We start from the raw sequence: 113,716 nt of genomic DNA on the forward strand, positions 1-113,716 counted from the left end.
CCGCCCGAATCGTCCGTAAGGCCGGCGGCACCATCATGAACGCCGACATCTCGCTGATCGCCGAGGCGCCGAAGATCGGCCCGCACCGCCAGGCGATGCGCGAGAAGCTTGCCGAGGTGCTCGCCATTTCGCTCGATCGCTGCTCGGTCAAGGCGACCACCAACGAGACCATCGGCTTCGTCGGCCGGCGCGAGGGCATTGCCGCGATCGCCACCGCAACCGTCGTCTTCGCGGGGGATGCCCGATGAGTCTCTATCCGGCCGACATCGAATCAACGGCGGCCCGGATCATTTCCGCCTTCGGTGCGCGCAGGCTGACGCTTGCCACCGCCGAATCCTGCACCGGCGGCCTGATCGTCGGCGCGCTGACCGAGATTTCCGGCTCGTCCGCCGTCGTGGACCGTGGCTTCGTCACCTATTCCAACCAGGCCAAGATCGACCTGCTCGGCGTTGGCTCCGAGACGCTGGAGCGTTGCGGTGCCGTGTCGCGGCAGACCGCCATGGAAATGGTCGAGGGCGCCTTGAGCCGCTCGGGCTGCGATGTGGCCGTGGCGGTCACCGGCATTGCCGGTCCGGGCGGCGGCACGGAGGAAAAGCCCGTCGGACTGGTCCATCTGGCGGCGAGATCGCTGAACGGTCCCCTCCTCCACCGCGAAATGCGCTACGGCGACTTGGGCCGCACCGAAATCCGCCTCGCGACGGTCCGCACCGCGCTTGAAATGCTGATCGAGGCGGTGGGCTGAGATGGCCGGGATGCGTTGGATCGCGGAAACCGCCCGCACCGTGCTGAACGCCGCCCTGGCGCTCTGCCTTATGACTTCGGCTGCGCCGGCCGCATCCTCGCCCTATGCCCCGGGGGCCATCGCGCCGACACCCGACCAGGCCGCGCTAGATCGGGCTCTCACCGAATTCTATGGCCAGTGGAAGTCGATCTATCTTCGCGAGGGCTGCGGCGAAGGCCGTGTCCTCGTGCGCACCGACGGCGACGGCAAGCCCACCTATGGCGGCTCGGCCAAGGCGACGATCACTGTCTCCGAGGCCCATGGCTACGGCATGCTCGCAACCGTGATGATGGCGGATTTCGATGCCGACGCCCATCGGCTGTTCGACGGCATGGTGCGCTTTTTCCACGACCATCCGGCCAGCTCCGATCCGGGCCTGATGGCCTGGAACCAGGTGGAGGATTGCACGGATGCCGGCGAGGATGTCGGGGGTTCCAACAGCGCGACCGACGGCGATCTCGACATCGCCTATGCGCTGCTGCTGGCCGAGCGCCGCTGGGGCAATGGCGGCTCGTTCGACTATGGCGCCGAGGCGCGGCGCGTGATGACCGCCATCCTCGCCCATGAAGTCGCCCAGCCGGGCAATATCCTGTTGATCGGCGACTGGGCCAAGACGGGCGACGACGCGACCTATGCCGCGACGACCCGTTCGTCGGACTTCATGCAGTCCCATTTCGCCGCCTTTGCCGAACGCACAGGCGACCGGCGCTGGCTCGACCTGCGCGACGCGATCTACGGCGTCATCACGACCGTCGGCGAGAAATATTCCCCCCGCACCGGCCTCATGCCCGATTTCATCGTCGGCCTTCCGGACGAGCCGAAACCCGCACCGGCCGGCTTTCTCGAAGGCGACCATGACGGCGGCTATTCGTGGAACGCCGCCCGTTATCCCTGGCGGGTCGGCCTGGACTTCCTGCTCACCGGCGACGAGCGGGCGCTGAAGGCGCTCAGACCGCTGAACGCCTGGGCAAGAGAGGCGACCAAGGGAAGACCGGAACGCTTCGCCGACACCTACCGGCTGAACGGCAAGCCCGCGCCCGACGCCGGCCACGACCAGATGGCCTTCGTCTCGATGCTCACCGTATCCGCCATGATCGATGCCGACAACCAGGACTGGCTCGACGCCCTGTGGGCCTCGATGGAGAAAAAGCCGGTGGCCGAGGAAGACTATTTCGGCAATACGCTGAAGCTGATGGGCATGATCGCCGTCACCGGCCACTGGGCCAAGCCCTGATCCAGTATTGTCACGGTCAGTCGGTGTAGATCTTGTCGGCCCGCGTCTCGAAGGCTTCGGCGAACATGCGGAAGGCCCGGTCGAACATCGAGCCCATCAGCGCGCCGAGAATGCGGTTCTTGAACTCGTAGTCGATGAAGAAATGCACCGAGCAGCCGCCGTCGCCGGCCGCCTCGAATCGCCAGCGATTGTCGAGATAGCGGAACGGCCCCTCGATATATTTGACGTCGATGGCAAGTTCAGCCGGGTTCAGCAGCACCTGGGTGCTGAAAGTCTCGCGGATCGCCTTGTAGCCGACCGTCATGTCGGCGACCAGCAACTCCTTGCCGTCACGCTCGCGCCGCGAGCGGATGGTCAGCGCCTCGCACAACGGCAGGAATTCCGGATAGCGCTCCACATCGGCGACGAGAGCGTACATCCGTTCGGGAGAATGCTTGACGGGGCGGCGGGTTTCAAATTGCGGCATGCGCGAGAGCTAATGTCGCCCGTCGAGATTGGCAAGTAGGGCGCGGCTGTCGCCACGCGATTTCAACACCAGAAGCGGAAATTCCCCTTCATATGCCGCCAGCCTCTCGATGATCTTCGGTGCCGAATCGCGCTCGAAATGCCAAACATAGCGCAGGAATTCCAAAGTCAGTCGCTCCGGGCAGCCCTCGGCCATTTCTGGGCGGGTGCGTCCGGCATAGCGAAACCAACGAGTGACGACACCGTAGAGCGATACGTAGCGGGGCGGACGCAGCCAGATCACCAGGTCGGCGCGTGCCAGGCGCTCAGGCAGCGTCCGCGGGCTCGTCCCGTCCATCACCCAGCGCGGCAAGGCGACGAGCTCGGCGATCCGCCGGTCCGCATCGTCGCGGAGCCGTTGCTGCCAGCCGGGCAACCAGAACACGTCCCGGTCCATCGAAATGTACTGCAATCGAAAGCGTTCGCCGAGCGCTCGCGCGAGCGTGCTCTTGCCGCTGCCCGAGCAGCCGATCACCAGGATACGCGCAGCATCCGGCAATAATCGAACCGCCTCGGCCCTGTCGATCAAACGGGATACCATTCAGATCTCACGAAACATGAGCTGCACCAGCTTTCCCGCGTGCTGTAACAGGCCCCCATGAAAGTCTCTTGACCATCCCGTCCAGCAGGACGAGCCGCGCTGCGGTTTCAGCGGCGGGCGGAGGGCACCGGCTCGCCGGGACGCGGATTACCGATGGGGAACCATTTCCGCTTGGCAAGCCCGAGCTTGACGCCAAGATCCTCGAAAATCCACGGAATGACCTGCTTGCGCCCCTTGACGAAAGGAAGAGCCGCCGTGTCGAGATGAATGAACGGCAGAAACGGGTTGGGGCGCTGCGACGCATAGATTTCCACGCGGATCGACGGTCGTGCCGATAAGCCGCGCGCATGGAAACCGAAGGTATCGCCGACGACCAGCGTATTGGCCGGCACGGAAAACACCGTCGGTTCGGGCAGATGCAGGTACTTCAGCTCTTCGCGGGTCAGGCGGAAGGCACCGCCTCCGTGTTTGCGCGCGGCAAGGATGCTCCTGCGCTTGTGCCAGGCAAGCCGGCGCCGCGTCAACCTGTGCGACCCCTTCACATAGGTGAACGGCCCCTCGTCGGTCGGCACGTCATGCAGGAAGAACCAGGCCTTCACGGTCGAGTGGAAGGTATCCATATGCAGGTTGGTCTGCGGATCCTTGCCCTTCTCCATTGGAGAGGCGTCCGCGAAGATCGTCTGAACGCTGATCACCGGCTCCACGTCGAAGCCGCCAACATAGCGGATCAGGTTGGTCCATTCCGGGCTTTCGAGGAAGGCCTTGACCGCCGGGAGCCTGGCAACCACCTCCGGCGTCAGCGGCGTGCGCCGGGTCACCGCATTGCCTTCATACATCTCCCGCGCGGGAACCTGAAGACCTTCGATTTCGGCCACCAGTTGACGGAACTGATCCGCCGGCACCAGGTCGCGCTTTTCGACATAGCCGTTCTCGGCATAGGCCTGCCGGTCGGCCGGCGCGACAAGATGCTCAAGCTTTCGCCGGCGGTAGTCGACCATGCGGGCCGCAGCCTTGACGCGCCACACGTGCAGTCCGCGCCGATTAAGCGCCTCGCTGCCGATGATGGGATTGCTGGAAAAGGCCTTCTCCCCGGTCAGGATCTGGATCGCGTACCAGGGGGAGAACAGAATGTCCTTCAGCTTCAGCGCCATGCAACACTCCTCGATCGGTCAAACCTGCGGCGCGCAACCTAACGTCGTTCGCCCGCCCTGTCGACTATCGTGTGGCCCAGAGTTTCTCGCGATTGGCCTTGAGACGGGCAAAATCGTCGCCGGCGTGATGCGACGAGCGCGTCAGCGGGCTGGCCGACACCATCAGGAAACCCTTGGCATAGGCGACCGTCTCGTAGGACTTGAATTCGTCCGGCGTGACGAAGCTCATCACCTTGTGGTGCTTGCGGGTCGGCTGCAGGTACTGGCCGATCGTCAGGAAGTCGACATCGGCGACGCGCAGGTCGTCCATCAGCTGCAGCACTTCATTGCGCTCCTCGCCAAGGCCGACCATGATGCCGGACTTGGTGAACATGGTCGGATCGAGTTCCTTGACCCGCTGCAAAAGCCGGATCGAGTGGAAGTAGCGTGCGCCCGGACGCACCGTCAGATAATTGCCGGGCACCGTTTCCAGATTGTGGTTGAAGACGTCGGGCTTGGCGGCGACCACCCGCTCCAGCGCGCCCGGCTTCTTCAGGAAGTCGGGCGTCAGGATCTCGATCGTCGTTTCCGGCGAAGCGGCGCGGATGGCGAAGATCACCTTCTCGAAATGCTCGGCGCCGCCGTCTTCCAGATCGTCGCGGTCGACCGAGGTGATGACCACGTGGGAAAGGCCCATCTGCTTCACCGCCTTGGCGACGTTCTCCGGCTCGGCCATGTCCAGCGCATTGGGCTTGCCGGTCGCGACATTGCAGAAGGCACAGGCGCGGGTGCAGATCTCGCCCATGATCATGAAGGTGGCGTGCTTCTTGTCCCAGCACTCGCCGATATTGGGGCAGCCGGCCTCCTCGCACACCGTGACGAGCTTGTTGTCCTTCACGATCGACCGCGTCTCGGCATAACCCTTGGAGGTCGGCGCCTTGACGCGGATCCATTCCGGCTTGCGCATCACCTCGGTATCCGGGCGATGGGCCTTTTCCGGATGCCGGACGCGAGCCTGCGGATCATTGATCTTGTCGAGAATGGTAACCACGTGTCGTTACTCCGCGCCGCTTCTGCCGGGCGCTCTTAGCATTGATGGCTGTAGGTGAAAACCAGCGTGTCGGTCGTGGTGCGGCCTGTCGGCTGGCAGCGCTCCATGGTCTCGCGGCTGCCGCGCAGCGTCACGCGGGTCTGGTTACGGTCGACCGGACCTTCGACATAGTATTCGAGCGGCGTGCCGGGGCAATATTTCGAAAAGACCCGCGCCGTGCCCGAATAGCGGCCATTGACGTTGGAACCGTTGAACAGCAGCGTACCATGGGTGACGCCCGCGCTGCGCATGACCCGTTTGGGATGCTCATAGTAGAAGGCGCGCTGGTTGCCGGCGGCCTTGAGGCGCATCAGCGAGCCGTTATGGTCCCAGCAGCTGTCGGCAAGGGCAACGGCCGGCGCAAGAGCCAGCAGGCCCGAAGCGAAGAACAACGCGGTCCGTCCGGCGATACCTGCAAACATGCCCTGCCCTTCCCTTGTTGAGTGTGACCGCCGCGTCAGCGGCGAATGAGCTTCACCGCGTACAGCAGAAGGCTGGAGCCGACGAAACTGGTCAGCAGGAAGCCGAGCCAGTCGCCCTGAACCACGACGCCGAAGCGGCGGAAGATCGCCGCGGCCACCACCGCGCCGACAATGCCGATGATGATGTTCATGATGATGCCGTAGCGCATGCCCAGGAACTTGCCCGCCATCCAGCCGGCAAAGCCGCCGACGATGATGGTCAGGAACCAGCCAATCTCAAACCCAGCCATTGCCTACTCCTTCGCTTGAACAATCCCGCCCCTATATAGGCGGCGGGACCCGGCCTCACAACTCGCCTTTAGGCGTTGAGCGCCCTTCCATAGGCATCCAGAACGCTTTCCTTCAGCGTCTCGGAAATGGTCGGATGCGGGAAGATCGTGTGCATCAGCTCTTCCTCGGTGGTTTCGAGGTTCATCGCCACGACAAAGCCCTGGATCAGTTCGGTCACTTCGGCGCCCACCAGATGCGCACCCAGCAGTTCGCCGGTTTGTCTGTCGAAGATCGTCTTGACCATGCCCTGGTCTTCGCCAAGCGCGATCGCCTTGCCGTTGGCGACGAAGGGGAAGCGGCCGACGCGGATGTCGCGGCCTTCGGCCTTCGCCTTGGCTTCGGTCAGGCCGACGGAGGCCACCTGCGGATTGCAGTAGGTGCAGCCGGGGATCTTCGCCTTGTCCATCGGATGGACATTCGGCAGGCCGGCCAGCTTCTCGACGCAGATGACGGCCTCGTGCTCGGCCTTGTGGGCGAGCATCGGCGGACCGGCAACGTCGCCGATCGCATAGATGCCCGCGACGTTGGTCTTGCCGTAGCCGTCGATAGCGATGAAGCCGCGATCGGTCTTCACGCCGAGCGCTTCAAGCCCGATATTCTCGATATTGGCCTGCACGCCGACGGCCGAAATCATCCGGTCGGCCGTGATCTTCTCGACTGTTCCGTCCTTCTTCTCGACATGGGCGGTGATCGAATTGGCGCCCTTCTCGACCTTGGCGACCTTGGCCTCCAGCAGGATCTTCATGCCCTGCTTGTCGAACTGCTTCTTGGCGAAGGCCGAAATCTCGGCATCCTCGACAGGCATGACCTGGCTCATCACCTCGACCACGGTCACGTCGACGCCCATGGTGCGGTAGAAGGAGGCGAATTCGATGCCGATGGCGCCCGATCCCATGACCAGCAGAGACTTCGGCATGGAGTCCGGGTTCATCGCCTCGAAATAGGTCCAGATCAGCTTGCCGTCCGGCTCGATGCCGGGAAGCGCCCGCGGGCGGGCGCCGGTGGCGACGATGATGTGCTTGGCGGTGTAGGTGCCTTCGCCCAGCGTGTTCTTCGGCAGGGGCGCCTGCGGCTGGACGATCGTCTTGGTGGTCTTGGAAACGACGACTTCGCCGGGCTTGGTGAGCTTCGCCTCGCCCCAGATGATGTCGACCTTGTTCTTCTTCATCAGGAAGCCGACACCGCCGTTCATGCGCTCGGCAATGCCGCGCGAGCGGGCGATGATGGCCTTCAGGTCCGGCGTGATCTTGCCTTCGAGCGTCAGGCCGTAATTCTTGGCGTGTTCGGCGAGATGCAGGACTTCCGCAGACCGCAGCAAAGCCTTGGTCGGGATGCAGCCCCAGTTGGAGCAGATGCCGGCGAGGTGCTCGCGCTCGACGATCGCGGTCTTGAGGCCGAGCTGGGCGGCTCGGATCGCGGCAATGTAGCCGCCGGGGCCGGAGCCGATAATGAGAACGTCATAGGCATTCGACACTGGTCTTCATCTCCTCTTTGACGGGTGGGCCCCACCTTTGAGGCGGAGCCCTTCCGGGGGATGAAGCCGGGCCGGATCAGGCCTTGGTCAGCATCCCGTAGATTTCATCCTTCAGAACCATGCGCTGCTTGCGCATGGTTTCCATCTCGACGTCGCCGACCGGCTCCACTTCGGTTTCCGAACGATGGATGGCGCGGTTCACGTCGCGGTAATCCTCAAGCAGCTTGGCAAAACGCTCGTCGCTCAGCTTGAGCGCATGCATCTTGTCGGCATATTCCGGAAACTCGTCGTGGATTTCGTGCGGGGTATTCGACATTCGGTATCTCCTCTTGTGTCGGTCGATACCTGTAGCCTATTCACCCGAAAACGCCACTCCCTTGATCTTGATCAACTTTCGCCCGGCATTTCGTCAAATCCCCAACAGCATGCGCACCACCGGCTCCATCCCTCGCCCGAGCGCGCGGGTGTTTTCGGCATCGAGATGGATGCCGTCGAGCGGGCTGGTCCGCGAGACCGAACCGGCATCGAAAAACCCGCACCCTGCCTCATCTGCGAGGTCACGATAGAAGCTCGCCAGCATCGCCGATTCGTCCAAAGCGCCGCGGAACATCGCGGCGAAATGCACATTCGACGTCTCGCAGATCGCCGGCGGCGCAACGACCAAAATCTCCGGCACCTCGAAGCCAAAACCCCAGTCGTGGTGCCGGATCAGCTTGACCAGCCGGTCGATCCCCTTGGTCGCTCCGATCGCCGTGCCGGCAATACCGCGCTTCATGTCATTGGTGCCAAGCAGCAGGATGACCAGGTCGAGCGGCTTGTGGCTCTCCAGGACGCTCGGCAGCAGCTTCACGCCATTGCGCTCGCAATCGGCGAGATGGTCGTCATAGGCGGTCGTGCGCCCGTTCAGTCCTTCGGCGATCACGTTGACCTCAGGTCCGAGCGCCGCGCCGAGCACGCTCGGCCAGCGGTCGCCATGCGAATGGCGACCGACCGTTTGCGGATCATAGCCCCAGGTCAGGCTGTCGCCGTAGCAGAGCACGGTTTTCATGCCGTCCGCCTCCGCCCTTAGACGAGCATACCCATCGGGTTCTCGATGTAGCGCTTGAACGCGCCGAGCAGTTCGGCCCCGAGCGCGCCGTCGACGCAGCGATGGTCGGTCGACAGCGTCACCGACATGACATTGGCGATCTTCATCTCGCCGTTCTTCACCACCACCCGCTGCTCGCCGGCGCCGACCGCAAGGATCGTCGCATGCGGCGGGTTGATGACGGCGGCGAACTGCTTGACGCCCATCATGCCCATGTTCGACACCGAGGTGGTGCCGCCCTGGTACTCTTCCGGCTTCAGCTTGCGATCCTTGGCGCGCTTGCCCAGGTCCTTCATCTCGTTGGAGATCGCCGAAAGGGTCTTGAGCTCCGCATGCCGGATGATCGGCGTGATCAGGCCACCCGGGATCGACACGGCGACGCCGACATCGGCGTGCTTGTGCTTGACCATGTTGGTCTCGGTCCAGGAGACGTTGGCATCCGGCACTTCCGTCAGCGCCATGGCCATCGCCTTGATGATCATGTCGTTGACCGAAAGCTTGTAGGCCGGTGCGCCATCCTTGCGGGGGGCGGCGTCGTTGAGCTGGGCGCGCAGCGCCATCAGCGCATCGAGTTCGCAATCGACGGTGACGTAGAAATGCGGAATGGTCTGCTTGGATTCGACCAGCCGCTTGGCGATGGTCTTGCGCATGCCGTCATGCGGCACGAGTTCGTAGGAACCCGCCTCGAACAACTTGAGCACGGCTTCTTCCGACGCACCCTTGGCCATGGCCGGCGCGGCAGCAGCCGGTGCAGCCGTCGTCGCAACCACCGGAGCAGCCTTGGCGCCACCGCTTGAAACGGCCTTTTCGACGTCACTCTTGACGACTCGGCCATGCGGACCGGAGCCCGACACGGCAGACAGTTCAACGCCGGCTTCCTTGGCCAGGCGACGGGCGAGCGGCGAGGCAAACACGCGCTCGCCGGACTTGGCGACGGGTGCAGGGGTCGAAGGCGCCGGTGCCTTGTCGGTTATCGGCTGAGATACGGCAGGCGCTGCTTCGACCTTGGCAGGAGCAGCTTCCGTCTTGGCGGGCGCAGCCTCGGCCTTTGCCGGTGCGGCAGACCCGCCGCCGGCCGCGGCGGCCGCAACGTCTTCGCCGTCCGCGGCGAGGATGGCGATCACGGCATTGACCTTGACCGCTTCCGTGCCGGCCGGCACGACGAGCTTGGCGACCGTGCCTTCATCGACGGCTTCGACTTCCATCGTCGCCTTGTCGGTCTCGATCTCGGCGATCACGTCGCCGGACTTGACCTTGTCGCCTTCCTTGACCAGCCACTTGGACAGATTGCCCTCTTCCATCGTGGGAGAGAGCGCCGGCATGGTGATATTGATCGGCATATTAATCCTCCGCCCACACAAGTTCAAACTGCGCAAGTTCTTCCGGATGCTCCATCAGCCAATCGACCTGCTCCGGAGGAACCTCGATATATCCGGCAACGTCTTCGAGCCAACCATCGACGGCACCGATCACACCAATTTCTTCTCGCGGAACGCCGACGATCGCCTCTGTTTCTTCAGTCTTGATCAAGGCCCAAAACACGATTCTTTCCAGAAGCGGATTCTCTTTCGTTCCAATCACTCTGAACCACGAACCTGAAACAGGTAGGATCTGCTTTACAGACGATTTCGACATCAGCCCGCCCCCTACTTGTAGCAGACGGTTTTGACCGCCTCGACCACTTCGCCGACATTCGGCAGAGCGAGCTTTTCGAGATTGGCGGCGTAAGGCATCGGAACGTCCTTGCCGGCGATCGTCAGGATCGGCGCATCGAGATAGTCGAAGGCCTGCTGCATGACGCGGGTGGCGATTTCGGTGCCGACCGACGACTGCGGATAGCCTTCCTCGACGGTCACCAGACGGCCGGTCTTCTTCACCGATTCAATCACGGTCGGCAGGTCCATCGGGCGGATGGTGCGAAGGTCGATGATCTCGACGTCGATGCCGTCCTTGGCCAGTTGCTCGGCGGCCTTGACCGCATAGGTCATGCCGATGCCGAACGAGACAATGGTCGCATCCTTGCCGACCTTGTGGATCCGGGCCTTGCCGATCGGCAGAACGAAATCATCCATCTTCGGCACCTCGAACGAATGACCGTAGAGGATTTCGTTCTCGAGGAAGATGACCGGGTTCGGATCGCGGATCGCCGCCTTCAACAGGCCCTTGGCGTCGGCCGCCGTATAGGGCTGGACGACCTTGAGGCCGGGGATATGGCTGTACCAGGCGGCATAGTCCTGGCTGTGCTGGGCGCCGACGCGCGCGGCTGCCCCGTTCGGACCGCGAAACACGATCGGCGCGCCCATCTGGCCGCCCGACATATAGAGCGTCTTGGCGGCCGAGTTGATGATCTGGTCGATCGCCTGCATGGCGAAGTTGAAGGTCATGAACTCGACGATCGGGCGAAGGCCGGCCATGGCCGCACCGACGCCAACGCCGGCAAATCCGTGTTCGGTGATCGGCGTGTCGACGACACGCTTGGGGCCGAACTCCTGCAGCAGGCCTTGGGTGATCTTGTAGGCACCCTGATATTCGGCGACTTCCTCACCCATGATGAAGACGTCCGGATTGGCGCGCATTTCCTCGGCCATGGCCTCGCGCAGCGCTTCACGCACCGTCATCGTCACCATTTCCGTGCCGGCCGGAACGTCCGGATCAGCGGCAATGGCGGCAACGGGCTGGGCCGGAACCGGGGCCGATGCGGCAGCCGGTGCGGCTGCGGCCGGAGCCGGGGCAGCTTCAGCAGGCGCCGCCTTGGGCGCGGCGACATCCGAGGCGCTTTCGCCGTCCTGCAACAGGATGGCGATCGGCGTATTGACCTTGACGCCCTCGGTGCCGGCGGCGATCAGCAGCTTGCCGAGCACGCCTTCATCGACGGCTTCGACTTCCATCGTCGCCTTGTCGGTCTCGATCTCGGCGATCACGTCGCCGGACTTGACGGCGTCGCCTTCCTTCTTGATCCACTTGGAGAGCGTGCCCTCCTCCATGGTCGGCGAAAGAGCCGGCATGAGAATTTCAACTGGCATCGTTTCCTCACCCATTTAACTTTTAATCTTCAAGCCGATTGTTTCGGCCAAACCAATACCACCAGCAGCACTGCAACAGCCAAGTTGCGGATGCGGAGAACGTACAAGGCAATTCTGTCCCCAGAACCAGCTTCACGCTTCAACTCGCGCGAAGACGTCGGTCGGGAAATCATGCCGAGCCAAAGCCTGGCACGCCCCTCGTTCACCGCCTTCTGCCCCAAATGCTGCCCGTAGAGAAATGCGGGCATAATGCCGACCAACGCCAGGAGCCAAGCATAATGGAATACACTTGCCGGCATACGCGGCAGGGCATCCCAGAATGTTCGGACCAATTCCATTGTCGGCCGTCCTCCCCGATTACAGAAGAATGTCGGTGTAGAGCTCGGATACATCCGGCTCCGGATCGGCCTGGGCGAAGTCGGCACTGTCGGCGACGATGTCGCGGACGTCCTTGTCGATCGCCTTCAGCTCGTCCTCGCTCGCCCAGCCCTTTTCGAGCAGGCGCGCACGCACCTGTTCGATCGGATCGTGTTCGGAGCGCATCTTCTGCACCTCGTCCTTGGAGCGATACTTCGCCGGGTCAGACATGGAGTGGCCGCGATAGCGGTAGGTCATCATTTCGAGGATGACCGGGCCCTTGCCGGTGCGGCAGTATTCGGCGGCCTGTTCGGCAGCCGCCCTGACGGCCCGCACGTCCATGCCGTCGACCTGAAGGCCCGGAATGTTGAAGGCGAGGCCGCGCTGGGCGAAATTGGTCTGGGCCGAGGCGCGCGACACCGAGGTGCCCATGGCGTAGCGGTTGTTCTCGATCACATAGATGACCGGCAGCTTCCACAGCTCGGCCATGTTGAAGCTCTCGTAGACCTGACCCTGGTTGGCCGCGCCGTCGCCGAAATAGGCGACCGAGATCTGACCGTTGTCGCGATAGTGGTTGGCGAAGGCCAGACCCGTGCCGAGCGACACCTGCGCGCCGACGATGCCGTGGCCGCCGTAGAAATTCTTCTCCTTGGAGAACATGTGCATCGAGCCGCCCTTGCCCTTGGACAAGCCGCCGCGACGCCCGGTCAACTCGGCCATGACGCCGCGCGCACTCATGCCGCAGGCCAGCATGTGGCCGTGGTCACGGTAGCCGGTAATGACCTGGTCGCCATCCTTCAGCGCCATCTGCATGCCGACGACGACCGCTTCCTGGCCGATATAGAGGTGACAGAAGCCGCCGATGAAGCCCATGCCGTAGAGCTGGCCGGCCTTTTCCTCGAAACGCCGGATCAGCAGCATTTCGCGATAGGCCTTCAGCTCGGTATCGCGATCGAACTCGGCGATCGCTCCTTCGCTGAAGTCCTTCTTGGCTGACTTGGCCGTCGTCTTGCGACCGGTAACAGTCGCGGCTTTTCGCGGCGCCATTCATCCCTCCCTAGGGTTATGTCGGATCTTTGTTGGACAGCAGAATAGGCAAGAAAGACGCGCTGGGCAATGCTATAAATGCATGGCTCTTATTCAATCTATCAGATTGAAAAACAACGACAATTCTAGATTAACCAGATTTCGGTTAATTCAGATAGCTGTCAAATATGACAATCTCGTCCGGCCGCGACATGTTGAGCTGATATCGCGCCTTCTCGTCCATCATGTCGCGCTCGAGCGAGCCGTCGCTCAACAATTGGACCTGGCGCTCCAGGCGCTCGCGACGCCCGACCAGTTCCGCAAGCTCGGCGCTTCGCGCGATGCGCTGCCGCTCGAAATCCTGCGCGGCGCGCAGGCCGTAGTCGCCATGGATGGAATGATAGCCGAAATAGGAAAGAAACGCGACAGTGACGGCAGGGAGAATGAGACGACCGAATTTTCTCTTCTTATGGTGCCTGGTCCACATGCGGATGATGCCTTGAAACGCAAAACTATCGTTTCAAATTATCGGTGATAGCTTAACCGATCGTTGACCGTGACGGCTCGCCCATGAAAAAAGCCGCGTCCCTTTCGGAACGCGGCTTTGGATGGTTGTGATCGACGCCGATCAGGCGCGCAGGATCGACGTGCCGGCGTAGCGTGCCTGGGGACCGAGCATTTCCTCGATGCGGATCAGCTGGTTGTATTTTGCCAGACGATCCGAGCGCGACAGCGAGCCGGTCTTGATCTGGCCGCAGTTGGTGGCGACTGCGAGGTCGGCGATCGTCGAGTCTTCGGTTTCGCCCGAACGATGCGACATGACGGCCGTGTAGCCTGCCTTGTGCGCCGTTTCGACCGCGTCGAGGGTTTCCGTCAGCGAGCCGATCTGATTGACCTTGACGAGGATGGAGTTGGCCACACCCATCTTGATGCCGTCGCGCAGGCGAGCCGAATTGGTGACGAACAGGTCGTCGCCGACCAGTTGGCACGAATTGCCGATCTTGTCGGTCAGCGCCTTCCAGCCGTCCCAGTCGTCCTCGGCCATGCCGTCCTCGATCGAGATGATCGGATACTTGGCAGCCAGCTCGGCGAGGTATTCGGCCATGGCTTCCGGCTCGAGCGTGCGGCCCTCGCCTTCCATCACATACTTGCCGTCCTTGAAGAACTCGGTCGATGCGCAGTCGAGCGCCAGATAGATGTCTTCACCCGGACGGTAGCCGGCCTTCTCGATCGACTTCATGATGAAGTCGAGGGCTTCCGGCGCGCTCTTCAGGCCCGGTGCAAAACCGCCTTCGTCGCCGACATTGGTGTTGTGACCCTGGGCCGCCAGTTCCTTGCGCAGCGTGTGGAAGACTTCCGAGCCCATGCGCACGGCATCGCGCATGTTGTCCGTGCCGACCGGCATGATCATGAATTCCTGGAAGTCGATCGGGTTGTCGGCATGGGCGCCGCCATTGATGATGTTCATCATCGGAACCGGGAGCACATGGGCGTTGGGGCCGCCGACATAGCGGTAGAGCGGCAGGCCGGTGGCTTCGGCGGCGGCCTTGGCGATGGCGAGCGAAACGCCGAGGATGGCATTGGCGCCGAGGCGCGACTTGTTCGCCGTGCCGTCCAGCTCGATCATCAGATTGTCGATCTGGATCTGGTTTTCGGCTTCAAGACCGCCGATCGCGTCGAAGATCTCGGTATTGACGGCCTCGACGGCCTTTTCGACGCCCTTGCCGAGATAGCGGCTGCCGCCGTCACGCAGTTCGACGGCTTCGTGCGCGCCGGTCGAGGCGCCCGACGGAACGGCCGCACGGCCCATGCTGCCGTCTTCGAGATAGACATCGACCTCGATGGTCGGATTGCCGCGGCTGTCGAGAATTTCGCGGCCGATAATGTCGGTGATGGCAGTCATGGGAGCCTCCCTGCTAATGGGTCGGATTGAGGATGGCCTGTCTTAATCGATGATGCGGAAAATACAATGGCAGCGACATGACAGAAGCCGAAAGGCAATGCCGACATTCGTCCCAATGCAAAACGCCGGCCCGAGGGCCGGCGTTCGCATCAATGATAGTCGCTGGATCGCCTTCAGGCAGCCTTGGCGATCGCGTCGAAGGCCAGCAGCTTTTCCAGCAGGCGCTTCATCTGGCTGATCGGCACCATGTTCGGGCCGTCCGAAGGGGCGTTGTCCGGATCCTGGTGAGTCTCGATGAACAGGCCGGCAACGCCGACGGCGACAGCGGCGCGCGCCAGCGTCTCGACGAACTCGCGCTGCCCGCCCGAGGAGCCGCCCTGGCCGCCCGGCTGCTGCACCGAATGGGTGGCGTCAAACACCACCGGCGCACCCATCGCCGCCATGATCGGCAGCGAGCGCATGTCGGACACCAGCGTATTGTAGCCGAACGAGGCGCCGCGCTCGCACAGAAGCACGTTCGGATTGCCGCTGGCATTGATCTTGTTCAGCACGTTCTTCATGTCCCACGGGGCGAGGAACTGGCCCTTCTTGACGTTGATCACGCGACCGGTCTGGGCCGCGGCGACCAGAAGATCGGTCTGGCGGCACAGGAAGGCCGGGATCTGCAGGACGTCGACGGTCGGCGCGACCAGCCGGCAGTGCTCTTCGGTATGCACGTCAGTGAGCACCGGGAAGCCGTATTCCTTCTTGAGATCGGCGAAGACCTCCATCGCCTTTTCAAGCCCGATGCCGCGCTCGGCAGAAAGAGAGGTGCGGTTCGCCTTGTCGAAGGACGACTTGTAGACGAGGCCGATGCCCAGCTCGCCGCAGATCTCCGAAAGCTGGCCGGCGATCATGAAGGCATGGTCGCGGCTTTCCATCTGGCAGGGGCCGGCGATCAGCGCAAAACGCTTGGAATTGGAGAAGACCGCCTTGGCGGTGCCGTCACCGACGACGACTTCGGAATGGGTCGGATTGCTCATGAAACCTCCTCGAATGCGAAGGGCACGCCCTGCCCCGCCTCGTGCGGAACGATCAGGCGCGCGCCGCGGCGGCTGAATGCGATGCCCTTACCAGCGAGAAGCCGCTCTGTCACGCCGATATCGGCGACCTTGACGACGATCAGCCGGCCCCTGAGCCCACGTCCACCACTCTCGGTGTCGAGGCCGAAATAGCCCGAAAGCCCGGCCGGCGTCAGCACCTCGATGGCGACGTTGGCCGATTGCAGCGACAGCCCGAAGGAATGCGCCTCGACCGCGCGCTGCTCGAACACTTCTTCCAGCAGGTACTGGAAGTCACTCGGATTGTCCTCGCCGAGCACGACGGTCGACAGGCCAAGCGCGCCGTTTTCGTGCCGCGCCAGCGCGCCGCGATCGGCCGGCAGCGGATTGACCCGCTCGCAGGCAAACAGGAAGAAGTCGGGCGACCGCAGGTCGGCGGCAAAGGCAAGCTTGAAGCCGCCCATGACCTCGGACCCGTCCGCCATCTTGAACATGCGTTCGAAATGCAGCATCGGACCGCCGGAAAAGCCCTCGGCGACGAAACGCCGGTGGTCGGCCTCCCCGTCTTCGGTCTTGACGACGATCGCCGAAAGCCCTTCCGGGCCGTTGCGGAAACGGAAGGCCTGGTCGCGGGCCACGAACATGTTGCCGGCCTTGGCCGCCGCTTCGCATTCCTCGCGGCTGGCGATCGCCAGTGGCTCGAGATAGGTGTCGTCGCCAAAGAACACGCAGGCATTCTCGGTTCCGAACGGATGGCGCGCATCGGGCGCCACGGTAAATCCGAGATCGGTGAGGCGTAATCGCGCCGCCTCGAGCGACTGGACGGGAAGAACGAGGTGGTCGAGACCCCGCGGCTTGTTCAGTTCGGACATTCGACACCTCTCGTCGGCGGGCGTGATCGCGCGGAGATTTGCGCCATTTGATCCGGCTTGGCAAGCTGGCGGAGCAAGCCCGATCTCTGTGCCGGCCCGCACGCTCCTCCTGGCCGGTGTCTCGTTCGGGCCGCTTTGCAAAGATTTTCATTTCGCACTGCACACTTCACGGAATCTTAGGCACTTGCGGAACACATATGGAACATATAGTGTATGTTCCGTATTTGTTTCACCAATTGGGGCTCCGAACATGCTGACGCGCAAGCAACAGGAACTGCTTCTGTTCATCCACGAACGGATGAAGGAATCGGGCGTTCCGCCCTCCTTCGACGAGATGAAGGACGCGCTCGACCTCGCCTCCAAGTCCGGCATCCACCGCCTGATCACGGCGCTGGAAGAACGCGGCTTCATCCGCCGCCTGCCCAACCGGGCCCGCGCGCTGGAGGTGATCAAGCTTCCGGAAGCCTATTCGCCGAGCCTGCAGCCGCGCCGCGGCTTCTCGCCCAGCGTCATCGAAGGCAGCCTCGGCAAGACGCCGCCCGTCGCACCGAAGGCGATCGAGGAGCCGTCGAATTCGGTCAGCGTGCCCGTCATGGGCCGCATCGCCGCCGGCGTGCCGATCTCGGCGATCCAGAACAACACCCACGACATCACCGTGCCGGCCGAAATGCTCGGCGCCGGCGAACACTATGCGCTCGAGGTCAAGGGTGATTCGATGATCGAGGCCGGCATCCTGGACGGTGACACCGTCATCATCCGCAACGCCTCCAACGCCAATCCCGGCGACATCATCGTCGCCCTGGTCGACGACGAGGAAGCGACGCTGAAGCGCTTCCGCCGCCGCGGCGCATCGATTGCGCTGGAAGCCGCAAACCCTGCCTACGAGACCCGCATTTTTGGCCCCGACCGGGTGAAGATCCAGGGCAAGCTGGTCGGCCTCATTCGCCGCTATCACTGACATCCTCGGCGGCCGCAGGGCCGCCGGAATCGCCAGTCGGCGTCGGGGCAATGGCGCCGTCGAGCACGGGATCGGCCTGAAAACTGTCGCTTCGCCAGTCATAGAGGCGATGGGCGGACCACGGCCGATAGCCGCCGGAGAACGACGCGATCACGCGAATGTCGCGCGCCTTTCTGTCTCCGAACCATAGCTCCACCGCGCCGCTGCGACGCAATGTCTCGGCCGTGAAAAGCCGGGCGCCCGAGCGGCAGGACGCAAACGCCACCCGCCGCGCCGACACGACGATGTCGGCCACGTCGCAGGCGCCGCCGACGAAGGCCGCGTCCTCCACCGTGGCGATCGCCCAGCCGCTGCCGAGCCGCGCCACGCACCAACTCTTGCCTTCACAGACAAACCGCCCCTCGCCCGCTGATTTCAATGCGCCACGCATGCGTTCACGCGCTTTGCCCAAATCATCCTCCGTCCATTTTGGCGCCTGCCGGTCCGGCGTCGTCGTCGCAGGCGGGGATTTGGCCGGCGGAGCAGCCGGCGCCGGTGCTTCCGCAGCCGGGAGACCGGTAACCGCTGTTCCCATATCCGCCGGTCCGAGATGTTCGTCAGCTCCGAGCGCCGCCTGCCATTGCTCGAAGATGAAGCGCGGCGGGCGCGCCCGGTTGGTGGCGAGGCCTTGCGGTGACAGGCGCAGCCCGACGAGCCGGCCGTCCTCCGAGATCATCACGTCGGCCGGGGGTGTGCTCGGCACCAGCACCGCCGTCGCGATCACTGCCGCGAGCAGGGCCGAGCCGGCATGCCGGAGCCAGGTGCGCAGCAGCGTCATCAGCAGAAGACCGATTGAGGCGACAGGCAGAAACCATGCGGGCATGCGGGCAAAGCCGATCGCCTCGCCCCAGCCGGCGACGCCGTGAGCGATCACCAGCACCCATTCGAGCCCGATGCCCATCAGCATGAGGAACGGCGCGTCGAGCCCGAAGGGCATGAGCAGCATGGCGACCAAGCCGGCCGGCATGACGAGGATCGAGATGATCGGCATGGCGGCGAGATTGGCCTCCAGCCCGTGCGGCGCCAGGCGGTGGAAATGGGCGATGGCGAAGATCGCCGTCGACAGCCCGCCGATCAGCGAGGTGAGGAAGGTGCCGGCCATCAGCTTGCCGCCCTCGCCGAGGAACCTCGCACCCGGGAAGCTCAACCTCAGGCCGGGGCTCCTGCGCGGCCTTGCCCGCCATGCCGCATAGCCGGCGATCAGGGCCGCGGTCGCTGCAAACGACATCTGGAAACTCGGTCCCATCACCGCCGATGGCGTCGTTGCGATGATGACGATCGCCGCCAGCGCCAGGTTGCGCAGGCTGATCGCCGGCCGGTCGAACAGCACGGCAACCAGCATGATCGCCGTCATCAGGAAGGCCCGGACGGCCGAGACCTGATAGCCGGAGATCAGCAGGTAGGCGAAGGCCGCAAACAGCGCGCCCGCCGCGGCGATCTTCTTGATCGGAAAGGCCTGGGCGAGCCCCGGCAGCAGGCTCAGCGCCATACGCAGCCCAACGAAGAAGATGCCCGAGGCGAGCGCCATGTTGAGCCCCGAGATCGCCGTGATATGGGCAAGGCCCGACAGCCGCAGCGCCTCGGTCGCGTCCCTCGACATCGATCGCCGCTCGCCGGTGATGATTGAGGCGGCAAAGGCGCCCGGATCGCCACCGATCACGCTGCGGATGCGAGTCGATATGGCATCACGCACGGAAAACAGCGTCCGCTCGGTCGCCGACCATACGCTCTCCTCGCCCGGCCCGGAACCCAGTCCGCGTGGGGCGCCGAGGAAGAAGCCGACGGCACCGATGCCGTCGAAATAGCTGGAGAAGGAGAAATCGTTGAGGCCGGGAAGCGCCGGCCCGGACGGCGGCGACAAGCGGGCCCGTCCCGTGAGCATCTCGCCGAGCATGGCCGGCGGTCCCTTCCCCCGCGCCAGCAGCGAAACCCGCTCCGGAGGGCGACGCAACCGGGGTTCGGCGGTCGATGTCAGGCGCACGACATAGCGCCACTCGCCGCTGGCGCCCGCCTCCCGCCGCTCGACCACCCCGGTCACCACCGTTGTCACGCCGCTGTCCAGCATGGTGGTAGCCCGGCGCCGCGCCTCGAGATCGGCCAGCAGCGTGCCGGCAAGCACGAGGGCGGCCACCGAGGCCAGCCGGCAGCCGGTATGGTTGCGGCCGGCGGGCAGCAGGCCTGCACACGTCGCGACGCAGCACAGGACCGCGAGTGCTGCGGTCGGCGGCGGCCGCCCGAGGCAGAACCAAAAGACGGCCCCGGCACCGAGGAACACCGGAACGAAATGGAAGAAATGGCCGTGATCGTGCTCCCGCCTGAGCGCGCCGTCGAAGCCTTCGGCGGCCCGTTGCAACCTTTCGCGAATGCGAACGAGGATGCCGGCTGTCGGCAGCCGTCGGGGAACGGTTTCCTGCGTCGCGACAAGCGCCGTCACCGGCGCCGGAAATGTGTCCGCCACCTCGGTCAGCACGACTTCCCGGTCGGCCACCACCGTCACCTGCCGCCCCCCAGACGCCCTGCCGGGCACCGATTCCGCCCCGAATACGAGGCGGTTCCCAGGGCAACAAATCTAACAAGCTATGCGTGCGTGTAAAAGCGTTTTCGCGCCAAAATCATTCAATCGATTTAACGCCGAATATTTCATCTTGTGCCTGCTTTCGCGATGCACAATTTGCCCTTTGGATAGCTTGGCATTAACTTCCGTATCATATAGCTACATCCCTACGCTTAAACCCAAGGCGCCCTTTCGGACGCCTAACCGCCAATTCCGGAGGATTAGCATGACGGACAAAAGCGCTTCTTTGAAACTCGGGGAAAAGTCGGTCGATCTGACCGTCAAGGCCGGCACGATCGGCCCGGACGTCATCGACATCGGCGCCCTGTACAAGCACACCGGCGCGTTCACCTACGACCCGGGCTTCACGTCCACGGCGTCCTGCGAATCCAAGATCACCTATATCGACGGCGATGAAGGCGTACTGCTGCATCGCGGCTATCCGATCGAACAGCTGGCCGAAAAGGGCGACTTCCTCGAAGTCTGCTACCTGCTGCTTTACGGCGAACTGCCGACCGCCGCGCAGAAGAAGGACTTCGACTACCGCGTCACGCACCACACCATGGTGCACGAGCAGATGAGCAAGTTCTTCACCGGCTTCCGCCGCGACGCCCATCCGATGGCCGTCATGGTCGGCACGGTCGGCGCACTGTCGGCCTTCTACCACGACTCGACCGACATCACCGATCCGCACCAGCGCATGGTCGCTTCGCTGCGCATGATCGCCAAGATGCCAACGATCGCCGCCATGGCCTACAAGTACCATATCGGTCAGCCCTTCGTTTACCCGAAGAACAATCTCGACTACGCCGCCAACTTCCTGCACATGTGCTTCGCGGTTCCCTGCGACGAGTACAAGGTTAACCCGGTTCTGGCCCGCGCCATGGACCGCATCTTCATCCTGCACGCCGACCATGAGCAGAACGCCTCGACCTCGACCGTGCGTCTCGCCGGCTCGTCGGGCGCCAACCCGTTCGCCTGCATCGCGGCCGGCATCGCCTGCCTCTGGGGCCCGGCCCACGGCGGCGCCAACGAAGCGGCGCTTAACATGCTGCAGGAAATCGGCACCGTCGATCGTATTCCGGAATACATCGCCCGCGCCAAGGACAAGAACGACCCGTTCCGCCTGATGGGCTTTGGCCACCGCGTCTACAAGAACTACGACCCGCGCGCCAAGATCATGCAGAAGACCATGTACGAAGTGCTGGAAGCCACCGGCCATTCGGACGATCCGCTGATGCAGGTGGCGCTCGAACTCGAGAAGATCGCGCTCAGCGATCCCTACTTCAAGGAAAAGAAGCTCTACCCGAACGTCGACTTCTATTCCGGCATCACGCTGCGTGCGCTCGGCTTCCCCACGACCATGTTCACCGTTCTCTTCGCGCTCGCCCGCACCGTCGGCTGGATCGCCCAGTGGAACGAAATGATCGAGGATCCGCAGCAGCGCATCGGCCGTCCGCGCCAGCTCTACACCGGCGCGCCGCAGCGCGACTACGTTCCGGTCACCAAGCGCTAAGCGCTTCCAGGACCATCCAGATGCAAGGGCCGGCGGTATTCCGCCGGCCCTTTTTCATTGTCGATTTGGCTCTTTGGGCCTCAGGGACGCGCCGCCAGTTTTCGGCGGTAGATGACCTTCTCCACCTCGCTCACCGCCAGCAGGCTGGAAGCGAGCGCCAAGAGCAGCAGCCAGTCGTTGAGCGTGATCGGGCTGATGCCGAGCAGGCCGTTCAGCCCTGGCACATACATGGCCCCGAGATGCAGCGCCTGCGACCCGATGATCCCGACCAGCAGGAAGGGATTGGAGGCGAGCGACTGGCGAAACACCGATCGCCGCTCGGAGCGGCTGTTGAAGCACTGGAAGTTCTCGAACAGCACGAACAGCACCAGCAGCAGATTGCGCGCCGTAAACTCGCTGACGCCGGTCGAGATCAGCCAGTAGAACAGGGCAAACCCGCCGCCACCCATCAGCAGCGTCGCCACCACGATCCGCCGCACCATGAGCCTGTCGAACAGTGATTCCTCGGGCTTGCGCACCGGCCGTTCGAGCTCGTCTCCCTCCGCCGGCTCGGTCACCAGGGCAATGTCCTGCACGCCGTTGGTGACGAGGTTGAGCCACAGAAGCTGCACGGCGGTGAGCGGCATGGGCGTGCCGAGGATCATCGCCAGCAGGAAGAGCAGCACCTCCGCGGCCCCGGTCGAGACCAGCATGAAGACGACCTTGCGGATATTGCTGTAGGCGACCCGGCCCTCGCGAATGCCGGCGACGATGGAGGCGAAATTGTCGTCGGTGAGGATGATGTCGGCGCTCTCCTTGGCGACATCCGTTCCGGCCCGGCCCATGGCGACCCCGACATGGGCGTGCTTGAGCGCTGGCGCATCGTTCACCCCGTCGCCGGTCACCGCCACGTAATGGCCGTTGCGGGCCAGCGAGCGGACGATGGCGAGCTTGTGGTCCGGCTTGACCCGGGCGAAGATGCGCACATGCCGGGTCAAGGCGTCGAGAGACTGTTCGCCAGCCGCAACCGCCGCAGCCACCTGTTCGCCAGTCGCCACGTCCTCAGGCTCAAAGACAAGCCCCGCCTCCTTGGCAATCGCGGTTGCGGTGCGCGGATCGTCGCCGGTGATCACCACAACCTCGATGCCGGCGGTGCGGCAGGCGGCGAGCGCGGCCGGCACTTCCGGACGGATCGGGTCCTGCATCCCGGTAAAGCCGAGGAAATTCAGGTCGATCAGCATATGGTCGCCGTAGTCGCCGTTCAGCGTATGCGCCATGCGCCCCTCGGCAAAGGCCAGCACCCTGAGCCCCTTGCGGGTCATCGCGTCCATCTGCCGATGCAAGAGATCATGCTCGACGGGAACCGCCCGGTCGCCCACCTGCATCGTGCCGCACATGGTAAGGAGCATTTCCGGCGCGCCCTTGACGAAGATGTGCAGGTGATCGGCATCCACATGGAAGGACGCGGCGTATTTCAGCTCCGGTTCGTAGGGAATGCGTTTTTCCAGGCGGTAGCGCTCCATCAGATCGGTCTTGCTGACGCCGCCCTTGTGGGCGGCGGCCAGCAGGGCGATGTCGACGGTGTCGCCCATCGGATCGAAGCCGCCGTCGCCGCTGCGCCCCAGCTCACCCTCATTGGGCAGCGTCGCCGCCCGCAGCAGGCGCTGGACGGCCGGGCTCGGCCGATCGTGCTCGCCATCGTGGCTGCGAATGCCCCCGGCGACGGGATCGACGCCCGTGTCGAACAGCCAATGCGTATCGTCAGGCAGCCGGATATCGGTGACCGTCAGTTCGTTGAGCGTCAGCGTGCCGGTCTTGTCGGTGGCGATCATGGTGCAGGAGCCGAGCGATTCGACTGCCGGCAGGTTGCGCACCACCACATTGACCTTGGCCATGCGGCGCATGCTGATGGCAAGCGCCACCGTGATGGCGATCGGCAGGCCCTCCGGAATGGCGCTGACAGCAAGGCCGATCGACATGGTGAGCAATTCGCCGAGCGCCATCTGGCGCCACAGGCCAACGCCGATCAGGAAGACGATGGCGACGCCGACCGCGACCGCGATCAGCCGGGTAAAATCCTCCATCCGGATCATCAGCGGCGGCTTGGCGGTCGAGCGCTCCTGGATGGCCCCGGCGATCTTGCCGAGCTCGGTCTGGCTGCCGGTGGCGACGACCAGGCCGCGGGCCCGTCCTCGGGTCACGATCGTGCCGGCAAAGACCACGTCGCCGGTCTCCTTCGCCACCGCGCGCGACTCGCCGGTATGCGCAGCCTCGTCGCATTGCAGACCGCTTGCCTCGATCAGGCGAATGTCGGCTGGCACGCGTTCGCCGGATTCGAGCATGACGAGATCGTCCGGGACAAGGCCTGCCGCATCGATCACCTGCCGCTGGCCGTCGCGGATGACCGTCGCATGCGGCTGTTCCAGCGCCCGCAGCGCATCGGCCGACTTGCCGGCGGAATATTCCTGGATCGCACCGATGATGCCGTTGACCATCAGCACCGTGGCGATGAACAGGGCATCGGTGATCTCGCTGATGAGGGTCGAAAGCGCTGCCGAGGCCATCAGGATGTAGATCAGCGGGCTCAGAAACTGCAGCGCCAGGACCTTGATGAAGGACGGGCTGCCAGCGACCGGCAGGCGGTTCTCGCCGAATTTCTCCAGCTGACGCACGGCCTCAGCGCTGCTGAGCCCAGTCAAGGTTCCCACCACTTCGCCCTTGGTGCCATCCGTCTCTGCCATCCCTGCCCCGCATGTTCGCCCAACCGGCCGGAGCCGCGTTTTTTGTTGTACCCGATATTGATGCCGATGCTACCGCGTCATTGTGAAACGTGGCGCGCGCCCCGGCCTTGCAGACCGGCCCGCAGGACCGATTCCTGCACCGGCCGGGCGCTCGCTGCCGCAGGCGTGCCGCCCGGCGCCTTTTCGCCGAACATCCCTTCATTTCCGCAGCGGTTTGTTCTAAGGAACGTCAACCGCTTCGCCGTCTGCGAAGAGCTGTAATGAGGTGATTTAGTTCCGATGATGGAAGTTCTGAGAAAAGCTGCCCACACTCTGGTCGCAAAACTGCTGATGCTCTTGTTGGTCGCCTCCTTCGGGATCTGGGGCATTTCCGCATCGCTTTTCAGCTCGGCATCGGACACTGTCATCGCCGTCGGCGACCAGCAGGTGTCGGCGAGCGAGTTCAGCCTCGCCTACCAGCGCCAGCTCGCAGACCTCGGCCGCCGCTTCGGCGTGAAGCTCACCACCGAGCAGGCCAAGGGCCTCGGCGTCGAGAGCCAGGTCTATGCCCAGCTTTCCGCCGGCGCCGCCCTCGACCAGCTGTCGGAAGACATGAACCTCGGCCTCTCCAAGGACCGCCTGGCGCAGCTCATCGCCGAGGACCCGGCCTTCAAGTCCGAGACCGGCCAGTTCGACCGCAACCTCTTCACTGCAAGGCTGCGCAATGCCGGCCTGCGCGAGGACGACTATATCCTCGAGCGTTCCAAGGTGGCCGTGCGCAGCCAGATCGTCGAGGCGACCTCTGACGGTTTCCTTGCGCCGAAGACGCTTGTCGACGCGCTCAAGGCCCACCGCGATGAGACGCGCGACTTGAGCTACCTGCTGCTGACCAATGCCAATATCGACCCGATCAAGGCGCCGGACGAAGCCACGCTCGCCGCCTGGTTCGAAACCGTCAAGGCCCGCTATCGCGCGCCGGAATACCGCAGCTTCGCCTATGTGAAGCTTGAGCCTTCCGACATCGCCGACAAGGCAGCCATCTCCGACGAGGCGATCCGCCAGGATTACGAAGCCCACAGGAAGAACTACGAGATCGCCGGCACCCGCACGATCGAACAGCTGAGCTTCGAGAACCGCGAAATGGCCGATGCCGCCGCCGCAGAACTCAAGGCCGGCACCACCTTCGACCAGCTGGTCACGGACCAGGGCAAGACGGCCAGCGACGTGCTGCTTGGCGAGTTCTCGCACGACAAGCTGCCCGATCCGGTCCTTGCCGACGCCGCATTCGCCGTCACCAAGGAAGGCGTCACGACCGACGTCATCGACGGTGCGCTTGGTCCGGTCATTCTTCGCATCACCAATATCAAGGAAGGCCGCACCCGGCCGCTGGACGAGGTGAAGGAAGATATCCGCGAAACGCTGGCGGAAGCCGCTGCGATCGAGGACATCGCCACCGTGCACGACCAGTTCGAGGACCTGCGCGCCGGCGGCTCCACCCTCGAGGAGGCGGCCACCCAGCTCAAGCTCAAGCCGATCACCGTCAAGGCCGCCGACAGCAGCGGCAAGGACGAGAAGGAAGTCGACGTTCCGGACCTGCCGGAACGCGCCGCGCTTCTCGCCGAAGTGTTCCAGACCGACGTCGGCGTCGAGGCCCTGCCGGTCAATATCGGCAATGACGGCTATATTTGGCTCGAGGTGAAGGACATCATCGCCGAGCGCGACCGGACCCTTGATGAAGTCCGCGAGAAGGCTACGGCCGACTGGATTGCCGAACAGCAGAAGATCGCGCTCGGCGCCCGGGCCGAGAGCCTGAAGGAACGCGCCGTCAAGGGCGAGACGCTGGAAGTCATCGCCACCGAACTTGGCATCGCGATCGAGAGCAAGGCCGGCATTCGTCGCCAGACCGAAGACGCCGTCCTCGGCACGGCAGCCGTGACGGCCGCCTTCAGCGGTCCGGTCGGAACCGTCGGCAGCGCCCCCGGCGGCGATCCGGAAACCCAGATCCTGCTCAAGGTGACGGACGTCAAGGACCAGCCGACGAGCGATGCGCTGGTCAACGACGAAGCCCAGATCGCCACGATCGCCAAGGCGTCCGGCGACGACATCCTCGACCAGATGGTCAACCGGCTGCAGGACGATTACGGCGTGACGATCAACCAGCAGCTTGCCGAACAGGCAATGGTTCGCTGAGGCGAAGGGAGCAAGGAAGATGTCCGGTCTGAAGCCCTATATCGCCAAGATCGCCACGCGGCAGGCCCTGACGCGTCAGGAAGCCAGCGAAGCCTTCGAGGTGCTGATGTCCGGCGAGGCCAGCATGGCCCAGATCGGCGGTTTCCTGATGGCGCTGCGGGTGCGCGGCGAGACCGTCGACGAGATCGCCGGCGCGGTCTCGATCATGCGCTCCAAGATGGTCGCAGTCGACGCCCCCGCCGATGCCATCGACATCGTCGGCACCGGTGGCGACGGCACCAACACCTACAATATCTCGACGCTGGCCGCGCTGATCGTCGCCGGCGCCGGTGTGCCGGTCGCCAAGCATGGCAACCGCGCCTTGAGCTCGAAGTCGGGCGCCGCCGACAGCCTGTCGGCGCTCGGCGTCCGGCTCGACATCGATCCTGAGACGATCTCCCGCTGCATTCGCGAGGCCGGCATCGGCTTCATGTTCGCCCAACTGCATCACCCGGCCATGCGCCATGTCGGTCCGGCCCGCGTCGAACTCGGTACCCGCACGATCTTCAACATCGTCGGTCCGCTGTCGAGCCCCGCCAGCGTCAAGCGCCAGCTGTTCGGCGTCTATTCGCCGGAATGGCTACTGCCCGGCGCCGAAGCGCTGCGTGATCTCGGTCTCGAAAGCGCCTGGGTCGTCCACGGCAGCGGCCTCGACGAGGTGACCACCACCGGCCCGACGCAGGTCGCCGCGCTGAAGAACGGCGAGATCACCACCTTCGAACTGAGACCGGACGATTTTGGCGTTCCGACCGTGCCGCTCGAGGCGATCCGCGGCGGCGACGGCGAGGTCAACGCTGCAGCGCTGCGCGAGGTCCTGGGCGGCGCCCGCAACCCCTATCGCGACGTCTCGCTGTGCAACGCCGCCGCGGCCCTGATCGTGGCCGGCAAGGCCGACACCGTCCGCGAGGGCATGGAACTGGCCAGCCGTTCGATCGACAGCGGCGCTGCCGCAGCCGCGCTGGACAAGCTGATCGCGGTTTCCAACCAGGCACCACGGGACTGACGGCCATGGCGGACATCCTCAAGCGTATCGAGATCTACAAGCGCGAAGAGATCGCCGCCGCCAAGGTGGCGCGACCGATTGCCGAACTGAAGGCACTGGCCGCCGAGCAGCCCGCTCCGCGCGGCTTCTATCGCGCCCTGACGGCACGCCGCGCCGCCGGCGAATTCGGCCTGATCGCCGAGATCAAGAAGGCAAGCCCGTCCAAGGGCCTCATCCGCCCGGATTTCGATCCGCCAGCGCTGGCGGCAGCCTATGAGGCGGGCGGTGCGGCCTGCCTCTCGGTGCTGACCGACACGCCGAGCTTCCAGGGCTCGCTCGACTATCTCGTCCAGGCACGGGCGGCCTGCGGCCTTCCGGCGCTGCGCAAGGATTTCATGTTCGAAACCTATCAGGTGTTCGAAGCCCGGGCCCACGGCGCCGACTGCATCCTGCTGATCATGGCATCGCTCAGCGACGACGAGGCGAAGCGCCTCGAAGACGACGCGTTCGCGCTTGGCATGGACGTGCTGATCGAGGTGCATGACGAAGCCGAACTGGAGCGGGCGCTGAAACTCGCCTCGCCGATGATCGGCATCAACAATCGCAACCTCCGGACCTTCGAGGTCAGCCTTTCCGTCAGCGAGCGGCTGGCCGCCATGGTGCCGGCCGACCGTCTGCTGGTCGGCGAGAGCGGCATCTTCACCTTCGACGACTGCAAGCGGCTGGAAGCCTGCGGCATCACCACTTTCCTCGTCGGCGAGAGCCTGATGCGCCAGACCGACGTTGCCGCCGCGACCCGCCTGCTGCTGACCGGCCAGCCTCCGGCACAGGTCGCCTGATGGCGGGCCTCACCCACATCACCGCCTCCGGCGAGGCGCATATGGTCGATGTCGGCGACAAGGCGGAGACGGCCCGCAGCGCCACCGCCGAGGGCTATGTGCGGATGGCACCGTCGACCCTCGACGTGATCCGCTCCGGCAATGCCAGGAAGGGCGACGTGATCGCCACGGCCCGCATCGCCGGCATCATGGCGGCCAAGCAGACCTCGAACCTCATTCCGCTCTGCCATCCGCTGATGCTGACCAAGGTGACCGTCGACATCGATGAAGACGCTGATCTGCCAGGCCTGCGCGTCACGGCAACCGCCAAGCTGACCGGCAAGACCGGTGTCGAGATGGAAGCGCTGACCGCCGTCTCGGTCGCCTGCCTGACGATCTACGACATGGCCAAGGCGGTCGACAAGGCGATGGAGATCGGCGGGGTCAGGCTGATCGAGAAGACCGGCGGCAAGTCCGGCACTTTCCGCCATCCGGAGGCCAACTGATGTCGCTGCTCTCGGTCGAAGAAGCCCAGCGCCGCCTGCTGGAGGCCACCGCTCCCCTCGCCCGCAGCGAGACCCTGCCCCTTGGCGAAGCCGACAGCCGCATATTGAGCGCCGACATCAAGGCCCGGCTGACCCAGCCGCCTTTCGACGCCTCGGCGATGGACGGTTATGCGCTGCGTGCCGCTGACGCACCGGAACCCGGAACGGTCCTCAAGGTGATCGGCACATCGGCCGCGGGCCATGGCTTCGACGGCACCGTCGGTCCGGGTGAGACGGTGCGCATCTTCACCGGCGCACCGGTGCCGGCCGGGGCCGATGCCATCCTCATCCAGGAGGATGCCGAGAAGCTCGAAGGCCAGGCGATCCACACCACGTTCCCGGTGACGCTCGGCCGGCATATCCGCCCGCGCGGCCAGGATTTCGCCGAGGGCGAGACGGTGCTGAAGGCCGGCGAACAACTCGATTTTTCCCGCCTGATGCTGATCGCGGCGATGAACCATGCGACCGTCGAGGTCTTCGCCAGACCGCGCGTGGCGATCCTTGCCACCGGCGACGAACTCGTATCGCCTGGCGAACAGCCCGGCCCGCACCAGATCATCGGCTCCAACACCTTCGGCATCGCGGCGCTTGCCCGCCAGGCCGGCGCAGAGGTCGTTGATCTCGGCATCGTCGGCGACGACCGCGCGGCAATCACCGCCGCCGTCGACAAGGCCCGCGCCTGCGGCGCCGACATCCTCGTCACCCTCGGCGGCGCTTCGGTCGGCGACCACGATCTCGTCCAGTCGACGCTGGTCGCCGCCGGCATGCGCCTCGACTTCTGGAAGATCGCCATGCGCCCCGGCAAGCCGCTGATGGTCGGCGAGCTTGGCGGCATGCACGTGCTCGGCCTGCCGGGCAATCCGGTCTCGTCCATGGTCTGCGGCCTGCTGTTCATGGAGCCGCTGCTGGCAAAGCTCACGGGGCGCCCGCCCCTTGCGCGCCTCTCGACGGCGCGCACCTCCACCGTGCTTGCCACCAACGACAAGCGCCAGGACTATCTGCGCGCCCGGCTGATCCGCGATGCGGACGGGAATGTCCGGGCCGAGAGCTACGGCAAGCAGGATTCGTCGATGATGAAGATTTTTGCCCGCTCCGACTGCCTGATCATCCGCCCGCCCCATGCCCCCGAACTGCCGGTTGGCGCAGAGACACCGGTGCTTCTGCTGCGGCCCTTGGAGGCCTGACCGGAGCGCTCCGGTCGCTCAGCAGAACGGCCGGCGAGCGCCGGCCATTCTGGGAGTTGTAGTAACGGTCCGTTCTCACCGGTCGCGGCTCTTTTCCTCTCGGAAAAGCCGGCCCTTCGCTTTGCGTTCAGGGCGTTCGCCGCTGCAATCGGGGAGCTGGATCGATTGCTCCGCTGCGCGGATCGCGGCTCTTTTCCTGTCGGAAAAGCCGGCCCTTCGCTTGGGCTCAGGGCGTTCGCCGCTGCGATCGATTCACTGGATCGATCGCTCCGCTTCGCGGATCGCGGCTCACCCCTCCGGCGTCAGGGTGACGGAGGTGCCGGTGGCGGCGAGGTTGAGGCCGAGTTGGCCGGTGACGCTCACCGTCTGCAGGTGGATCGAGCCGGCCGTGCCGCCGACGAGAATATTGGCACCGATGCCGGCACCGACGGTCGCCTCGGCGCTTGCGCCCTGGTAGAGGCCGCCGAGCGAGCCGTGGTGGTAGCCGGCCGTCGGGGCAAACACCGCCCAGACCAGCTTGGAGCGCGTGGTGAAGCCGATGTCGACGCCCATCTTGCGGATCGTGCCGCTATAGCGATCGAGCGCCTCGCCACCCATGGCGGAGGAGAACACGCAATCGGCCTGCTTGGCTGAGCCGATGACATAACCGACCCCGCCGCCGACATCGCAGGTCAGGTAGCCGATGCGCACGCCGCCGACCCGGTCGCTTTCCTGATAGGTCGGCACCGGCTCGCGCGCCGTGACCGCGTCGGCGGAAACGGCCATGCCGGCCGAAAGCAAGACCGGCAGTGCGGCGATCGCCGTGGTGATTGTCTTCTTCATCCCTGTATTCCTTCTTGTCTTTGCATTCTCCGCGCAGGCCCATGGGGCGATGCAGGCGTGGAGCTTGGTCAACGCGCGTGGCGAAAGAATGATCCAATGACGGCGGCACAGCGGCGTTTGTGGGCGGCGGGGCCTTGCCGGCCCTTGCCTCCGGATATGACTCTGGCGCTTGGTCCCCTTGCGCTGACGGTGCGTGCGATCTCCCCCCTTGTGGGGGAGATGTCGGCGTAGCCGACAGAGGGGGGTATCGCTCGCGACGGGTCGGCAATCGTAGATATGGGGTGTGCTCCATTCTGCGTCGTACCAAGTCGCCCCCCTCTGTCCTGCCGGACATCTCCCCCACGAGGGGGGAGATCGACCCTGGGGCCGGCCCCTTGCCCAGCCGGAAACGCCGGCCGGGCTTTTTGGCCCTCCGGTTCCGCTGTCATTTCCTCTTGCCCAGGCCAAACCTGAGCGGACGGGGCGCCTCTGGCTGCCGCGTAAGGTAAAAAATTCAAATGACACCCGGAGGCGCCCCGTTCGGCGGTTTTTGTCCCGCGACTTCGGCCTCTCTGCGGCGCCGGCCCTTGCCGGGGATTTTTTAAGGCAGGCCCGGCTTTCACCGGCGGACGCCCGCACACCCTCGACAACCCGGTCTTACCACCATGCCACGCCACACAGGCGCTCCCGGCGCGCTGTCAGGGCCGGCAAGGTCTTGGGCCGTCCAAAGCCCAAAAATCTTGCCCCCACGTCGCCAGGGGGAGACCATTTTCCGCGGACCCCGGGGAAAGGCTCTCGCGTCCTTCCTCTTCCCCCGGCGCCGGCCCCGCCTCGCCACAACGCCTTGTGGTGTATCCGCGACGGAACAAGGTCAGTTTAGGGCCGGAGTTGGTGGGCGGGGAAGATTGGGGCGGGTCGCGTCTGATTTTGCTGGGGAATCGGGGCTGGGCTTCCCCGTCTGTGTGGCGTGTGGGGCGGGATGCTTCGAGGCCTGGCCTTGAGGTCAGGCACCTCAGCGCGAGGGGCGAACGACGGCGGCTCTCGCCGCGAGGCGGCCTCGGGAAACGCCTCACCAAGGCGCACGACGAAAGCCATTGGCATGAGGGCAGGCCCGCGGCCCCTCTTGCCGCTGCCGCCACCTTCTCCCCGCGGGCGGGGAGAAGGGGAACTCCGGCCGATCTCAGACCAGCCGGCTCTGTTCCACGGCGGCCTCGATGAAGCTCGAAAACAGCGGATGCGGGTCGAGCGGGCGGGATTTGAGTTCCGGGTGGTACTGGACGCCGATGAACCACGGGTGGTCCGGGTATTCGACGGTTTCCGGCAGGAGGCCGTCGGGGGACATGCCGGAGAACACCAAGCCGCAGGCTTCGAGGCGGTCCTTGTAGTCGACATTGACCTCGTAGCGGTGGCGGTGGCGCTCGGAGATTTCCGTCGAGCCGTAGATCTCGGCGATCTTGGTGCCCTTCTTGAGCGAGGCCTTGTAGGCACCGAGACGCATGGTGCCGCCGAGGTCGCCGGAAGCGGCGCGCTTTTCCAGCGCATTGCCCTTCATCCACTCGGTCATCAGGCCGACCACCGGTTCCTCGGTCTTGCCGAATTCGGTGGAGGAGGCCTTTTCGATGCCGGCGAGATGGCGGGCCGCCTCGACGACGGCCATCTGCATGCCGAAGCAGATGCCGAAGTAGGGCACCTTGTGTTCGCGGGCGAACTGGGCGGCGTGGATCTTGCCTTCCGAGCCGCGCTCGCCGAAGCCGCCGGGCACCAGGATGCCGTTGACCTTTTCGAGATAGGGCGCCGGGTCTTCCTTTTCGAAGACTTCCGACTCGATCCACTCGAGCTTGACCTTGACGCGATTGGCGATGCCGCCGTGATAGAGCGCCTCGATCAGCGACTTGTAGGCGTCCTTGAGGCCGGTATACTTGCCGACGATGGCGATGGTCACCTCGCCTTCCGGCGTGCGGATGCGGTTGCAGACCTCTTCCCACTGGTCGAGACGGGGCTTTGGCGCCGGCTCGATGCCAAAGGCGGCCAGAACCTCATTGTCGAGGCCTTCCTTGTGATAGGCCATCGGCACGTCGTAGATATTGGCGACGTCGAGCGCCTGGATGACGGCGGAGGCCCGCACATTGCAGAACAGCGACAGCTTGCGGCGTTCGGCTTCCGGGATCTCGCGGTCGGCGCGCACAAGCAGGATGTCGGGATGGATGCCGAGCGCCTGCAGTTCCTTGACCGAATGCTGGGTCGGCTTTGTCTTCAGCTCGCCGGCGGCCGGGATATAGGGCATCAGCGTCAGGTGGACATAGACGGCCGTGCCGCGCGGCAAATCATTGCCGAGTTGGCGGATCGCCTCCATGAACGGCATGGCCTCGATGTCGCCGACCGTGCCGCCGATCTCGCAGATGACGAAGTCGTATTCGTCATTGCCCTCGATGACGAAATCCTTGATCTCGTTGGTGACGTGCGGGATGACCTGGACGGTCGCGCCGAGATAGTCGCCGCGGCGTTCCTTGTCGATGATGTTCTTGTAGATCCGACCGGTGGTGATGTTGTCGGTCTTGGTGGCCGAACGCCCCGTGAAGCGTTCGTAGTGACCGAGGTCAAGGTCCGTCTCGGCGCCATCGTCGGTGACGAACACTTCCCCATGCTGGGTCGGGCTCATCGTGCCGGGATCGACGTTGAGATAGGGGTCCAGCTTGCGCAGTCGAACGCGGTAACCCCGCGCCTGCAGCAAAGCTCCGAGTGCCGCGGCCGCAATTCCTTTGCCAAGAGAGGAAACCACGCCGCCAGTGATGAATACATATCGCGCCATGGGCTTCACCGGATACCGTTTCGAATTCGATTCCGCCAGCCCAAAATCGGCCTTTACCCACTTTTTTGTTAAGCGGGGCGGAATATGCACAAAAGAAAACCGGCGGACCCGAGAGCCCGCCGGAGCGATGAGAAGTCAGGCGATCAGTTGCCGGTGGGTACGGCGTTCGGATCGGCCTTGGGGGCGGCCGGTGCGGCTGCACCATTCGTAGCAGGTGCCGGCGTGGTCGCCGGAGCGGCACCCGGAAGCTGGTCGAGCACGTTGCCGCCCGGAACCGCCGTTCCGGCCGGGATGCGGTCGAGAATGTCGGTCGGCTTCGCTTCGTATCGGGCAAGAAGGCCCAGACCCAGCGACGTGATGAAGAACAGCGTCGCGAGGATCGCCGTGGTGCGGGTCAGCGCATTGGCCGTGCCGCGCGCCGACATGAAGCCGGAGCCGCCGCCGACGCCCAAGCCGCCGCCTTCGGAACGCTGGATCAGAACGACGCCGACAAGCGCCAGCACGATCATGAGATGAATGACAATCAATACGGTCTGCATGAATTTTCCACCTGCCCGAAAGGGGCATAATCAATCGGTTGGCCGCTCTTTACATGAGAGGCCACGGCAAAGGAAGCCCTGAACGGCAGCACCCACCGCCTTTTCAGGCGGTAAGTTCCTCATAGACGCGGTATATGGCGAGGAAATCGGAGGCTTTCAAGCTGGCCCCGCCGATCAGCGCGCCGTCGACATTGGCGACGCCCATCAGTTCCTTCGCGTTGGAAGGTTTGACCGAACCGCCATAGAGGATGCGCATCTTCTGACCTTCCGCCCCGAAGCGCTTGACGAGTTCGGCGCGCATGAAGGCATGGGCCTCCTCGACGTCGGTTACGGTCGGGGTAAGCCCCGTGCCGATCGCCCAGACCGGCTCGTAGGCGATCACGGTGTTTTCGGCGGTGGCCGTGTCCGGCAGGGAGCCGGAGAGCTGGCGCTTGAGAATGTCCAGCGTCTGGCTGGCCTTGCGCTCGTCGGCCGTCTCGCCGATGCAGACGATCGCGGTCAGTTCGCTGGCATAGGCGGCCTCGGCCTTCGCCCGCACCAGATGGTCGGTCTCGGCATGGTCGGTGCGGCGCTCGGAATGGCCGACGATCACATAGGTGCCGAAGCAGTCGGCGATCATTTCCGCCGAGATGTCGCCGGTATGGGCGCCCGAGGCGTTCTGGTGGCAGTCCTGGGCGCCGATGGCGAGCGGGCTGTCGTCGCAGAGCGCGGTCGCCACATAGAGCAGCGTCGCCGGCGGGCAGATCAGCGTCTCGACCTTTTCCGACAGCGGGCCTTTCACGCCCTCGGCCATCGCCTTGATCTGGTCAAGCGAGGCACGCGTGCCGTTCATCTTCCAGTTTCCCGCGACAAGCGGACGGACATTCGGTGTCGTCATGGTCAAAACCCACCCCAGCTACGTTAGCCCGGACCTAGCAAATCAAGGGGGCGATGAAAAGCGCGGTGGCCGCGATTCGCCTGCAAATCGGGCGATATGGTGAAAATCCGACGCGGTTTTGCGGCATAAATTAGCAAAGCCTGCGTGCAGCCCGCCACTTCACCGCGCCGTCAGCAGCCAGTTGAGGATCGAGCGCCAGTCGCTCATGCGCACCGGCGTACCGTGCGAGCCGGTCTCGAACAGGGTGAAGCGGGTCGGATAGCCGGCCTTGTGCAGCCGGTCGTAGAGGTCGATCTGGTCGGCCGGCGCATAGACGCTGTCGCGGCTGCCATGGGTGAAGAAGACCGGCAGCTTTGCCTTGTGCGCGGCGCTGCCGATGAAGGACGGGTCGGTCGCCCCGCCGAGAATGGCAAGGCCGGCGAGATGGGAAACGGTGGCCGTGTCGCGGGCGGCACCCCAGCAGATGAAGCTGCCCATGGAGGCGCAGGCGAGCACCACCGGCCGGCCCGGAGAGCGGGCGGCGGCATGGGCGATCAGGGCGGAAATCGCCGTGACGCCGGCGGCGTCGAAGGAGGTGACGGACGGGGCATAGTAGACGCCGCCGTTTTCGACCGCGAGGTTCTTCAGCCGGTTGAAATTGCCACCGAAGGAGAAGTCGTTGATGCCGAGCCGCCGGTCGCCGCCACGGCCGTGGATGAAGATCACGGTGAAGGCGGCGGCGTCCGCCGGGCCGACGCGGGCGACCTCCAGATTGCCGGAGGGCAGTTGCAGGGTTTCGTTGACCTGCTGGCGCTTGACGCCGAGGTCGACATATTTCGATTTCACCCGCCGCTCGGGGATCTGGTCGCGGCCGTTGATGTCGCGCAGTTCCTGGTAGTCGACCACCTCGAAATCGCCGCCATCGCGGCTTTCCAGCACGATCGGCTGGGAAAACAACGCATCCTTGAACGGCTGCAAAGCCTCGGCTCCGGCGGGGCCGGCGGCAAGCGCGCCGAGAAGCCCGCACAAAACGGCGGCCTTGCGGAAATGAGCTGTGGACATCTGCATCGAAGCGGGGTCTCCTTGCGGGATCAGGCCTTGCCTTCGCCCATGTCGGCACGCAAAGCTCGACCGACACGCAAGGTTTGAACGAATTCCTCGCGGCAGCCAGTCGGCACCGTCGCGCCTGCCCCGCCTTTCTGGCATGATCCCGCTGATTCGCAAGAGCGATCGGGGCGTGAGGCAGCTTGCGACCCCCGGCCCTGCCGATTGAGCCGACGCAACGGACAGATTATTGAACGACGCCATGGACGACAACGATCTTTTCGCCGCCCTGCCGCTTGTGACGAAGCCGGTGGACGCCTCTTCGCCTGCGGCCGCGCCGAAGGCCGAGGCACCGCGCCCGGCGACCGCCGCGCCCAAGGCCAATGCCACATCGAGCGAGAGCGAATACGGCGCCTCGTCGATCCGCGTGCTCGAGGGGCTGGAGCCGGTGCGCATGCGTCCCGGCATGTATATCGGCGGCACGGACGAGAAGGCGCTGCATCACCTGTTTGCCGAAGTCATCGACAACTCGATGGACGAGGCGGTGGCCGGCCATGCCGATTTCATCGACGTGCATCTCGATGCCGAAGGCTTCCTCACCGTCACCGACAACGGCCGCGGTATTCCGGTCGAGCTGCATCCGCAGGTGCCGGGCAAGTCGACGCTCGAAGTCATCATGACCAAGCTGCATGCCGGTGGCAAGTTCGACGGCAAGGCCTATGAGACCTCGGGCGGCCTGCACGGCGTCGGCGTCTCGGTGGTCAATGCGCTGTCCGACCTTCTCGAAGTGGAAGTGGCCCGCAATCGCAAGCTCTACCGCCAGCGCTTCTCGCGCGGCGTGCCGCTCGGCGGGCTGGAAGAGCTGGGCGACGTGCACAACCGGCGCGGCACGCGCGTGCGCTTCCATCCCGATCCGCAGATCTTCGGCGACCATGCGAAGTTCGATCCGGGCCGGATCTTCCGCATGGCCCGCTCCAAGGCCTACCTGTTCGGCGGCGTCGAGATCCGCTGGTCGTGCGATCCGGGCATGGTGGCGGAAGGCGGCGACATTCCGGAAAAGGCAGTCTTCCATTTCCCCGGCGGCCTGAAGGACTATCTGGCCGCCACGCTCGGCAAGGACTTCACCGTCACCCGCGAGATTTTTGCCGGCAAGACGGAAAAGACCGGCGGCCACGGCGCGATGGAATGGGCCATCACCTGGTATGGCGGCGACCCGCTGGTGCATTCCTACTGCAACACCATCCCGACCGCCGAAGGCGGCACGCACGAGGCCGGGCTGCGCATTGCGCTGACCAAGGGCCTGAAGAACTATGCGGAACTGACGCAGAACAAGCGCGCCAAGGAAATCACCACCGACGACGTGATGATCTCGGCCGTCGGCATGCTGTCGGTCTTCATCCGCGAGCCGGAATTCGTCGGCCAGACCAAGGACAAGCTGGCGACCGTCGAGGCCCAGCGGCTCGTCGAAAACGCCCTGCGCGACCCGTTCGACCACTATCTCGCCGACAATCCCAACGAGGCGGCCAAGCTGCTCGACTGGGTGATCGAGCGCGCCGAGGAACGGCTTCGCCGACGCAAGGAAAAGGAAGTCAACCGCAAGACGGCGGTGCGCAAGCTGCGCCTGCCCGGCAAGCTGGCCGACTGCTCGCAGAACACCGCCGAGGGCGCCGAACTGTTCATCGTCGAAGGCGATTCGGCCGGCGGCTCGGCCAAGCAGGCGCGCAATCGCGCCAACCAGGCGATCCTGCCGCTGCGCGGCAAGATCCTCAACGTCGCCAGCGCCGGTCGTGACAAGATGACCGCCAGCCAGCAGATCGCCGATCTGATCCAGGCGCTCGGCTGCGGCACGCGGACGAAATACCGCGAGGAAGACCTGCGCTACGAGCGCATCATCGTCATGACCGATGCCGACGTCGACGGCGCGCACATCGCCTCGCTGCTGATCACCTTCTTCTACCAGGAAATGCCGGAACTGATCCGCGGCAGCCACCTCTATCTCGCCGTGCCGCCGCTCTATGTCATCCGCCAGGGCGCCAAGAGCGTCTACGCCCGCGACGACGCGCACCGCGCCGAGCTGATGGAGACGGTTTTCAAGGGCAAGAAGGTCGAAGTCGGGCGGTTCAAAGGCCTCGGCGAGATGATGCCGGCGCAGCTCAAGGAAACCACCATGGATCCGGCCAAGCGCACGCTGCTCAGGGTCGATATCGACGATGTCGACTTCGAGGGCACGCGCGATGCGGTGGATGCGCTGATGGGCACCAGGCCGGAAGCGCGCTTCCGCTTCATCCAGGAGCGAGCGGCCTTCGCGGATAATCTCGACATCTAACAACCTTCGCCCGGTTAGCCTCACTCGCTCCACCGACTGCCGAGGCTGGCCGCCGCCTGGGGCGCCGAGCATTGCCTCCCCCTGACCTTCTGCGACAGAAGTCAACGGTGTTCTCTACGTGCCCCTTAGCTATCGAAGTGTGCGGCATGCAAAGAGCCCACATTTGGCCTCTAGGATTTCCTTTCGACCCAGTATTGGGCGATCAGAATTACCCCACCTCACGCTAGACGTCGTTCGGAATGACGCGCCACCGCTGGTCTGATCAGCGGCCCATGCCCCTGCGAGCAAAACTAGCTATGCCATTGATGAGATTTAACCGAATTCAAAAAATCGCGGCTTGTGCGATGCTCGCGCTTTGGACAATCGCCTGCGTTTCATCCTCACCTGCCGCGGCGGCAGATCTCTACTACACCATCTACTATGGCGACACCGTCAGGATCCCCGTCAACAGTTACGGTCAAAATGCTGTCGGATATGATCATACCAGCACTGTCGGTCTGATCGAACCGGTATACGATCTGTCTTTCGACGTGACGTACACGGCTCGAAACGGCTTTGTCGGAACGGACGTCTTCACCTACACGGCCTATAACGACGCGAACGTGGCCGTCGGCACGGATACGCTCCATATCACCGTGAAGCCAAAGATAACGTTCTCTTCATCAACCTTGCCAAACGCGAAGCAGGGAGAGGCTTACAGCCAGTCGGTGACGGCGTCTTTCAATGCTGGATCGCAGAGTGTCACATATTGGGTCAGCGCCGGCACTCTGCCGGCAGGCCTCAGCTTAGACACTCAAAGTGGGACAATCTCCGGGATACCATCGGCAAGCGGAACCTCATACTTTCAGTTCCACGCAGCGAACGGAGATGGCTACAGCGCGCTGCAATCCATGAAGATCGCTGTCGGCCCGCACATCGACGACGTAACGGCAACGGTCGCCGCCAACAGCAGCAGCAACGCAATCAGCGTCACTGTGTCCAGCGGTGAATCGGTGACCGCGGTCTCGACGCCAAGCCATGGCTCGGCCAGCATCAGCGGTTCGACGCTGCTCTATACGCCGGCCGCCGGCTATTCCGGCCTCGACGGCTTCACCTATACGGTGACCGACAGCGTCTCCGGCCTTTCAGACAGCGCCACCGTTTCCATCTCGGTTTCGGCGCCGGTGGTGACGATCAGCCCCTCTGCTCTGTCCAGTGGAACCGCGGGCGTCGCCTATAGCCAGACGCTGACGGGCGGCAACGGCACGGCGCCCTATGTCTTCTCGCTGAACAGCGGCGCCCTGCCGCCCGGTCTGGCGCTGTCTTCGTCGGGTATTCTGTCAGGCACGCCGACAACCGAGGGTTCGTACTCCTTCGTCGTGAGCGTGATCGACCAGTATGGCGCCTGGGGCGCACCGGCCTACACCCTCAACATCGCCATCGCCGCTCCCGTCGCCGGTGATGTCAGCGCAACCGTTGCGGCCAACAGCAGCAATACCCCGATCACGCTCGGCTTGTCCGGCGGCGCGGCCAGCAGCGTCGCCGTCGTCTCGGCGCCGGCGCACGGCACGGCGACTGCAAGCGGCACCTCGATCAGCTACACGCCGACCGCGGGTTATTCCGGCACCGACAGCTTCACCTATACCGCAACCAACGAAACGGGCACCTCGGCGACCGCGACCGTGTCGGTGGCCGTGACTGCGCCCGTGGTGACGATTAGCCCCTCTGCTCTGTCAGGCGGAACCGTGGGCGTTGCCTATAGCCAGACGCTGACGGGCAGCAACGGAACGGCGCCCTATTCCTTCTCGCTGTACAGCGGCAGCCTGCCTCCCGGCATGACCCTGTCTTCGGCCGGCGTCCTGTCGGGCACACCGACAACGCCGGGAAGCTATTCCTTCGTCGTGAGCGTGATCGACCAGTATGGTGCCTGGGGCGCACCGGCCTACACCCTCAACATCGCCATCGCCGCCCCGGTCGCCAGCGATGTCAGCGCGACCGTTGCCGCCAACAGCAGCGGCAACCCGATCACGCTGAGCCTGTCCGGTGGAACCGCCAGCACCGTCACCGTCGCCTCGCCGCCGGCGCACGGCACGGCGGCGGCAAGCGGCACCGCGATCAGCTACACGCCGACCGCCGGCTATTCCGGCACCGACAGCTTCACCTATACCGCAACGAACGAAACGGGCACCTCGGCGACCGCGACCGTATCGGTCACCGTGACGGCACCGGTGGTGTCCGTGAGCCCTACCACGCTCTCCGACGGAACGGCTGGCGTCGTATACAGCCAGACGCTGACGGCCGGCAACGGCACCGCGCCCTATGTCTTCTCGCTGAACAGCGGTGCCCTGCCGCCCGGTCTGGCGCTGTCTTCGTCGGGTATTCTGTCAGGCACGCCGACCACCGAGGGCAGCTACTCCTTCGTCCTCGGCGTCACGGATCAATATGGCGCCTGGGGTGCGCCCGGATACACGGTCAACATCGCCATCGCCGCTCCGATCGCCAGCGATGTGAGCGCGACTGTCGCGGCCAACAGCAGCGGCAACGCGATCACGCTCAGCCTGTCCGGAGGAACGCCCAGCAGCGTCACCGTTGCCTCGGCACCGGCCCACGGCACGGCGACCGCGAGCGGCACGTCGATCAGCTATACGCCGACCGCCGGCTATTCCGGCACCGACAGCTTCACCTATACCGCGACCAATGCCAGCGGCACCTCGACGGCGGCGACCGTGACGCTCACGGTCTCACCGGCGACGCTGGCGCTCTCGCCCTCGACCCTGCCCGGCGGCACGGCGGCCGTCGGCTACAGCCAATCCCTGTCCGCGGTCAACGGCACGGCACCCTACAGTTACGCGGTCACCTCCGGCTCCCTGCCCGCGGGTCTCGCCCTCGCCTCAACCGGCACACTCTCCGGCACGCCGACGACCGAGGAGAGCCAGTCCTTCACCGTGACAGCGACGGACGCCTATGGCGCGACCGGCAGCCAGACCTATACGCTTGCCATTGCCATCGCCGCGCCGATTGCCGGCGATGTCGGCGCGACCGTTGCAGCCAACAGCCGTGACAATCCGATCGCGCTCGCTCTCTCCGGCGGAACGGCCGCCAGCGTTTCCATCGGTACCTCGCCCGCCCATGGCACGGCGACCGTCACCGGCACGGCGATCACCTACACGCCGACCGCCGGCTATTCGGGCACCGACGCCTTCACCTACAGCGCCACCAATGCGACCGGCACCTCCGCCACCGCCACAGTATCGATCACGGTCAGCCGGCCGAGCATCAGCCTCACCCCGACCGGAACGCTGACGCTCCGACAGGGCGAGGCGTTCAGCCAGGTCTTCGCAGCCGCGGGCGGTACCGCCCCCTATCACCACGCAATCGCCGGACGTTTGCCGGAGGGCGTGACCTTCGACGCTGCGACCGCGACCCTCTCCGGAACGCCGACCGAAAGCGGCGGTTTCTCCGTCACGCTGACCGTCACCGACGCCTATGGCGCCGTCGCTACGGCCGGCCTGACGTTGCAGGTGGAAGATGCCTTGCCGGTCGCCCCCTCCGTCTCGGCGCCAATCACCCAGGGCCTGACGACTACGGTCGACCTGACCGACGGCGCAACCGGCGGTCCTTTCACCGGCGCCGACCTGATCTCGCTGTCCCCGCCTTCGGCCGGCACCGCCGTCATCGTGCTCGGCGACACCGCGGACGCCAGCGGATCGGCGGCTTTCGCCACAGCCTATGCCGCGGGCCGCTACACGCTGCGTTTCACCGCCAGTCCCGACTTCACGGGTACCGCCGTGGCGACCTATACGCTGACCAGTGCCAGTGGCACCTCGGCACCAGCCGCCATCCAGTTCCAGGTCTCGGCCCGCCCGGTCCTCTCGGCCGATGCCGATCTGGTCGGCCTCGTCGAAGCCCAGGCCGCAGCGGCAAAGCGCCTGGCGGAAGCCCAGACCGACACCGTCACGGACCACCTGAAGAGCCTGCGCCGCAAAGCCTGCCTGGAGAACAGTGTCTCGGTTTCGCTGACCGACAGCGCCGACGGCCAGGCGCCGGTTGGCGCCAATGCCGGCTGCTCGCCGATCGCCGGCGGCGACCTCGCCTTCTGGAGCGCCGGATCGGTCAGCCTTGGCGACGGCGACAGCCGAAACGGAGAGAGCGCCTTCGACTATGCGACGGTCTCGCTCACCGCCGGCCTCGACTACCGTCTCACCGACACACTGATCGGCGGTCTTGCCGTCGGCTACAGCCGTGACCGGAGCGACATCGGCGACGTCGGCACCACCAGCCTGAACGAGGCCATGAGCGCGACGCTTTATGGCCTTTACCAGCCGGGCAACGGCTTCTTCGTCGACGGACTGGTCGGTGTCGGCCTGCTCGATTTCTCCTCGCTGCGCATCACGTCATCGACGGGCGCCGAGGCAGAGGCCGACCGCAGCGGCCGGCAGGTCTTTGCCGCCGTCACCGGTGGCTACGACAGCCGCTACGGCGACCTGTCGCTCTCCACCTACGGCCGCCTCGCCGCATCGCGCTCGGTCCTCGACAGCGTTGCCGAGAGCGGCGCCGACTGGGAAAACGCCCTGCTCGGTCGCCAACAGGTCGACAGTCTGACCGCGACGCTTGGCCTGTCCCTTGGCTATGACATCGACCTCGACGATCTGGTCCTCACCCCGGAGCTCACGCTCGACTTTTCCCACGACATGCTCGACACGTCGGAGACGGTGGTGACCTATGCGGAAGACGGCTGGCCGATCGACTACGTGATACCCGGCTCCACGACCAATCGAGATCGCCTCACCGTCGGGTTCGGCATGACGCTTGCCTCCGGTCGGGCCGGAACCCTGACCGGTCGTTACGCCGCGACCATCGACCGCGACGGCATGGCCAGCCAGAGGTTCAACGTCAATCTGTCGAAAGCCTTCTAGGCAGGGGTGGTCCAGCGTGACTGCCGCCATACTCCCAGCGCCGCGCCGGGGGCGGGCGTCGCCGGGGTTGGACGTCCATGCGCCTTCCCTGCTTCAGACCGCGTCTTCGCCCTGCCGGCGAGCACCGCATTTGAGGCCGTCGATCAGCAGGGCGACCATGCGCCGCGTATGGCCGGCCGGGTCGATGCCGGTGCCGACGGCGAGGTTGCCGATGGCGCGCACCGCCGTTCCGCAAGGGGCGATCGAGACCAAGTAGACCAGTGCCGGCATTGGCCAGGCCCCCGCCATGCTGCGGAACCCATCTTGCTTTGGCTGCAATCCTCTGTTTGAACTCGCATCGGCGCCCAGGAGCGCCGGCCCAGAAGATATCGGACAAGCCCCATGCAGACCGCCATTATTGTCATGACCATTCTCGGCTGCGACGACAACGTCACTCAATGCCACTATGTCGCGACCGCGCAGGAGCACTTCGTATCGGTCGCGCTGTGCGACGCGGCTTCGGAGAAGATCCTGGCGGGGTTCTCGGGCGTGAACTACCCCATGCTGGTCGCGGTGTGCCAGCCGCCGGAAAGCCAGACGGCGGAGATCCCGTCACCGCCCGCCGACGCCAACCAGCCGGCCGAGGCCGCGACCGAGATCGCGCCGCTGCCCGGACCGGCGGCAACCCTGCCGGAGGAAGAACGCCAATCGCTCGCCGCCCGCGCCGTCGGCAAGATCCGCAAGGTTCTGCCCGACACGGCCGACATCCGCATGGTGTTCGAGACACCGCTGCACGTCGTCGCCGACAGCTATTCCTGGGTCGCCAAGAAGATTTCGCGCTAAGGGCCGATCACCGGCCGCTCCCTCAGGCGGCCAGGACGAGCCCGGTCGCATAGTCTCGCGCGCGACGCCGTTCCTCGGCCATCGCCAGTTTCGCCACCATGTCCATCAGTTCGCCGGCCGCCGCTGAGAGCGCGCCGAGGCTGTGCTGGCGCGCGATCAGAAGCGGCGCGATATTGTCCATGTCGGCGCTCGCCGACTGCACGGCATTGCGCCACAGCAGAATGGCTTCGACGAAGACCGAACTGATGTCGCGCGACAGGCCGACCGATTCGAGCAATGCGCGCACCGCATGATAGCGCGCCGTGGCGAGGATCGAGCGGACACGACGTTCTTCGAGGCTCGACAGCGTCGTCAGGGCTGAGGCGAAGAAATCGGTGCGCCCGACACAAAGCGCATGCATCAAAAAGGCGGGCGTGAGGCGCCCTTCGGCGCGCAGGTGCTCGACCAGCACCGGAAGCTCGTCGGCCGTGACCGAGCCGAGGATGGCGATGGTCGCCGCCCTGCCCGCCTCGCGGGTGATGCGTTCGATCCGTCGCGCGCCGATCGCCGCACGCACGAAGGCCGAGCCCGACAGGGCGTCGGCGACGAACTGGACCAGCAGTTGGCGGACCGCCGCCGGCAGGTCGGGGCGATCGAGCAGCAGCGAGCGCACGCCGTCATGGCCGCCATGGCGTTCGGCGATGCGCTTCAATGTGAGCCGCGCAATGCTCGCGCTCTGATTCTCAAGGAGGACAACGACCTCTTCGGCATCGCCGATTTCAGCCAGCGCACCGGCGACGCCGCGCGAAAGGCCAGGCCGGGCGGCGATCAGCGCCCGGGTGACGCCGTTGCCACGGCCGGCCAGATCCACCAGATCCGAATCGGACAATACGGGCGAACGTAGGATCGGCAGCGAGGCGATTTCCGGCTGGTCCTCGGACAGCGACACCATCAGGGCGCGCGGCGCATCGGACGAATCGGCCAGCGCCTCGGCCAGCGCCAGACGCACACGCGGCGACGGATCATCGAGCAGATAGGTCATCGCCACATGGGCGGCATTGCGCTCCGGCGGCGCCATGGCGGAGCGAAGATAGGCCCTTGCCAGCGCATTGGCCGCGCGCGCCCTGTCTCCTGCCTTTGCCGTTTCCACCCACCGAAGAAAAGCCGCAACGATCACTGAACAACCCAATCCGCGAAGAGAACACGCATGGCCGAGCGGCCACGGTTTGAAGCTAGCGGCAAAACGTTTAGATTTGGTTCACCATGTTCATTAACCCCGAGGTCGACTTGCCCATTCCCCCTGGTTTCAGCCTTGCCGGCCGCCTCCTGCGCGCGATCCTCGTCATGCCCGTCAGTACGAACGATGTCGCCTGCCCGCCGAAAGCCGATGCGCTGGCGATCCTGCCCGGCAATGCCGTGGCCGACTGGCCGTTGGCCGCAGAGATGATTCTCCGCCATCGGCAGGCCCATCCCGAGATTCCGATACTGATTGCTGTCGATTCGGGACTTGATGCCGATCGGCTGGACGAGCGCCTTGCGATCGTCATCCCCGCGCGCCCTGACGGCCTGATCGTCACCGGCGTCAGGAATGGTGCCGACCTGCAAAGGATGGATGTGATGCTCTCGGTGGCGGAAGCCGTCGCCGGGCAAGATCCCGGCGGAACCGTCATTCTCGCCATCGTCGGCGACAATCCGGCTGGCCTGCTCGATGCCGGCAGCCTAGCCGGCAGGACGCCGCGCCTGATGGCCATTGGCCGCAATGCAGCGGTTCTTGCGGCCACTTTCGGAATCGAGCGGCACTCGCCGGCTCCAGGCGCCTCCAGCGCGGTCTCGCTCAGCGGGGGGCTGACGGTCCTGGCCGCGGCAAAGGCGGGCGTGGCCGCGCTGGACTGGCTCGACCCGGCTCTTGAAGGTGAGGCGCTGGGCGAGGCCTGTGCCCGCGCGCGTGCCGATGGCTTCGGTATCCTGGCCACGGAAAACCCGGAGCAATTGGCGGCGATCGACGCCGCCTACCGCTGATCCGGCTTGGCCGGCGCCTGCGGCCGGAACAGCTCGAAGACCGGCTGTATCTCGGCATAATCCATGTAGCCCAGCCGCGTCACCGGGCGGGCGAGACCCACGTCGAACCGGCCGTCCCGGATCACGCGCTCGTCGATATGGATGCCGACCACCTGGCCGAAGACCGCGTGACTGTCGCTGTCTTCGCCCTCGATGGTCTTCAGAGTATGGATCTCCGTCACCCGGCATTCGAGCACGGCATGCGCCTCACCGACATAGGGCGCATCGACCAGTTGCCCCATGACCGGGGTGAGGCCCGCGATGGAAAACTCGTCCGTGCCATAGGGAACCGCGACGGAGGACGCGTTCATCGGATGAAGAAGATCGGCGCTGACGAAGTTCGCCGTGAACACGCCGGTCTCTTGCGCATTGCGCAGCGAATCCTTGCGGCCGCTCGACGAGAACATGACGATCTTCGGCCGGTCGCTGACCGCGTTGAAGAAGGAATAGGGCGAGAGGTTGTAACTCCCGTCCCGCCCCTTGGTGCCGATCCAGCCGATCGGCCGCGGCGCGACGATCGCCTTGAAGGGATCATGCGCCAGACCGTGCCGGTTGCTTTCCGTATCATAGAACATCAGCCTTCGTTGCCCACCCAGGTGACGATGTCGGACAGTGCCGGGCGCGGCCGCTCGGTGACCGGGAACGTCGTCGAGCCGATGTGGATGAAGCCGGCGACCTTCTCGCCCGGCCGGATGCCGAGCAGCGGATGGGCCTTCTGGTCATAGGCGAACCATTCGGTCAGCCAGTTCGACACATAGCCATGGGCATTGGCCGCCATCAGAAGGTTGAGGCAGACCGCGCCGGCCGACATCAGCTGTTCCCATTCGGGGATCTTCATATGCGGACCGGCGGTGCTGATCACGCCGATCACCACCGGCGCCCGGGTGAAGCGCGCGCGCTCCACGGCGATCATCTCCTCGGACAGTTCGGGATTCTTCTCGAGCGCCATGGCCAGAAGCGCCTCGCCGATACGGGCGCGCTCGGCGCCGCGATAGACGACGAATCGCCAGGGCGCGATTTTTCCGTGGTCGGGAACGCGCACGGCGAGCGTCAGGATCTGCTCGATCTCGGCGGTCGACGGACCCGGTTCGCACATCTGGAAGGCGGGCACCGAGCGGCGCACGGCAAGATAATCGATCAGCTTGATATCATTTTTCATATTCGGACACTTTCACGGCTCTTCTGGCGGCTGCGACGTCTTGAAATTGCCACCGCATTGGGATTGAACTTGCTGCCATTGGAGAGGAAGTCAACCAGTTGTGTCATCCATGAACGGCCATTCCCTTGCAGCCCGCTTCGTTCTCGTCGTGGCGACCCTGCTCCTCGTCCTGAGCCCGGCGCGCGGCGAAGACGCATTCAAGGCATTCAAGCAGCTCGACGGCTCGGTCAAGATGCCGAAGCTCAATGCCTTCTCACCCAATATGGGCACCGCGATCCAGCCGAGCTCGGCGCGCAATGTCAGCCTCGAGGCACGCTTGACGGGCGACGGCGAGGCGATGCAGCAGGGTCTTTCCTGGCGGGTGTTCAGCCCCATTCCCGGCGCCGACGGCAAGCTGCCGCTGCTGGCCAGCGCCGAGGGCGGCTCCGCCGACTTCCAGCTTTCCCCCGGCGACTACTTCGTCAACGTCTCCTTCGGCCGCGCCGGGGCGACCAAGAAGCTCACCATCCCGACCGCGGGCGACGTCGAGAAGCAGGTGCTCGTACTCGACGCCGGCGGCATCCTGCTCAACGCCGTGTCAGGCCCCGACACCCGAATCCCGGCCAAGGACCTCAAGTTCGACGTCTATTCGTCCGAGGCGCAGGCCGACGGCGAGCGTGGCCTGGTGCTGGCCGACGTGCCAGCCGACACCATCGTCCGGCTCAATGCCGGCACCTATCACATCGTCTCCGAATATGGCGCGGTCAACGCCGTGGTGCGCGCCGACATCAAGGTCGAGGCGGGCAAGCTGACCGAAGCGATGATCCAGCACCGCGCCTCGCAGATCAATCTCAAGCTGGTCTCCGAGGCTGGCGGCGAGGCGATCGCCGACACCGCCTGGTCGGTGCTGACCGGTTCGGGCGATATCGTCGCCGAAAGCGTCAGCGCCTTCCCGGTCATGGTGCTCGCCGAAGGCACCTACACGGCCGTCGCCCGCAACAAGGAAAAGATCTACCAGAAGGATTTCACCGTGGACGCCGGGCGCAACGAAGACGTGGAGATCCTGCTGACGCAGTGAGGCGCGACAGGGTTCGTGACCGAGACAGATCCGGGCAAGACCTTGCATACGAAAGGGCCGCAGCGATATCCACTCGTCTTCTCCCCAGCGGGGAGAAGGTGGCGCGCAGCGCCGGATGAGGGGGCCCTTGGCGCTAAGCAAAATGGCTTCCGCCCCCCTCATCGCCTCGCATCCGCTCGGCACTTCTCCCCGCTGGGGAGAAGAGGGAATCCAGCAACAGGCGCCGCACGCTCCGGCAATGGCACAACCAAGGAAAAGCTGGCAGGGGGGCAGTCAGTAGCCTAAGGGCCGCCCGGGAAATAGGCGACCCTTTCCATTTCAGGCGCCGGCCTGAGGCCGGCACCATGGCTAAGATCAGGCCCTGGCAGCCTTGGCCGCCAGCTTGCGCTTCAGGTCAGGCGCGGTTGCCTCGAGGCTGAGCGATGCGATCGCCTCGTCCAGCGTCATCGACACCTGGTCTTGCGATCCGAGGCGGCGGATGTTGACGGTGCGCTCTTCGGCCTCGCGCTTGCCGCAGACGATGATCACCGGAACCTTGGTTACCGAATGCTCGCGGACCTTGTAGTTGATCTTCTCGTTGCGGAAGTCAGTCTCGACGGCAAGCCCCGCTTCGCGCAGCACCTCGGCGACCTCGCGGCCGTAGTCGTCCGCATCCGAGGTGATCGTCGCGACGACCGCCTGGACCGGTGCGAGCCACAGCGGCATGTGACCGGCGAAGTTCTCGATCAGGATGCCGAGGAACCGTTCCATCGAGCCGCAGATGGCGCGGTGGATCATCACCGGCTGGGTCTTTTCCGAGTTCTGGTCGATGTAGAAGGCGCCGAAGCGTTCCGGCAGGTTGAAGTCGACCTGCGTCGTGCCGCACTGCCATTCGCGGCCGATGGCGTCCTTCAGCGTGTATTCGAACTTCGGACCGTAGAAGGCGCCCTCGCCCGGCAGGATGCCGGTCTTGATGCGGCCGCCGGACTGCGCCTCGATCTGCTGCAACACCTCCGTCATCACCGATTCGGCGCGGTCCCACAGGTCGTCCGAGCCGACGCGCTTGTCGGGACGGGTCGACAGCTTGACGACGATCTCGCTGAAGCCGAAGTCCTCGTAGACCGAGAGAATGAGGTCGTTGATGCGCAGGCACTCGGCCGCCAACTGCTCGTCGGTGCAGAAGACATGCGCGTCGTCCTGGGTGAAGCCGCGCACGCGCATCAGCCCGTGCAGCGCGCCCGACGGCTCGTAGCGGTGCACATTGCCGAACTCGGCGAGGCGGACCGGCAGTTCGCGGTAGGACTTCAGGCCGTGCTTGAAGATCTGGATATGGCCCGGGCAGTTCATCGGTTTCAGCGCGAAGACGCGTTCGTCCTCGTGCTCCTCACCGGCGACGGTGACCTTGAACATGTTGTCACGGTACCAGCCCCAGTGACCCGAGGTTTCCCACAGCGACTTGTCGAGCACCTGCGGCGCGTTGACTTCCTGGTAGGTGCCGGCCAGACGGCGGCGCATATAGGCCACCAGCGTCTGGAAGATGCGCCAGCCCTTGCCGTGCCAGAAGACGACGCCCGGGCCCTCTTCCTGGAAATGGAACAGGTCCATTTCGCGGCCGAGCTTGCGGTGGTCGCGCTTCTCCGCTTCCGCGAGGATATGCAGGTAGTTGTCGAGCTGTTCCTGCTCGGCCCAGGCCGTGCCGTAGATGCGGGTCAGCATCGGCTTGGTGGAATCGCCGCGCCAGTAGGCGCCGGCCACCTTCATCAGCTTGAAGGCCGTGCCGATCTGGCCGGTAGACGCCATGTGCGGGCCGCGGCACAGGTCGAACCAGTCGCCCTGGAAATAGATCTTCAGGTCCTGGTCGGCCGGGATCGCATCGACGAGCTCGACCTTGTAGGCCTCGCCCTTGTCGGCAAAGACGTCACGGGCCTTGTCGCGCGACCAGATTTCCTTGGTGAACGGCTTGTTGCGCTGGATGATCTCCTTCATCCGCTTCTCGATCTTCGGCAGATCTTCGGGCGTGAAGGGCCAGTCCTCGCGCGTGTCGGGATGGACACGCTTGAAGTCGTAGTAGAAGCCGTTTTCGATCACCGGACCGATGGTCACCTGGGTACCGGGCCACAATTCCTGAACCGCCTCGGCCATCACATGGGCCGTGTCGTGGCGGATGAGTTCGAGGGCGCGCGGATCCTGTCGGGTGACGATCTCGATGGCGCCGGTTTCGACCGGGTCGGACAGGTCGCGCAGCGTGCCGTCGAGCGTGATGGCGAGCGCCTTCTTGGCCAGCGACTTGGAGATCGCTTCGGCAACCTCGCGGCCGGTCGTGCCGGCGGCGTAAGCGCGGACGGAACCGTCGGGGAATGTGAGGGAAACGGATTCTGACATGGTTTGCTCCTTATCCAGTCCCGCCAACCAATGCGGGTGGTAAAAAAAGACCGGCTCGGCCGGCTATCAACGCGCCGGGTGATAATGCCAAAACGGCCGTGAGTAAAGATTATGTTGGACGATCACGGCGTCCAGAAAGCCCGCGCCGCGGGCGGCAGGCTCGCCAGGACGCGCTCGAACGCCGCGGGATCGACATGGCGGCGAAGGGCGGATGCCACATCGGCTATGGCGGTTTCGGTGGAGAAATTGTGGTCCGGGCGCAGCTCCCTTGCCTCGCGGCTCATCGCCTGGCGCGACGCAAAGGCCCTGATCGGCTCCTCCACGTTCCAGTCGCTGACGAAGATCGCCCGCAGCACGGGCGGCAGGACATCGGCGAAGCAAAGCGCCTGCTGCACCGTCAGACGTCTGCGGAAGACCTGCAGCACGCCCTGCAGCATCGTATAGGCCTGGTGCGTGGTCGTCAGCATCGAGGTGTCGCGCAGGTCCTCCATGAAGCTGTCGAAATCCCGCGACGCCTGTCGGTATTCCATCGGCATGGGCATGAGGATCAGTGCTCCTTCTCGCCCGTCTTCCGCCCCGCCCGCCAGTAGGACCACGGCGCCCACCAGCGCACGTCGCGGGGCAGCTGTTCCGGCACCGGATCGACACCCCAGGTGCCGCCCGGACCGCAACGGCCAACCCGAAACAGCGTCAGCCACCCGCCCGACCACAAGCCGTGGCGGGCGATCGCCTCATAGCCATATTCGGAACAGGTCGGCATGTGACGGCAGGAATTGCCGATCAGGCTCGACAGCGTCAGCTGGTAGAGGCGGATGAGGCCCATGCCGAGCAGCCGGTCGGGGGTCTTGGCGAACGGTCCGGACCAGTTGCGCGAGCGGCTTTGACCGCCGGGCTCCTTGCCGGAATGCCCGCATCCCGGGGCGTTGCACATCTCAGCCGGCCACGGCGACGGCCGCGCCCTTCGGCTCGATCTGGTCGAGGCAGTCGACCACCGCCTCGAAGGTCAGCATGGTGGAGGCGTGGCGGGCCTTGTAGTCCTTGACCGGCTTCAGGAAGCGCATGTCCTCGAACCGGCCGGAAGGCCCCTCGCCGCCGTCCTTCAGCATGGCGAGCATGTCGATGCGCGCCTGGCGGATTTCCGCCGGCGTCGCGCCGATCACATGGCGCGCCATGATCGACGACGAAGCCTGTCCGAGCGCGCAGGCCTTCACCTCGTGGGAAAAATCGCTGACCAGGCCATCAGCCATCTTCACATAGACCTTGACCCGCGAACCGCACAGCTTCGAGTGCTTCTCGGCGCTGGCATCGGCATCGGCGAGCTTTCCCGTCCGCTCGATATTGCCGGCGAATTCGAGAATCCTGGAATTGTAAATGTCGTCCATGATCGGCCTGGAGCTTTCCTGAAACGGCTATACGTCATTGGGTGCGAAGCGGATTGTCGCCACCTGCGCGACACTGTGTTGCGCCCGTGTTCCTTCACACTTCCCAAGTCGCTATTATATGTAAGGTCAGAACTCGGTCCAAACAAATCACGCGCAAATGCCTGCGCCGGAGCGAAAATCGGAAGAACGGACTTGCCAAGATGAACCGAGTTACGCATTTACAGGCGGAAAAGTCGAAACAGGCGGTCCGGAACCTCAAGGACCGGGAGACCATGGGCATGGATGCCAGCGTCAACAAAATCGTCCCCGTGGACCAGCGGCCGAGCCGCGAAGAGGCGGAAAACGCCGTGCGGGTGCTGCTGCGCTGGGCCGGCGACGATCCGGCGCGCGAGGGCCTGCTCGACACACCAAAGCGCGTCGTCAACGCCTATCGCGAACTCTTCGCCGGATACGATGCCGACATCGAGGACGTGCTCGGCACGACCTTCGGTGAAGTTGCCGGCTATGACGACATCGTGCTGGTGCGCGACATCCCGTTCTTTTCGCACTGCGAGCACCACATGCTGCCGGTGATCGGCAAGGCGCATGTCGCCTACCTGCCCGACGGCCGCGTGCTCGGCCTGTCGAAGATCGCCCGCGTCGTCGACGTGTTCGGCCGCCGCCTGCAGACGCAGGAAGCCATGACCGCCCAGATCGCCGCGGCGATCGACGAGACCCTGGCACCCAAGGGCGTCGCCGTGTTCATCGAGGCCGAGCATATGTGCATGGCCATGCGGGGCGTGCAGAAATCGGGCTCGACGACGCTCACCACCACCTTCACCGGCCGCTTCAAGGACAATGCCGCAGAACAGGCGCGGTTCATGTCGATGGTGCGCGGCCGCTGACCGCTTTTTCTTTGAGGACCTGACCGATGGCCATGACCTTCGATCCGCCACCTGCCGACAAGCACGCGCTTGAGGAAGATGGCCGCTTCACGCCGAAGTTCGACGCCAACGGCCTCGTGACTGCCGTCGTAACGGATGCGCGGGACGGCGAACTGCTGATGGTCGCCCACATGAACGATCAGGCGCTGGCCCTGACGCTCGAAACCGGCATCGCCCACTACTACAGCCGCTCGCGCGGCAAGATCTGGAAGAAGGGCGAAAGCTCCGGCAACCTGCAGACGGTCCGGGAGATCCGCACGGATTGCGACCAGGATGCCGTATGGCTGAAGGTCGAGGTCGCCGGCCACGACGCGACCTGCCACACCGGGCGCCGCTCGTGCTTCTATCGCAGCGTCGGCCTCGTCGAGGGCGAGGCGCGGCTGGAGATCACTGACGATCACCGGCATTTTGATCCCACTGACGTCTATGGCCGGCCGGACAAGGCCTGACGTTCCGGATTCGAACGACTCTGGCCGACCGCTAAACGAATTGGTAAACATCCAGTGCGCTAATGATGCACTGGGAGTTGTTCAGCCATAAGGGTGTGCGGATATGCTGAACTGGAGTATGAGGAACGGCACGGCATCGCGTTCGGTGCAGCCGGCTGGCGATGGGCCGACGATCGGCATTCCATCGGTGAAAGAACCCGAAAAGCCGAAGAAGACGAAGATCGCGCTGGCACTTGGCGGAGGGGCTGCGCGCGGATGGGCCCATATCGGGGTCTTGCGTGCGCTGGACGAGGCCGAGATCGAAGTCGGCATGATCGCCGGAACTTCGATCGGCGCTCTGGTCGGCGGCTGCTACCTGGCCGGAAAGCTCGACGAACTCGAAACCTTCGCCCGCTCGCTCACCATGCGGCGGATCGCATCGCTGCTCGACCTGACGATCGGCGGCGCCGGCCTTCTGGGCGGCATGCGGCTGACCAAGCGCATGCAGGAGCATCTGGAAGGGCTGATGGTCGAGGACCTGCCAAAACCCTTCGTCGCCGTGGCCTCCGAACTCAACAGCGGCCATGAAGTGTGGATCGACGGCGGCAACCTGATCACCGCGCTCCGCGCTTCTTACGCGCTTCCCGGCATTTTTGAACCGGTGAAATGCAACAATCGCACGCTGATCGACGGCGCGCTCGTCAACCCGGTCCCGGTCTCGGTGTGCCGCGCCTACGAGCAGCCGCTCGTCATGGCGGTCAACCTGCAATACGACGTGTTCGGCCGCTCCGCGGTCGTCAAGCATCGCGCCAGCGAACTGCCCGACAGCCTGAACGACGCGCCCAAGGACCACCATAAGGTCGGCCTGACCGGCGTCATGGTACAGGCCTTCAACATCATCCAGGATCGCATTTCGCGCGCCCGCCTCGCCGGCGACCCGCCGGACCTGGCGCTTCATCCGCGCGTCAACGAGATCGGCCTGTCCGAGTTCCACAAGGCCGGTGAAGCGATCGATCGCGGTTACGAGGAAGCGCAGGCCCGCATCGGCGAACTGAAACGCATGCAGGAAGCCTTCGCCCGCTGACGCTCCCGCAAAGGCTCCGCCTGCGGACGAGAAACCGATGGCCGGGGCGTGAGCCCCGCCGTCAGCCGGCGATATAGGCCTTGATCTGCTCGGCCTCGGTTTCGACCTCGCGGATGCGCGACTTCACCACGTCGCCGATCGAGATGATTCCGCAGAGCTTGCCGCTTTCCTCGACCGGAACGTGGCGGAAACGCCGGCTGGACATCACTTCCATCAGTTCGTTGACCGTCGTGCTCTCGCTGCAACGATAGACATTGGCGGTCATCATCGCCGATACCGGTTGCTCCAGCGCACCCGCACCCGACCGCCCGATCGATCGAACCAGATCTCGTTCTGTGAAGATGCCGACGATGCGGTTCTCCATCCCCACGACCACCACCGCGCCGATCTTGTGTTCGTCGAGTGTCCGGGCAGCTTCGGCCATCGTGACGTTCGGACCGATGGTCACGACATCACGGCCTTTGACTTCGAGTATGCTCCTGACTGACGCTGACATTCGTTCCTCCTTCGCATTCAACCCGTTCGGGCCCGCCTCCGCATTCCTCCATGCGTCCGCGACAGGCGAAATGGTGCCCGTTATCTCAGTGGAATGCAATATACTCGCAACGCAGCTAAAAGGATCGGTTGCCCGCAGGCACCGGATCGAAGAGACCGAACAGCAGAAAGCCGAACAGGAAGCCGCCGATGTGGGCGTCCCAGGCGATCGTGCCGGCGAGGTCGCCGAACAGCGGCAGGCCAAGGGCAATGGCGATATTGCCGAGAAACCAGACGATGATGAAGACGCGGACCGTGCGCAAGGACAGCGCCTCGCCGATCGACAGCCGGGCCGGCTGGGACCCCGTGTAATGCGCAATGGAGCGCCCCGAACTGCCGAAGGCGAAGCGGCAGGCCGATCCCATCAAGGCCGACACCACGCCGGAAGCACCGATCAGGATCGTCGGCTGGCCCCAGTTGACGCCGGCATGAACGGCGGCACCGGCCGCCGCCGAGGTGATCCAGAAAATGACGAATCGCAGATTGCCGATACGCCGGACGACGGGCGTGCCGAAGGCGGCGAGCCACAAGCCGTTGAAGGCGAGGTGTTCCAGGCTGCCATGCAGCAGCGAATAGGTCACCGGCGTCCACAGCCACTCAAGGCCCTGCTCCGCCAGCGGGTAGACGTAGCGCAGCGGCAGGAAGCCGAAGGTGACGGCCAGCCATTCGGCGGCCGCAGCAGAGAGAATCAGCGACTGAGCCGCATAGATGACGCCGAGCAGCGCGAGGGCCGCCAGGATGCCGGCCGGCAGATTGAACACCGGCACGCGCGGTGGCGGAGCATTGTCTCCCCCTTCGGGAGAAGAATCGCCAATCGGCGATCTCGGGGGCAACTCATCCATGCGGCACCAACCTTCGTGACATCAACGAAGCTGCATAGCCGACCGAAGGGATAAAAAAAAGCCGCCCTTAAGTGCCGGGCGGCTTGTCGGGTCCCCCGGGAGCCTGGCCCCCACCCGAAATTGGTGCCGAAGGATGACCTTCGTGACGTGATGATCGTCATTTGCCACAACCGGCCAAGGGCCGCAACGATCAGAAAGAATTAACCTTAATCCCACAGTATGGCCTTGCGAATAGGACAGATCCGGGCGCCGGGCAAAACGTTATGTTAACGGCTTGCCGGTAATTGTTTAACGATAGAGAAATATTTCAGAACAGAACCATGTATTCCTCTCCCGCAGCGCAGAACGGTGGTCTTGTCTCTCCTGCTCAACGGCGGGCGTTCCAACGTGTCGCCGTGAACCTGCAAGGCCGGCTGATGCTCGCCAACTATGAGGAATATGTCTGCAAGGTGGTCGACATGTCGCCGGGCGACGTGCGGTTCGCCTGCGCCGGCTGCCCTGTCCCCAACGAGCGGGTGATCGCCTATATCGACCATCTCGGACGCCTCGAGGGCAACGTGATCAAGCTGGTCGAAGGCGGCTTCGTCATGTCGATCAACGCGACGGGCCGCAAGCGCGAAAAGCTCGCAGCCCAGTTGACCTGGATCGCCAACAAGCACGAACTCGGCCTGCCCGAAGACCGCCGCCACGACCGCCTGACACCGCGGGTGACGCGCACCGAGCTGAAGCTCGAGGATGGACGCCGCTATCCCTGCCGCCTGATGGACCTTTCGCTCTCGGGTGCGGCGGTCGATATCGACATCCGCCCGCCGATCGGCATGGCGGTCCAGCTCGGCAACATGCGTGGGCGCGTGGTGCGCCACTTCCTCGAAGGCGTGGCGATCGAGTTCCTCACGCTGCAGTCGCGCGAAGCGCTCACCGAATTCCTCTAAGAACGGCGCCTCGCCGGCACCTCAGCGAAACTCGAAGATCTGGCGAAACACGCCGGGCGCGATGATCGACAGCGGATTGACGACCAGCTTCGGCTGTTCGGTGGCACCCGTCAGTTTGAAGGTGATGCCGAGCAGGCCGCGATCACGGCCATTGCCGAGCAGGATGCCGATCACCGGAAGTTCGCCGAACAGGCGGTTGAGACCGTAGGCGGGCATGAACGTGCCGGTCAGGTCGATCTGGCCCTTGACGTCACGCACCATCCCCTGGAACGTCGCGCCGACCTGCTCGCCCCGCACCACGCCATTCTCGACGCGCAGCCCGCCATCTGCATAGACGAGGCGGGCGAAGGCGCGCTGGAAGCGGGCGGAGCTGACATCGATGTCCTTCTTGACGGCCGTGTTGAGGCTCCTGCCATCGGCGCCCGTCGGCGTGGTGACGATCGACTGCAGCCGCTGCTCGTTCTCGACGCGGAAGTCGCGCACATCGAGCGAGCCGCTCCAGGTGCCGTTGGCATACTGGGAGAGCTTCAGATTCATCAACCCACCGATCATGCGGTTGTAGAGATTGATGAACCGCGCCACGGCACCCGCATCGCTGCTGGTCACCGAAACTTCGCTGAGTTCCGACGGACGGCGCAGCTTGGCAACGACCGCCTGGCCGCTATCGGTGACGCCGGACACATCGAGCGCCGTAGTCTTGCCGTCACGCGCGCCGTAGAGGATCGACACGCCGGCGAGCACTTCGTCGCCGAAGCCGACAACGCGGTCGATCTGTCCCTTGACCTTGAGGTCGGTCTTCTTCTCGCCCGCGTCGCCCTGGCCTCGGCCGGGCGACTTGAGCTCGGTGATCAACGAACGCACATCGGCTGACTTCCCGGACACCGAGACGTCATAACCGCCCTTGTTCTGTCGAACGGTAAGCGAATAGTCGTCTGCGGGTGCAAGACGCATGCGGCTGAAGTCGGCCGAGATAAGGCCCTGCTTGCCAACGACGAGCGAGCCTGCCGCACCGAAACCCTGACCGTCGAGGACGAATTTTTCGATTGCCGTCTGGCCCTCGCTTTCGATCGCCTCGAAGGTCGCCTTGGCGGCGATCCCCTGCCCCTTTGCCCATCCGATCCAGGGCACGGTCAATGTCGCCGACGACAGGTCGATGACTGCCGCCTGGCGCTGATCGTCGACGCGCGACACCTCGACCGTGATCGGGCCGTCGACCAGATCTTCGAGGCCGGGCACGAAGCGCCGGCGTTCCTCGTTGTTGAGCTTCAGCTTGACGACGCGCTCGCGCGCCACCGGCTTGTCCTTGTCGACCGGCTCGGTCACCTGCAGTTCCATCGGCACGCCGTCGATCTTGGCCTTGCCCTCCAGCCGGGCCGCCCTGGGATCGACGTCGAGCTTGCCGGTGAGTTCGGTGATCTTGCGGCCCGAATACGGCTTTGCGACATCGACGCCAGTCAGGTCGAGATTCGCCTTCCAGTCGGGATCCGGCGGATGCTGGTCGGAGATCAGGCCGAGCCGGACACGGGCCTCGCCGCGCACCGCGCCGGTGAAGTCCTCGACGGCAAAGCCGACGCGCTCCAGGGCTCGGATCGGCTTGAAGGAGACGAGTTCGGCGACCGCGTCGGCGGCGCCCGAAACGGCGATGTTGATGTCGGCCATCAGCGGCTTGCGATAGATGTCCTCGAGCTTCAGCTCGCCGCGTTCGACCTTCACGATTCGGCCCGACGGGAAGTAGGACGCCGCCGAATGGATCGTGGTGACGACCTGCCGGCCGGAAAGGTCGAAATGCGCGGAGGTATCGCGCAAGGGCGGGATTTCGCCGGTGACGTTCATGCGCGCGTCGACGATATCGAAGCTGACGCGCAACTCGTTCTCGTCGAGATGCAGCGGCTTCGGCTCGACGGTCAGACGGTCCTGCGGAATGAACACCGAAATCTGCCCGTTGGTGATGGTGCCGCCGAAGATGTTGGCGAGCACCCAGCGGCGCGGCTTCTCGGCGATCCAGTAGGGCCAGAGCTGCTTGACGACCGACGTCTTCATGTCTCGGATCAGCGCGTCGAAACGTATTTCCGGCCCGGTCCCGACGAAACGGATGCCGAGCGAGGCGTCCATCGTGCCGTTTGGCGTGGAAACCGTAAAGGTGTCGAGCTTCAGCTCTTTCTTTTCATTAAGATAACGCCCGAAAGCTTTGAGCGAAAAAGGAAAAGGTGATTCTCCGGCGGACGGAACATCGGCCCGTCCTTCGCTCACCAGAAGATCGATGCCGAAGCCCGGACCGGATTCGGCATTGCCGGGCAAGCGGTCGAGGTCGATCAGGCCGCCCGACAGTGGCAGGATCATCCGGCCGAATTCGGCCCGCGACGATGACAGCTCCAGCGTATCCTTGGCAAAGTCGTAGCCGAAATTGAGACGCGCACGCGTCAGCTCCTGCCCTATGCCGTCGGAGTAGACCATGCCGCCGGCAGTCTCGACGACCATGTTCATCGCGGGCTTCTGCCCTTCGCCGGCCCGCTTCGCCGAAATGGTCACCTCGGCCGATCCGTCCAGGCCCTGGCGCGGATTGCCCGCCGCGCCGCGCCGCAACAGAAAAGGCGTGAGACGCACATCCGCCAGACGAAGGGTCAGGGACTGTGCCTTGCCGCCGGTATTGACGGTAAGGGCCGAAATCTCCGTCTGCTGGCCATTGACCGAGACCGCCCCGAAGAATGACAGCGAATCGTCGGCGCCGCGCTCCATGGCGAGATCATCGACGGAAATCAGCAGGGGGCGTCCGTTGGTGCCGGTGGTGGAGACTTCGAGCCCGCCGATCCGCATGCGATCGAGCCCGCCCTTGGCGATGAAGGACTGGATCTGATCGAGTTCCAGGAAGGCCCGGTCGAGAACGGCGGGAATGCTGTCGACGCGAAGGTTGGCAAAGTCGATCGGCGGACCGGCCGGCAGAAGCCGCGCATCGAGCGCCACCCCATGGGTCACGATCTCCTTGACCTTGAAATTGCCGCCGAGCAGCGCGATCGGGTCGAGCACCATGGCGACAGACTGGGTGAGCGCCAGCGGGCTCTTGCCGCCCTCGGGCACGATCGCGACATTGCGCGCTTCGACCGCCAGCTGGAAATTGTCGGAAAAGCGGATCGCGGTCTCGCCGATTTCAGCCCGGAACGCAGGCCCGACGGCGGAATTGAGCACGGCACGTGCACCGTTCGACAGTGCCGCGTCGAGCGCACCGCTTTCGATGACGGCAAAGACTCCGCCGACGACAACGAGAAAGAGACCGGCAATGCCGATGAAATAGCGCAGGATTCGCCGCGCGAAGGTGGCCCGCGGCGGGCAATGGACGATCAACGGATCATCGACGAGCGCCGACGGAAGCTCGTGCAAGGCCACGAAGTCCTGTCTGCGAAACCGTACCTTTTCGCCCCGGATTTCTCCCATGTGCCGGCGATTGTCTCCGTCGATCGATGTCGTTATCACAGTCGCGCGTGGACGACTGCGTCGCGGACTATATATCGAGTGTGCCGACAATCATCCATAATGCGGGCAAAAGAAAGGTTTTCCCATGGCAGATTTGACCGCAGGCGACTTGGCTCCGGATTTCACCCTGCCCCGGGACGGCGGCGGCACGGTATCACTGGGCGAAATGCGTGGGTCTCCTGTCGTCCTGTACTTCTACCCGAAGGACGATACCAGCGGCTGCACGACCGAGGCGCTGGCCTTCACTGCGCTCGCCGACGAATTCTCCAAGGCCGGCGCCAAGGTGATCGGCCTGTCGCCGGATGCGGTCAAGAGCCATGACAAGTTCGTCGCCAAGCACGGCCTCTCGGTCATTCTTGCGTCGGATGAAGAGAAATCGGTCCTTTCAGCCTATGGCGTGTGGAAGGAAAAGAGCATGTATGGCCGCACCTACATGGGCGTCGAGCGCTCCACCTTCCTGGTCGACCGTGACGGCCGCGTGGCCGCCGTATGGCGCAAGGTCAAGGTCGCCGGCCATGCCGAGGCGGTGCTGAAATCGGTTCAAGGGCTCTGATGACAGGTTCCGACCGGGTCCGGATCACCTCGCTGCGCGGCGGCGCGACCCTGGCGATCCTCAGCGCAGACCTCGACGAGAAGACCGAACTGGCGCAGGAGACTGCGCGGCGCTGGCACGCGCGCCGCCTGTCGCTGCGCTCGCCGCTCGATCCCGAACTTCCCGAGCGGCCCGGCCGGCCGGAAAAGCCGTTGCTGGTTCCGCCGAAGGCGACGGAGAAGCGCTCGCTGCACACGCTTCCCGGCCGCATCGCCATGCTGCATGCGCTCGCCCATATCGAGCTCAATGCGGTGGACCTGGCGCTCGACATCGTCGCGCGATTCGCTTCCGAACCGGTGCCCCATTCCTTCTTCGACGGCTGGATGCGGGTCGCCTTCGAAGAAGCCAAGCACTTCCGCATGGTGCGCGAGCGGATGCAGGCGCTGGGCGCCGACTACGGCGACATGCCCGCCCATGACGGCCTTTGGCAGGCCGCCCATTCGACCCGCAACGACCTGACCGCGCGTCTGGCCGTGGTGCCGCTGATTCTCGAGGCGCGCGGCCTCGACGTCACCCCGTCGCTGCAGGAAAAGATGCGCGAAACCGGCGATATCGACAGCGCCGACGTGCTGAAGGTCATCTATGAGGACGAAAAAGGCCATGTCGCGGTCGGCGCCAAGTGGTTCCGCTTTCTCTGCGCCCGCGAGAGGAAGGATCCCGCAGCGACCTTCAAGCAGCTCGTGCGGGCCAATTTCCGCGGCGCGCTCAAGGCACCGTTCAACGATGTGGCGCGCGCCGAGGCCGGCCTGACGCCGTCCTTCTACCGCTCGCTGACCTCCACCAGCAGCTAGGGCCAAGGCCCTCAACGCTTGTTAATTTAGGCATTATTAACCTTAACGGTGTGTAATCCCCGTCAAGCTCGAACCGGATGCGGCAAGAGCATGAAGGGAGACACCCGTGGCGGGAAAGACATCCAATCAGGTCTTTGGCAAGCGACGGCAGGAGCATGTCGTGATCCTCGCCAGCGGCGACAGGATTCGCCACATGACCGTGCGCCCCTGGATGGCGGCAATCGCCTTCTGCTTCGTCGGCGTCATGGCGATCGGCTATCTCGGCGCCACGACCTATCTCGTCTTCCGCGACAACCTGATCGGCGCCTCGATGGCGCGCCAGGCCCGCATGCAACACGAATATGAAGACCGAATCGCAGCACTCCGCGCCCAGGTCGACCGCGTCACCTCCCGCCAGTTGCTCGATCAGCAGGTGGTCGAGGACAAGGTCGAAAAGCTGCTGGAACAGCAAGTGGCGCTGGCCTCCCGGCATGGACGCCTGGACGCCCTGCTCGACCGCGCCCAGGCCGTCGGCGAACTGCCCGAATCAGGGCCGGTGCCGACCATCAAGCCCGGCGAACCGAACAAGCAGGCCAGCCTTTCGGGCGGTGCCGCCGCGATCGAAAACCTGCTCGGCGGCGGCAAGGCCGAACCGGCGCAGAAGACGTCGGCCCTCGGCTACGTGCCACTCACCGACACCGTGGCCGATCGCGCCGACCGGCTGTTCTCGCACATGACGCTGTCGCTGAAGGACATCGAACAGGACCAGATCGACCGGATCCAGCAGCTCACGAGCGGCGCGACCGAGACCGCCGAGGAAATCTCCGGCATCCTGCTGCGCAACGGCATTCCGCTCGACGAGGCGGCGAACGCCGATGCAGCCGAGGGGATCGGCGGCCCCTATGTCGCGCCGCAGTCCTCCACGCCGTTCAACGCCTCGCTGAACGAGCTCGATGCGGCGCTCACCCGTCTTGAGACCATGCGCGGCACGGCAAAGCGCATGCCCTTTGCCAATCCCGCCCCCGGCAAGGACATCACCAGCCGCTTCGGCAACCGCCCCGACCCTTTCCTCGGCGGCCTTGCCATGCATGCCGGGATCGATTTCCGCTCGCCGGTCGGCGGCGAAATCAGGAGCACCGGCGCCGGCAAGATCATCGCCGCCGGTCCGGCCGGCGGCTACGGCAACATGGTCGAGATCGACCACGGCCTCGGCCTGACGACGCGCTTCGGCCACATGTCGCGCGTGCTGGTCAAGGTCGGCGACGAGGTGGCGAGCGGCGACGTGATCGGTCTGTCGGGCAGTACCGGCCGCTCCACCGGCCCGCACCTGCACTACGAGGTCCGCCGCAACGGCGAGGCGCTCGACCCGATGCGCTTCCTCAATGCCGGCATGAAACTGACAACGTTGATCGATTGACCGGCCGGCGCCGGGCTGTAAAGTGGACCATGCCCGCAACGCCGGATCAGCCATGGAACCGCAAGCCCTTCTCGCTTTCGCCCTCGCCTTCTTCGTCTTTGCCGCGAGCCCCGGCCCCGACAACATGACGATCATGGCGCGCACGGTGTCGCACGGCGCCTCGTCGGGTATCGCCTACGGGATCGGAACCGTGATCGGCATCCTCATCTATCTGGCGCTCGCCGCCTTCGGCCTGTCGCTCATCGCCAGCGAAATGGGCCTCGTCATGACCGTGCTGCGCTATGGCGGCGCGGCCTGGCTCATCTACATGGGTATCCGGCTATGGACAGCGAAGCCGGTCATCGCCGAGCTTGCCGAACCGGAGCGCGGCCGCGACCTCGTGACGGTCTGCTTCACCGCGATTGCGCTCAACCTCGGCAACCCGAAAATGCCGCTCTTCTACCTCGCCCTTCTGCCGAACTTCGTCGGTGCGGACTTCTCCGCCGGCGGCTATATGTCGCTTGCCGCAGTCATCCTCGCCGTCGAGATGGTGGTGGTCGGAGGCCATGTCTGGATCGCCGGGCGCGCGCGGCGCCTGCTCAGCACCCCGCGCATCGTCAGGGCCGTCAATCGCGGAGCGGGTACGGTGCTCGCCTGCGCCGGGATCGCGGTAATTGCCACGCATCGCGGCAGTTGATCCGACTATTCATCCTTTGTTACTGCAAATCCGGCAGTTTCCTTGACTTTCAAGCATTTTGGCACTATCCCGCGCTGACGTTAACGCCCACGTCCAGGGCGGCACAATAGCGTTCGCAAGAACCGGAACGGAACAGATTCCCCTTTGACCACATTTTCTGACCTTGGCCTGAGCCAAAAAGTACTTTCTGCCGTCACCGACGCCGGCTACACCGTGCCGACGCCGATTCAGGCTGGCGCCATCCCGTTTGCCCTGCAGCGCCGCGACATTTGCGGCATCGCGCAGACCGGCACGGGCAAGACCGCTTCCTTCGTACTGCCCATGCTGACACTGCTCGAAAACGGCCGGGCCCGCGCCCGGATGCCGCGCACGCTGATCCTCGAGCCGACCCGCGAACTGGCCGCCCAGGTCGCCGAAAACTTCGAGAAATACGGCAAGAACCACAAGCTGAACGTTGCGCTGCTGATCGGTGGTGTGTCCTTCGAAGAGCAGAACCGCAAGCTCGAACGTGGCGCCGACGTGCTGATCTGCACGCCTGGCCGCCTACTCGACCATTGCGAACGCGGCAAGCTGCTGATGACCGGTGTCGAGATCCTCGTCATCGACGAAGCCGACCGCATGCTCGACATGGGCTTCATCCCGGACATCGAGCGAATCGCCAAGATGATCCCGTTCACCCGCCAGACGCTGTTCTTCTCGGCCACCATGCCGCCGGAGATCCAGAAGCTCGCGGACCGCTTCCTGCAGAACCCGGAACGCGTCGAAGTCTCGTTGCCGTCCTCGACGGCCACTACCGTGACGCAGCGCCTCGTCGCCGCCCACAACAAGGACTACGAAAAGCGTTCGACGCTGCGCGACCTGATCCGTTCGCAGCAGGACCTGAAGAACGCCATCATCTTCTGCAACCGCAAGAAGGATGTCGCCGACCTGTTCCGCTCGCTCGAGCGCCACGGCTTCTCGGTCGGCGCCCTGCACGGCGACATGGACCAGCGCTCGCGCACGGCCATGCTGGCGGGCTTCAAGGACAACCAGATCACCCTGCTCGTCGCCTCCGACGTCGCGGCCCGCGGCCTCGACATTCCGGACGTCAGCCACGTCTTCAATTTCGACGTTCCGATCCATGCCGAGGACTATGTCCACCGCATCGGCCGTACCGGTCGTGCCGGCCGCTCCGGCGCTGCCTTCACGCTGGTGACCCGCAGCGACACCAAGTATCTCGACGCGATCGAAAAGCTGATCGGCAACAAGATCGAATGGCTCGACGGCGACGTCTCGTCGCTGCCGCCGATGGCCGAAAGCCATGATGAGGGCCGTGGCAAGCGTGGCTCGCGCGACAAGGACAAGGATAAGGACCGGGGACGTGAGCGCCGCAGCGGTCCCAAGACCGAGACAAGGGCCGAGCCCGTCAAGGCACGCGAGGCAGAACCCGCAAAGGCCCGCGAAGCAGAAGAAGTCATCGAACCGGTAAGGACCGAACCATTGAGCACCGAGCGCAAGGCAGACAGGCGACCCACTCAAGGTAACCGCAGCGCGCGGCCGAACCCGGCCAATGACGATCAGCGCGAGCGCCGCCGCAGCCACTATCGCGATCATGACGACGGCCCGACCCCGGTCGGTTTCGGCGACGAAATCCCCGCCTTCATGCTGATCGTCGCTGCCGCGAAGTCCTAAGTGTCCAAGCCCGGCATCGATTTCCCCGGTGTCGGCGTCGGGTTGGCGATCCTGCGCGACGGCAAGCTATTGCTCTGCCGTCGTCTGAAGGCACCCGAAGCCGGATTCTGGAACATCGTCGGCGGCAAGGTGGATCACCTGGAGCCGGCGGCAGTCGCGGCTCGCCGCGAGGCCGAGGAAGAAACGGGCCTGGCGATCGGCGCGATCGAATTCGTCACCACGACGGAACAGATCATCGAAGCCGACGGCCAGCACTGGATCTCGCTGCTCTACAAGACCACCGACATTCAGGGCGAACCGCAACTGACCGAGCCGGACAAGCTGTCGGCCATCGGCTGGTTCGATCTCGACACGCTGCCCGAACCGCTGTCAGCCTTCACGCGCGCGCTTTTGCCTCATCTGCGCTGAGCCGCGCGGCCGTGCCGGCTTGACCTTGGCCGCCTCGGCCCTCAATCCCGCCTCGAAGGCCAGCCGCACCCATTTCGCCATCTCGTCCGGATCGTCATAGGCGTCCTCCGGCACCGACCAGTAGGGCATGGCGACGGGGTTCTTGCCCTCGCGCTGATAGACCCACTGGCGCGCGCCGGCGGTCGAGAACGCCGGTGCCGTCTGCGCATCGGCCTTCAGCATCAGCTCGTCGAACAGGTAGAGGGCGATGATCACGCCCTGGTGGTAGATGCCCTTGCCGCTGAACATGCGCTTGATGCCAACCGGCCCGAGCGACGAGAAGACTTCCTCGATCTCGACATTGTCCATGCGCCTACCCCTTCAGGATTCCGCCGGCCGCGATCACGGCCTCGGGCGTATCGACGTCCAGCCGGGCGGCGACGCCGATCTCGACGTCGACGATCGGCAGGCCGGCAGTCTCGATGATCGGCCGGGCGCCGATGTCGCCTTCGAGCGACTTGATCGCCTCGAAGGTCGAGCGCGGCAGGATGACCGGATTGCCGCGCTTGCCGCAGGCGACGGCGCGCACGATCGAGCGGCCTGCCGATGCGCGAAAGGCCGAGACCAGCGCGTGTAGATCGCTGACCGAGACGCCCGGCATGTCGGCGAGCATGACCAGCACGCCGTCGGCGCCGCCCGCATTGGCCGCGGCAAAGCCGGCTTTCAGCGAACTCGCCATGCCGCTCGCATAGTCGGGATTGTCGACGCAGGCGACGGCGAGGCCCGTCAGGCTGTCGGCGATCTCCAAGGCGCGATGGCCGGTGACGACGATGACCTCGCCCGCTCCCGCCACGAGCGCGTTCCGCGCCGAGCGGCGCACGAGCGGCTCGCCTTCGAATTCGGCCAGCAGCTTGTGCCGCCCGCTCTCGCCCATGCGGCTTGCCTTGCCGGCGGCGAGAAGCACGATCGCCACCTTGAGCGGCTGGAGTTCGACATCGGTCGCCAGTTCGCGCGGCAGGGGCCGGCTTGGAATTTCCATCAGCAGTCCTCCGACGCCCAGCCCCGTCAGTTCGTGGGCCGTCGGCGTCTCGCCGGCCAGGAGCCGGTTCAGCACCCAGTCGAAGCCGTTTTCCTTGGGCGAGCGGGCGCAGCCGGGCGCACCGATCACCGGGACACCCTCGACATGGCCGAGCACCAGCAGATTGCCGGGATCGACGGGAAGCCCCACCTGATCGACCACACCGCCGGCCATGCGGATCGATTCGGGGATGACGTCGACGGCATCGCACATGGCCGAGGCGCCGAAGACGACGATCATCGGCGGCCGGGTGTCGGTCCGCCGCAAGGCATTCTCGATCGCCGCGGCAACCGCTTCGGCCCGATGCGCGACCCGCTGTTCGGCCACCAGTTCGCTCGACGAGGGGGCCAGGCGCTGCTCCAGCACCCGCGCGGTCTTGTCCATCACCGAGGGTTTCAGCGACGGCAGTTCGGTGGCGATCAGCTGGACGGCGTGCGGCCGGTAGGGTTTGAGCCGGAAGGCGGCACCTTCGGTGAGGATGGCCCGCGCCTGCTCGACGCTGTCCCCGGGCACCGCGAGCGGGATGATCTTGACGGTCGCCACCAGATCGCCGCTGCGCACGTCGCTATGATCGGCGAGACAGGCGAGCGTGATCGCCGGATCGACACGGTTGAAGCGGTCGACCAGCGCCTTGTCGGCGACGAACAGGCCATTGCAGGTGGCGTGGAAATTGACGCGGCCGGTGGAGGCCGGGGTAAGCCGCAGATTGGCCGGATCGATCACCGAGGCGCAGTGCTCCGCCGCCACGTCCTCGCCGAGGTCGCCCGCCTCCATGCGACAGGCAATCACGCTGGCAATGCCCGCCTCGCCCAGTGCCGCAACGTCTACCGCCCCGAGTACATGCCCCTTCGGCAAGCGCCCGGCGAACAGCTTCACCGCATGGGCGAGGATCAGGCCCTCGGCGTCGCTCGTGGCGAACTCCCCGAAGATCATGTGGGCTCGCCTCCGGCAGCGGTCAGCGAGCGCCGGCGGAAGGCCTGGATGACGTCCGCCAGGGTGGCGACCGCGATCTCGGCCGGGGTCGCGGCGCCGATGTCAATGCCGACCGGCGCCGAGATGCGGGCGATCTCCGCGTCGGAAAAGCCCTGCGCCATCAGCCGCTCGACTCGCTTCGCATGGGTCTTTCGGCTGCCGAGCGCGCCGACATAGAAACAGCCGGCCTTCAGCGCCGCGGCGATCGCAAAGTCGTCGATCTTCGGATCATGGGTGACGGCGACCAGGGCGCTGTAGCGATCGAGCGGGCGGGTGGAGAGCACATCCTCCGGCCAGTCGGCGACCAGATCGACACCGGAAAAGCGTTCCGGCGTGGCAAAGGCGGTGCGCGGATCGATGATGCTCATGTCATAGCCGGCGATCGCCGCCATGGGATAGAGCGCCTGGCTGATATGCACCGCGCCGATCACCACGATGCGCGGCGGCGGCAGGTGGGCATTGAGGAAGAGCGGGCGCCCGTCGATCTCGACGGCACCGGACTTGCCGGAGCGGAAGCGCTGAGCGATCTCCGCGCCGAGCGCGCCTTCGACGGCAACGCCTTCGACCACCACCCGGTCGTGAGCGTCGGCCAGATCGGTGATCAGGATCGCCGCCTGCCGTGCTGCCCGCGCCGCGTTGAGCGCCTTGAGACTGGAGAGCTGCATCAGGAAAGCCTCTCGACGAAGACGCGGATCTTGCCGCCGCAGGAGAGCCCGACCCGCCAGGCGGTTTCGTCGGCCACGCCGAATTCAAGCATCTTCGCCCGGCCCGACTGCAGCACGTCGAGCGCCTCGGTGATCACAGCGCCCTCGACGCAGCCGCCCGAGACAGACCCTTCGAAATTGCCGTCCGCATCGATCACCAGATGGCTTCCGACCGGACGCGGCGCCGAGCCCCAGGTCTCGACGACGGTGGCGACCGCCACCTGACGCCCCTGGCCGATCCAGTCCTCGGCGATGAAAAGCGGATCCCTTGTCTGCATGTCGGTGGTCATTGGAGCCCCCTCAAGGTGCGCAGAAGCCGGTGCGGATCGCCCTTGTCCGTGGACGTTACCGAAAGCGCACCGACCAGATCGGACAGCGAATTGAGATTGTGGACCGGCCGCAATTCGTCGACATGCGGCAGCATGGCGCGCACGCCCCGCGCCCGCGCCTCGAAGCCTTCGAAGCGCAGCAGCGGATTGAGCCAGATCAGCCGCCGACAGGAGCGGTGCAGGCGATCGGTCTCGGTGGCCAGCAGTTCCGCCCCCTCGCGTTCCAGCCCGTCGGTGATCAAGAGCACGATGGCGCCCTGGCCCAGCACGCGGCGCGCCCATTGGTGGTTGAACTCCTTCAGCGTCTCGCCGATCCGCGTGCCGCCCGACCAGTCGCGCACCGCATCCGTGCATTGGTCGATCGCCTCGTCGGGATCGCGATTGCGCATCTGCCGCGTGACATTGGTCAGCCGCGTGCCGAAGACGAAGGTGTGCACGCGCCGGCGCCGCTCGGTCAACACATGGAGGAAATGCAGGAAGATGCGGGTGTACTGGCTCATCGAGCCGGAAATGTCGGCGAGGATGACGAGCGGCGGCGGCTGTCGGCGGCGCTCGCGATATTTCGGCAGGATCAGATCGCCGCCGGTGCGCATCGCCGCCCGCATCATCGCCCGCGGATCGACATGGCGCGACCGCGAGGTCGGCTGGTAGCGCCGCATCGGCACCTGATCGAAGGGCATGGTCATGCGCTCGATTTCGCGCCTCGCCTGCGACAGCTCCTCGGCCGACATCTGGGCAAAGTCCGTGCGACGCAGCACCTCGCTACCCGAGACGGTGAAGCGGGCGTCGATCTCGATGTCCGGCTCGTCGCGCTCGCGGCTCTGGCGCTCGCGCTCGGCAAACAGCGCGTCGCTCACCCGCGACGATCCGGCCTTGGCCTTCTCGCGCTCGCTGCTGTCCAGCGCCACCGGCGACATCATGGCGATCATCTTGTTGATCAGGTCACGCGAGCGCCAGAACAGGCGAAACGCTTCGTCGAACACCGGCTGGTCCTCGTGCCGCTTGACGAGTACGGCCGAGAGCGCCGCATGGAATTCCTCGCGCGAACCGATGCCGATCGCATCGATGGCAGCGATCGCATCGGCAACGGCTCCGGGACCGGGCTTGAGCCCGGCGCGGCGCAGGACGCGGGCGAAATAGACGATGTTGTCGGCGAGCCGCCCGTCGCCGATCGGCGGCGTCACGACGACAATGCCCTCCCCGGTTCCCGGCGTCTGCATGGCCTAGCCCGCCGCCAGCAGTTCGGCCTTGACCTCCGAGAGCACCTTGTGGCCCTCGCCGCCCTGGATCCGGGCAATGTCCTCCTGGTATTTCAGCAGCGTGCCGAGCGTGTCGGCAATGGTTTCCGGATCGAGCGCCAGCCGGTCGAGCTCGGTCAGCGCCGTCGCCCAGTCGATGGTCTCGGCAATGCCCGGGTTCTTGAACAGGTCGATGGTGCGGATCTTCTGCACATAGGCGACGATCTGGCGCGACAGCTGCTCGTTGCAGCCCGGCACCTTGCGCCGGATGATCGCCAGTTCCTCGGCGGCCTTCGGATAGTCGACCCAGTGGTAGAGACAGCGCCGTTTCAGCGCGTCATGCACCTCGCGGGTACGGTTGCTGGTGACGATGACGATCGGCGGCTCGGCCGCCTTGACCGTGCCGAACTCGGGAATGCTCACCTGGAAGTCGGACAGCACTTCCAAGAGGAAGGCCTCGAAGGCCTCGTCGGTGCGGTCGAGTTCGTCGATGAGGAAGACCGGCGCGCGGCCCGGCTCGCATTGCAGGGCCTGCAGCACCGGACGGCGGATCAGGTGGCGCTCGGAGAAGAGATCGTGCTCCAGCCGGTCGCGATCGGTAATGCCGGTCGCCTCGGCGAGGCGGATCTCCAGCATCTGCGCCGGATAGTTCCACTCGTAGACGGCGGATGCGACGTCGAGGCCTTCATAACATTGCAGGCGGATCAGCGGGCGGTCGAGCGCCTTGGCCAGCACCTTGGCGACCTCGGTCTTGCCGACGCCCGCTTCTCCTTCGAGAAAGAGCGGCCGCTGCATGCGAAGTGCCAGGAACAGCACGGTCGCCAGCGGTCGCCCCGCCAGGTAATCGTGCGCAGACAGGAGTTCGATGACGGCATCGATCGATGCCGGCAGGCCAGTTCTTGACGTCTCCGCCATGGTTCCTCCCCTTGATTGAGGGGAAGCTTACAGGCTGCGATAGCCGCGGTCCAGATAGATGAGCGAGGCCTCGGGCGGGCCGAAATGCACGGCCTTGACCTCGCCGAACAGCACGGTATGGGTCGCCGTCACCTTGCTGTCGGTGACGCGGCAGTCGAAGGAGACAATCGCATCGGCAAGCACGGGTGCGCCGGTCACCAGCGCCTGCCATTCGGCCAGCGCGAACCGGTCGTCGGGCGCCAGTCCACCGAAGCCGGCAAAGGCATTGGCGAGCGCCTGATGATGCGCGCCAAGCGTATTCAGCGCGAAATAGCCGCTTTCAAAGAAGACCGCATTGTTCGCATTGCCGTTGTTGAGGCAGACGAGCAGGCTCGGCGGACGGTCGGACACCGAGCAGGCCGCCGTGATGGTGACGCCGCGTCTGACGCCCTCGTACTCGGTCGTGACGATCTGCACATGGCCGGCATAGCGGCTCATCGCTTCCCGGTAGACGACGGGGTCCATCTGCTGCGAGTTCAACAATCTCTTCTCCGGGGTGCTTTCGCCCTTTTGGCATATTGACCGTCAATATGGCCTCCAAGGTTTACGTTTTCCACAACGCATCGGATTTTTCGCGCTTCCCAGCGACCGCGTTTGACGTTGCCGACCCCCGTCGCCTGCAGATAGGATGGCGCCGACCGTTCCGACGAACAGGAAGACAAGTCCGCCATGCCCCGCCGAATGCTGCTGCCCGTCCTGTTCCTGCTGACCGCCGCCGCCCCGGCGCTGGCCGAGGGGCCGAAGATCGCGTTGGTCGCGCCCCAGACCGGCCCCTTCGCCATGCTCGGCAACCAGATGCGCGACGGCGCAAGCCTTGCGGCCAAAAAGCTCGGGCTGGAACTCGCTCTGATCGAGGAAAGCTGCGAGCCCGACAGCGGACCGGCCATTGCCCGGCAGGTGCAGGAATCGGGGTCGAAGGCGGCCATCGGCTTTCTCTGCTCGGAATCGCTCGACGGCGCCCTTGAGCCCCTGAAAGACGCCGGCATTCCGGCCGTGACGCTCTCGGTGCGCTGGAAGGGCGTGATGGAAGACGCGCTGAAGAACGGCTGGCCGCTCTACCGCATGGCTCCGACGACCGACGACGAGGCCGAACGGCTGAGCGAAGTGATCCTGCGCGACTGGTCGGGTGCCGCCTTCGCCCTGATCGAGGACGGCACCATCCATGGCCGGGAGCTGACCGAGACGATCCGCAACGCGCTGGAGGAGCGCGGCTTGAAGCCCGTCTTCACCGACACCTTCCGCCCCGGCCAGGAACAGCAGGTGGCGCTGGTGCGCCGGTTGAAGAAGGCCGGCGCGACGCATGTCTTCATCGGCGGCGACCGCACCGACGTCGCCATCATCGCCCGGGACGCAGCTGCCGAAAGTGCTGCCCTCACCCTGATGGGCGGGGAAGCGATGAATGCGGCGGACACGCCGGTCCCGCTGGCCGATGGCGTGCTGGCCGTGACCCTGCCCGACTATGCCGCCCTGCCGACCGCCGAGGGGGTCGTCGCAGAACTCAAGGCGGGGGGCACCGAACCGGAAGGCTACGTGCTGCCCGGCCATGCTGCGGTGACGGCCGTTGCCGAAGCAGCGGGTGCCGCCGGCGCGCTGTCCCTGCCCCTGGCGCAGGCGCTGGGCGAGGCGCATTTCGACACCGTCATCGGGCCGATCGCCTTCGATGAGCAACACGAACTGACCGACAATCCCTATCGCCTGCTGGAATGGCGACAGGGCGCCTTCGTCGCCCCGCCGGCACCGGGCCAATAGGACGGATCGGCAGACCTCAGGACGAATAGGGCCAGAAGGCCTGGGTGAAGACCCCACCATCAACCCAGAGCGTCTGCCCGGTGACGTAAGCCGCCTGCGGGCCGGCGAGGAAGAGCACGGGGCCGGCGATATCGGCCGGCGTTCCGACCCGGCGAAGCGGCGTGACGCGGCCCCAGGTCTCGGCATAGTCGGGCGCTTCGGCCCGCGTCCGTTCGGTTTCGATGGCGCCGGGTGCGACGCAGTTGACGCGGATGCCATGCGGTCCGAGTTCCACGGCCGACACCTTGGTGAACTGCTCGATGCCGCCCTTCGAGGCGGTGTAGTCGACGAGGCCTGGGAAGGCGAGCTTGTTGCAGCCCGAACCGATATTGATGATCGCCCCGCCCTTGCCCGCCGCCACCATGCGCCGGCCCGCCTCGCGCGTATTGAGAAAGCAGCCCTTGAGATTGGTGCGGATGACCGCGTCCCAGCTTTCCTCGGACAGGTCGAGCAGCGGCGACCAGGTCTGAATGCCGGCATTGTTGACCAGCACGTCGGGGGCGTCGCCGAACCAGGCCGAGGCCTCGTCCATCAGTTGGGAAACCGACGCGGCATCGCCGACATCGGACTCGAAAGCCCGCGCCTGGCCGCCATTGGCCATAGCCTCGACCGCCACGGCTTCCGCAGCGTCCGGCGTATCCCGATGGGTAAACGCGACCTGATAGCCGGCCTCGACGAAGGCCGAAACCAGATGCCGCCCGATGCCGCTGCTGCCTCCGGTGATGATCGCATACCGTCCCATTGCGCGTCTCCTCACTGCGTTTGCTGTGGCCCAGAAGTGAACAAGCCTCGATCCGGGGTCAAGGGGCGAGTGCTTCGGGGCAGACCTTCGCAGTGTTGCCGGGGGTGCGAGGCGGTGCTATGGGCTGGCCGAAACGCGCCCCGAACCGCTGGACATCCCGGAGTTTTGCCCATGACCCGCCCCCTGCTGATCGCCCCTTCGATCCTTGCCGCCAATTTCGCCAAGCTCGGCCAGGAAGTGGCCGACGTCGTCGAAGCCGGCGCCGACTGGATCCATCTCGACGTCATGGATGGCCATTTCGTGCCGAACATCTCCTACGGTCCGGCCGTCATCAAGGCGCTGCGCCCCTACACCAAGGCGGTGTTCGACTGCCACCTGATGATCTCGCCGGCCGATCCCTTCCTCGAAGCCTTCGCCGATGCCGGCTGCGACGTGATCACCGTGCATGCGGAAGCCGGTCCCCACCTGCACCGCTCGCTGCAGAAGATCCGCTCGCTCGGCAAGAAGGCCGGTGTCTCGCTCAATCCGGCGACCCCCGTCTCGGTCCTGGAAAACGTCCTCGATGATCTCGACCTGATCCTCATCATGAGCGTCAACCCCGGCTTCGGCGGCCAGAAGTTCATCCCCCAGGCGACCGCCAAGCTCGCCCAGGCCAACATGCTGATCGGCAACCGCCCGATCGACCTGGAGGTCGACGGCGGCGTCACGGCCGAGACGGCTCCGCTCGTCACCGCCGCCGGCGCCAATGTCCTGGTCGCCGGATCGGCCGTCTACAAGGGCGAAGGCGTTGACGACTACCGCAAAACGGTCGACACTTTGAAAAAAGCTGCACTGGAGGGGCGTCGTTGACAAAATTGCGGACATGGCTCGGGGCGGCCACGGCGATGATCTTCGCCGCCGCACCGGCCGTGGCCGGCGATATCGCGGCGGTTCAGTCGATCGGCTTTTCCGATGACGGCAGCGTCTACGCCTTCGAGGAATACGGAATCCAGGACGGTTCCGGCTTTCCCTATTCCAACATCTATGTGATCGACACGGTCAAGGACGCCTATTTGCCGGGCACGCCGATCCGCATCCGTCTCGACGACGAGAACGCCGGCCTGTCCGATGCGCGCCGGGCGGCGATGGACAAGGCACAGCCGCTCATCGGAAAATACGAACTCGGCGACAATCCCGGCAGTCTGGTCGCCTTCAATCCGGTGAGCGAGGTGGGCGTGGAGAAACACGAACTGCGCTATGTGGAATATCCGGCCGACCCGGCCTTCGGACAGGCCTATACGCTGAAGATCGAGGAATTCTCCGTCGCGCCGGCCGGCTTCTGCGTCGGCCAGGTCGATGCGCTGGCCGCCTTCCGCCTGAAGATGACGGAAAAGGACGGGAGCCCGGCTGACGAACTGGTCTACGAGGACAAGAGCGTGCCGGCCAGTCGCGGCTGCACTGTCGGCTATCGCCTCGGCGGCGCGGTCACCTATTCGCCGCTCGGCGGAGCGGCCCTGCACATGGCGCTGGTCAACGTGCTCAGCCGCGGCTTCGAAGGCAATGACGGCCGCTGGATCGCCGTCCCGGTCCGCCCGTGACGCTGCATTCGCCCGATCCCCGACCCACCTTCGGATTTCGCGCACGCCTCGCCGCAAGCCGGCCGCCGATCGCCGAATGGCTGTTCGGCGCGCTGCTCTGGGGCTTGCTCATCGCCCTGTCGGTCACTTTCTCCGCCTATGGCCTGCACCGCCTGCCGGGGAGCCACAGGGCGATCGTCCTCGGCCTGTATTTCACCGGTGCTGCCCTCGGCTGGATCGCCGCCCTGCCGCTCGTGCGCTTTGCCAGCCTCGCCCGGCCGCCCGAGACGCGCTTTGCCGCGGCCTTCCTGTTCCTCGGTGCCGGCACCGCGGCCTTGACCGCGCTGCTCTTTGCCCTGCACTACCGGCAATTCTATGCGCAGTGGCACCAGCCGTTCGGCACGGTGATCTGGTTCTTCCAGTTCGCCTTTACCTCCGCCTCCGCCGTCTATCAGTTCGCCGTGCTCGGCATCCGCCACTATCTGCCCTTTGGCCTGATCCTGCTGATCGGCGCCAGCATCCTTCATGCGCGCCGCAGCCGTTGAGATTGCCGCCCGTCTTTGCTAAAGCGACGCCAACTCCAGCCGTAAAGTGAGAACGTCCGATGATCCCGCGTTATTCCCGGCCTGAAATGGTCGCCATCTGGTCTCCCGAAACCAAGTTCCGCATCTGGTTCGAGATCGAGGCCCATGCCTGCGATGCGCTCGCCGAACTCGGCGTCATCCCGAAGGAATCCGCCCGGACCATCTGGGAAAAGGGCGGCGCGGCGAAGTTCGACGTCGACCGGATCGACGAGATCGAGGCCGTCACCAAGCATGACGTGATCGCTTTCCTCACCCATCTCGCCGAATTCATCGGCCCGGACAGCCGCTTCGTCCACCAGGGCATGACCTCGTCCGACGTGCTCGACACCACGCTCAACATCCAGCTGGTGCGCGCCGCCGACCTGCTGCTGGCCGATATGGACCGGGTGCTGACGGCGCTCAAGACCCGCGCCTTCGAACACAAGGACACGGTCCGCATCGGCCGCAGCCATGGCATCCATGCCGAGCCGACGACGATGGGCCTGACCTTTGCCCGCTTCTATGCCGAGATGACCCGCAACCGCGCCCGCCTGGTCACCGCCCGCGCCGAGATCGCCACCGGCGCCATCTCCGGCGCCGTCGGCACCTTTGCCAATATCGACCCCAGCGTCGAGGAGCATGTCTGCGAAAAGCTCGGCCTCGTGCCCGAGCCGGTCTCGACCCAGGTCATCCCGCGCGACCGCCATGCCATGTTCTTCGCGACGCTCGGCGTCATCGCCTCGTCGATCGAAAACGTCGCGATCGAGATCCGCCACATGCAGCGCACCGAGGTTCTGGAAGCGGAAGAGTTCTTCTCGCCCGGCCAGAAGGGCTCGTCGGCCATGCCGCACAAGCGCAATCCGGTGCTGACCGAGAACCTGACCGGCCTTGCCCGCCTGGTGCGCATGTCGGTCGTGCCGGCCATGGAGAACGTGGCGCTGTGGCACGAACGCGACATCAGCCATTCGAGCGTCGAGCGCGCCATCGGCCCGGACACCACCATCACGCTGGACTTCGCCCTGAACCGTTTGGCCGGCGTCGTCGAAAAGCTGGTGATCTACCCGGAAAACATGCTGAAGAACATGAACAAGTTCAAGGGTCTGGTGATGAGCCAGCGGGTTCTCCTGGCGCTCACCCAGGCCGGCGTTTCCCGCGAGGACAGCTACCGCCTGGTGCAGCGCAACGCCATGAAGGTTTGGGAACGGGGCGCCGACTTCCTCGAGGAACTGCTCGCCGACCCGGAAGTGCGGGCCGCTCTCTCCGAGGAAGAGATCCGCGAGAAGTTCGACCTCGGCTATCACACCAAGCACGTCGACACGATCTTCAAGCGCGTCTTCGGCTGATCCTTTCGAACTGCGACCGGCGTGCAGATGCATGCCGGTCGGCTTCTCTTGATACGCGTCCGGAACGAAGCTTCCTAGGCTTAGGAGGACCCGGCGGCCTTTGCCCTCTTCTCCTCGCCGCCGTCCTGCTCCATCGCCTCCTCGACATGGCGCTCGACCTCCTCGAGCCGCTCGCCGCGCGCGGCGCCGTCCGCCACGGCCGCCTTCGCCAACAGCCGGTTGAGCTTCTTCAACTCGTTTTCATCGAGGCTTTCGATGCCGATGAAATGGTTCTGGGCGCCCTGGCTGGTGAGGATCAGTTCGTCGAGCTTGGTCTGGATGGCGCGGGTATCGCGCATCTGCGCGTTCTGCAGGATGAACACCATCAGGAAGGTGATGAGCGTCGCGCCGGTGCTGGCGAGCGCCTGCCATGTGCTGGAATAGCCGAAATAGGGTCCCGTCAGCGCCCAGAGACAGAGCAAGCCGAGCGCGGCGAAGAAGATCGTCGGGCGACCGGACCATTCGGACACCGCCGAAGCAAAACGGGCAAAGACATTCACGCGGTCGGCCATCGCTCACTCCCTGCGAAAGGTGCAGAGTAACGCGCGCATCTTGCGATGGTTCCCGGCGGCCGGCATCACGTGTCACGTGTCACGTTGACTTGGCGCTGCTTCGCCGGCAACTATCCTTCTACACATAGACGATCCTATATGCATGACCGTTGCGCGGCACCGGATGGAACAGGGGAAAGCATGGCACGATCCGCACAGCCGCAACCCTGGGCCTTTTCCGGCCGATCGCTCGCCGCTCTTTATCTGATCCTGACGGCCGGCCCCGTCCTCCTCGCGTCGTTCAGCGGCGGCCTCAACTCGCCGACCGTCTACCCCGTTCTGGCCCGCGCCACCGGTGTCGCGGCGCTGGCGATGTTCATGATGCAGTTCGCCACCTCCGGTCGCTTCGAGGTGATTTCGGGCCGGATCGGCCTCGACCGCACCATGGGTTTTCACCGCCTCGCGGCGGTGGGCGCTCTGTGGATGATCCTGCTGCACGTGGCCTTCTTCTTGTTCAGAGGAAGGGACGGCAGCCTCGACGTGCTCTGGCAGCGCCTGGTGCTGTACATGACCACGCCCGACCTCGCATCCGGCATCGTGGCGGCAGGGCTGGCCGTGATCCTCGTCCTCACCGGCAAGCATCTGCGCGGACGGATCATTCCCTACCAGGCCTGGCGGATCGGTCATGGGCTACTAGCCGTGGCTCTCGTCGCGCTGTCATTGCAGCACGCCTTCACCCATGCGCGCTTCATGGCCGATCCCTTCGGCGCCACCGCCATCCTCGCGGTCGCGCTGCTCGCGCTGTCATCGCTTCTCGTGGTCTATGTCCTGCGGCCGCTCCAGGCTTTCCGCCCCGGCTTCAAGGTCGAATCCGCCCGCTTGCTCAGCCCGACCGTGGCCGAACTGGTGCTGACGACGGACCGGCCGGATCGTTTCTCCTTCGCGGCCGGCCAGTTCGGCTGGCTGACCATCGGCCGGCGCCATACGGTCACCGACAATCCCTTTTCCATCGCCTCGGCCCCGTCCGATCTGCCGCGCCTGCGCTTCCTCATCCGCAATGCCGGCGACATGACGGCTGCCGTGCCTCACTTGGCTCCGGGAATGCCGGTCGGCGTCGACGGGCCGCATGGCAGCTTCACGCTCCACGAGGCCGGCTCCGGGCCTCTGCTGCTGCTGGCCGGCGGCATCGGCATCGCGCCGGTGATGAGCCTCCTGGGCGAACTCGCCGCCGCGCGCGACATTAGACCGATCCGCCTGATCGCCGGCGCGCGCACTCCACGGGATCATGTCGCTCGCGAGGAAATCCCGGCGTTGATGGCCGGGCTGGATTTTCAGGCCATCTTCCTCGCGGATCGTGGCGGCGACGGCGAAAGCTGCGAAATCGGTGCCTGCAGCCCCGATCACATCAGACGGGTGCTCCAGGGGCTGGACCCCGGGGAAACGACAGCCTTTGTCTGCGGTCCGCCGCCGATGATGGAAAGCGCCGTGGCGATCCTGCTCGAAGCCGGTCTGCCGCTCGACGGCATCGTCATGGAACGCTTCGACTTCGACGCCGGCAATGACGCGGTCTGCCATGCGGTCCGTCGGCGCTTCCTCGCCCTCATGGCCACGGTCTTTGCCAGCGTGCTGTCCGTGGCCCTCATCGCCGCCGCCTAGCAGGATCCCGCGCAGCAGGATTTTTGCCGGGCCGGACAAGGCGCAACCCCTTGACGTGCGGGCGCTTCGACAGCAGATAAGGCGACATGAAAGCATCCGACGCCGACATCCTCATGATTCCGGGTTACACCAATTCCGGACCCGATCACTGGCAAACGCGCTGGCAGTCGCGGCTGTCGACCGCGCGCCGCGTCGAACAGGCGGAATGGTCGAAGCCGGTGCGCGAGGACTGGGTTGCCCGCCTGATCGAAGAGGTCAATGCCTCGACCAGGCCGGTGGTGCTGGTCGCCCATTCGCTCGGTGTGCCGACGCTGATCCATGCGGTGCCGCACATCGCCGACAAGGTTGCCGGCGCTTTCCTGGTCGCTCCGCCGGATGTCGCCAATCCGGCGATCCGTCCCAAGCACCTGATGACCTTCGGCCCCTACCCGCGCGAACCGCTGCCCTTTCCGTCGATCACCGTCGCCAGCCGCAATGACCCCTTCGGCACCTACGAGCACGCGGACGACATCGCCAATGCCTGGGGTTCGCTGCTGGTCGATGCGGGCGAGTCGGGCCACATCAACGCGGACTCCGGCCACGGCCCCTGGCCGGAAGGCACCATGGTCTTCGCCCAGTTCCTGAGCCGGCTATAGGGCCGCGGCGCTTTGTCCCACCATGAGACCTTGTCGCCGCCTCTCCATTAAGCCGACCTTAATTCTCGATATCTACCATAGCGCGCAACTCGAAATTGATTTTTCGAAAGAGTAGCCGTTGCGCCAGAGTGTCCAAGCATCCGCATACCCCACAACGACGCGTGGCGACGGACCAGCCGCCTGGCTGGCCCATCTGCCCCTGGCGAGCGCCATGCTCGACGGCAAGGGACGCATCACCTCCGCCAACGCGCTCTTTTGTACGCTCTTTGCCCATGTCAGATCCCTGGAGGGCGCAGTTCTGTCGGCCCTGCTTGCGCCAGAAGACCGGGCCGCCTTTCAGGCCATGCTGGCCGCCGCGCTGGCGGCCACGGGGAGCCTACGCAAGGTGGAGTTCTCCGTGCTGCTGCCGGATGGAACGCGCCGGTGGCTCATTGCCAATGCGGCACCCGTTCCGATCCCCAACCACGGTCCGGCGCTTCTCCTGCAGTTCACCGATGTGACCGCCCTCAAGGACAGCGAGGCGAATCTGGTCGAACGCGAGAGCCGTTGGAACAATGCGCTCGTCGGTTCCTCCTCGGGCGTATGGGACCTGCGCCTCGATACCGGTTCGATGTATTATTCCGACGTCTGGCGGTCGATCCGCGGCCTCGCGCCCGGCGAGCCGCCGCCGAATTCCGAGGAATGGCTTGAACTGCTGCACCCGGACGATCGCGAGCGGGTCCTGCACGCCATCGAGCGCCAGAACGCCGGTGACCCGGCCTATATGACCTTCGACTATCGCGAGCGGCACAAGCTGGGACACTGGATGTGGATCGAATGCCGCGGCGCCTGCGTCGAGTGGAATGACGCCGGCCAGCCGGTGCGCATCATCGGCACCGATACCGACATCACCGGACGAAAGGCATCGGAAGAAGCGCTCAACCGCATGTCGCGCCGTCTCAAACTGGCGCTCGACGTCTCGCGCATCGGCGTGTTCGAGGCCGATTTCACCACCGGCACCGCCGACTGGGACGCAGGCATGCGAACCATCTTCGGCCTCGACGGCGATTCGCATGTTCGCATCGGCGGCGAATGGGAGGAGATGCTTCATCCCGAAGACGCCGACCGCGTGATGAAGAAGGTCGAGCATCACGTCGAAAATCTGCTGCCCTTCTCCGACGAATACAGGGTCGTGCTCGGAGACGGCTCCACCCGCTATATCCGCTCGCGCACCCTGCCCTTCATCGACAGCGACGGGCACCGCAAGATGATCGGCGCGAACTGGGACGTGACGGCCGACCTCGCCCTGCACAAGGAGCTGGAGCGCGCCAAGACACTGGCCGAGGCGCGCAATCGTGATCTGGAGAAAGCCAAGGAGCGGATCGAGCATATCGCGCTCCACGATCACCTGACCGACCTTCCCAACCGCCGCTATCTCGACGAGTTGCTGGAACAGCTTTCGCGAGACGACCGGCGGGGCGCCAACGGCCTTGCGATTCTCCACATCGATCTCGACCGCTTCAAGCAGATCAACGACACGCTCGGCCACAGCGCGGGGGACGCCATGCTGCGTCATGCGGCCCGCATCCTGCGCGAGAACGTCCGCGAAGGGGATTTCGTCGCCCGCATCGGCGGCGACGAGTTCGTCTTCGTGGCCCGCTTCGACGGAAAGCGGCACCGGCTATCGGCGCTCGCCGACCGGCTGATCAACGAGCTGCGCAAACCGGTGACCTATGAGGGGCAGGACTGCCGCTTCGGTGCCAGCATCGGCATCGCCTGCGACGCCAAGGGGCGGACCGATCCGCGCCAGCTGCTGCTCAACGCCGACATCGCCCTCTACCACGCCAAGAACAGCGGCCGCGGCCGCTATGCCTATTTCTCGCTCGACCGCCATGACCGCATGAAGGACAGCCGGCGCCTTGGCGACGAGATCCTTCGCGGGCTCGAACGGGACGAATTCCTGCCCTATTACCAGTTCCAGTTCGACGCCGACACCCTGGACGTCGTCGGCGCCGAAACCCTGGCACGCTGGCGACACCCCGAACGCGGCATCCTGACGCCGGAGACCTTTCTTGCCATAGCCGAGGAGATCGGCGCCGTCGCCGACATCGACGGCCTGATCCTCGAGAGGGCACTGGTCGACCTGAAGCGCTGGAATGAGCACGGCCTGGAGATCCCGAAGATCTCCGTCAACGTCTCCTCCCGCCGGCTGCATGACCCGGCGCTGAAGCACAAGCTCAACGCACTGTCGTTCAAGCCCGGAACCGTTTCCTTCGAGCTGCTGGAATCCATCTTCCTCGACGAGAACGACGAGCAGGCGATGGAAAACCTGCGACATCTGAGAAAGCTCGGGATCGAACTCGAGATCGACGACTTCGGCACCGGCCATGCGTCGATCGTCAGCCTGTTGCGGCTCAGCCCCAGGACGCTGAAGATCGACCGGGAACTGGTTCAGAAGGTGGCCGAATCGCGGGCGCGCCGCAACCTCGTCGGCTCGATCATCGACATCGGCCGGTCGCTCGGCATCCGGGTGGTGGCGGAAGGGGTGGAGACGGCCGGCCATGTGCGCGTGTTGCGCTCGCTCGGCTGCGACGTCCTGCAGGGCTACGGCCTGGCGGTGCCCATGCCGTTCGAGGACACGATCGGCTTCATCAGCCGTCAGGACTGGCGCCGCACAGGCCCCGCATCCTGACCAGGCGCCATCCGGCGCCCGGCTTGTTCAGGCAATTCCCAGCGATTACTCGCCCTGTATCTGGGCGACGGCAACGACCAGCAGTTCCTGCATCTTGGCGCGGATTTCCTCGTCGGTGACGGAAACGCCGCCGGCCTTCAGGTCGCCGCCGACCTTGCGCAGAACGTCTTCGTCGCCGGCTTCGTTGAAGTCGGAGGCGACCACTTCCTTGGCATAGGCATCGATGTCGGCCTTGCCGAGCAGCCCGCCGGCCCACTGGCCGAGCAGCTTGTTGCGCCGTGCCTCGGCCTTGAAACGAAGTTCCTGGTCGTGCGCGAACTTGTTCTCGAATGCCTTTTCGCGATCACTCATGCCGCTCATCTGCGTCTCCCAAAATATGCCGCCACCATGCGGGTTTCGTTCCCCCATTAATCAAAAGGCGGTACAAAGTGCAATGCGAACTTAGTTGATTCCCCAAGCGCGCCTATGCTTTGGACGATTTCAATCGGGGCGACAACTGTTGCATTGTGAAAACCCATCTTTTCCGCTAAGGGACCGCTTCGACAATCCACTTGCGTCCCCATGTGTGACGCCAACAACAGAGAAAAACCAGCCATGAACCGTCGCCGCCGTGTTTACGAAGGCAAGGCCAAGATCCTGTACGAGGGTCCGGAGCCCGGCACGCTGATCCAGTTCTTCAAGGACGATGCAACCGCATTCAACAAGAAGAAGCACGAAGTCATCGACGGAAAGGGCGTTCTCAACAACCGCATTTCCGAATATCTCTTCACGCACCTCAACAAGATCGGCATCCCGACCCACTTCATCCGCCGCATGAACATGCGCGAGCAGTTGATCAAGGAAGTCGAGATGATCCCGCTTGAGATCGTCGTGCGCAACGTCGCCGCCGGCTCGCTCGCCAAGCGCCTGGGCATTGACGAAGGCATCGTCCTGCCGCGCTCGATCATCGAATTCTACTATAAGTCCGATGCGCTCGCCGACCCGATGGTCTCGGAAGAGCATATTACCGCCTTCGGCTGGGCCAATCCGGCCGAGCTCGACGACATCATGGCGCTTGCCATCCGCGTCAACGACTTCCTGTCGGGCCTCTTCCTCGGCATCGGCATCCAGCTCGTGGACTTCAAGATCGAATGCGGCCGCCTCTATGAAGGCGACATGATGCGGATCATCCTCGCCGACGAAATCTCGCCGGACAGCTGCCGGCTGTGGGACGTCGAGACGCACGAAAAGCTCGACAAGGACCGCTTCCGCCAGGATCTCGGCGGCCTGCTCGAAGCCTATCAGGAAGTGGCCAAGCGCCTCGGCATCATCAACGAAAACGAGCCGCTGCGCGGCACCGGCCCGGTGCTGGTAAAGTAACAAGCCCAGGGAGACTTTAAGAGTGATCAAGGCACGCGTGACCGTAACCCTCAAGAACGGCGTTCTCGATCCCCAGGGCAAGGCGATCGAGGGCGCGCTCGGCGCACTCGGCTTCGAAGGCGTCGGCCATGTCCGCCAGGGCAAGGTCTTCGATCTCGAAGTCGAAGGCTCGGACAAGGCCAAGGCCGAAGCCGACCTGAAGGCCATGTGCGAAAAGCTCCTCGCCAACACCGTGATCGAGAACTATACTATCGCCATCGCCTGAAGGTAATGGAGCGGAGCGATGGCCGACCAGACGCAGGAACTGATGTTCGAAATCTTGCGAAAACTGCAAGCTGATATCACGACGATCAAGGAAGGTCAGCGCGATACACGTCAGGACATTGCCTCGCTTCGTAACTACATGCATCTTCTACAAGGCGATTTCAACAATATGCGCGGAACGATGACGCAGGTTCTCGACCGCCTCGATCGTATCGAAAATCGCCTGGAGCTGCGGGAGCTCCAGGAAGCACAAGCAAGGTTTGAGCCCCACCCATGAAATCCGCCGTTCTGCAACTTCCTGGCCTCAACCGCGACCGCGACATGATCGCCGCGCTGACCAAGATTTCGGGCCACGTACCGGTCACCATCTGGCAGACCGAGACGAGCCTTCCGGATGTCGACCTGATCGTCATTCCGGGCGGCTTCTCCTACGGCGACTATCTGCGTTGCGGCGCGATCGCCGCACGAATGCCGGTCATGCAGGCAGTCAAGGCCGCTGCCGAGCGTGGCGTCAAGGTGCTCGGAGTGTGCAACGGCTTCCAGATTCTGCTTGAGGCGGGCCTTTTGCCCGGCGCCCTGATGCGCAACGCCTCGCTGAAGTTCGTGTGCAAGGAAATCAAGCTCGAGGTGGTCAACGCCGAGACCGACTTCACCCGCGCCTATGCCAAGGGCCAGATCATCCGCTGCCCGGTCGCCCATCACGACGGCAACTATTTCGCCGACGCCGAGACGCTGAGTGCGATCGAAGGCAATGGTCAGGTGGTCTTCCGCTATGCGGAGGGAACCAATCCGAACGGCTCGATCAACGACATCGCCGGCGTGATCAACGAGAAGGGCAACGTGCTCGGCATGATGCCCCATCCGGAAAACCTGATCGAAGCGGCCCATGGCGGCAATGACGGGCGGGGCATCTTCGCCTCCGCTCTCGACGTAATCGCCGCTTAACCAGACAAGTGATAGAAGGCCGGGTTCTTAACCGGAAAGCACCCCGCATGCGCCCTGCCCTGAGCCTTCTTCTCCTCTCCTTGCTGGCACTCGCTTCCTGTCAGGCCGAACCGAAGGCGCCGACGGCCCGCGGGCAGTCGGCGCTCGATGTCATGGAGCGCGTAGCCGTCGGAGCCAACAATTGCTGGATCAAGTCCGGCGATCCGGCCTTCAAGGCCTATGCCATGGCGCCGGAACTCAACTCCTTCTCCGGCAAGCCGCGCATTCTCCTGGTGCGCAAGGGTTCGAGCGACATCCGCCCGCTGCTCGTCGTTCAGGCCGACGGCAAGCCCGCACGGCTGGACGCATTTGGCCCGATGATGAGCGAGCCTGTCGCCGGACGTATCGCTTCGGACGTCACGCGCTGGTCCAAGGGATCCAAGACCTGCTGACAGTCCCGGTAATGGGCATGTTTCGCGGCGCATCCAACCAATAGCCCATCGCCATTCACAAATACGTGTGCTAGCGTCTGCCTCGAAATTGCCCGGATTCGAGCTGGATCGACCATGACTTTCAACGACTCCATGCGCCTTGCCTTCGCTGTTACCGCCTTTGCGTTCAGCCCGCTTGTCGCGCGAGACGTCGTGGCGGCTGACTGGTCGATCAAGGAAGTCCGTGCCGGCGTTACCGGATCGATCCAGGCGCGCAGCACCTTCGAGCCGGGCTTCTTCCCCACCGTCGCGCTCTATTTCGACCCGCTCGACCGGGCCAATGCCGCCACCTGGCAGGACGTCATTCTGCGGCCGCGCGTCAACGTCGGCGCATCCGTCAGCAGTGCCGGCGAAGCCAGCCAGATCTTCGCCGGCCTCGCCTGGACCGTCGACATCACCGATCGCTTCTATGTGGAGCTCGGGTTCGGTGGTGCCGCGCACAACGGCGACAACAAGGACGACGGCACCAACGGCCCGAAGCTGGGTTGCACCCTGATGTTCCGCGAATCCGCCGCGGCCGGCTTTCGCCTGACCGACAAGCTCGACATCGTCGCCTCCATCGACCACTCGTCGAATGCCGACCTCTGCGACCCCAATGACGGCATCAGCCACGCCGGCCTTTCGCTCGCCTACAAGTTCTAGAAGTCAAAGGCCCATCCAAGGCGGTGGCCGTTTCGGTCTTGGCACCCATGGCTTGGATCGCCGGCTGGGCTGCGGCCCCGCCGTCTGATCAGAGCATAAGCAACCGCGACTTCTGAACCTCCCGCTCGGCATCGATCCGCGTCAGACCGATATCGCGCAGCTGATCGTCGGTAAGATCGTGCAATGCGAGGCGTCCGGCCCGCTTCATTTGCCAATGGGACAGCCCCCGCCACAGCCGCGCAAGAAACCGCTTCGGGCGCACCGACGGCGTCAGCATGTCGCCCGGAGAACGGAACAGCGTCTCACGGGCATAGCCATCCGGATATATTGTATCAATTGAACTCATATATCGTGCTGAATCAGTCATATTGCACCTGTGTCCGGGAAGATTTTCGATACAATCGCTCTATATTGACCGAATAGGCGTGACAATGTATTGGATTGTCATGATGACAAATTGGCTCCCCGACCTTCAACAAGGCAATGGCCCGATCTATGTGCGCCTCGCCGACCAGATCGAGACGGCGATCACCGGCGGCACCCTGCCGGCAGGCGCGAAGCTGCCGCCGCAGCGCAATCTGGCCTATGACCTCGGCATCACCATCGGCACGGTGAGCCGCGCCTACGCGCTGGTCCACGAGCGGGGGCTGGTCAGCGGCGAAGTGGGGCGCGGCACCTTCGTGCGCGACACGCACGACGCGCCGCCGGAGGCCAATCTCGATCCGGTGACGGCATCCCTCGTCGGCACCCGGGCCATCACGCCGCCGCCGGGCAAGATCCGCTTCGACAGCACCGCGGCACCGGATGTCGGCCAGGGCAGTTATCTGCAGAGCCATATCGCAGCGATCCTCCGCGACCATCCGGCCGACATCGCCAGCTATACGCGCAGCTTCCCCGATCACTGGTTCGCGGCCGGCGCCAAATGGCTGAGCAAGGGAGACTGGGCTCCGGCCCCGCGCGACATCGTGCCGACGCTTGGCGCCCATGCCGGCATCATGGCGGTTATCACCGCCGTGACGTCACCGGGTGACAAGGTCGTGTTCGAGCACCTGACCTATTCGCAGGTGAGCCGCGCCGCGGGACTGGCCGGACGTCGCACCATCCTCGTCGAGAGCGATGCCGGGGGCGTGTTGCCGGAGGATTTCGAACGCGTCTGCGCCCAGCAGCATCCGAAGGTCGCCTTCCTCATGTCGTCGGCGCAGAACCCGACGCTGGCATCCATGTCGCTCGAGCGCCGCCAGGCGATCGTCGACGTGGCGCGGCGCCACAGCGTCTGGCTGATCGAGGACGATCTCTACGGCGCCATGTCGCCGGAGCCCCTTCCCCCGCTCGCCCAGCTCGGGCCCGAGCGCACCTTCATGGTCGGCGGCCTGTCCAAGTCGGTCGCCGCCGGCGTGCGTGGCGGATGGGTGGCCTGCCCGCCGCATTTTGCCCAGCGCGTGCGCATCGCCCACAAGATGATGACCGGCGGAATGCCCTTCCTGCTCGCCGAGCTCTGTGCGCGGCTGGTCCTGTCAGGCGATGCGGCCCGCATCCGGGCGGCCTGCGCCGAAGAGATCGCTGCGCGCGAGGCGCTGGCGCGGGACTATCTTTCAGGTTTCGACTTCGTGTCGAACTCCGCCGTTCCCTTCCTCTGGCTGGCATTGCCCGATCCGTGGCTGTCCGGCACCTTCAAGAACGCAGCCCTTACCGAGGGCGTGCTGATCGACGACGAGGACGAGTTCAAGGCCGGGCGCTCGGAAAAGGTGCTCCACCGGGTCCGTCTGAGTTTCTCGTCGCCGCAGCACCGTGACGAGGTACGCGCCGGTTTCGCCATCGTGCGACGCCTGCTGGAGAACGGCGGCGCCGGTTACGACAGCATCGCCTGAAGACCAGAGGGGCGCTGGCGGCCTGCCTTGCGACAAAGCTTTGGACAGAGCCTGCCGTCAGCCGCATTTTCCTGTCGCACCATTGCCATTCATGCGCTAAAGAAGCGCCCAAACCCCGATTTCCGGCAGGCTATCCAGGACCAGCGATGACGATCCCCAACACGATCCAGATCACCCCCGAACTCGTAGCCTCGCACGGGCTGAAGCCGGACGAATACGAACGGATCCTCGACCTGATCGGCCGCGAACCGACCTTCACCGAACTCGGCATTTTTTCGGCCATGTGGAACGAGCACTGCTCCTACAAGTCGTCGAAGAAATGGCTGAAGACCCTGCCGACCAAGGGACCGCGTGTCATCCAGGGCCCGGGCGAAAATGCCGGCGTCGTCGATATCGATGATGGTGACTGCGTGGTCTTCAAGATGGAAAGCCACAACCACCCGTCCTATATCGAACCCTACCAGGGCGCTGCGACCGGCGTCGGCGGCATCCTGCGCGACGTCTTCACCATGGGCGCCCGCCCGGTCGCCGCCATGAACGCCCTGCGCTTCGGATCGCCTGACCATCCGAAGACCCGCCATCTGGTTTCCGGCGTCGTTGCCGGCGTCGGCGGCTACGGCAATTCCTTCGGCGTGCCGACCGTCGGCGGCGAAGTCGAGTTCGACGCCCGCTACAACGGCAACATCCTCGTCAACGCCTTTGCCGCGGGTCTCGCCAAGTCCAACGCCATCTTCCTCTCGGAAGCCAAGGGCGTCGGCCTGCCGGTCGTCTATCTCGGCGCCAAGACCGGTCGCGACGGCGTCGGCGGCGCGACCATGGCATCGGCCGAATTCGACGAGCAGATCGAGGAAAAGCGTCCGACCGTGCAGGTCGGCGACCCCTTCACCGAAAAGTGCCTGTTGGAAGCCTGCCTCGAACTGATGCAGACCGGCGCCGTCATCGCCATCCAGGACATGGGTGCCGCCGGCCTTACCTGCTCGGCCGTCGAAATGGGCGCCAAGGGCGACCTCGGCATCGAACTCGACCTCGACAAGGTACCGGTGCGCGAAGAGCGCATGACGGCCTATGAAATGATGCTGTCGGAAAGCCAGGAGCGCATGCTCATGGTGCTCGAGCCCTCCAAGGAAGAGGTCGCCAAGGCGATCTTCGTGAAGTGGGGCCTCGACTTCGCCATCGTCGGCCACACCACCGACGACCTGCGTTTCCGCATCATCCACCAGGGCGAGGAAGTCGCCAACCTGCCGATCAAGGATCTCGGCGACCAGGCGCCGGAATACGACCGCCCCTGGGTCGAGCCGAAGACCCCGGCGCCGCTGGCCGAAAACGACGTGCCGCAGGCCGACGTGGCCGATGCGCTGGTCAAGCTGGTCGGCTCGCCGAACAATTCCTCGCGCCGCTGGGTCTATGAACAGTATGACACGCTGATCCAGGGCAATTCGCTGCAGCTGCCGGGCGGCGATGCCGGCGTGGTGCGCGTCGACACCCATCCGAAGAAGGCGCTGGCCTTCTCCTCCGACGTGACGCCGCGCTATGTCGAGGCCGATCCGTTCGAAGGCGGCAAGCAGGCGGTTGCCGAATGCTGGCGCAACATCACCGCGACCGGCGCCCTGCCGCTCGCGGCCACCGACAACCTCAATTTTGGCAATCCGGAAAAGCCGGAAATCATGGGGCAGCTGGTCTTTGCCATCAAGGGCATCGGCGAGGCCTGCAAGGCGCTCGACTTCCCGATCGTCTCGGGCAATGTCTCGCTCTACAATGAAACCAACGGCCAAGCCATCCTGCCGACCCCGACCATTGCCGGCGTCGGGCTGTTGAAGGACTGGGCCAAGATGGCCCGCATCCGCTTTGCCGCCCAGGGAGAAGCCGTGCTTCTCGCCGGCGCGCCGTCGGGCTGGGGCAGCCATCTCGGCCAGTCGGTCTATCTGCGCGACATCCACGGCCGCACCGATGGCCCGGCCCCGCATGTCGATCTCGCCCACGAAAAGAAGGTGGGCGACTTCGTCCGCGGCCTGATCGAGGACGGCCTGGCCACGGCAGTGCACGACTGCTCGTCGGGCGGGCTGGCGCTGGCGGTTGCCGAAATGGCGATGGCCTCGGGCATCGGCGCCACCATCAACGCGCTCAACGACGCCGATCCGATCGCAGTCTTCTATGGTGAGGACCAGGGTCGTTACGTGCTGACCGTCACCCAGAACAATGTCGATGCGGTCCAGATGCGGGCCGAAGCCGCTGGCGTCTTCTGCCCGTGGATCGGCCGCACCGGCGGTAACAATGTCGTGCTGGGCGACTCCCGTCCCGTCGCAATTGAGGAATTGCGTTCGGCGCATGAATCGTGGTTCCCTCGCTACATGGACGGCAGCATCGCCTGAGGCGGTGCTTCGCATACGCAGGAGAAGCAGACATGGCTATGAAACCCGGTGACATCGAAGACCTGATCAAGGCCGGCATCCCCGGCGCGAAGGTGGTCATCCGCGACCTCGCCGGCGATGGCGATCATTATGCGGCCGAAGTCGTGGCCGAGGCGTTTCGCGGCAAGTCGCGTGTTCAGCAGCACCAGATGGTCTATGACGCCCTGAAGGGCAACATGGGCGGCGTGCTGCATGCGCTCGCCCTGCAAACCTCCATTCCGGACTGAAGCGCCAGGAAAACGACAAGGAAGCGTCAGATGGCTGATCTCGTCAAGGAAGTGATCGAAAACGTCGTTCAGGGTGTGCTCAAGGAGATCCTGAAGAAGACCACCGGCCGCGGCACGACGCGTCGCCGCAAGCGGCAGACCCGCTCGGCCACCACCGGCCGTTTCGTCAGGAAGACCAGCCGCCCGCGCAAGCCGGCGAAGAAGCAGGTCAGTCGCCGGCGCACCGCCGCCAATCGCAGCCGTCAGCGGACCCGCTGACCGACGCAGGCCAGTCATGCTTATTTGCGCTCTGGCAAAGACGGCGACTGCTTGCTATTTAGAATGCACAATCGAGACAGCGGCCCTTGAAACCGCATGTGAAAGGATATCCCATGAGCGTCCAAGATTTCATCGCCAATGAAGTGAAGAGCAACGACGTGGTGCTGTTCATGAAGGGAACGCCGCAGTTCCCGCAGTGTGGTTTCTCCGGCCAGGTCGTCCAGATCCTCGACTACGTGGGCGTCGACTACAAGGGCATCAACGTGCTCGCCGACAACGAGATCCGCCAGGGCATCAAGGACTATTCCAACTGGCCGACCATTCCGCAGCTCTACGTCAAGGGCGAATTCGTCGGTGGCTGCGACATCATCCGCGAGATGTTCCAGGCGGGCGAGTTGCAGAAGCATTTCGAGGACCAGGGCGTCGCCGTTCGCGGCGCTGCCTGACCCGATCCGTCATCCGCGTTTAGCGGATTTCGTCATTTACTCACCTTTTTCAAGGCGTTGCCCCAAGCAACGCCTTATCTCTGTTTTGGATATTGAGCCATGTCTACAACGTTACAGCCGGCGCCCGCCAATTTGCGGGGTATGGGCCGGGTCGAATTCATCGCCATGATGGCCTTCCTGATGTCGCTCAACGCGCTGGCCATCGACATCATGCTGCCGGGCCTGCAGGAGATCGGCAAGGCGCTGAACGTGGTCAACGAGAACCACCGTCAGTATGTCGTCTCCGCCTATCTGATCGGCTTCGGCGTCGCCCAGTTGTTCTACGGCCCGATCGCTGACCGATTCGGCCGCCGCCGTCCGATGCTGTTCGGCCTCGGCATCTACATCCTGTCGTCGCTCGCCGTCGTGCTCGTCCCGTCCTTCGCCAGCCTGCTGGTGCTGCGCTTCGTCCAGGGCATCGGTTCGGCGGCGACCCGCGTCATCACCGTGTCGATCGTCCGCGACGTCTACGGCGGCCGGCAGATGGCGGAAGTCATGTCGCTGATCATGATGGTCTTCATGGTCATCCCGGTCATTGCGCCGGGAACCGGCCAGGTCATCATGTTCATGGGCCACTGGCACTGGATCTTCGTCTTCATGGCGGTCTCGGCCATGGTGGTCGGCCTGTGGATGTTCATCCGCCTGCCCGAAACGCTGACGGCCAAGGACGTCCGGCCGTTCACCGTCTCGTCGATCTACCAGGGTTTTCGCATCGTGCTCACCAACCGAATCGCGCTCTGCTACACGATCGCCAGCACCTTCATCTTCGGCGCCCTGTTCGGCTTCATCAATTCGGCCCAGCAGGTCTATGTCGGCATCTACGATCTCGGCGCCTGGTTTGCCGCAGCCTTTGCCGGCGTGGCGCTGTTCATGGCGCTGTCGTCCTTCGTCAACGCCAGGCTGGTCGGCCGGATCGGCATGCGGCGCCTGTCGCATGCCTCGCTTCTCGGCTTCATCGCCATCAACTTCGTCTGGCTGGTGGCGCAGGTGCTCGGGCCCCAGCCCATGCCCTTCCCGCTCTTCATGGTGTTCTTCTCGCTCGCCATGTTCCAGTTCGGCTGGATCGGTTCGAACTTCAACTCGCTCGCCATGGAGCCGCTCGGCCATGTGGCCGGAACGGCCTCGTCCGTGCTGGGCTTCATGGGCACGGTCGGCGGCTCGCTGATCGGCGCAGCAATCGGCCAGGCCTATGACGGCACGGCGCTGCCGATGGTCGCCGGCTATTTCACCGTCTCGGTGATCGGCCTCGTCTTCGTCCTGATCGGCGAGCGCGGCGTGCTGTTTCGCCAGCAGAACAAGCCGGCCTGACGACGGCGGCCAGGACATGAAAAAACGCGCGGGGACCGCAAGTCCCCGCGCCTTTTCTTTTTGACCAAATCTCACGCTCTCAGAGCGTGAAGACCTTTTCACGCAGTTCCTGCCAGCTGTCGCGGTCCGGCGCGAGCAGAAGGCCGCCTTCGAAATTGTGCGGCAGGTAGGGCGAACCGTCGAGGCGGGCGACATGGGCGCCGGCTTCCTGCGAAATCAGCGTGCCGGCCAGGTGATCCCAGGGCATCAGCTTCTTGTACATCAGAAAATGCAGGTGACCGGCGGCAAAGGTGCGGTATTCATGCGCCGAGCAGCGATAGCTGGTGAACAGCCGGACCTCGGCGAGATTGGCGAGGATCTGCCGCTTGGCCGCGGTCTCCATGTAGGTCAGCGCCGCGATGCCGACCATCTGGTCGAGCGGCACGGCGGGCGCGACCGCCACCTGCGCCTGCGACCCGTCCGGGCCGCACATCCACGCGCCGGAGCCCTTTTCGGCGATCAGCCAGTCATTGCCCATCGGATCGTAGATGATGCCGGCGACCGTCTCGCCCTTCGACACCACGCTCAGCATCACGCCGAACAGCGGCAACCCGGCCGCATAGTTGAACGTGCCGTCGATCGGATCGACGATGACCGCGAGATCGGCGTCGGCGATCCTGTCGAGCAGTGCCGGGTCGGCGGCGACCGCCTCCTCGCCAATGAACACGGCGTCGGGCATGGCCTCGGCCACACGCTGGCGGATCAGCTCCTCGGCGGCTTCGTCGGCCTCGGTGACGAGGTCGATGGCCTCTGTCTTCATCCGGACGTCACCGTCGCCGAGCTTGCGGAAGCGCGGCAGGATTTCGATCGCCGCCGCTTCCTGGAGCGCGTTGGCGAGCGCCGCGATGTCGAGTTCGGCCATGGTCAGACGTCCTTTGTCAGAAGAGAGGAAAAGTCGAAGAGCTTCGGATCGAGCAGGTGCGAGGCATCGACATGGCCGAGCGCGCGCAGCATGGCATCCTTGCGGCCCGGCATCTTCGCTTCGATGCCGGCCAGCATCTCCTTCATCGCATTGCGCTGCAGGCCGTCCTGCGAGCCGCACAGATCACAGGGGATGATCGGGAACTCCATGGCGACGGCGAAGCGCGCCAGATCGTCCTCGGCCGCATAGGCAAGGGGCCTGAGCAGCATCAGGTCGCCGTCGTCGTTCAAGAGCTTGGCCGGCATGGCCGAGAGCCGCCCGCCGTGGAAGAAGTTCATGAAGAAGGTCTCGAGAATGTCCTCTCGGTGGTGGCCGAGCACCAGGGCATCGCAGCCCTCCTCGCGCGCCACCCGGTAGAGATTGCCGCGGCGCAGGCGCGAGCAGAGTGAACAATAGGTAGCGCCGGTCGGCATCTTTTCCTTCACCACCGAATAGGTGTCGCGATACTCGATGCGGTGTTTCACCCCGATCGAGGCCAGATAGTCCGGCAGCACATGCTTGGGGAAATTCGGCTGGCCCTGGTCAAGATTGCAGGCGACGAGTTCCACCGGCAAAAGGCCGCGCCATTGCAGGTCGAGCAGTATGGCGAGCAGGCCATAACTATCCTTGCCGCCCGAAAGGCCGACCAGCCAGCGCTTCTGGTCCTTCATCATGTCGAAATCGCTGATTGCCTGGCGCACCTGGCGGATCAGCCGCTTGCGCAGCTTGTTGAAGCCGACCGAGCGCGGCGCATGGGCGAAGACCGGATGCACGCCGGCAGCGTCCGCGGCGAATTCCTCGTCCTCGGCGGACGGGTCGATGATCAGGTCGGCGGACAGGACGGTCATGGCTTCAGGCTCCACGGGCGCAGCGGGCGCGCGCCCTGCCAATGCCCGGTTGACGCGGCAAGATCAAGCCCCGAATACCGACCAGCCGGTGCGCGCCGCCAGCATTTCGAGCGCGACGGAGCCCAGCGCCGAATTGCCGACCTTGTTGAGGCCCGGCGACCAGACGGCGATCGAAGCCTTGCCCGGCGCGATCGCCAGAATGCCGCCGCCGACGCCGCTCTTGCCCGGCAGGCCGACATGGAAGGCGAAATCGCCCGATCCGTCGTAGTGGCCGCAGGTCAGCATCAGCGCATTGATGCGCCGCGCCCGCTTCGGCGAGACGACAGAATAGCCGCTGATCGGGTCATGACCGTGGGCGGCGAGGAAGAGCCCGGCGCGCGACAGTTGCCGGCAGGTCATGGCGATGGCGCACTGGTGGAAATAGACGCCGAGCACATGGTCGACCTCGTGGTGCAGATTGCCGAAGGAGCGCATGAAATTGGCGAGCGCATGATTGCGGAAGCCTGTTTGCGTCTCGGACTTGGCAACCGCGCTGTCGATGCTGATCGTCTCGTCGTCGGCAAGGTAGCGCACGAAGCGCAGCACCTCGCCGATCGCCTCCCTCGGCTTATGGCCGGCCAGCACCATGTCGCAGACGACGATCGCGCCGGCATTGATGAAGGGATTGCGGGGAATGCCGTGCTCCTGCTCGAGCTGCACGATGGAATTGAAGGCGGAACCGGAGGGCTCACGGCCGACGCGTTTCCAGATTGATTCGCCGGCCTTGCCGAGCGCCAGCGTCAGCATGAAGACTTTCGAAACGCTCTGGATGGAAAACGGCGTCGCCGCATCGCCGGCGGTGAAGATCTGGCCGTCGACCGTGGTCAGGGCGATGCCGAACTGGTTGGGGTCGACCTTGGCAAGCTCGGGAATGTAATCGGCGACCTTGCCCTCGCCGCGTCGCTCGGCAAGCGACATTGCGATGTCGTCGATGATCGCCTGAAGGTCCATCCGCTTCCTCTCACAGCCCAGCGCCGTTCGTGCATATTCGCCGCAAAATATTGCAGCGCAAATAGAAAAAGCCGCCCCGAAAGGCGGCTTTCAACAATCCGGTCGCGCAGCGATCAGCGCGAGTAGAATTCGACGACCAGCTGCGGTTCCATGACGACAGCGTAGGGAACGTCGGACAGGCCCGGAACGCGAACGAAGGTGGCAACCATCTTGTTGTGGTCGACTTCGATGTAGTCCGGAACGTCACGCTCGGCGAGCTGGACCGATTCGAGAACGGTGACCAGCTGCTTCGACTTCTGGCGAACTTCGATCACGTCGCCGGCCTTGCAGCGGTACGAGCCGATGTTGACCTTGACGCCGTTGACGGTGACGTGGCCGTGGTTGACGAACTGACGGGCAGCAAAGACCGTCGGGACGAACTTGGCGCGGTAGACGATCGCGTCGAGACGCGATTCGAGCAGACCGATCAGGTTCTCCGAGGTGTCACCCTTGCGGCGGTTGGCTTCGTCGTAGGTGGCGCGGAACTGCTTCTCGCGCAGGTCGCCGTAGTAGCCCTTCAGCTTCTGCTTGGCGCGCAGCTGCACGCCGAAGTCCGAAAGCTTGCCCTTGCGGCGCTGGCCGTGCTGGCCGGGGCCATATTCGCGACGGTTGACCGGGGACTTCGGACGACCCCAGATATTTTCGCCCATGCGGCGGTCGATTTTGTACTTGGATGAAGCGCGCTTGCTCATCGTATTTCCTTTACAACAGGTTACACCAGTCTGTTGCCAGACTGGATCAAGGAAACACGCCCTCCTCTGAACTCCGTTTTGGAAGCTCTGACAGGCCTCTCACATAAAGCGTATGGAAAGTGCCACGGGACATGTCAAAGAAAACACCGGGCGACAGGCCCGGCGTTGGTGGGGTCATTAGCGGCGGATCACGCGAAAGTCAACGGCTTGCGCTTGAACTAATTGCAGCCGGCTCCATTTCGGAGCGACGCAGCACCGGGCCCCTCTGACGCGAGTGCCGGATTCCCGTGATGTCGGAGCTGCGATCATCAACCGTTCCGGCAAAGGAAACCCGCAATGGATTTTCTTTGGACAGACTTCCTGGGGACCGCCGTCTGGATGTGGCTCTCCTTCCTGGCCCTTGTTATCTTTCTACTCGCCCTCGACCTTGGCGTCCTGCATAAAAAGAGTGCCGAGATCGGCATTCGCGAAAGCTTCCTGCTCTCCGCCTTCTACATGTCGCTCGGTCTCGCCTTCGGCGGCTGGGTCTGGTGGCAGTCCGGCCAGCAGGCCGGCATCGAATACCTGACGGGTTTCGTCGTCGAGAAGAGCCTGGCGATGGACAATATCTTCGTCATCGCCATGATCTTCGGCTATTTCGCCATCCCCCGCGCCTATCAGCACCGGGTGCTGCTCTGGGGCATTCTCGGGGTGATCGTCCTGCGCGGCATCATGATCGCCGCCGGCGCCTCGATCGTCGAGAACTACCATTGGGTGCTCTATCTCTTCGCCGCCTTCCTGATCGTCACCGGCATCAAGATGCTGCTGACGGCCGACAAGGAATACGACGTCTCGGGCAATCCCGTGCTGCGCTTCCTGCGCAGGCACCTGCCCGTCACGGAGAAGCTGGAAGGGCATCACTTCTTCGTCCGCCGCGAGGACCTCATGTCCGGACGGATGAGGACCTATGTCACGCCGCTCTTCCTGGCGCTGGTCATGGTCGAACTGGCCGACCTGGTCTTTGCCGTCGACTCCATCCCGGCGGTGTTCGCCATCACCACCGATCCCTTCATCGTCTACACCTCGAACATCTTCGCCATCCTCGGCCTGCGGGCGCTCTATTTCGCGCTGTCGGCGCTCATCCACCGTTTCGCCTATCTGAAATATGCGCTGTCGGTGGTGCTGATCTTCATCGGCGCGAAGATCTTCGTGGCCGACATGCTGGGGCTCGCCAAGATCCCGCCGCTGGTGTCGCTCGGCGTGACGGTGGGCATCCTGGCCGCCGGCATCCTTGGATCGCTCTGGGCGACCCGCAACGAGGGCAAGAATGGCACCAGGGCACTGGAGCAGAAGTAAGGACGAAAGGGCGGTTTTCGAGCCGCCCTTTTTCCCCTCCCCGGCGCTCTTCACCTCCCCGCATATCCGCGACAAAGCATTCACCTCGCCCTCCGGGGCGGCTATAGCTAGGCGACCCCGCAACCGCAGATCGGATTCGCCCATGACCGACACCGTCCTCGACCGCCTTCTTCGCTATGTCGTGATCGACACCCAGTCCGACCCGACCTCGTCGGCACAGCCCTCGACCGAGAAGCAGAAGACCCTCGGCCGGCTGCTGGTCGACGAACTGCTGGCGATCGGCCTTGGCGACGCCCATCTCGACGAGCATGGCAATGTCTATGCGACCCTGCCCGCCAACGTCGAAAAACCGGTGCCCGTCATCTGCTTCTGCTCGCACATGGACACCGCACCCGATTTCACCGGGACCAATGTCAAGCCGCAGATCGTGCGCAACTATGCCGGCGGCGACATCCGCCTGACCGGCGACCCCAACCAGGTCATCCGCCTGGCCAACAATCCGGAACTGAACGACCAAATCGGCCACGACATCGTCACCACCGACGGCACGACGCTGCTCGGCGCCGACGACAAGGCCGGCATCGCCGAGATCATGACCGCCGTGCAAGCCCTCGTCGCCAATCCCGGCATCCCGCACGGCACGGTGAAGGTGCTGTTCACCACCGACGAGGAAATCGGCCGCGGCGCCGACAAGGTCGACCTGAAGAAGCTGGGCGCCGATTTCGGCTATACGCTGGACGGCAGCACGGTCGGCGAGATCGAGGACGAAACCTTTTCCGCCGACGGCGTCGACATCGCCATATCCGGCGTCGCCATCCATCCCGGCACCGCCAAGGGCAAGATGGAGAACGCCATCAAGATCGCCGCCGAAATCGTCGCCCGTCTGCCAAAAGAGCAGGCGCCGGAGACGACGGAAGGCCGCCAGGGCTTCATCCATCCGACCGACATTGCCGGCTCGATGGAAGGCGCGAAGCTCAGCTTCATCATCCGCGACTTCGACGACAAGGGCCTGGCCGAGAAGGAAGCCCTGCTCGAACAGATCACCCGCGACGTCATGACGTCCTTTCCCGGATCGTCCTACACTTTCACGGTCAAGGAGCAGTATCGCAACATGAAGGTCGTGCTCGACCAGCACCCGCAGGTGGTCGATTACCTCATCGAAGCGGTGAAGCGCGTCGGCCTCGACCCGGTCCGCCACAGCATCCGCGGCGGCACGGACGGCTCGCGCCTGTCCTTCATGGGCCTGCCCTGCCCCAACATCTATACCGGCGGCCATGCCTATCACTCGCCGCTCGAATGGGTGAGCCGGCAGGACATGGAAAAGTCGGTCGAGACCATCGTCGAACTGGTGAAGGTCTGGGAGGAAAGGACGACCGCGTGACCGATCCCTTCGACCTCGAACGCTTCGTGGACGCCCAGCAGCCGGTCTATGCGAGGGTTTTGAGCGAACTCCGCAACGGGCATAAGACGAGCCACTGGATGTGGTTCGTCTTTCCGCAGATCGCGGGTCTGGGCGGAAGCCCCAAGGCGATTCGCTACGCCATTGCGTCGCTCGCCGAAGCCCGCGCCTATCTCGACCACCCGGTGCTTGGGCCGCGGCTCAGGGAATGTTGCGAGATCCTTGCGGGGCTGGAAGGCAGAACCGCCGAGGCGATCTTCGGCTACCCGGACGTGCTGAAGCTCCGATCCTCGCTCACGTTCTTTTCCCGCGCGGCGGGCCAGGGCGACAGCGTGTTCGACGCGCTTCTGGCAAAGTACTACGAAGGAAAGGCCGACCCGCAGACGCTGGCGCTGATCGCCTAGCCTTCCACCGCTTACTCCGCCGCCGAGGGAACCTCGCAATCGTCCATGGCATTCGGATCGCCGGGCGCCGTCTCGACCTGCAGGTCCGGGAAGGCGACGATGCGCTTACCGGCGAAGTCGGTATGGACGACGATCAGATTGTGTTCCTCGAAATAGCCGAGCAGACGGCGGGCGCGGCGGGCCGAATGGGTGCCGTAGGCCTTGGCGATGCGCTGGTCGGAGGGGCAGGCCTCGCCGCGGATAGCAGCCCGCGCCATCAGCAGAAAGACGCCCTGCAGGTCGTCGGAGACACGCTGCGACAGGTCGAGCGCCATGGCCCAGCTTTCGCTGCCCGCGGTCTCCTCGTCGACGCCGGAGCGGGTGATCGCCACGCGGCGGCGAAATTCGCCCATGGCCATGGGCGGGCCCGCCACGCGCCGCATGCGGGCGCGCACCAGAAACTCCTGATAGAGAACCGAATCGGTGCGATAAGCAGCCTGCGGATCGGCGAGGATCTCGGCGAGCACATGGGCAAGCTTCTCCTCGCGCTCCTCCAGGGACATTTCCGGCGCCGACGGCCGGCCCTCGACCGGGCCGGCAGGACCGCTCGCCGCCGGGGCTGCCTTCGAAAGTTCGGCGAGGATGTCGGTGGTCGGCCGCGGCGCCGGCGGCGCGCGGCGCACGATCGGCCGGGCGAATTCTTCCGGATCGGGGGTGAAGATCAGGTCCTCGACGTCCTGCGGCGCATCCGGCAGCGGCATCAGCTTCGGGCTCGACGAACGCGCCGAGGTCTCGACCGTGCCGATGACGATCGGCAGCGGGCGGCGCGACAAGGCCGGCCCGAGCGCGACGAAATTGCCGCGCTTCAGGTCGCGGAACATTTCCGCCTGGCGCCGGTCCATGCCGAGCAGGTCGGCGGCGCGCGCCATGTCGATGTCGAGAAAGGTGCGCCCCATGAGGAAGTTCGAGGCTTCGGCCGCGACGTTCTTGGCGAGCTTGGCCAGGCGCTGCGTGGCGATCACGCCGGCAAGCCCGCGCTTTCGGCCACGGCACATCAGGTTGGTCATCGCGCCGAGCGACATCTTGCGCGCGTCTTCCGAGACGTCGCCGCCGACCGAGGGCGCGAACATCTGCGCTTCGTCGACCACCACCAGCACCGGATACCAGTATTCGCGCTCGGCATCGAACATGCCGTTGAGGAAGGCGGCGGCGGCGCGCATCTGCTGCTCGATGTCGAGGCCTTCAAGGGTCAGAACGCAGGAGACGCGGTGCTGGCGGATGCGGTTGGCGATGCCGGCAAGCTCGGCCTCGGTGCGCTCGCCGTCGACCACCAGATGGCCGAACCGGTCAGACAGGGTGACGAAGTCGCCTTCCGGGTCGATGATGACCTGCTGCACCCAAGGCGCCGACTGTTCGAGCAGGCGCCTGAGCAGATGCGATTTGCCCGATCCGGAATTGCCCTGCACGAGAAGACGCGTGGCCAGAAGCTCCTCGATATCGAGCTTGGCCGGCTCCCCGCCCGACAGCGTACCCATATCGATTCCGACCTGCACCAATACCACCTCGTCTGATCACGCGCTCGCCGGACGAACACCTCGCCCCGCGAACCACAGATGCTTTAGCAAATAAACTGCGAATCGGCGTCGGGAAAGACCCGGCATCAACAGGCAATTATGCCTCAGGGACCGACAGACTTCGAGCGCCGGGCACATTTTTCCGCTCTTCGTCGAACCCAATGCCCGTGACGGACCGCCGGACCCGGCATGAGCGGCATGGTTTGCCCCTGAGGGTTTCGGCAAGGCAGGCCGCCGAAGCCCTCAGGTGCATTGTCACAGCCGGATGTCCCAGGCATTGAAGCGTCGCGGACGCCGCCAAGTCTCCTGTGGTGGCAGGCCGATGTCCCGCAGCATGTAGTCGGACAGACCGTGGACCGAATTGGACCTCCGGCGTCGTTTCCACGCGACGTAGACAAGAGCCCGCGCCGATGCCCATACACCGAATTTCCGGCACAGGTCGTCGACCGCTGCCAGGGGGTCATCTGCAATTATAGATTGTTCCTTATACATAGCTTTTCCGTCCCGGCGCAGCGACGCAACCAGGTCCTCTCCATGGAAAACAAGCGTGTGAGACGAGCGGGAAAACGCGGTTACGCGTCTCGACGGTCGATCACATCAGTTCTGCTGAAAATGGCGCCAGACGCCGGGAATCCTGGACGGAAGACCGTTCAGGCGGTGGTTCGCGACCCCGAAGCGCTAAGCGCCGAGAGAAGGAACATGGACCCGCCAGCAAGGCGCATGAATGCAAAATGATGTGTCATCGACGCCTCCTGTGTTTGAACTGCGGATGATCGTAAGTTTGCACAAGACAAAGCATGCGACAAGCCCACAATTGCGGATTGCAGACATAGCCGGATCAAAGTTGCAGATCGGCAACAGGTGACGAGCAGGCAGCCACGACGAAGGCGGCGGCCGAACCGTCCGCCTTCCAGGACGGCAGTCAGGCGCCGAAAGCCGTCAGATCGAAGGTTCGCCGACCGGCGAAACCAGCAGCTTGTCGATGCGCCGCCCGTCAAGGTCGATCACCTCGAAGCGCCAGCCATTGGCCTCGAAGCTCTCACCGAGATCGGGGATGCGCTTCAGCTCGGCGATGACATAGCCGGCAACCGTCGTATAGTCCGGATCGGATTCCACCGGAATGCGGATGCGGTCGACGAACTCGTCGATCGGCGTCCAGCCGGCCACAAGATAGGAACCGTCGTCGCGGCGCACCACGTAGGGCTCTTCGTCCTCATATTCCTGGAACACGCCGGTGATCGCTTCCAGAATGTCTCCGGAGGTGATGATCCCTTCGAAATGTCCGTATTCGTCATAGACGAGCACCATGTGCAGCGGCGTCTTGCGGATCGCCTGGATGATGTCCACGGCACTGGCGAGGTCGGAGACGATCGGCACTTCGCTCAGATGCTCGCGAATGTCGAAGTCGGAGCCGAGCGCGATGGCATCGTAGATGCGCTTGGAGAACAGAACGCCGATGATCTCGTCGGAATCGCCCGAACGAACCGGCAGGCGCGAATGCGCGGCGCTGCGCAGCTTGTCGCGGATTTCCTCCAGCGTGTCGTCGACGTCGAGAACCTCGACGTCACGGCGCGGCGTCATCAGACCGCGCGCGGTACGGTCGGCAAGGCGCATGACGCCGGAGATCATCGCCGATTCTTCATTCTCGATGACGCCGGCACTCTGCGCCTCGGCCAGCACCGACTTGATTTCCTCGTCCGTCACCGTGCCAGCCGAAACGCCCTGCTGGCCAAGCAGCCGCAGCAGCAGGCGTCCGGAATTGTCGAGCAGCCACACCAGGGGTGCGGCGACCTTCGACAGGATCAGCATGGGCGCGCCGACCTTGGCGGCGACCGCTTCCGGATTGCGCAGGGCGATCTGCTTCGGCACGAGTTCGCCGACGATCAGCGACAGATAGGTGATCATCACCACCACCGAGCCGACGCCGAGAGCACTCGCCACATTTTCGGAAAGCCCCTGCTCGGCCAGCCATCCGGCCAGCCGGGCGCCGAGCGTGGCGCCGGAGAAGGCACCGGACAGGACGCCGACCAGCGTGATGCCGATCTGCACCGTCGACAGGAAGCGACCGGGCTCTTCGGCGAGCCTGAGCGCGATGGTCGCACCGCGATTGCCCTGCTCGGAAAGCACCTTGAGGCGCGTCGTGCGCGAGGAGACGACCGCCATCTCGGACATGGCCAAGACCCCATTCAAAATGGTGAGCAGGGCAACGATCAGAATTTCCGTAAACAAAATAAGCTCGAGGCTCCTGTGAACATGCGGCCTGTCCGGCGGCGGCCAAGCTCTCTACCATGATTGGCCGCCGCATTCCAAATATAGGCGAGTAGATTTAGCGGTCCGACGCCACCTTTAGCAAGGGCGTTGCGATGTCGAGACCGAAGCCCTGCATCAGGCGACGGGTGGAAAAATCGGGATTGCCCGAGGTGAAGACGGCAAAGTCGAAGCCCTCGGGGTGTTCCGCCCCCTCGATCAGCGGCACCAGCCGGCGGGCCTGGCGCGCGATCGCCTCGGCCGGATCGAGCCAGTCGACCGGCCAGGGGGCGAGGCGACGAAACACGTTGGCGAGGAACGGATAGTGGGTGCAGGCGAGCACAACGATGTCGGTGTGCGCGCCGTCCTTCTCGACGAAACAGGGGGCGATTTCCGCCAGCACCGCCTCGTCCGACACCGGCTCGCCGCGAATATAGGCTTCCGCCATCCTCGCCAGGTTTTCCGAGCCCACCAGCCGGACATGGCAGCGGGCCGCAAAAGACTGGATGAGGTCGCGGGTATAGGCGCGCTTGACCGTGCCGGGCGTGGCAAGCACCGAGACGAGCCCGGAACGGGTGCGCTCGGCCGCCGGCTTGATCGCCGGGACCGTGCCGATGAAGCGCATGTCGGGAAAGGCTTGGCGAAGATCGGTGCCGGCAAGCGTAAAGGCGGTGTTGCAGGCGACGATCACCGCTTCTGGCTCATAGGTCGCGAGCAGGTCGGCAAACAGATCGAGGATACGCTGTCGAAGCGGCGCTTCCTCCCAGCCGCCATAGGGAAAGCCGGCATCGTCGGCGACGTAGATGAAGCCGCGCTCCGGCATCAGGACGCGCGCCTCGCGCAGCACGGTCAGCCCGCCGATGCCGCTGTCGAACACCAGCACCGGCTTCAGTTCATTCCCCGTCTGCGCCATCGTCCGCCCCGTCCAAGTCCTGCCAAGGTCCCGCCTTGCCGCGCGGGCTCTTGCGGCTGTAGCGATCGAATGTGGCGAAAACGCCGCGCATGATGCTGATCTCCTGCTCGGAATAGGCGCGGCGCGTCAGCACGGCGCGCAGATTGTCGATCATCTTCGGCTTCTTGGCCGCAGGCCGGAAATAGCCGCGCGCATCGAGCGCCTCCTCGACGGATTCGATCATGCCGAACAGCTGTTCCTTGGTCGCCGGCTTCTGCTCGAGCGGCTGGAACGAGGTCTCCGCCAGATCGTCGAGGCCGCCCTTCATCCACTCATAGGACATCAGCAGCACCGCCTGCGCGATGTTGAGCGAGGCAAAGGCCGGGTTGACCGGAAAGGTGACGATCTCGTCGGCCAGCGCCACCTCCTCGTTGGTGAGCCCCCAGCGCTCGCGCCCGAACATGATGCCGGTCGCCTCGCCCGCCTTGAACTTCGCCCGCAGGGTCGCAGCCGCCACCACCGGCGCACGGACCGGCTTGAAGCCGTAGCGTTCGCGCGCGGTCGTGGCATAGACGAAATTGAGGTCGGCCAACGCCTCCTCAAGCGTATCGAAGACGCGGGTTCCGTCGATCACATGGTCGGCCTTGGAGGCTGCAGACCGCGCCTTCTCGCTCGGCCAGCCGTCGCGCGGATTGACCAGGCGCAGTTCCGACAGGCCGAAATTGGCCATGGCGCGCGCCACCATGCCGATGTTCTCGCCGAGTTGCGGCTCGACAAGAATGATCGCCGGCCCCTCGGCCAGAAGTTCGCGTTCGGAATTGGTGCCTGACATATTAAGCCTCGAGAAGGATTTCCGGGCTCCATTCGCACAAAAACGGCCGAACGCAAAGGGCGCGGGCGATTAGTCCTGGCCCTTGAACCCCTTCAGCATGTGGTCGATGTCGCTCCGGACCAGATCGGCGTATCGGGCCTTGACCGATGTCTCAAGCCGCCCGTCCTGGTAGTCGGCGTTCCAGAAGTTGTCGATGACGTAGCGTCCGTCCTCCTGGATGACGTGGAAGCGCAGGGCGGGTTCCTTCATGTCGGGCTTCTGGCCCCAGCAGGACGAAACGTCGAAATAGACGTCTACCGGCACCAGATCGCCCGTCGGCTTGCCGGTCACAATCCTGAGATCCTTCATCTCGCAGGGGTCCTGGCTGACAACCACTTCGTCCTGCCCCGTCATGAAGCCCTGCATATCGAGCAGTTCGTCCCCGAGCGCCGCCATGCGGTAGATCTGCGCGAAGCTCCGGCTGTAGATCGATGTCAGCAGGATCTCGTCGAAATAGTCGCTGGCCGCGCTGTTGCCCTCGATGCCGTCGGCGACCTTCATCAGGGCCACCACGGGATCCTGCGGTTCGCCCGCCTGGGCAGCACCTGCGACAAGCGAAGTTGCGAGCAGAAGCACACGAAATATCATGGGGCCACCTCCAGCAGCGGACATTCGACTTATCTCATGATGGTCTGGCGACGCGTGAAGCGCGCCGAGCCATCGTCATTGCGCCAGGGCATCGAGCTCGGCGCGCAGCGGTGTCCGGTCCACGAACCGGATGTCATCGACCACGTAACGCCTTTCGCCGACCTCGTCGTCTTCCTGCACCAGCCGGTAGACGACCTCCGTGACCTCGTCCTTGCCCGCATATTCGCCGTCATAACACCAGCTGCGCTTGAAGCCGACCTTCACCTCGGTGATGTCGTTGTGCGTCTCCGGTTTGCCATAGGTCACGTCCTTCGGCACGCAGCCATCCTGGCCGCCGAACACGGGGTCATGGTCCAGAAGCATGGTGTCGCGGCCCTTCTTGTGGGCCAACAGCGCCTTCGCATAGGCATCGACGAAACCGTCGCTGAAATAGTTGAGCAGCATGCCGGCGGAGAAATAGTCGTCGTACACGGCCTTGCCGTCCGGTTCGACGCCGGCATTGTACCTGGCCATGTCCATCAGGACCTGGACCGGCTCGATGGGCTCGTTGGCAAGCGCGGGGCCGCAGGCAAACATCGAAATCGCCCAGGCGACCGCCAGTTTCCGCATCGCCATCATGGAATCGTCCTCGGGTTCACGTTCGGGGCCGTCGCCTCACTGGGCGGCGATCTTCTTCAGCTCGTCCTTGATCGACTCGCCCGAATTGCCGTCGACGACCGGATAGACGTCATCGATCACCGAACGCCCGCCCTCCTCCTGAACGTGGAAGATCAGCACCGTGTCCTTGAGGTATTCAGGATCGTCGCCGAAGCATTTGCGGTTGTTGAACAGCGCTGTCACCTGGCCGTCGCCGTCATTCTCGATGCGAATGTTCTCGAAGGGGCAGCCGTCCTGTCCGCCGGCGATCGGATCGTAGTCGAAGGGGGAGCCCGTGGTTTCGCCCTCCGGCGGATCATAAGCCGGATGCTTGGATGCCTCCTTGTAGGCGGCAACAAAATCGGCGCTGAACAGGCGAACGAGGCGTTTGGCGTCGAATACGTCCTCAGGCGCCGCGTCCTCGCCCCTCCAGTTGCCGGCCGTGACGTCGATCACTTCCCTGACCGGGGCGGTGACGTCGGCGGCAAGCGCGGCGCCCGCCGCGAGGCAAAGCGAGACGGCGGCGGCGACGAGAGACTTCATGGCGCAGGTCCTGCAAAACGAGGGAAACGGATCGGCGGCAATCTAGCGGAGCGCGGGCAAACCGCAAGAGCGGCAAAAGGCCGGCAATGCGGCCAAAGTTGGTATGATTTTGTGAACGAAAAGGCGCTACAGCGAGGGCTCTGCGCTTTCAGTTCCCGATCCGGAATGCTATAGCCCAGCCAGACTGACAATAGGGACCCTCGTCCCTCCCCCTAGCTGCGAGGATACTCATGGAAAAGATCAAGGTTGCAAACCCCGTCGTCGATCTCGACGGCGATGAGATGACGCGCATCATCTGGCATTTCATCAAGGAAAAGCTGATCCTGCCCTATCTTGATCTGCAGATCGAATATTACGACCTCTCGGTCGAGAACCGCGACGCCACCAACGACCAAGTGACGATCGATTCCGCCAACGCCATCAAGAAGCATGGCGTCGGCATCAAGTGTGCCACGATCACCCCGGACGAGCAGCGCGTCAAGGAATTCAACCTCAAGGAAATGTGGAAGAGCCCGAACGGCACGATCCGCAACATCCTCGGCGGCGTCATTTTCCGCGAGCCGATCATCTGCAAGAACGTTCCGCGTCTGGTTCCCGGCTGGACCAAGCCGATCGTGGTCGGCCGTCACGCCTTTGGCGACCAGTACAAGGCGACCGACTTCAAGTTCCCCGGCAAGGGCACGCTGACCATCAAGTTCGTCGGCGAAGACGGCGAAGTGATCGAGAAGGAAGTCTACAAGGCCCCCGGCGCCGGCGTTGCCATGGCCATGTACAACCTCGACGAGTCGATCCGCGATTTCGCCCGCGCCTCGATGATGTACGGCCTGATGCGCAAGTGGCCGGTCTACCTGTCGACCAAGAACACCATCCTCAAGGCCTATGACGGCCGCTTCAAGGACATCTTCGAAGAAGTCTACCAGAACGAGTTCAAGGCTCAGTTCGACGAAGCCGGCATCATCTACGAACACCGCCTGATCGACGACATGGTTGCATCCGCCCTCAAGTGGTCCGGCGGCTATGTCTGGGCCTGCAAGAACTATGACGGCGACGTGCAGTCCGATACGGTCGCCCAGGGTTTTGGCTCGCTCGGCCTGATGACCTCGGTCCTCTTGACCCCGGACGGCAAGACGGTCGAAGCCGAAGCCGCCCACGGCACGGTTACCCGTCACTACCGCCAGCACCAGAAGGGCCAGGAGACCTCGACCAACTCGATCGCCTCGATCTTCGCCTGGACCCGTGGCCTCGCGCACCGCGCCAAGCTCGACGACAATGCCGAGCTCGCCCGCTTCGCCACCACGCTGGAAAAGGTCTGCATCGACACCGTCGAAAGCGGCTTCATGACCAAGGATCTGGCACTGCTGATCGGCCCCGACCAGCCGTGGCTGTCGACCACCGCCTTCCTCGACAAGGTCGACGAAAACCTGCAGAAGGCCATGGCCGCCTGAGCCATACGCTCGGAGCCGTCGCTTTAGATGATCACGGAAACCCGGCCTCGTGCCGGGTTTTCTTTTTTGCGCCTGACCGTCTTGCGAAGCCCGGAGAAGGCTGTTAACAATTGGAACATAAAGGGAACATTGCATCAAGGAGTGAAGGAATGACCGATCTGACGCTCTATACCAATCCCATGTCGCGCGGGCGGATCGCCCGCTGGATGGTCGAGGAGACCGGCCAGCCCTATGACACGGTGATCGTTCCGTTCGGCCCGGCGATGAAGTCGGCCGATTACCGGGCGGTGAACCCCATGGGCAAGGTGCCGGCGGTGCGACACGGCGACGTCGTCGTCACCGAATGCGCGGCGATCTGCGCCTATCTGGCCGACACCTTTCCCGAGGTGAAACTCGCACCGCCCAACGCGCTGCGCGGCAGTTATTATCGCTGGCTGTTCTTCGCCGCGGGCCCGCTGGAGGCGGCGGTCAGCAATCGCAGCCTTGGCTTCGAGGTTCCCGACGAACGACGCCGCATGATCGGCTATGGCAGTTTTCAGGACGTGATGGATACGCTCGAGATCGCCGTCTCGACCAACCCTTTCGTCGCCGGGCAGGCCTTCACCGCGGCCGACGTCTATGTCGGCTCGCATATCGCCTGGGGTCTGCAGTTCGGCTCGATCGAAAAGCGGCCCGCCTTCGTCGACTACCTCGCCCGGGTCAGCGATCGTCCCGCCTTTCAGCGCGCCAAGGAGAAAGATGATCAGGCGGCAGCCGCGATGCAGCCGTAGGCTCAACCAACGGGTCTCACCGCCGCGGATCGGGGGTGAAGGACGCAAGGATCGAAAGAGCGGATATGATCGATAGTCTGGATCATCGAGCCGACCCGGAAGGCGCAGGGAAGCGTTTTGCCGCAATCGAGACTCAGGATATGAAAGGGACGCGTTCAAGACTGTATCTGCTCCAACACCGCTGAGCGATCGGCCCTCATGAATCAGGACTTCACGCCAAAAGTCGTCAGCGTCTTCCAGGAAGGCTATTCCCTGGCCCGCCTGAAATCGGACGCGCTGGCCGGGCTCACCGTGGCGATCGTCGCCCTGCCGCTGTCGATGGCGATTGCCATCGCCTCCGGCGTCACGCCCGACCGCGGGCTGTACACCGCGATCGTCGGCGGCTTCCTCGTTTCCCTGCTCGGCGGCAGCCGGCACCAGATCGGCGGGCCGGCCGGCGCCTTCATCGTGCTGGTCGCCACGACGGTCGCCACCCATGGCGTCGAGGGCCTGATCGTCGCGACGATGATGGCCGGCGTCTTCCTCATGCTGGCCGGCGCGCTGAAGCTCGGCGACTACGTGAAGTTCATCCCCTATCCGGTCACCGTCGGGTTCACCGCCGGCATCGCGGTGATCATCTTCGCCAGCCAGATCAGCGAATTGCTGGGCCTGAGGCTCGCGGTCAAGGAACCCGGCGCGCTGGTCGACAAACTGCCGGTGCTCGTCGACGCCCTGCCGACCCTCAACCCGTCCGCCGCGGCGATCGCCGCCCTGACGGCTGCAACCATCCTCGTGCTGCGACGGTTTCGACCAACCTGGCCCGGCATGCTGATTGCCGTCTGCCTTGCTTCCGCCGTGACCGCATTCCTGCATCTCGACATATCGACGATCGGCACCCGCTTCGGCGGCATTCCACGCAGCCTGCCCTTGCCGCAGCTGCCGGAATTCTCAGCCACCCTCATGCGGGCCGTGCTGCCCGATGCCATCGCCTTCGCCCTGCTCGGCGCCATCGAATCCCTGTTGTCGGCGGTCGTTGCCGACGGCATGACTGGCCGGCGCCACCGCTCGAATGTCGAGCTGATCGGCCAGGGGGTCGCCAATATCGGCTCAGCCCTGTTCGGCGGCATGTGCGTGACGGGCACCATCGCCCGCACCGCCACCAATATCCGCGCCGGTGCGACCAGCCCGGTCGCCGGCATGCTGCATGCGCTGGTGCTGCTGCTGTTCATGGCGATCGCCGCGCCGCTGGCAAGCTACATCCCGTTGTCGGCGCTTGCCGGCGTTCTCGCCATCGTGTCGTGGAACATGATCGAGCGCCCGGCCTTCGTCGCGCTGATCAAGACCTCGCGCGGCGACGCCGTCGTGCTGCTGGTGACCTTCCTGCTGGTGGTGTTCCGCGACCTCACCGAGGGCATCATCGTCGGCTTCACCCTCGGCGCGCTGCTGTTCATCGACCGCATGGGCAAGAGCGTCACGGTCGCCCCGCATGACGACGAGCCGGAACGGCCGCTGGAAAATACCGACAGCAACACGGTGGTCTATCGGCTCGGCGGCGCCTTCTTTTTCGGCGCGGCGGCAACCGTCGGATCGGTGCTCGACCGCATCGCCGACCGGTATCACCACTTCGTGCTGGACTGCTCGGCCCTGTCCTTCATGGATTCGACCGCCGCCAACGTGATCGCCGGCACGGTCCGCAAGGCGCGGCGCGCCGGCGTCTCGGTCTATATCGCCGGCGCCGGTCCCGAGCTGCAACGCCTGCTCGAAACCCACGAGGTGGACGGAACGAACGTGACCTATGTGCGAAGCGTGGAAGATGCCCGCAAGCTGATCGCAGCGCGACCGGCCTAGCCGATGTGGCAGGCACATTCGCCTGCCGACCAAGAAAAAGGGCCGGCGCACAGCGCCGACCCGAAAATCCTTGAACGATTGCACAAACGACGGGAGCGCAGCGCCTCCCCGAGCGCCTGCGCTCAGCCGGCGAGCGCCGCGACCACGGCCTCGATCGCCGCGTCGGCCTTGTCGCCGTCCGGGCCACCGGCCTGAGCCATGTCGGGACGGCCGCCGCCGCCCTTGCCGCCCAGCGCCGCCGAGGCAACACGCACCAGATCGACCGCGCTCGCCTTGCCCACCAGATCGGCGGTCACCGCGACAACGGCGCTGGCCTTGCCGTCTTCCGAAACACCGATCAGCGCGACCACGCCGGAACCGAGCGAAGCCTTGCCGTCGTCGGCCAGTGCCTTCAGGTCCTTCGGGTCGACGCCGTTCAGCACCATGCCGATAAAGCGGATGCCGTTGATCTCGCGCACGGCGTCCTCGGCCGCAGCCTGGCCCCCGCCCATGGCGAGCTTGCGCTTGGCGTCCGCCAGTTCGCGTTCCAGCTTGCGGCGTTCGTCGATCAGCGTTTCAACGCGCGACACGACGTCGGCCGGCTGGACCTTGAGCGTCGAGGCAAGCTGCTTCACCCGCTCGTCCTGGTCTGCGAGGTAGGCGCGGGCCGACTCGCCCGTCAGCGCCTCGATGCGGCGCACGCCGGCACCGACGGCACTCTCGCCGAGAATGCGCACCAGACCGATATCACCGGTCGCGCCGACATGGGTGCCGCCGCAGAGCTCGACGGAATAGGGCTTGCCGGCCTTCGGGCCTTCGATCGCCGTGCCCATCGAGACGACGCGCACTTCGTCGCCATATTTTTCGCCGAACAAAGCCATCGCCCCTTCGGCGATCGCATCGTCGACGCTCATCAGGCGGGTGGTAACCGGCGAATTCTGCACGATGATGGCGTTCGCCATCTCCTCGACGACCTTCAGCTCTTCCGCCGACATCGGCTTCGGATGGGAAACGTCGAAACGCAGGCGTTCCGGCGCGACCAGCGAACCCTTCTGGGCGACGTGGGTGCCAAGCACCTCGCGCAGCGCCTCGTGGATCAGGTGGGTGGCCGAATGGTTGGCGCGCAGCCGCGAGCGGCGGTCGTGATCGACGGTCAGTGCGACCGCATCGCCGACACGGATCGTGCCCTCGGAGACCGTGGCGACATGGACGAACAGCCCCTCGCCCTTCTTCTGCGTATCGCTGACGACGACGGTCGCGCCATCGGCGGTGATCAGACCGGCATCGCCCATCTGGCCGCCGGATTCGCCGTAGAACGGCGTCTGGTTGACGACGACCTGGACGTTGTCGCCCTTGGCCGCGCTGTCGACCGCAATCCCGTCGCGCACGATTGCCTGGACCTGGCCCTCGGCGGTCTCGGCGCTGTAACCGAGAAATTCGGTGGCGCCGTGCTTTTCCTTGAGCTCGAACCAGACGGTCTCGGTCGCCTTGTCGCCCGAACCGGTCCAGTGGGCGCGCGCCTCGGCCTTCTGCCGCTGCATCGCATCGTTGAAACCGGTGAGGTCGACGCCGATGCCGCGGGCGCGCAGCGCGTCCTGCGTCAGATCGAGCGGGAAGCCATAGGTGTCGTAGAGCTTGAAGACGGTCTCGCCATCGAGGCTGTCGCCCTTGTGCAGGTTGACGGTCGCGTCCGACAGCAGCGAAAGGCCGCGCTCCAGCGTCTTGCGGAAACGGGTTTCCTCCAGCTTCAGCGTCTCGGCGATCAGCGCCTCGGCACGCACCAGCTCGGGATAGGCGCGGCCCATCTGCTGCACCAGAACCGGCAGCAGCTTGTAGATGACCGGCTCGCGCGCGCCGAGCAGTTCGGCATGGCGCATGGCGCGGCGCATGATCCGGCGCAGCACGTAGCCGCGGCCCTCGTTCGACGGCAGCACGCCATCGGCGATCAGGAAGGCCGAGGAACGCAGATGGTCGGCGATGACGCGGTGGCTGGCGCGGCGCTCGCCTTCGGCCGAAACGCCGGTCAGGTCGACCGAGGCCTCGATCAGCGCGCGGAAAAGGTCGATGTCGTAATTGTCGTGATGGCCCTGCAGGACGGCAGCGACGCGCTCGAGGCCCATGCCGGTGTCGATCGACGGACGCGGCAGGCTGACGCGCTCTTCCTTCGTCACCTGCTCATACTGCATGAAGACGAGGTTCCAGATCTCGATGAAGCGGTCGCCATCCTCTTCCGGCGAGCCCGGAGGGCCGCCCCAGATATGGTCGCCATGGTCGTAGAAGATCTCCGAGCACGGACCGCACGGACCGGTATCGCCCATGGCCCAGAAGTTGTCGCTGGTCGGAATGCGGATGATGCGGTCGTCGGTCAGGCCGGCGATCTTCTTCCACAGGTCGAAGGCCTCGTCGTCGGTGTGATAGACGGTGACCAGCAGCCGCTTGCGGTCGAGGCCGAATTCCTTGGTGATCAGGTTCCAGGCAAGCTCGATCGCCCGTTCCTTGAAATAATCGCCGAAGGAGAAATTGCCGAGCATTTCGAAGAAGGTGTGGTGACGCGCGGTGTAGCCGACATTGTCGA

Annotated in this window: 110 protein-coding genes (2 of these 110 cut by a window edge); 51 read left to right on the forward strand and 59 right to left on the reverse strand. The window is 64.7% G+C overall.

Annotation, left to right across the window (positions count from 1 at the left end; genetic code table 11):
* The 3 genes in view from L867_RS0101690 to L867_RS0101700 are tightly spaced (at most 10 nt apart) and all read left to right on the forward strand, a layout consistent with a single transcriptional unit that may run on beyond the window.
* Positions 1–248, forward strand: the final stretch of a protein-coding gene (locus tag L867_RS0101690) for a bifunctional 2-C-methyl-D-erythritol 4-phosphate cytidylyltransferase/2-C-methyl-D-erythritol 2,4-cyclodiphosphate synthase (protein ID WP_028735272.1). 964 nt of this gene lie to the left of the window's left edge; the window shows 248 of its 1,212 coding nt (coding positions 965–1,212); the start codon falls outside the window, past its left edge; the stop codon is at positions 246–248.
* A complete protein-coding gene (locus L867_RS0101695; protein ID WP_028735273.1) occupies positions 245–742 on the forward strand; it encodes a CinA family protein in 498 nt (165 codons plus the stop codon). The genes L867_RS0101690 and L867_RS0101695 overlap by 4 nt, the downstream gene beginning before the upstream one ends.
* Positions 743–752: 10 nt before the next feature.
* Positions 753–2,015 (forward strand): glycosyl hydrolase family 8, encoded by a 1,263-nt coding sequence (locus tag L867_RS0101700; protein ID WP_028735274.1) that lies wholly within the window; start codon positions 753–755, stop codon positions 2,013–2,015.
* 16 nt (positions 2,016–2,031) lie between these two features.
* On the opposite strand, the gene L867_RS0101705 is transcribed toward L867_RS0101700, so the two are convergent.
* The 18 genes from L867_RS0101705 to L867_RS0101790 all read right to left on the reverse strand — a co-directional run bounded on the left by L867_RS0101705 (position 2,032) and on the right by L867_RS0101790 (position 16,814).
* Complete coding sequence (locus L867_RS0101705; protein WP_028735275.1) at positions 2,032–2,481, reverse strand: type II toxin-antitoxin system RatA family toxin; 450 nt, start codon at positions 2,479–2,481, stop codon at positions 2,032–2,034.
* Between the two features lie 9 nt (positions 2,482–2,490).
* Entirely contained in the window at positions 2,491–3,060 is a 570-nt protein-coding gene (locus L867_RS0101710) for a P-loop NTPase family protein (RefSeq protein WP_028735276.1), read from the reverse strand.
* A 107-nt stretch (positions 3,061–3,167) separates the two neighbouring features.
* Entirely contained in the window at positions 3,168–4,211 is a 1,044-nt protein-coding gene (locus L867_RS0101715) for a phytanoyl-CoA dioxygenase family protein (protein WP_028735277.1), read from the reverse strand.
* 64 nt (positions 4,212–4,275) lie between these two features.
* Positions 4,276–5,241 carry a lipoyl synthase gene (gene lipA / locus L867_RS0101720; RefSeq protein ID WP_028735278.1) on the reverse strand — a complete coding sequence of 322 codons (966 nt, stop codon included), beginning with the start codon at positions 5,239–5,241 and terminating at the stop codon, positions 4,276–4,278.
* 35 nt (positions 5,242–5,276) lie between these two features.
* Positions 5,277–5,702 carry a hypothetical protein gene (locus tag L867_RS0101725; protein WP_210163628.1) on the reverse strand — a complete coding sequence of 142 codons (426 nt, stop codon included), beginning with the start codon at positions 5,700–5,702 and terminating at the stop codon, positions 5,277–5,279.
* A gap of 35 nt (positions 5,703–5,737) precedes the next feature.
* The gene (locus L867_RS0101730) at positions 5,738–5,992 is read right to left on the reverse strand and encodes a GlsB/YeaQ/YmgE family stress response membrane protein (protein WP_028735280.1); all 255 of its coding nucleotides are present in this window, start codon (positions 5,990–5,992) and stop codon (positions 5,738–5,740) included.
* A gap of 68 nt (positions 5,993–6,060) precedes the next feature.
* Positions 6,061–7,506, reverse strand: a complete 1,446-nt coding sequence (gene lpdA, locus L867_RS0101735; RefSeq protein ID WP_028735281.1) for a dihydrolipoyl dehydrogenase — start codon at positions 7,504–7,506, stop codon at positions 6,061–6,063.
* A gap of 76 nt (positions 7,507–7,582) precedes the next feature.
* Positions 7,583–7,822: a YdcH family protein gene (locus tag L867_RS0101740; RefSeq protein ID WP_028735282.1), complete on the reverse strand. Its 240-nt coding sequence runs from the start codon at positions 7,820–7,822 to the stop codon at positions 7,583–7,585.
* 93 nt (positions 7,823–7,915) lie between these two features.
* A complete protein-coding gene (locus L867_RS0101745) occupies positions 7,916–8,554 on the reverse strand; it encodes an SGNH/GDSL hydrolase family protein (RefSeq protein WP_028735283.1) in 639 nt (212 codons plus the stop codon).
* 17 nt (positions 8,555–8,571) lie between these two features.
* A complete protein-coding gene (locus tag L867_RS0101750; protein ID WP_028735284.1) occupies positions 8,572–9,933 on the reverse strand; it encodes a pyruvate dehydrogenase complex dihydrolipoamide acetyltransferase in 1,362 nt (453 codons plus the stop codon).
* A gap of 1 nt (position 9,934) precedes the next feature.
* The gene (locus L867_RS0101755) at positions 9,935–10,228 is read right to left on the reverse strand and encodes a hypothetical protein (protein ID WP_104368028.1); all 294 of its coding nucleotides are present in this window, start codon (positions 10,226–10,228) and stop codon (positions 9,935–9,937) included.
* Between the two features lie 11 nt (positions 10,229–10,239).
* Positions 10,240–11,616: a pyruvate dehydrogenase complex E1 component subunit beta gene (locus L867_RS0101760; RefSeq protein WP_028735286.1), complete on the reverse strand. Its 1,377-nt coding sequence runs from the start codon at positions 11,614–11,616 to the stop codon at positions 10,240–10,242.
* Positions 11,617–11,645: 29 nt separating this feature from the next.
* Complete coding sequence (locus tag L867_RS0101765; protein ID WP_028735287.1) at positions 11,646–11,954, reverse strand: hypothetical protein; 309 nt, start codon at positions 11,952–11,954, stop codon at positions 11,646–11,648.
* Positions 11,955–11,973: 19 nt separating this feature from the next.
* On the reverse strand, positions 11,974–13,020 hold the full coding sequence (pdhA, locus tag L867_RS0101770; protein WP_028735288.1) for a pyruvate dehydrogenase (acetyl-transferring) E1 component subunit alpha: 1,047 nt from the start codon (positions 13,018–13,020) through the stop codon (positions 11,974–11,976).
* Between the two features lie 145 nt (positions 13,021–13,165).
* Entirely contained in the window at positions 13,166–13,486 is a 321-nt protein-coding gene (locus L867_RS0101775) for an FtsB family cell division protein (RefSeq protein ID WP_028735289.1), read from the reverse strand.
* Between the two features lie 141 nt (positions 13,487–13,627).
* Positions 13,628–14,902 (reverse strand): phosphopyruvate hydratase, encoded by a 1,275-nt coding sequence (eno, locus tag L867_RS0101780; RefSeq protein WP_028735290.1) that lies wholly within the window; start codon positions 14,900–14,902, stop codon positions 13,628–13,630.
* Between the two features lie 173 nt (positions 14,903–15,075).
* Positions 15,076–15,924, reverse strand: coding sequence for a 3-deoxy-8-phosphooctulonate synthase (gene kdsA / locus L867_RS0101785; protein WP_028735291.1), 849 nt, complete (start codon positions 15,922–15,924; stop codon positions 15,076–15,078).
* Positions 15,921–16,814 (reverse strand): VOC family protein, encoded by an 894-nt coding sequence (locus L867_RS0101790; RefSeq protein ID WP_028735292.1) that lies wholly within the window; start codon positions 16,812–16,814, stop codon positions 15,921–15,923. Before L867_RS0101790 ends, kdsA begins: the two co-directional genes overlap by 4 nt.
* A 250-nt stretch (positions 16,815–17,064) precedes the next feature.
* Between L867_RS0101790 and lexA the strand changes: the two genes are divergently transcribed.
* On the forward strand, positions 17,065–17,772 hold the full coding sequence (gene lexA, locus L867_RS0101795; protein WP_028735293.1) for a transcriptional repressor LexA: 708 nt from the start codon (positions 17,065–17,067) through the stop codon (positions 17,770–17,772).
* On the opposite strand, the gene L867_RS24315 is transcribed toward lexA, so the two are convergent.
* Positions 17,753–20,308 (reverse strand): ComEC/Rec2 family competence protein, encoded by a 2,556-nt coding sequence (locus L867_RS24315; protein ID WP_232363855.1) that lies wholly within the window; start codon positions 20,306–20,308, stop codon positions 17,753–17,755. The genes lexA and L867_RS24315 overlap by 20 nt on opposite strands.
* Before the next feature lie 283 nt (positions 20,309–20,591).
* Between L867_RS24315 and gltA the strand changes: the two genes are divergently transcribed.
* Entirely contained in the window at positions 20,592–21,881 is a 1,290-nt protein-coding gene (gltA, locus tag L867_RS0101805) for a citrate synthase (RefSeq protein ID WP_028735294.1), read from the forward strand.
* Positions 21,882–21,961: 80 nt separating this feature from the next.
* Here gltA and L867_RS0101810 read toward each other — a convergent pair whose 3' ends face one another.
* Positions 21,962–24,601, reverse strand: a complete 2,640-nt coding sequence (locus tag L867_RS0101810) for a cation-translocating P-type ATPase (RefSeq protein WP_028735295.1) — start codon at positions 24,599–24,601, stop codon at positions 21,962–21,964.
* A 279-nt stretch (positions 24,602–24,880) separates the two neighbouring features.
* Between L867_RS0101810 and L867_RS0101820 the strand changes: the two genes are divergently transcribed.
* Genes L867_RS0101820 through L867_RS0101840 form a run of 5 tightly spaced genes read left to right on the forward strand, consistent with a single transcriptional unit; the run spans position 24,881 to position 30,338 of the window.
* Positions 24,881–26,770 carry a peptidylprolyl isomerase gene (locus L867_RS0101820; RefSeq protein WP_028735296.1) on the forward strand — a complete coding sequence of 630 codons (1,890 nt, stop codon included), beginning with the start codon at positions 24,881–24,883 and terminating at the stop codon, positions 26,768–26,770.
* A 19-nt stretch (positions 26,771–26,789) separates the two neighbouring features.
* Positions 26,790–27,812 (forward strand): anthranilate phosphoribosyltransferase, encoded by a 1,023-nt coding sequence (trpD, locus tag L867_RS0101825; protein WP_028735297.1) that lies wholly within the window; start codon positions 26,790–26,792, stop codon positions 27,810–27,812.
* Positions 27,813–27,817: 5 nt separating this feature from the next.
* Positions 27,818–28,630, forward strand: coding sequence for an indole-3-glycerol phosphate synthase TrpC (gene trpC / locus L867_RS0101830; RefSeq protein WP_028735298.1), 813 nt, complete (start codon positions 27,818–27,820; stop codon positions 28,628–28,630).
* A complete protein-coding gene (moaC, locus tag L867_RS0101835; RefSeq protein WP_037172316.1) occupies positions 28,630–29,115 on the forward strand; it encodes a cyclic pyranopterin monophosphate synthase MoaC in 486 nt (161 codons plus the stop codon). The genes trpC and moaC overlap by 1 nt, the downstream gene beginning before the upstream one ends.
* Entirely contained in the window at positions 29,115–30,338 is a 1,224-nt protein-coding gene (locus L867_RS0101840) for a molybdopterin molybdotransferase MoeA (protein WP_028735300.1), read from the forward strand. The genes moaC and L867_RS0101840 overlap by 1 nt, the downstream gene beginning before the upstream one ends.
* Positions 30,339–30,626: 288 nt before the next feature.
* Here the strand turns inward: L867_RS0101840 and L867_RS0101845 are convergent, their stop codons facing one another.
* The 5 genes from L867_RS0101845 to L867_RS0101865 form a co-directional block, all read right to left on the reverse strand.
* Positions 30,627–31,160, reverse strand: coding sequence for a DUF992 domain-containing protein (locus tag L867_RS0101845; protein ID WP_028735301.1), 534 nt, complete (start codon positions 31,158–31,160; stop codon positions 30,627–30,629).
* A 1,159-nt stretch (positions 31,161–32,319) separates the two neighbouring features.
* Positions 32,320–33,957, reverse strand: coding sequence for a CTP synthase (locus L867_RS0101850; RefSeq protein WP_084638416.1), 1,638 nt, complete (start codon positions 33,955–33,957; stop codon positions 32,320–32,322).
* Positions 33,958–34,091: 134 nt separating this feature from the next.
* The gene (secG, locus tag L867_RS0101855) at positions 34,092–34,487 is read right to left on the reverse strand and encodes a preprotein translocase subunit SecG (RefSeq protein ID WP_028735303.1); all 396 of its coding nucleotides are present in this window, start codon (positions 34,485–34,487) and stop codon (positions 34,092–34,094) included.
* A gap of 103 nt (positions 34,488–34,590) precedes the next feature.
* Positions 34,591–35,364, reverse strand: coding sequence for a triose-phosphate isomerase (gene tpiA, locus L867_RS0101860; RefSeq protein ID WP_037172318.1), 774 nt, complete (start codon positions 35,362–35,364; stop codon positions 34,591–34,593).
* Positions 35,365–35,523: 159 nt separating this feature from the next.
* A complete protein-coding gene (locus L867_RS0101865; RefSeq protein WP_028735305.1) occupies positions 35,524–36,411 on the reverse strand; it encodes a phospholipase in 888 nt (295 codons plus the stop codon).
* Between the two features lie 238 nt (positions 36,412–36,649).
* Here L867_RS0101865 and parE point away from each other — a divergent pair, with 238 nt between their 5' ends.
* Positions 36,650–38,713 carry a DNA topoisomerase IV subunit B gene (gene parE / locus L867_RS0101870; protein ID WP_028735306.1) on the forward strand — a complete coding sequence of 688 codons (2,064 nt, stop codon included), beginning with the start codon at positions 36,650–36,652 and terminating at the stop codon, positions 38,711–38,713.
* Between the two features lie 344 nt (positions 38,714–39,057).
* Positions 39,058–43,608, forward strand: coding sequence for an Ig-like domain-containing protein (locus tag L867_RS24320; RefSeq protein ID WP_169734059.1), 4,551 nt, complete (start codon positions 39,058–39,060; stop codon positions 43,606–43,608).
* Between the two features lie 93 nt (positions 43,609–43,701).
* Here L867_RS24320 and L867_RS27260 read toward each other — a convergent pair whose 3' ends face one another.
* A complete protein-coding gene (locus L867_RS27260; protein ID WP_156951550.1) occupies positions 43,702–43,878 on the reverse strand; it encodes a hypothetical protein in 177 nt (58 codons plus the stop codon).
* 111 nt (positions 43,879–43,989) lie between these two features.
* Between L867_RS27260 and L867_RS0101885 the strand changes: the two genes are divergently transcribed.
* Positions 43,990–44,430, forward strand: coding sequence for an alpha/beta hydrolase family protein (locus L867_RS0101885; RefSeq protein WP_028735307.1), 441 nt, complete (start codon positions 43,990–43,992; stop codon positions 44,428–44,430).
* A 22-nt stretch (positions 44,431–44,452) separates the two neighbouring features.
* On the opposite strand, the gene L867_RS0101890 is transcribed toward L867_RS0101885, so the two are convergent.
* Positions 44,453–45,586 (reverse strand): DUF2336 domain-containing protein, encoded by a 1,134-nt coding sequence (locus tag L867_RS0101890; protein ID WP_028735308.1) that lies wholly within the window; start codon positions 45,584–45,586, stop codon positions 44,453–44,455.
* A gap of 110 nt (positions 45,587–45,696) precedes the next feature.
* On the opposite strand from L867_RS0101890, the gene L867_RS26280 reads away from it, so the two are divergent.
* Positions 45,697–46,428, forward strand: a complete 732-nt coding sequence (locus tag L867_RS26280) for a hypothetical protein (protein ID WP_146086573.1) — start codon at positions 45,697–45,699, stop codon at positions 46,426–46,428.
* Here the strand turns inward: L867_RS26280 and L867_RS0101900 are convergent.
* Together L867_RS0101900 and L867_RS0101905 are read right to left on the reverse strand one after the other, a co-directional pair.
* Positions 46,419–47,042 carry a flavin reductase family protein gene (locus tag L867_RS0101900; RefSeq protein ID WP_028735310.1) on the reverse strand — a complete coding sequence of 208 codons (624 nt, stop codon included), beginning with the start codon at positions 47,040–47,042 and terminating at the stop codon, positions 46,419–46,421. The two genes, L867_RS26280 and L867_RS0101900, sit on opposite strands and share 10 nt — an antisense overlap.
* Positions 47,042–47,626: a nitroreductase family protein gene (locus tag L867_RS0101905; RefSeq protein WP_028735311.1), complete on the reverse strand. Its 585-nt coding sequence runs from the start codon at positions 47,624–47,626 to the stop codon at positions 47,042–47,044. Before L867_RS0101905 ends, L867_RS0101900 begins: the two co-directional genes overlap by 1 nt.
* A 109-nt stretch (positions 47,627–47,735) precedes the next feature.
* Between L867_RS0101905 and L867_RS0101910 the strand changes: the two genes are divergently transcribed.
* Entirely contained in the window at positions 47,736–48,683 is a 948-nt protein-coding gene (locus tag L867_RS0101910; RefSeq protein ID WP_028735312.1) for a hypothetical protein, read from the forward strand.
* A 354-nt stretch (positions 48,684–49,037) separates the two neighbouring features.
* Here the strand turns inward: L867_RS0101910 and thrS are convergent, their stop codons facing one another.
* From thrS to L867_RS0101930, 4 genes are all read right to left on the reverse strand, one after another.
* The gene (gene thrS, locus L867_RS0101915) at positions 49,038–51,044 is read right to left on the reverse strand and encodes a threonine--tRNA ligase (RefSeq protein WP_028735313.1); all 2,007 of its coding nucleotides are present in this window, start codon (positions 51,042–51,044) and stop codon (positions 49,038–49,040) included.
* 122 nt (positions 51,045–51,166) lie between these two features.
* Positions 51,167–51,586 (reverse strand): DUF2267 domain-containing protein, encoded by a 420-nt coding sequence (locus L867_RS0101920; RefSeq protein ID WP_028735314.1) that lies wholly within the window; start codon positions 51,584–51,586, stop codon positions 51,167–51,169.
* Between the two features lie 5 nt (positions 51,587–51,591).
* Positions 51,592–51,975: a membrane protein insertion efficiency factor YidD gene (yidD, locus tag L867_RS24330; RefSeq protein ID WP_037172321.1), complete on the reverse strand. Its 384-nt coding sequence runs from the start codon at positions 51,973–51,975 to the stop codon at positions 51,592–51,594.
* 1 nt (position 51,976) lies between these two features.
* Positions 51,977–52,426: an iron-sulfur cluster assembly scaffold protein gene (locus L867_RS0101930; RefSeq protein ID WP_028735315.1), complete on the reverse strand. Its 450-nt coding sequence runs from the start codon at positions 52,424–52,426 to the stop codon at positions 51,977–51,979.
* Between the two features lie 278 nt (positions 52,427–52,704).
* On the opposite strand from L867_RS0101930, the gene folE reads away from it, so the two are divergent.
* The 3 genes from folE (at position 52,705) to L867_RS0101945 (ending at position 54,861) form a co-directional block, all read left to right on the forward strand.
* The gene (gene folE / locus L867_RS0101935) at positions 52,705–53,310 is read left to right on the forward strand and encodes a GTP cyclohydrolase I FolE (protein ID WP_037172465.1); all 606 of its coding nucleotides are present in this window, start codon (positions 52,705–52,707) and stop codon (positions 53,308–53,310) included.
* 26 nt (positions 53,311–53,336) lie between these two features.
* The gene (gene hisI, locus L867_RS0101940; RefSeq protein ID WP_028735317.1) at positions 53,337–53,798 is read left to right on the forward strand and encodes a phosphoribosyl-AMP cyclohydrolase; all 462 of its coding nucleotides are present in this window, start codon (positions 53,337–53,339) and stop codon (positions 53,796–53,798) included.
* A 103-nt stretch (positions 53,799–53,901) separates the two neighbouring features.
* Positions 53,902–54,861 carry a patatin-like phospholipase family protein gene (locus tag L867_RS0101945; protein ID WP_028735318.1) on the forward strand — a complete coding sequence of 320 codons (960 nt, stop codon included), beginning with the start codon at positions 53,902–53,904 and terminating at the stop codon, positions 54,859–54,861.
* A 61-nt stretch (positions 54,862–54,922) separates the two neighbouring features.
* Here the strand turns inward: L867_RS0101945 and L867_RS0101950 are convergent, their stop codons facing one another.
* Both L867_RS0101950 and L867_RS0101955 read right to left on the reverse strand, forming a co-directional pair.
* Entirely contained in the window at positions 54,923–55,357 is a 435-nt protein-coding gene (locus L867_RS0101950) for a CBS domain-containing protein (protein ID WP_028735319.1), read from the reverse strand.
* Between the two features lie 115 nt (positions 55,358–55,472).
* Positions 55,473–56,237, reverse strand: a complete 765-nt coding sequence (locus L867_RS0101955; RefSeq protein WP_051438760.1) for a rhomboid family intramembrane serine protease — start codon at positions 56,235–56,237, stop codon at positions 55,473–55,475.
* Between the two features lie 320 nt (positions 56,238–56,557).
* Here L867_RS0101955 and L867_RS0101960 point away from each other — a divergent pair, with 320 nt between their 5' ends.
* The gene (locus tag L867_RS0101960) at positions 56,558–57,169 is read left to right on the forward strand and encodes a PilZ domain-containing protein (RefSeq protein ID WP_028735321.1); all 612 of its coding nucleotides are present in this window, start codon (positions 56,558–56,560) and stop codon (positions 57,167–57,169) included.
* A gap of 21 nt (positions 57,170–57,190) precedes the next feature.
* Here L867_RS0101960 and L867_RS0101965 read toward each other — a convergent pair whose 3' ends face one another.
* Entirely contained in the window at positions 57,191–60,544 is a 3,354-nt protein-coding gene (locus tag L867_RS0101965; RefSeq protein ID WP_156951551.1) for a YhdP family protein, read from the reverse strand.
* A gap of 178 nt (positions 60,545–60,722) precedes the next feature.
* On the opposite strand from L867_RS0101965, the gene L867_RS0101970 reads away from it, so the two are divergent.
* The 6 genes from L867_RS0101970 (at position 60,723) to L867_RS0101995 (ending at position 66,171) form a co-directional block, all read left to right on the forward strand.
* Entirely contained in the window at positions 60,723–61,190 is a 468-nt protein-coding gene (locus L867_RS0101970; protein WP_028735323.1) for a peroxiredoxin, read from the forward strand.
* A complete protein-coding gene (locus tag L867_RS0101975; protein WP_037172324.1) occupies positions 61,190–62,020 on the forward strand; it encodes a ferritin-like domain-containing protein in 831 nt (276 codons plus the stop codon). The genes L867_RS0101970 and L867_RS0101975 overlap by 1 nt, the downstream gene beginning before the upstream one ends.
* A 106-nt stretch (positions 62,021–62,126) precedes the next feature.
* Positions 62,127–63,416: a M23 family metallopeptidase gene (locus L867_RS0101980; RefSeq protein ID WP_028735325.1), complete on the forward strand. Its 1,290-nt coding sequence runs from the start codon at positions 62,127–62,129 to the stop codon at positions 63,414–63,416.
* A gap of 52 nt (positions 63,417–63,468) precedes the next feature.
* The gene (locus L867_RS0101985; RefSeq protein WP_028735326.1) at positions 63,469–64,092 is read left to right on the forward strand and encodes a LysE family translocator; all 624 of its coding nucleotides are present in this window, start codon (positions 63,469–63,471) and stop codon (positions 64,090–64,092) included.
* Positions 64,093–64,236: 144 nt separating this feature from the next.
* On the forward strand, positions 64,237–65,763 hold the full coding sequence (locus tag L867_RS0101990) for a DEAD/DEAH box helicase (RefSeq protein ID WP_028735327.1): 1,527 nt from the start codon (positions 64,237–64,239) through the stop codon (positions 65,761–65,763).
* Positions 65,764–66,171 carry an NUDIX domain-containing protein gene (locus L867_RS0101995; protein WP_028735328.1) on the forward strand — a complete coding sequence of 136 codons (408 nt, stop codon included), beginning with the start codon at positions 65,764–65,766 and terminating at the stop codon, positions 66,169–66,171. It begins immediately after the preceding gene.
* On the opposite strand, the gene L867_RS24335 is transcribed toward L867_RS0101995, so the two are convergent.
* The 7 genes from L867_RS24335 to L867_RS0102030 are packed head-to-tail and all read right to left on the reverse strand — an operon-like array spanning position 66,133 to position 71,908.
* Positions 66,133–66,519 carry a TfoX/Sxy family protein gene (locus tag L867_RS24335; RefSeq protein WP_084638418.1) on the reverse strand — a complete coding sequence of 129 codons (387 nt, stop codon included), beginning with the start codon at positions 66,517–66,519 and terminating at the stop codon, positions 66,133–66,135. The genes L867_RS0101995 and L867_RS24335 overlap by 39 nt on opposite strands.
* 4 nt (positions 66,520–66,523) lie before the next feature.
* Entirely contained in the window at positions 66,524–68,161 is a 1,638-nt protein-coding gene (locus tag L867_RS0102005; RefSeq protein ID WP_028735329.1) for an NTP transferase domain-containing protein, read from the reverse strand.
* Complete coding sequence (locus L867_RS0102010; RefSeq protein ID WP_028735330.1) at positions 68,158–68,865, reverse strand: XdhC family protein; 708 nt, start codon at positions 68,863–68,865, stop codon at positions 68,158–68,160. Before L867_RS0102010 ends, L867_RS0102005 begins: the two co-directional genes overlap by 4 nt.
* A complete protein-coding gene (locus L867_RS0102015) occupies positions 68,865–69,194 on the reverse strand; it encodes an XdhC family protein (RefSeq protein WP_028735331.1) in 330 nt (109 codons plus the stop codon). Before L867_RS0102015 ends, L867_RS0102010 begins: the two co-directional genes overlap by 1 nt.
* Positions 69,191–70,453 carry a vWA domain-containing protein gene (locus L867_RS0102020; protein ID WP_037172326.1) on the reverse strand — a complete coding sequence of 421 codons (1,263 nt, stop codon included), beginning with the start codon at positions 70,451–70,453 and terminating at the stop codon, positions 69,191–69,193. The genes L867_RS0102015 and L867_RS0102020 overlap by 4 nt, the downstream gene beginning before the upstream one ends.
* A 3-nt stretch (positions 70,454–70,456) precedes the next feature.
* Complete coding sequence (locus L867_RS0102025; RefSeq protein ID WP_028735333.1) at positions 70,457–71,386, reverse strand: AAA family ATPase; 930 nt, start codon at positions 71,384–71,386, stop codon at positions 70,457–70,459.
* Between the two features lie 27 nt (positions 71,387–71,413).
* Positions 71,414–71,908 (reverse strand): flavin reductase, encoded by a 495-nt coding sequence (locus L867_RS0102030; RefSeq protein WP_028735334.1) that lies wholly within the window; start codon positions 71,906–71,908, stop codon positions 71,414–71,416.
* A gap of 186 nt (positions 71,909–72,094) precedes the next feature.
* On the opposite strand from L867_RS0102030, the gene L867_RS0102035 reads away from it, so the two are divergent.
* Positions 72,095–73,174: a branched-chain amino acid ABC transporter substrate-binding protein gene (locus L867_RS0102035; protein WP_028735335.1), complete on the forward strand. Its 1,080-nt coding sequence runs from the start codon at positions 72,095–72,097 to the stop codon at positions 73,172–73,174.
* Between the two features lie 16 nt (positions 73,175–73,190).
* Here the strand turns inward: L867_RS0102035 and L867_RS0102040 are convergent, their stop codons facing one another.
* Positions 73,191–73,955, reverse strand: a complete 765-nt coding sequence (locus L867_RS0102040) for an SDR family NAD(P)-dependent oxidoreductase (protein WP_028735336.1) — start codon at positions 73,953–73,955, stop codon at positions 73,191–73,193.
* A gap of 171 nt (positions 73,956–74,126) precedes the next feature.
* Here L867_RS0102040 and rpe point away from each other — a divergent pair, with 171 nt between their 5' ends.
* Genes rpe through purB form a run of 4 tightly spaced genes read left to right on the forward strand, consistent with a single transcriptional unit; the run spans position 74,127 to position 77,417 of the window.
* On the forward strand, positions 74,127–74,804 hold the full coding sequence (gene rpe / locus L867_RS0102045) for a ribulose-phosphate 3-epimerase (RefSeq protein WP_028735337.1): 678 nt from the start codon (positions 74,127–74,129) through the stop codon (positions 74,802–74,804).
* Between the two features lie 35 nt (positions 74,805–74,839).
* Positions 74,840–75,532, forward strand: coding sequence for a DUF2259 domain-containing protein (locus L867_RS0102050; RefSeq protein WP_051438761.1), 693 nt, complete (start codon positions 74,840–74,842; stop codon positions 75,530–75,532).
* Entirely contained in the window at positions 75,529–76,056 is a 528-nt protein-coding gene (locus L867_RS0102055; protein ID WP_232363856.1) for a hypothetical protein, read from the forward strand. Before L867_RS0102050 ends, L867_RS0102055 begins: the two co-directional genes overlap by 4 nt.
* A gap of 59 nt (positions 76,057–76,115) precedes the next feature.
* Positions 76,116–77,417, forward strand: coding sequence for an adenylosuccinate lyase (gene purB / locus L867_RS0102060; protein WP_028735340.1), 1,302 nt, complete (start codon positions 76,116–76,118; stop codon positions 77,415–77,417).
* An 80-nt stretch (positions 77,418–77,497) separates the two neighbouring features.
* Here the strand turns inward: purB and L867_RS24340 are convergent, their stop codons facing one another.
* Positions 77,498–77,968, reverse strand: a complete 471-nt coding sequence (locus L867_RS24340) for a low affinity iron permease family protein (RefSeq protein ID WP_051438762.1) — start codon at positions 77,966–77,968, stop codon at positions 77,498–77,500.
* Positions 77,969–78,148: 180 nt separating this feature from the next.
* Here L867_RS24340 and L867_RS0102070 point away from each other — a divergent pair, with 180 nt between their 5' ends.
* The 3 genes from L867_RS0102070 to L867_RS24345 all read left to right on the forward strand — a co-directional run bounded on the left by L867_RS0102070 (position 78,149) and on the right by L867_RS24345 (position 82,909).
* Positions 78,149–79,603, forward strand: a complete 1,455-nt coding sequence (locus L867_RS0102070; protein WP_028735341.1) for a ferredoxin reductase family protein — start codon at positions 78,149–78,151, stop codon at positions 79,601–79,603.
* 86 nt (positions 79,604–79,689) lie between these two features.
* Positions 79,690–80,238 (forward strand): RBBP9/YdeN family alpha/beta hydrolase, encoded by a 549-nt coding sequence (locus tag L867_RS0102075; RefSeq protein ID WP_028735342.1) that lies wholly within the window; start codon positions 79,690–79,692, stop codon positions 80,236–80,238.
* 118 nt (positions 80,239–80,356) lie between these two features.
* The gene (locus L867_RS24345) at positions 80,357–82,909 is read left to right on the forward strand and encodes a sensor domain-containing protein (RefSeq protein ID WP_269748256.1); all 2,553 of its coding nucleotides are present in this window, start codon (positions 80,357–80,359) and stop codon (positions 82,907–82,909) included.
* Positions 82,910–82,954: 45 nt separating this feature from the next.
* On the opposite strand, the gene L867_RS0102085 is transcribed toward L867_RS24345, so the two are convergent.
* Entirely contained in the window at positions 82,955–83,269 is a 315-nt protein-coding gene (locus tag L867_RS0102085; RefSeq protein WP_028735343.1) for a DUF1476 domain-containing protein, read from the reverse strand.
* Positions 83,270–83,503: 234 nt separating this feature from the next.
* Between L867_RS0102085 and purC the strand changes: the two genes are divergently transcribed.
* The 6 genes from purC (at position 83,504) to L867_RS0102115 (ending at position 86,589) form a co-directional block, all read left to right on the forward strand.
* On the forward strand, positions 83,504–84,268 hold the full coding sequence (gene purC / locus L867_RS0102090; RefSeq protein WP_028735344.1) for a phosphoribosylaminoimidazolesuccinocarboxamide synthase: 765 nt from the start codon (positions 83,504–83,506) through the stop codon (positions 84,266–84,268).
* A gap of 22 nt (positions 84,269–84,290) precedes the next feature.
* A complete protein-coding gene (gene purS, locus L867_RS0102095) occupies positions 84,291–84,533 on the forward strand; it encodes a phosphoribosylformylglycinamidine synthase subunit PurS (protein WP_028735345.1) in 243 nt (80 codons plus the stop codon).
* 18 nt (positions 84,534–84,551) lie between these two features.
* Positions 84,552–84,809, forward strand: coding sequence for a hypothetical protein (locus L867_RS0102100; RefSeq protein ID WP_028735346.1), 258 nt, complete (start codon positions 84,552–84,554; stop codon positions 84,807–84,809).
* Positions 84,806–85,477: a phosphoribosylformylglycinamidine synthase subunit PurQ gene (purQ, locus tag L867_RS0102105; RefSeq protein WP_028735347.1), complete on the forward strand. Its 672-nt coding sequence runs from the start codon at positions 84,806–84,808 to the stop codon at positions 85,475–85,477. Before L867_RS0102100 ends, purQ begins: the two co-directional genes overlap by 4 nt.
* Positions 85,478–85,524: 47 nt before the next feature.
* Complete coding sequence (locus L867_RS0102110; RefSeq protein WP_028735348.1) at positions 85,525–85,908, forward strand: hypothetical protein; 384 nt, start codon at positions 85,525–85,527, stop codon at positions 85,906–85,908.
* A 114-nt stretch (positions 85,909–86,022) separates the two neighbouring features.
* Positions 86,023–86,589 (forward strand): acyloxyacyl hydrolase, encoded by a 567-nt coding sequence (locus L867_RS0102115; protein ID WP_028735349.1) that lies wholly within the window; start codon positions 86,023–86,025, stop codon positions 86,587–86,589.
* 88 nt (positions 86,590–86,677) lie between these two features.
* On the opposite strand, the gene L867_RS0102120 is transcribed toward L867_RS0102115, so the two are convergent.
* Positions 86,678–86,956 carry a DUF1127 domain-containing protein gene (locus L867_RS0102120; protein WP_028735350.1) on the reverse strand — a complete coding sequence of 93 codons (279 nt, stop codon included), beginning with the start codon at positions 86,954–86,956 and terminating at the stop codon, positions 86,678–86,680.
* Positions 86,957–87,038: 82 nt separating this feature from the next.
* Here L867_RS0102120 and L867_RS0102125 point away from each other — a divergent pair, with 82 nt between their 5' ends.
* The 6 genes from L867_RS0102125 to L867_RS0102150 all read left to right on the forward strand — a co-directional run bounded on the left by L867_RS0102125 (position 87,039) and on the right by L867_RS0102150 (position 93,143).
* Complete coding sequence (locus tag L867_RS0102125) at positions 87,039–88,457, forward strand: aminotransferase-like domain-containing protein (RefSeq protein ID WP_028735351.1); 1,419 nt, start codon at positions 87,039–87,041, stop codon at positions 88,455–88,457.
* 146 nt (positions 88,458–88,603) lie between these two features.
* Entirely contained in the window at positions 88,604–90,826 is a 2,223-nt protein-coding gene (gene purL, locus L867_RS0102130; RefSeq protein WP_028735352.1) for a phosphoribosylformylglycinamidine synthase subunit PurL, read from the forward strand.
* A gap of 32 nt (positions 90,827–90,858) precedes the next feature.
* On the forward strand, positions 90,859–91,092 hold the full coding sequence (locus tag L867_RS0102135) for a BolA/IbaG family iron-sulfur metabolism protein (RefSeq protein WP_028735353.1): 234 nt from the start codon (positions 90,859–90,861) through the stop codon (positions 91,090–91,092).
* A gap of 30 nt (positions 91,093–91,122) precedes the next feature.
* The gene (locus tag L867_RS0102140; RefSeq protein WP_028735354.1) at positions 91,123–91,350 is read left to right on the forward strand and encodes a hypothetical protein; all 228 of its coding nucleotides are present in this window, start codon (positions 91,123–91,125) and stop codon (positions 91,348–91,350) included.
* Between the two features lie 113 nt (positions 91,351–91,463).
* Positions 91,464–91,796 carry a Grx4 family monothiol glutaredoxin gene (grxD, locus tag L867_RS0102145; protein WP_028735355.1) on the forward strand — a complete coding sequence of 111 codons (333 nt, stop codon included), beginning with the start codon at positions 91,464–91,466 and terminating at the stop codon, positions 91,794–91,796.
* Between the two features lie 141 nt (positions 91,797–91,937).
* Positions 91,938–93,143: a multidrug effflux MFS transporter gene (locus L867_RS0102150; RefSeq protein ID WP_084638420.1), complete on the forward strand. Its 1,206-nt coding sequence runs from the start codon at positions 91,938–91,940 to the stop codon at positions 93,141–93,143.
* 79 nt (positions 93,144–93,222) lie between these two features.
* On the opposite strand, the gene L867_RS0102155 is transcribed toward L867_RS0102150, so the two are convergent.
* The 4 genes from L867_RS0102155 to rpsD form a co-directional block, all read right to left on the reverse strand.
* Positions 93,223–94,044 (reverse strand): inositol monophosphatase family protein, encoded by an 822-nt coding sequence (locus L867_RS0102155; RefSeq protein WP_028735357.1) that lies wholly within the window; start codon positions 94,042–94,044, stop codon positions 93,223–93,225.
* Positions 94,045–94,046: 2 nt separating this feature from the next.
* On the reverse strand, positions 94,047–94,931 hold the full coding sequence (ttcA, locus tag L867_RS0102160; protein WP_084638421.1) for a tRNA 2-thiocytidine(32) synthetase TtcA: 885 nt from the start codon (positions 94,929–94,931) through the stop codon (positions 94,047–94,049).
* A 63-nt stretch (positions 94,932–94,994) separates the two neighbouring features.
* Positions 94,995–95,921, reverse strand: coding sequence for a glutaminase (locus L867_RS0102165; RefSeq protein ID WP_028735359.1), 927 nt, complete (start codon positions 95,919–95,921; stop codon positions 94,995–94,997).
* A gap of 113 nt (positions 95,922–96,034) precedes the next feature.
* A complete protein-coding gene (rpsD, locus tag L867_RS0102170) occupies positions 96,035–96,652 on the reverse strand; it encodes a 30S ribosomal protein S4 (RefSeq protein ID WP_028735360.1) in 618 nt (205 codons plus the stop codon).
* Positions 96,653–96,988: 336 nt separating this feature from the next.
* Here rpsD and L867_RS0102175 point away from each other — a divergent pair, with 336 nt between their 5' ends.
* The 3 genes from L867_RS0102175 (at position 96,989) to L867_RS0102185 (ending at position 99,790) form a co-directional block, all read left to right on the forward strand.
* Positions 96,989–97,987, forward strand: coding sequence for a TerC family protein (locus tag L867_RS0102175; RefSeq protein ID WP_028735361.1), 999 nt, complete (start codon positions 96,989–96,991; stop codon positions 97,985–97,987).
* A 142-nt stretch (positions 97,988–98,129) separates the two neighbouring features.
* On the forward strand, positions 98,130–99,368 hold the full coding sequence (pepT, locus tag L867_RS0102180; RefSeq protein WP_028735362.1) for a peptidase T: 1,239 nt from the start codon (positions 98,130–98,132) through the stop codon (positions 99,366–99,368).
* A complete protein-coding gene (locus tag L867_RS0102185; RefSeq protein WP_028735363.1) occupies positions 99,365–99,790 on the forward strand; it encodes a DUF1810 domain-containing protein in 426 nt (141 codons plus the stop codon). Before pepT ends, L867_RS0102185 begins: the two co-directional genes overlap by 4 nt.
* An 11-nt stretch (positions 99,791–99,801) precedes the next feature.
* On the opposite strand, the gene L867_RS0102190 is transcribed toward L867_RS0102185, so the two are convergent.
* The 7 genes from L867_RS0102190 to L867_RS0102220 form a co-directional block, all read right to left on the reverse strand.
* Complete coding sequence (locus L867_RS0102190) at positions 99,802–101,322, reverse strand: ATP-binding protein (protein ID WP_028735364.1); 1,521 nt, start codon at positions 101,320–101,322, stop codon at positions 99,802–99,804.
* A gap of 960 nt (positions 101,323–102,282) precedes the next feature.
* Positions 102,283–103,572, reverse strand: a complete 1,290-nt coding sequence (locus tag L867_RS0102195; protein ID WP_051438764.1) for a hemolysin family protein — start codon at positions 103,570–103,572, stop codon at positions 102,283–102,285.
* A gap of 97 nt (positions 103,573–103,669) precedes the next feature.
* Positions 103,670–104,503 carry a glutamate racemase gene (gene murI / locus L867_RS0102200; protein WP_028735366.1) on the reverse strand — a complete coding sequence of 278 codons (834 nt, stop codon included), beginning with the start codon at positions 104,501–104,503 and terminating at the stop codon, positions 103,670–103,672.
* Positions 104,484–105,314 carry an RNA methyltransferase gene (locus L867_RS0102205; RefSeq protein WP_028735367.1) on the reverse strand — a complete coding sequence of 277 codons (831 nt, stop codon included), beginning with the start codon at positions 105,312–105,314 and terminating at the stop codon, positions 104,484–104,486. The genes murI and L867_RS0102205 overlap by 20 nt, the downstream gene beginning before the upstream one ends.
* A 69-nt stretch (positions 105,315–105,383) precedes the next feature.
* Complete coding sequence (locus tag L867_RS0102210; protein ID WP_028735368.1) at positions 105,384–105,941, reverse strand: hypothetical protein; 558 nt, start codon at positions 105,939–105,941, stop codon at positions 105,384–105,386.
* 75 nt (positions 105,942–106,016) lie between these two features.
* Positions 106,017–106,559, reverse strand: a complete 543-nt coding sequence (locus L867_RS0102215; RefSeq protein WP_028735369.1) for a hypothetical protein — start codon at positions 106,557–106,559, stop codon at positions 106,017–106,019.
* Between the two features lie 36 nt (positions 106,560–106,595).
* Entirely contained in the window at positions 106,596–107,120 is a 525-nt protein-coding gene (locus tag L867_RS0102220; RefSeq protein ID WP_028735370.1) for a hypothetical protein, read from the reverse strand.
* Positions 107,121–107,350: 230 nt separating this feature from the next.
* On the opposite strand from L867_RS0102220, the gene L867_RS0102225 reads away from it, so the two are divergent.
* The 3 genes from L867_RS0102225 to L867_RS24350 all read left to right on the forward strand — a co-directional run bounded on the left by L867_RS0102225 (position 107,351) and on the right by L867_RS24350 (position 111,162).
* Positions 107,351–108,565, forward strand: coding sequence for an NADP-dependent isocitrate dehydrogenase (locus L867_RS0102225; protein ID WP_028735371.1), 1,215 nt, complete (start codon positions 107,351–107,353; stop codon positions 108,563–108,565).
* 149 nt (positions 108,566–108,714) lie between these two features.
* Positions 108,715–109,335, forward strand: a complete 621-nt coding sequence (locus tag L867_RS0102230; RefSeq protein ID WP_028735372.1) for a glutathione S-transferase family protein — start codon at positions 108,715–108,717, stop codon at positions 109,333–109,335.
* A 198-nt stretch (positions 109,336–109,533) separates the two neighbouring features.
* A complete protein-coding gene (locus L867_RS24350; RefSeq protein WP_037172330.1) occupies positions 109,534–111,162 on the forward strand; it encodes a SulP family inorganic anion transporter in 1,629 nt (542 codons plus the stop codon).
* Positions 111,163–111,284: 122 nt separating this feature from the next.
* Here the strand turns inward: L867_RS24350 and alaS are convergent, their stop codons facing one another.
* Positions 111,285–113,716 carry the 3' portion of an alanine--tRNA ligase gene (gene alaS, locus L867_RS0102240; RefSeq protein ID WP_028735373.1) on the reverse strand. The gene runs 229 nt beyond the window's last position, so the window shows 2,432 of its 2,661 coding nt (coding positions 230–2,661); its start codon lies off the right edge, out of view — the gene reads right to left on this strand; the stop codon is at positions 111,285–111,287.

The organism is Paenirhizobium selenitireducens ATCC BAA-1503 (genome assembly GCF_000518785.1).
GTDB lineage: Bacteria > Pseudomonadota > Alphaproteobacteria > Rhizobiales > Rhizobiaceae > Allorhizobium > Allorhizobium selenitireducens.

Bases quoted from the DNA above. Each gene is read 5' to 3' on its own strand.
- L867_RS0101695 (WP_028735273.1), top strand. From the start codon at position 245: ATGAGTCTCTATCCGGCCGACATCGAATCAACGGCGGCCCGGATCATT.
- L867_RS0101700 (WP_028735274.1), top strand. From the start codon at position 753: ATGCGTTGGATCGCGGAAACCGCCCGCACCGTGCTGAACGCCGCCCTG.
- L867_RS0101705 (WP_028735275.1), bottom strand. From the start codon at position 2,481: ATGCCGCAATTTGAAACCCGCCGCCCCGTCAAGCATTCTCCCGAACGG.
- L867_RS0101710 (WP_028735276.1), bottom strand. From the start codon at position 3,060: ATGGTATCCCGTTTGATCGACAGGGCCGAGGCGGTTCGATTATTGCCG.
- L867_RS0101715 (WP_028735277.1), bottom strand. From the start codon at position 4,211: ATGGCGCTGAAGCTGAAGGACATTCTGTTCTCCCCCTGGTACGCGATC.
- L867_RS0101725 (WP_210163628.1), bottom strand. From the start codon at position 5,702: ATGTTTGCAGGTATCGCCGGACGGACCGCGTTGTTCTTCGCTTCGGGC.
- L867_RS0101730 (WP_028735280.1), bottom strand. From the start codon at position 5,992: ATGGCTGGGTTTGAGATTGGCTGGTTCCTGACCATCATCGTCGGCGGC.
- L867_RS0101740 (WP_028735282.1), bottom strand. From the start codon at position 7,822: ATGTCGAATACCCCGCACGAAATCCACGACGAGTTTCCGGAATATGCC.
- L867_RS0101745 (WP_028735283.1), bottom strand. From the start codon at position 8,554: ATGAAAACCGTGCTCTGCTACGGCGACAGCCTGACCTGGGGCTATGAT.
- L867_RS0101750 (WP_028735284.1), bottom strand. From the start codon at position 9,933: ATGCCGATCAATATCACCATGCCGGCGCTCTCTCCCACGATGGAAGAG.
- L867_RS0101755 (WP_104368028.1), bottom strand. From the start codon at position 10,228: ATGTCGAAATCGTCTGTAAAGCAGATCCTACCTGTTTCAGGTTCGTGG.
- L867_RS0101760 (WP_028735286.1), bottom strand. From the start codon at position 11,616: ATGCCAGTTGAAATTCTCATGCCGGCTCTTTCGCCGACCATGGAGGAG.
- L867_RS0101765 (WP_028735287.1), bottom strand. From the start codon at position 11,954: ATGGAATTGGTCCGAACATTCTGGGATGCCCTGCCGCGTATGCCGGCA.
- pdhA (WP_028735288.1), bottom strand. From the start codon at position 13,020: ATGGCGCCGCGAAAAGCCGCGACTGTTACCGGTCGCAAGACGACGGCC.
- L867_RS0101775 (WP_028735289.1), bottom strand. From the start codon at position 13,486: ATGTGGACCAGGCACCATAAGAAGAGAAAATTCGGTCGTCTCATTCTC.
- eno (WP_028735290.1), bottom strand. From the start codon at position 14,902: ATGACTGCCATCACCGACATTATCGGCCGCGAAATTCTCGACAGCCGC.
- kdsA (WP_028735291.1), bottom strand. From the start codon at position 15,924: ATGAGCAATCCGACCCATTCCGAAGTCGTCGTCGGTGACGGCACCGCC.
- L867_RS0101790 (WP_028735292.1), bottom strand. From the start codon at position 16,814: ATGTCCGAACTGAACAAGCCGCGGGGTCTCGACCACCTCGTTCTTCCC.
- lexA (WP_028735293.1), top strand. From the start codon at position 17,065: ATGCTGACGCGCAAGCAACAGGAACTGCTTCTGTTCATCCACGAACGG.
- gltA (WP_028735294.1), top strand. From the start codon at position 20,592: ATGACGGACAAAAGCGCTTCTTTGAAACTCGGGGAAAAGTCGGTCGAT.
- L867_RS0101810 (WP_028735295.1), bottom strand. From the start codon at position 24,601: ATGGCAGAGACGGATGGCACCAAGGGCGAAGTGGTGGGAACCTTGACT.
- L867_RS0101820 (WP_028735296.1), top strand. From the start codon at position 24,881: ATGATGGAAGTTCTGAGAAAAGCTGCCCACACTCTGGTCGCAAAACTG.
- trpD (WP_028735297.1), top strand. From the start codon at position 26,790: ATGTCCGGTCTGAAGCCCTATATCGCCAAGATCGCCACGCGGCAGGCC.
- trpC (WP_028735298.1), top strand. From the start codon at position 27,818: ATGGCGGACATCCTCAAGCGTATCGAGATCTACAAGCGCGAAGAGATC.
- moaC (WP_037172316.1), top strand. From the start codon at position 28,630: ATGGCGGGCCTCACCCACATCACCGCCTCCGGCGAGGCGCATATGGTC.
- L867_RS0101840 (WP_028735300.1), top strand. From the start codon at position 29,115: ATGTCGCTGCTCTCGGTCGAAGAAGCCCAGCGCCGCCTGCTGGAGGCC.
- L867_RS0101845 (WP_028735301.1), bottom strand. From the start codon at position 31,160: ATGAAGAAGACAATCACCACGGCGATCGCCGCACTGCCGGTCTTGCTT.
- secG (WP_028735303.1), bottom strand. From the start codon at position 34,487: ATGCAGACCGTATTGATTGTCATTCATCTCATGATCGTGCTGGCGCTT.
- tpiA (WP_037172318.1), bottom strand. From the start codon at position 35,364: ATGACGACACCGAATGTCCGTCCGCTTGTCGCGGGAAACTGGAAGATG.
- L867_RS0101865 (WP_028735305.1), bottom strand. From the start codon at position 36,411: ATGCAGATGTCCACAGCTCATTTCCGCAAGGCCGCCGTTTTGTGCGGG.
- parE (WP_028735306.1), top strand. From the start codon at position 36,650: ATGGACGACAACGATCTTTTCGCCGCCCTGCCGCTTGTGACGAAGCCG.
- L867_RS24320 (WP_169734059.1), top strand. From the start codon at position 39,058: ATGCTCGCGCTTTGGACAATCGCCTGCGTTTCATCCTCACCTGCCGCG.
- L867_RS27260 (WP_156951550.1), bottom strand. From the start codon at position 43,878: ATGCCGGCACTGGTCTACTTGGTCTCGATCGCCCCTTGCGGAACGGCG.
- L867_RS0101885 (WP_028735307.1), top strand. From the start codon at position 43,990: ATGCAGACCGCCATTATTGTCATGACCATTCTCGGCTGCGACGACAAC.
- L867_RS0101900 (WP_028735310.1), bottom strand. From the start codon at position 47,042: ATGTTCTATGATACGGAAAGCAACCGGCACGGTCTGGCGCATGATCCC.
- L867_RS0101905 (WP_028735311.1), bottom strand. From the start codon at position 47,626: ATGAAAAATGATATCAAGCTGATCGATTATCTTGCCGTGCGCCGCTCG.
- L867_RS0101910 (WP_028735312.1), top strand. From the start codon at position 47,736: ATGAACGGCCATTCCCTTGCAGCCCGCTTCGTTCTCGTCGTGGCGACC.
- thrS (WP_028735313.1), bottom strand. From the start codon at position 51,044: ATGTCAGAATCCGTTTCCCTCACATTCCCCGACGGTTCCGTCCGCGCT.
- L867_RS0101920 (WP_028735314.1), bottom strand. From the start codon at position 51,586: ATGCCCATGCCGATGGAATACCGACAGGCGTCGCGGGATTTCGACAGC.
- yidD (WP_037172321.1), bottom strand. From the start codon at position 51,975: ATGTGCAACGCCCCGGGATGCGGGCATTCCGGCAAGGAGCCCGGCGGT.
- L867_RS0101930 (WP_028735315.1), bottom strand. From the start codon at position 52,426: ATGGACGACATTTACAATTCCAGGATTCTCGAATTCGCCGGCAATATC.
- folE (WP_037172465.1), top strand. From the start codon at position 52,705: ATGGATGCCAGCGTCAACAAAATCGTCCCCGTGGACCAGCGGCCGAGC.
- hisI (WP_028735317.1), top strand. From the start codon at position 53,337: ATGGCCATGACCTTCGATCCGCCACCTGCCGACAAGCACGCGCTTGAG.
- L867_RS0101945 (WP_028735318.1), top strand. From the start codon at position 53,902: ATGCTGAACTGGAGTATGAGGAACGGCACGGCATCGCGTTCGGTGCAG.
- L867_RS0101950 (WP_028735319.1), bottom strand. From the start codon at position 55,357: ATGTCAGCGTCAGTCAGGAGCATACTCGAAGTCAAAGGCCGTGATGTC.
- L867_RS0101955 (WP_051438760.1), bottom strand. From the start codon at position 56,237: ATGGATGAGTTGCCCCCGAGATCGCCGATTGGCGATTCTTCTCCCGAA.
- L867_RS0101960 (WP_028735321.1), top strand. From the start codon at position 56,558: ATGTATTCCTCTCCCGCAGCGCAGAACGGTGGTCTTGTCTCTCCTGCT.
- L867_RS0101970 (WP_028735323.1), top strand. From the start codon at position 60,723: ATGGCAGATTTGACCGCAGGCGACTTGGCTCCGGATTTCACCCTGCCC.
- L867_RS0101975 (WP_037172324.1), top strand. From the start codon at position 61,190: ATGACAGGTTCCGACCGGGTCCGGATCACCTCGCTGCGCGGCGGCGCG.
- L867_RS0101985 (WP_028735326.1), top strand. From the start codon at position 63,469: ATGGAACCGCAAGCCCTTCTCGCTTTCGCCCTCGCCTTCTTCGTCTTT.
- L867_RS24335 (WP_084638418.1), bottom strand. From the start codon at position 66,519: ATGGACAATGTCGAGATCGAGGAAGTCTTCTCGTCGCTCGGGCCGGTT.
- L867_RS0102005 (WP_028735329.1), bottom strand. From the start codon at position 68,161: ATGATCTTCGGGGAGTTCGCCACGAGCGACGCCGAGGGCCTGATCCTC.
- L867_RS0102010 (WP_028735330.1), bottom strand. From the start codon at position 68,865: ATGCAGCTCTCCAGTCTCAAGGCGCTCAACGCGGCGCGGGCAGCACGG.
- L867_RS0102015 (WP_028735331.1), bottom strand. From the start codon at position 69,194: ATGACCACCGACATGCAGACAAGGGATCCGCTTTTCATCGCCGAGGAC.
- L867_RS0102020 (WP_037172326.1), bottom strand. From the start codon at position 70,453: ATGCAGACGCCGGGAACCGGGGAGGGCATTGTCGTCGTGACGCCGCCG.
- L867_RS0102025 (WP_028735333.1), bottom strand. From the start codon at position 71,386: ATGGCGGAGACGTCAAGAACTGGCCTGCCGGCATCGATCGATGCCGTC.
- L867_RS0102035 (WP_028735335.1), top strand. From the start codon at position 72,095: ATGCCCCGCCGAATGCTGCTGCCCGTCCTGTTCCTGCTGACCGCCGCC.
- L867_RS0102040 (WP_028735336.1), bottom strand. From the start codon at position 73,955: ATGGGACGGTATGCGATCATCACCGGAGGCAGCAGCGGCATCGGGCGG.
- rpe (WP_028735337.1), top strand. From the start codon at position 74,127: ATGACCCGCCCCCTGCTGATCGCCCCTTCGATCCTTGCCGCCAATTTC.
- L867_RS0102050 (WP_051438761.1), top strand. From the start codon at position 74,840: ATGATCTTCGCCGCCGCACCGGCCGTGGCCGGCGATATCGCGGCGGTT.
- purB (WP_028735340.1), top strand. From the start codon at position 76,116: ATGATCCCGCGTTATTCCCGGCCTGAAATGGTCGCCATCTGGTCTCCC.
- L867_RS24340 (WP_051438762.1), bottom strand. From the start codon at position 77,968: ATGGCCGACCGCGTGAATGTCTTTGCCCGTTTTGCTTCGGCGGTGTCC.
- L867_RS0102070 (WP_028735341.1), top strand. From the start codon at position 78,149: ATGGCACGATCCGCACAGCCGCAACCCTGGGCCTTTTCCGGCCGATCG.
- L867_RS0102075 (WP_028735342.1), top strand. From the start codon at position 79,690: ATGAAAGCATCCGACGCCGACATCCTCATGATTCCGGGTTACACCAAT.
- L867_RS0102085 (WP_028735343.1), bottom strand. From the start codon at position 83,269: ATGAGCGGCATGAGTGATCGCGAAAAGGCATTCGAGAACAAGTTCGCG.
- purC (WP_028735344.1), top strand. From the start codon at position 83,504: ATGAACCGTCGCCGCCGTGTTTACGAAGGCAAGGCCAAGATCCTGTAC.
- L867_RS0102100 (WP_028735346.1), top strand. From the start codon at position 84,552: ATGGCCGACCAGACGCAGGAACTGATGTTCGAAATCTTGCGAAAACTG.
- purQ (WP_028735347.1), top strand. From the start codon at position 84,806: ATGAAATCCGCCGTTCTGCAACTTCCTGGCCTCAACCGCGACCGCGAC.
- L867_RS0102110 (WP_028735348.1), top strand. From the start codon at position 85,525: ATGCGCCCTGCCCTGAGCCTTCTTCTCCTCTCCTTGCTGGCACTCGCT.
- L867_RS0102115 (WP_028735349.1), top strand. From the start codon at position 86,023: ATGACTTTCAACGACTCCATGCGCCTTGCCTTCGCTGTTACCGCCTTT.
- L867_RS0102120 (WP_028735350.1), bottom strand. From the start codon at position 86,956: ATGACTGATTCAGCACGATATATGAGTTCAATTGATACAATATATCCG.
- L867_RS0102125 (WP_028735351.1), top strand. From the start codon at position 87,039: ATGACAAATTGGCTCCCCGACCTTCAACAAGGCAATGGCCCGATCTAT.
- purL (WP_028735352.1), top strand. From the start codon at position 88,604: ATGACGATCCCCAACACGATCCAGATCACCCCCGAACTCGTAGCCTCG.
- L867_RS0102135 (WP_028735353.1), top strand. From the start codon at position 90,859: ATGGCTATGAAACCCGGTGACATCGAAGACCTGATCAAGGCCGGCATC.
- L867_RS0102140 (WP_028735354.1), top strand. From the start codon at position 91,123: ATGGCTGATCTCGTCAAGGAAGTGATCGAAAACGTCGTTCAGGGTGTG.
- grxD (WP_028735355.1), top strand. From the start codon at position 91,464: ATGAGCGTCCAAGATTTCATCGCCAATGAAGTGAAGAGCAACGACGTG.
- L867_RS0102150 (WP_084638420.1), top strand. From the start codon at position 91,938: ATGGGCCGGGTCGAATTCATCGCCATGATGGCCTTCCTGATGTCGCTC.
- L867_RS0102155 (WP_028735357.1), bottom strand. From the start codon at position 94,044: ATGGCCGAACTCGACATCGCGGCGCTCGCCAACGCGCTCCAGGAAGCG.
- ttcA (WP_084638421.1), bottom strand. From the start codon at position 94,931: ATGACCGTCCTGTCCGCCGACCTGATCATCGACCCGTCCGCCGAGGAC.
- L867_RS0102165 (WP_028735359.1), bottom strand. From the start codon at position 95,921: ATGGACCTTCAGGCGATCATCGACGACATCGCAATGTCGCTTGCCGAG.
- rpsD (WP_028735360.1), bottom strand. From the start codon at position 96,652: ATGAGCAAGCGCGCTTCATCCAAGTACAAAATCGACCGCCGCATGGGC.
- L867_RS0102175 (WP_028735361.1), top strand. From the start codon at position 96,989: ATGGATTTTCTTTGGACAGACTTCCTGGGGACCGCCGTCTGGATGTGG.
- pepT (WP_028735362.1), top strand. From the start codon at position 98,130: ATGACCGACACCGTCCTCGACCGCCTTCTTCGCTATGTCGTGATCGAC.
- murI (WP_028735366.1), bottom strand. From the start codon at position 104,503: ATGGCGCAGACGGGGAATGAACTGAAGCCGGTGCTGGTGTTCGACAGC.
- L867_RS0102205 (WP_028735367.1), bottom strand. From the start codon at position 105,314: ATGTCAGGCACCAATTCCGAACGCGAACTTCTGGCCGAGGGGCCGGCG.
- L867_RS0102210 (WP_028735368.1), bottom strand. From the start codon at position 105,941: ATGATATTTCGTGTGCTTCTGCTCGCAACTTCGCTTGTCGCAGGTGCT.
- L867_RS0102215 (WP_028735369.1), bottom strand. From the start codon at position 106,559: ATGATGGCGATGCGGAAACTGGCGGTCGCCTGGGCGATTTCGATGTTT.
- L867_RS0102220 (WP_028735370.1), bottom strand. From the start codon at position 107,120: ATGAAGTCTCTCGTCGCCGCCGCCGTCTCGCTTTGCCTCGCGGCGGGC.
- L867_RS0102225 (WP_028735371.1), top strand. From the start codon at position 107,351: ATGGAAAAGATCAAGGTTGCAAACCCCGTCGTCGATCTCGACGGCGAT.
- L867_RS0102230 (WP_028735372.1), top strand. From the start codon at position 108,715: ATGACCGATCTGACGCTCTATACCAATCCCATGTCGCGCGGGCGGATC.
- L867_RS24350 (WP_037172330.1), top strand. From the start codon at position 109,534: ATGAATCAGGACTTCACGCCAAAAGTCGTCAGCGTCTTCCAGGAAGGC.